Raw genomic sequence first — 83496 nt, 5'->3', positions numbered from 1 at the left:
TTTTCAAGCGTAAGGCTGCCGCCGTCGAAGGCGGTCATTCTTGGACCTGTCATGAAGTCTTCCTCCTCATCGCTCGCGCACCGAGATGCGCTTTGGGTGGCTGACAGTTGCAACTCCAACGCGCGCGGTAAATGAAATTTCATTTCGACAAGTGAAACGCTTGGATTGTGAGGCGCCCTAGGTCATTTTGGGGTTTGCAACTGCGGCGCTCAAAGTGAGCCAAATCACGTGCGAAAGAGCACAGGCGATGGAGGAGTGACGCTTATTTGGGTCGCTGCCTTCGCATCCCAAAGGTCTGAGATTCGTGTCGTCTGAAAAGGAGTGCGGCGTCCTGTTCGACGCCAGCTTCTCCGCAAACGGTAATCTACTGATGATCCAACCGCTGCCTTTGCAGTCCAAGCGCGCATGCTGCAACACATTGGTTGCCGCCGCCAAAACGCGATATGATGGCAATGACCTTGGCATCGGCTGCTTCCGCCTCAATGCCCGCTTCGACAGAACTGCCAAGAGCATGGCTGCTACCCATTTTCACTTGTTGAAATGCTATTTCATTTACTTCCCGGCGAACTGTCCGCATGCTTATGCGAGGGGATCGGTCTGCAACAAACGCGACCAGCGGGCTGACCGGACATGCTTGGAGTACGGCGATGAATTTTTTACTAAGCGATGAGCAATTGGCGCTGCAGGACATGGTACGGCGTTTTGCCCAAACGGAACTGCCGTCGGTTGCCAAACAGGTAGAGGTCGAAGACCGCTCACCTGGCAAAGACGTGATGAAGAAATTCGCCGATCTGGGTCTGCTTGGCGTCAACCTGCCCGCAGAATATGGCGGCGGTGGCATGAGCCATTTCGATGCCGTCCTGGTGCTTGAAGAGGTCGCCAAGATTTCGATTGGGGTCGCGTTCCCGATGTTCGAAAGCTGCTTTGGTCCGGCGCTGGCAATTGCGAATTTTGCGCCCGAAGCAATGCGCAAGCGCGTTTTGCCAAGAGTCTGCGCTGGCGAGATGGTCGTCGCGGTGTCAATGTCGGAACCCTCGGCGGGCACGGCACTGACAGATCTGAAAACGCGCGCGGTGATCAATGGCGACACAGTCATTCTGAATGGCACCAAGCGCTGGTGTTCGGGCGCAGGGCACGCGGATGCCTACGTCGTCTATTGCCGCCTTTCGGACGATCCTGGCGCAAAGGGCATCGGAGCTGTGCTGGTAGAAAAAGGCACAGACGGGTTCTCTTTCGGCGCTCAGGAGCGGCATATGGGGTTCCGCGGTGTGAACAGCGCCGACATGTATTTCGACAATGTCGAAGTATCCGCTGACAATATCATCGTTCCCGCCGGCGGCTTTAAAAGCTCATGGAAGCCTTCAACCTTGAGCGCTGCGGCAACACCACCATGAGCATCGCAGTCGCGCAATCGGCCTTCGACTACGTGCTGGACTATGTGCAAGAGCGCGAACAGTTCGGAAAGCCCTTGGTCGATTTCCAAGCCGTACAACTGTCACTGGCCGAGATGAAGATGAAGTTGGACGCGTCGCGCCTGCTTTTGTACCGGGCCGTCGTGAACGCGCAAAGCAGTCTGCCCTCGGCGCAGGAAAGCCCAATTGCGAAATGCTTTGCCAACGAGATGACGCGCGAAGTGACTGGAAAGGCCATGCAACTGATGGGTGGATACGGGTATTCAACGCAATACCCGATCGAGCAGAAACTCCGAGACAGCTGGGGCTGGGGCATCGCGGGCGGCTCGATTGATGTTCAAAAGACCAACATCGCTTCCGCACTTGTCGGACGTCGCTTCAACCAACGGGCCAAGTAACCCGTGTCGCAGGATTCACCCCTCAGCGGATTGCGCGTCGTTGATCTCACGACAACGATTTATGGTCCCTATGCCACTCACTTTCTTGGTGATTTAGGCGCAGATGTCATCAAGGTTGAAGCTCCGGCTGGCGACCCGGTCCGGTTTGTGGGCCCAGCGAAGAACCCGGTATGGGCGCCCTTTTCTTGGGCGCCAACCGCAACAAGCGAAGCATTGTGCTCGACCTCAAGAATGACGGCGATAAGGACGTATTGTGGACGTTGATAGGAACTGCCGACATCCTGGTGCACAACATGCGACCCCAGAAGATGGCAAAGCTGGGGTTTGGCCCCGCGGCGGTGCTTGAGCGGTTCCCGGAACTTGTCTACGCGGGTCTGCATGGGTACGGCGAAACCGGCCCTTATGCCGAGCGGCCAGCCTATGATGACGTCATTCAAGGAGAGGCCGGGACAGCGGAGACGTTCCGCCTACGCGATGGCGCGCCCGCTCTGATCCCCTCGATTGCGGTGGACAAGGGTACGGCGACCTTCGCGACCACGGGCATCCTGGCGGCGCATATCAAGCGCCAGGCCACAGGCAAGGGTGTTTATGTCGAAATCCCCATGTTTGAATCCATGGTTGGGTTGAACTTCGTCGAGCATCAATATGGAGGCATGTTCAAGCCCGCGGAGTCGGAGTATGGCTATCCGCGGATGTTGTCTGAGTTTCGGCGGCCCCATCAAACCTCGGACGGCTATATATGCATGCTTGCCTACACCGACCGACAATGGGCGGCTTTCTGGGGGCTTACCAGTCGCCCAGAACTGGCCGAAGATGCACGCTTCAAGGAGATGAAGACGCGCAGTCAGCACATCGGGTTGATCTACGAAGAAGCGGGCAAGGAAATGCGCTCCCGAACGACCGAGGACTGGCTGACGTCGCTCGCCGCGAACGATATTCCTGCCGGGCCGGTCAACACGCTTGACGATGTACGGCGCGATCCGCATCTGAACGCAATCGGTTTTTCGAGCATTTCGACCACGAGACCGAAGGTCCGCTGGATGTTCCGGGATCGCCGTTCCGATTTGACAACGAGCGACCCAGAATGAGGCGAGGGCAACCACAGCTGGGTGCCGACACTGCGTCCGTCTTGCGCGAAGCCGGCGTCGACGAGGAAACCGTCCGAGCCGTCATCGCCCGCAACGGGGAGACATCATCGTGAAGGCAATGCAGATCGAAGGGGATTGGGGAACCGCCAACATCCGTCAGGCGACGAAACCTGATCCTGTGCCTGGCCCAGGCGAAATCGTCATCGACATCGAAGCGATCTCGATCAATCCGCGTGACAAGGTCATGTCTGAGGGTGGCTATGGCAAGCGTGGCGGCAGCCTTCCTCTTGTCCCTCTTTGTGATGGGGCTGGGCGTGTCAGCGCTCTTGGCGATGGCGTGAGCGACGTGGCGTTGGGGGATCTGGTGATCCCGTCCTATTCGCGAACATGGATGTCGGGGACGTTTCAGTCGAGCAGTTTCACCGGTGCACATGGCGGCCCATTGGACGGGATGGCGCAGGAAAAGATCCTGATCCCGGCGGCTTGTGTGGTCAAAGCGCCCGCGCATCTGAGCGCGCGTGAAGCAGCGACCTTGCCCTGTGCGGCGGTGACCGCGTGGAATGCGTTGATCGCGCAGGGTCAACTTCAGGCGGGGCAGGTTGTCCTGCTACAAGGAACCGGCGGCGTTTCGCTTTTCGCATTGCAGATTGCCAAAGCAATCGGGGCGCGGGTGATTATAACATCGTCCTCGAATGAAAAACTGGAACGTGCCCGCGCGCTCGGGGCGGATGACACGATCAACTACCGTGAGACACCTGATTGGCACAATGCATCTCGCGAGATCACAAAAGGTGAGGGGATCGACCATATCATCGAGATCGGCGGCGCAAAGACAATGGCCAACTCCCTTCGAGCGATCAAGCCGAGTGGTGTCTTGAGCCTGATTGGCATTCTTGGCGGAGCCAAACCGGAACTAGAGTTGGCGCGCGTCGTGACACGAAATGTCCGCCTTCAGGGCGTGACCGTAGGAAGCCGCGAGATGCTTGCCCATCTTGTCCGCGCGATGGAAGTCAACGCGATCCACCCGGTGATCCATGACACGGAATTCGCCTTTGATGCGGTCGGAACGGCGCTGGATGATCTGTCCAAAGGTGCACATTTTGGCAAAGTCGTTTGCACGCTTTGAGTGTTGCGATGGAATCTATGCCGGCGCATTAAAGTGCCTGGTCTCGCGATAGCTGAGAGGCACGGGCGGGGCCTTTTTGCAGGGGTGGCGCAGCGTAAAGCATGGCCCCGCGGCGTTTCACGCGGCAGTTCGACAAGCGCTCGTTCAACTCCACAAGCTCAGCACCATTGGGCCATTGGGCAAGAAATCCCTTTAGGGCCGTGCGCCCGCCATTTGCGCAGCACGCATCGATGTAATCGCTGAGCCGCTGAAGCATCCAAATGTGGTTGGGGACCAACATACGCTGGCTCCGGACGCCGCCAATTTCGAAGGACACCGTTAGGGGGCCATCACCGCGCTGAGCGTCCTCAAACCCATTGGAAGCCATGAAGGACTTGTGGGGCAGCGGGTCGCCAGGATTGACGTCATGGGAGGCATAAAAAGCGGCTAGCCGATCCATTGAATTGCGCAGCACCGGCCAGAATTCGTCAAAGAAAACAGCCAGCAAGGACGAAAGACTCGGGCACCGTGTCATCGGCCAGCACCTTGCCATCATCTGAGGACGCCGGTCTGGGCTCGAGTTTGCCACCGTCGTTGACGACATAGATCTTCTGCACATAACCGAGCGCATTGAGGTCGTTGGCCCCATAGGTTCGCTCGACCCACTCTGCGACGAGAGGGAAACGGGTGCGCAACTCGACGCCTGGAACGGGATCGCGATAGATATGGGCGTAGAGCGGCGCAAGCAGGCCAAAATCACCGACCGACGGCGCCCCGCCAAGGGTGAAATCGTGATGATCCAGGTGGGCTTCGAAGGCTTCCATCATACGAATGTAGCTATCGTAGAAGGCCTGTTCGGTTTCCGGGTTGATACCCATGTCGCGCAGACCGGCGAGCGGGCCACGGGTGACGTCGTCGGGGCGGTCGATGCCCAGGACACTTTTGAACATTCTCTTTGCCAATGCGCGGCGGCGGCGCGGACGGCACATCGGGCGGAAGATCGCGCTCCACTGCTGAGCATTGAACTCGATATGGTTTTCCGTCGACGCGTCCAATGCATAGTGCCAGCGCGCCCAGAACCCGTAGTTAATGAGCCATTCATCGCCCAGAAATTCTAACAGGAGCGAGGCGACGAGTTGCCTGGGCGACGATATCTCGGGCACTATGCGCGGCTCAGGGTGCACGCGATCAAGGTGATCCATGATTTCGCTGGAATCCAGCAGCCATTGCCCGTCCGGCGTCTGCAGCTGTGGCAAAAGGGTGGAGCCCGTGTTTTTGAGCAGGAAGTTAAAGACAATATCCGTCGTGGCCAGAATGTCCTCGTAGCCTTCGGGCAGGGCGCCTGTTTTCTGTTTGTACTTCAGAGCCGCCCGCACTTTGCCGGAAAAGTAACTGATCTCACGCGAGAATAATCGGTACATGGTGTCCTCGGATTTGATTGCTCAGTTGGACGGAAAGGCGCGGTTCAACTTTGGTTGCGGCGGATGCGCCTGATTGGGGATGGGCTGCGCATGACCCTCGGCGTCCCTGAAATGGGCCAGAAGACCGACTTCATCCAACACCCCGTCCAGCAGATCATTGCGCAGCGCTTGATAGCGTGAAATCAGGACGCCGCGAGATCGGCGGGTGTAATCGGGCAGCGGAACGGGCGCTTCGTTGCCAAAGGCAGGGGCGGCGCCCTGGTCAAGTGCCGCCGTGATCCAAGGGGTGTAGTACATGGCGAGCGGTCGGATGAGAGCGACAAGGTCGTCCCGCATCCCGCCGGCATCCTGCCAGTTTCCGAAGCTGGTTTCTTCGGGCTCGGATAGGAGATGGGTATAATGCACCACTTCAGGCGCTGTGACATCGACCAGCTTGCGGCAGGAGACATCGCTTATGAAATGCGCGGAGTTACCGCCATAGAGCGCGATATCTGCCAGAGCGGGTCGGTCGCCGAACAGAAAGCGGTACTTGCGCACATGGGCGCCAAGTGCCGTCATCCAGGGCACGATTTCGGCGTCGATCCACGTTTGCATCATGGACTGGGGTAGGCCGAATTCGATGCAGGACCCAATCATGCGGTCCATTATGTTTTGCCGGACGGTTTCACAGTCTTGCTCGACAAAGACAGTATAGTCGCGGGCAAGGTCCCAACCGGCCTGCATCGCATTTTCGGCGTCATACCAGCGCCACGCCACGGCCGGCCGGTAGAGCCATTCGTCCGAATAGTCGTTGAGCAGGTGGCTCAGAAAGCTCAGCGTCGGGTCGTCTGGCGTGACACACCTGTCGGGGTAAACGGCATCGAGGTGCAAGATGATGGCGGTGGAATCCCACCAAATCTGGTCGGTTTGAGTTTCTACAACGGGGATACCACCCGGCCAGCCCGCATCACTCAGATGTGGCAAGGTACTGTTTCGGCGAAGACGCCAAGGGAGGCCCTTATACGTCATGTAGCCGATGACTTTTCGCGTGAAATAGGACTTTGTGCGACCGTAGACGCGAAAAAACGGTGTCTCTCCAACTGTCAGAACCCACTCCTCCCTTGAGTTTCTCGGGCCTAGATGGCCGTTCAACAAATCATGCTTTGATCCTGTTCGATTTTGGCACGTGCGTCCTGTGCCGGTGAGCGGTTTGCTTCAGCCGACATCTGAATTCACATACGTCGTTTTGCGTTCCGTGAAGAACTCAATCGCTGCATAGCCTTGTTCCTTACCCCAAAACCACTGGAATGACGGCCGCCGAAAGGCACGTGAAAGTCTAGTCCAGCGGTTGGTGCATTCACCATCACGAGACCAGAGCGCGACTGCTTTCGAAAATACTCTGATTTCGCGAGCGACGTTGTGCAAACGCCGCTCGACAGACCGAACTCCGTATCATTGGCGATCGACACCGCGTGTTCGAAGTCGTCGGCGGTAATGACGGCAGCAACCGGGCCAAAGATCTCTTCCCGGCAGATACGCATATCGTTGGTTGCGTTCACGAAAAGCGTCGGCTCTAGGAAATACCCTTCATTCGGTAGATCACGCTTGCCTTGTGCTGTTGCGATCTCGGCCCCTTCCTGTTTTCCGATCTCGATGTAGTTCTGGACGATCCCGCGTTGCGTCTCAGAGGCTGATGGGCCGATCTCGGTCCCTTCTTCAAGCGCGTCGCCTACTTTCAGCGCATCAGTCTTGGCTGTCAGTTTTGTGACGAATTCGTCGGCCACGGCGGCTTCGACAATCAGGCGGCTGGAAGCCGTGCATCGCTGGCCAGTCTGGTAAAAAGCGCTATCAAGCGCACAGTTGACGGCAACTTCCATGTTCGTGTCGGAGGCGATCACCAGCGGGTTTTTTCCGCCAAGCTCGAGCTGGCATTTTTTCATCTGCTCAGCGCAGCGTCGCAAAATCGCCCGTCCGGTCCTGTTCGAACCAGTAAAGGTGATCGCGTCGCAGCCATCCACGACGCTGTCGCCGATTTCGGACCCAAAGCCAGACACCAGGTTGACCACGCCCGGTGGTAGGCTGGCGTGATCGACGGCTGAGACAAGGGCGTGCGACATTGCCGGCGTAAGCTCGGCTGGTTTGAAAACGACCGTGTTACCATAGGCCAGAGCGGCCGACATCTTCCACGCGGGAATAGCAATCGGGAAATTCCATGGTGTGATAATCCCAACAACCCCAACCGGTTCGCGACTGGCCATGACGCTGAAGCCGGGTCTGAGACCGGGCAACAGTTCGCCGGGTGCCCTGAGAGTTTCTGCCGCGAAGTACGAGAAGCACTGCGCGGCGCGACGCACCTCAGCGATACCATCGGCGCGGATCTTGCCTTCCTCGCGCGCAAGAAGTTCGCCAAATGTCTCCTCGTTCGCTGCAAGGTATCTTGCGACGCCGTCGAGGCAATCGTGGCGCACCATTGGGGTTGCATTGGCCCAGGCCGGTAGGGCTTTGCGGGCCGCTTCGATGGCCTCTTCGACTTGGGAATTATCTGCGACAGCGAAACGGCCAATGACATCGGAAGGACGAGACGGGTTCAGGTTCCGTTCGACAACACCGGAGGCGCGCCATTGCCCGTTGATATAGTTCTTTGTCATTTTTTCTCCCTCACTGAAGATTGAGGTCGGGAAGGTGCCACGAAAAGAGCAGCAGCCTAGCCGGGCGTTGGATGTCAGGACCGAAGGTTCTCTACGATGAGGGCAATTCCCTGTCCGCCGCCGATGCACATGGTTGCGGCGCCGTATTTGCCGCCCGTACGCATAAGCTCATAGAGAAGTTTGGTGGTGATGATCGCGCCACTGGCCCCGATGGGATGCCCGATTGCGACCGCGCCGCCGTTAGGGTTGACTTTTGCCGGGTCCAGGCCGAGTTGCTCGGTCACAGCGCAGGCTTGAGCGGCGAAGGCCTCGTTGGACTCCACAACGTCCAGGTCGTCAACGCTTAACCCCGCGCGGGCCAGCGCTGTCTGCATCGCAGGGACCGGACCCATCCCCATGTACCTGGGGTCCACGCCTGCGTGCCCATAAGACAGGACGCGCGCCAGCAGAGAGATATCCTTGTCACGGGCCGCGTCAGCGCTCATCAAAACGAGCGATGCTGAGCCGTCATTGATCCCGGACGCGTTGCCCGCCGTGACCGCGCCATCCTTTTTGAAGACAGCACGCAGCTTGGCCATGTCTTCGAAGGAGGCGTTGGGGCGGACATGTTCGTCGGTGGCGAAAACTCTCTCCCCCTTACGGGTCTTTAGCACAACGGGAATGATCTGCTCTTCGAAGTACCCTTTTTCGATTGCTGTGCTGGCTCGCCGATGGCTTTCGACGGCAAACTCATCCTGCTTTTGCCGCGTGATCGCGTATTTCTCGGCCACATTCTCGGCCGTAATTCCCATATGCCCATGACCAAACGGGTCGTGGAGGGCCGCAGTCATCATGTCGACCGCCTGTGTGTCACCCATCTTTGACCCCAACGTGCGGCGGGGATGACATAACCCGAGCGGCTCATGCTTTCGGTTCCGCCGACCAAAACACAATCGGATTCTTTCATGCCGATGGCCTGGATACCCGAGACAATTGCCTGCAGCCCCGACCCACACAGCCTGTTCACGGTCAGTGCTGAGGCGGCTTCCGGCGCGCCGGCTCCGATGGCGATTGTGCGCGAGACATACATATCGCGCGGTTCCGTATGAATGACATTTCCGTAAAAGACCTGCTGTATCTCAGCGGCTTCAATGCCCGCGCGTTCAATTGCGGCCTGGGCCGTCAGAACCCCCATGTCCGTCGGCGACAGATCTTTCAAAGAGCCTCCGAAGCCTCCAACTGCGGTGCGCGCGGCTGATGCAATTACGATGTCTTCCATGGTCGTTCCCCAAGCCCGGATCAGACGTGCTAAACAGACTTTTGCCTCGGTCGATCAGTGCCTTCCGGCACAGCAGAAAGGCAGCGGAAACCCGCATCTCCTTGGATGTCGATTTTGTTGCACGTTCTGCAAATTCGATCTTTCCAAGTCTGTCTAGTTTTCGCTAACATGTAAATGAAACAATATTTCACTTATTGAAATGAGGTGGCCATGAGACTAAATGAGGCGCATGTCGGAGCTCTTGCCGGTGTCCGGGTTCTGGACCTTAGTCGAATCCTGGCCGGCCCGTGGTGCACGCAGATCCTTGGCGATCTCGGCGCGGACGTCGTAAAGATTGAGTCCCCGCAGGTGGGGACGATACGCGGAGATGGGGCCACCCTACACGCACAAGGAAGACGGAACGCGGGCAGACGCCGCCTATTTCGCGTGTTGCAATCGAAACAAGCGCTCCATGTGCTTGGACTTTACCGATCCCAAAGATGCTGACCTCGTCCGGCAGTTGGCGGCCAATGCCGACGTGATTGTAGAGAACTTCAAGCTTGGAGGGCTTGCCAAGTACGGTCTCGACTACGGCTCTCTCAAAGAAATCAATCCCAGCATCGTCTATTGCTCGATCACAGGCTTTGGTCAGGATGGACCATACGCGCATCGCCCAGGATATGACTTCCTTATCCAGGGCATGGGCGGACTAATGAGTATCACGGGCGCTCCAGACGCTATGCCCGGTGGCGAACCGACGAAGGTGGGCGTGGCAGTGTGCGACTTGTTCACCGGAATGAATGCGGTCACCGCTATTCTGGCGGCGCTCTATCATCGACAGATCACAGGCGTCGGGCAGCATATCGACTGTTCGCTGCTCGACAGCCAGGTTGCCATGTTGGCGAACCAGGCGTCCAACTGGCTAAACGGCGGCCAGGTGCCCGGTAGGCTTGGTAACAGTCACCCCAATGTGGTACCCTACACTGTGTATCCGGTGAAATCGGGGCATATCATTATCAGCTGTGGCAATGACCGACAGTTCGTTCGGTTGTGCACGGCGCTGAGCCTCGAAGAACTGGCGGACGACCCTCGTTTTGCAAGCAACGAGGCAAGGATCAAGAACCGCGAAGCCATTGATGCTGCGATTGCTAACGCCACCACGCAGCTTGAAAAAGACGAGGTCATCAAGCTCTTGGAGATGGCTGGCGTGCCCTGCGGGCCAATCAACACTGTGCCGGAGGTCTTTGAGGATCCGCAGGTAATGTCTCGTGGTATGCAGATCAGCCAGAGGCGAACAGATGACACAGTCTTTAAGACAGTCGCATTCCCCGCAAAGCTCTCTGCCACGCCAGCAAGCTACCGAAGGCCGCCACCGGAGTTGGGCGGTAACCAACAACAAGTTCTTGACGACTGGCTCGGGAAAACCGAACTAGTGCAGTCTACGCAGACCTCTGTGGCCAATGACTATTGGCGTCCCCGCTGCCTGAACAGGACGAATGAAAAAATGGTATCCTACAAACCAGTGACAGCCGCCTTGCGGGTTCTAGAGGTTCTTTCCTCTGTCAATCGTCTTGATGGGAAGGCAACTGTCGGCAGCATCCACTATCAGACCGGGATAGACAAATCTACAATTGTCCGGATGTTGGAGACGCTCATCAGCGCTGGCTATGTTGTTCGCAATGAGGCCTCAGCCATTTATCGGGTAACCGGTAAATCCATGTCCCTCAGTTCTTCTTACGATAGGAAGCTTGTATTCGTCGACATTCTAACCCCCATCCTGGGGGAGTTTCGCGAAGACATCGGATGGCCTTCGGACGTCGCTCTTTTGGATCATGATGCAATGGTCGTGGTTGAGACTTCGCGGGCATCCGGCCCGCTTTCGTTCAACCGTTCTACGGGTTATCGCGCACCGCTTCTAGGCACTAGTCTGGGCTTGGCTTACATCGCTTATTGTTCGCCCGAAAGGCAGGCAGAAATTTTGGATTGCATTCCGGATGACGGCGCACCTTGGAATGATCTAAAGAAAGATCGAGAAGCCTTCAGCGCCCGGATGCATGAGGTGCGTGAGAAAGGCTTTGCGACGATGGACGCTGCCTATTCTCAACGCGAGTACTCTAACCGCATCTTTAGCATTGGCGTTCCCATTCGAAACGAGGAGCGCGTCTTTGCTTCGATAAACGTCATTTATTTGAAGCAGACCATGAGCCCCGAGCGGGCCCAAGATATGATCCTGCCAAAGCTTGTGCAGGTGTCCGAACAAATGTCGACGGCGTTGGCGTATCGTGCGGAACCTGGCTAGGCCACAAGCTCAGAGTTAAGGCTTCGCCCTTGATGGCGACATGCCCTGAGGGTTCCAAGCGGCTGACGCTAAACTGGTCTGCCGATTCAAGATTCCGCACTTCAGAAGTGATATTTTTGTATCTTTTCAGATTCTAACTTTTGTTTCATCTGTTGAAATTTAATTTCATTTACTTTCGACCCTTTCCTGTAGACCCTGTTGTAGAGGAACCCTGCGAGAGTTCGCGGGAACAGGGGAGGAAGGCATATGCCGACCGGCATTTTGCTGGCCCTCGGGTCGGAATGTTAACGCTTTCAATCAAAAGGGCGACGGTCGCGCTTGAGTGGGTTGCCGTCATCACCCTCATCCTGATGGCCGTTCACGTATTGGCCGACGTTGTGGGCCGTCAGATTTTCGGGCAGCCGGCGCCGGCGACAACTGAAGTCGTCGCGTACTATTACATGGTCGCCGCTGTATTCCTGCCGCTTCCATTCGTCGAGCTTCGAGACCGTTCGATCTCTGTCGACTTGTTCTACAACATGTTCCCCTCAATGATGCGGCGGTTCTCAGACGTTGTCGCCAATGCGGCCGGGATGCTGTTCTGGGGGATGTTGACGGCCAAAGCATTCACCGACGCAATCGAAGCCTTCGAAAAGGGCGAAATGGTGGACGGCACCTACACCGTTCCATTTGGCCGATGCGCTTTGCGCTACCGATCGCTTTCGGCTTGGCGACAATTGTAGTTGCAATGCGAATTTTCCAGAATGGTACTCCGGACAACGAAGTAGATCCGTTTTGCCTAATGAAAGTGGGCCCAAAAATGGAACTTGATCGCTTCGAAATCGGCTTGCTTGGCATTGGCGCTGCACTTCTGCTCATGGCGTTGCGAACGCCCGTGGGTGTCGTGTTGGGTTTGGTTTCGTTTTTCGGAATCTCAGCCCTTACTTCGACAAAGGCGGCCTGGAGCATTTTGACAGGAATCCCTTTGCGTTCATCACCAATTGGAATCTCTCTGCGGTGCCCATGTTCCTCCTGATGGGATACATCGCAAGCCAGACCGGCCTGACTTCGGGACTGTTTGCGGCGGCACGCATATTCTTGGCCCGTCTTCCGGGCGGTCTGGCGTCTTCTAGCGTGATCGCGTCTGCTTTGTTCGCTTCGGCTTCAGGTTCTAGCGTAGCGACTGCAGCTGCATTCTCGCGCATTGCGGTCCCCGAGATGTTGAAAGCCAAGTACGAGCCTGGGCTGGCCTGCGGCGCAGTTGCGGCTTCGGGAACTTTGGGGTCGCTGATCCCACCATCTATCCTTCTTATCCTCTATGGAATTTTTACAGAGACTTCGATCTCACAACTCTTTCTGGCTGGCTTGATCCCGGGCCTCGTCTCGGCCGCTATCTACATCGCCATGATTACAATGCGGGCCAAGTTGAACCCTGCCTTGGCGCCGACCTCTTCGGAACAATACAGCTGGTCACAGAAAGCCGCCGCAATACGCGACATCTGGCCATTGCCAACGCTGATCGCAGGTGTGATGGGCGGCATCTTCTTTGGATGGTTCACACCCACGGAAGCGGGTGCGATCGGGGCCGGGCTCGCCACACTCATAGCCTTGTTGCGCGGAACTTTGACGCTGGCGGTGATCCGCCGCGCTTTGATCGATACCGCAGAGGGCACCTGCACGATTTTCATTGTCGCCGTTGGTGCTGCAATGTTTGCCCGTTTCTTGAATCTTGCGCGGGTGCCCGATGAATTGGCTTCGATGCTTCTGCCGATCGCAAACGATCCGATCACATTGATCATCTTGCTGGGCCTGCTGTTCATCATTCTGGGAATGTTCGTCGAGAGCATCTCTCTCATGCTCTTGGTTATTCCGATTGCGACGCCGCTCCTGACGGCAATGGACATCAACTACATCTGGTTCGGGATCATCATGGTCAAGCTGCTCGAGATCGGCCTGATCACTCCGCCCATTGGGCTGAATGTTTTTGTGATGCGAAGTGCCATGGGTTCGACCATCCCGCTCACGACGATGTTCCGCGGCACATTCTGGTTCCTTGGAATGGACTTCTTGACTCTCGCGCTGCTGATCGCAGTTCCGGGTCTCACGCTGTTCCTGCCGACACTGATGACTAACTGACCGCGCTCAAACCGGCGCACCTGACAACAATGGAGGATTGCAAATGAAAATGAAGCTACTTGGAGCCGTCTCAGCCTTGACGCTTGCCGCATCGGGTTTGGCTGCCGAAACGCTGACGATCACATCGTGGACAGGCGAAAAACACCCGTTCTCTGTTGACTACATCGACTTCGTTGATCGTGTGTCCGAGAAAGCCATCGGTGACATCGAATTTGACCTCTTTGTTGGGGGGGCTTTGCTGCCACCGAATGCCGTGCTTGCCGGGATCCGGGACGGTGTGGCTGACATTGGCAATAACGTTGGGGCCTATACTCCAGCCGATTTGCCGATCAACAATCTGCTGAATGACGTCTCCTTTGCCTGGTCCGACAGCATTGCTGCAGGCATTGCCATGACCGAAATCACGCTGATGAACGAAGCCGCTCGGGAGGAGTGGGAAAGTCAAGGCGTAGTCTTTATCAACGGTTGGAGCACGCCCGTCTACTACCTGGCTTGCGTCAAGGATATCCAGACGGCTGACGATCTGAAGGGAATGCGGATCCGGACCGCTGGTGGTGCTCATGTCGAGTGGGCGAACTATGTCGAGGGTACGCCTGTCTCTGTCCCGTTCCCGGATGTTTACTCGGGTCTGCAGCGTGGCTCGATCGACTGCGTCATGATGAATGCCTCGGACATGGGGCAGGGTTTCCAGATCGCGGAGGTTGCGGACAACTTCACGCTCCTGTCTCTGGGTACCCATACGTCGGGCGTTCAATATATGATGAACCAGTCTACATGGGCGGGCTTGTCTGTTGACGTTCGTGATATGCTCTTGCGTGAATTCGCCCGTCAGTTGGTGCGCTTCCAGCTGAATTATCGCGTTTTGGAAGAAGCGGGCATGCAGGCTGCGCGTGACCACGACGTCGATATTCGCGAACCGGACGCGTCTTTGTGGAGTCCCTCGCGGCTTTCCGCGACGGCTACTATGCAAGCCTTGCCAACACCACGGAGGACAAGCGCGGGATCGATCCTGCACTGTCTCAAACACTTATCGATCAGTATCAGTCGGTCTATGACAAATGGGTTGGGCTTCTTGCAGATGTCGATCCGACCGACGAGGAAGCGATCGTCAGCCTTGTGGAGCAAGAGATCTACAGCAAGCTCGATCCGACGACATTCGGTCTATGATCGACGACGACAAGCGGTTGATATCCTGACCGTCTTTCGGTTGGGCAAACAGCAGAAAAACAATCCTGCCCCCCTATCTGGAGGGCCGGATTTCGCATCTTAGCGGCCTTTGAATCGGAGTTCTCGTTTGTTCCGGAACGCCGAACAGCCCTCCGAAAAATCCTCCGTTGCAGTCATGGCTCTGAACGCCAGGCGGTCTTTCTCTATCCCTGATGCTGGTCTCGGACAATGGGAGGGAACTGACATCGAACACGATGCCGAAATGGCAGGAAGAACGCAAAGTCGGCTGGCACTACATCGCGCCGGGCAGGCCCATGCAGAATGGTCCTGTGGAAAGCTTCAATGGTCGAATGCGCGAGGACTGTCTCAACGAATACCTGGTCCCGCGTCTGCGCAACCCCCGCCGAACGATTGCGGCATGGCGCGACAGCTACAATCAACACCGCCCACATTCGAGCCTCGACGGGCTTACCCCGTGGGAGTATCACCGACGATCACGCGAGGATCACACCCTGGACAGAGTTAACTGAAAAACGCGGTCTCCAAGGGGATCAGGAAAAAAAGTCCACCGTACGCGAAACTCTCCTCGGGATGCCATGAGATATCAGTGAGCCAAAAGGCCCCAACAACGCTTACGTGCAGTCACATTGCCGATTTCTCTTGGCCTTACAGAGCAGTAGGCTGAGGCAGTTGCATTTCTGCATATGGCATTTCGCGGGAACGGCGGGGTCGTACAAGGGCGACTACCGTCTTTCTCAATCCGGTTGGCTGGGGCTCAGCGCACCTAGAAGTTTTCGCCGAGATGTGTGGTCAGCCGTTCAAAGTCCGCTTCGATTTCCGGGTTCTTCATCACGTCGTAGCATGCGAACGTCGGCGGTGCTTCCATTGCGAAAAACCGAAAGTTCATGTGCATTGGGAACCAGAGATCGTCGACGCTTTTGCCTTGGAACAGGTACTGTGAGGGATCGTCGAAGGCTTCCCGCGGCGCGTTGAAGGTCAGCGACAGCATGTACTTCTTCCCAGCCAAGGTGCCACCGGATCCGTATCCCTCCTTCGGGGCCTCCGAGCTGCGTCCGTCATATAGGCAGAGCGTTCCGGCCATACCGGCCGTATAAACATCATCCATATACTTCTTCATCGGCCACGGAACGCCCATCCAGTTAACCGGCGACTGCACGATGATCACATCCGCCCATTGGTGCCGCTTCAGCTCTTCCTCGACATCCCAGGCCTCATCGGTGGAGGTGGTCTTGGCCTCATATCCCTTTGCGGTGAGCTGCTCGGTCATGCGGCGGACGATTTCCCCATTGAGTCCGCCGGGGGCGAACTCATAGTGGTGATGGGCATTGATGATGTGTGCATTCGGCATCTTAGGATCCCCTAGTTCATGTACTTGTCGAACCAGGCGATCATGCGCTCGGGGTTCTCGCCGAAGTAATTGTAGCCATCGAAACGGCGCGTCGTGCCTTCGATCCAGAACAGTTCTTTTTCGTTGGTCCCCAAGAGATCGAACGTCTTTTGGCCGTCTTCCGGTGTCGTCCAGGCGTCGTCTTTGACCTGCACCACAAAGGTCGGGATCTTCACGGCACCTGCGAAATCATGCGGCGTCATTTCCGCATTGGTGAAACCGCCGAGTTTCTTTTGCTCGAAGTCCAATTGTTCCATGTACTCACCAACGCCCTGCAGCTTAGCAAACTCGCCCATGAGCGAGGTCATGGACACAACCAGCGGGCTCAGCATGCAGAGAACATTTTCGAATATCTCGGGTCGGCGCGACATGGCCTCGTATTGTGCGTTGCCGCCGGTACATTGGCTGTAAAGGCCAAGCTTCATCTTCGACAGTTTGGGCTCGGCATCGACATAGGCCTTTGCCCCGACGCAATCGCGCCACTCGTAGCGCCCGATCCCACAGATCCCTCCATTCGCCGCGCCAGAATTGCCGTGGTTGCGGAGGTCATACGCCAGCACATTGTAGCCAGCGCGTGCGAGATGAGCGATGTGCGCCACAAAGTCGATCTCAAGATCGTCGACCCCGTTCCATGGCTCGCCCCAATGGCCGGTGAACCCCGAACGGCTCATGGGCATGGGATGGTTCATGATAATGAGTTTGTCGCTTTCGCCATCCGCCGCGGGCACATACCAGCCCTCCAGCGGCGTACCATCGTCAGAGGGGAACGTGACGTCCTCCCATACTGTGATGCCATGATCGGAAGGGGTCTTGTGCACCGGGGTGCGAAACACCGGCTTGACTGCGAAATTGGCAAGAAACTTTACGATTGCGAGCTTGTCTTCTGGGATTTGCGTGTTGGGCATGGTCGCCTCCTGTCCTGTGATGACCGGGAGGTAAGCGCTGCCGCCGCGGTGCAGAATGTCAGCGGCTCTCAAGAACCTGTCAGATTCTCTCATTTCTTTCGCTCAGCCCTAAAAACGAGCATCCGTTGTGTTAAGTAGCGCGAAAAGCAAAGAGAAAACGACATGCACAATGCTCTCACCGGCGCAGCGGACGCGCTTCTGACACGGTACCGGAATTGCAAGCCGGGCGGCTTCAGCGACACAGACTTGGATCATGTCCGCTTCTTCTTCACGGACCGGGCGGTCCCGCGTGAGCCGTTGCACTATCCCCCTGGTCTCGCGATCATGCTGTCAGGCAAAAAGATCGGGTTCCTGAACGGTCGGCGTTTTGAATATGGCGCGGGATCCTATCTTGCGGTGGGCCTGCCGCTGGTTTTCGAGTGCGAAACGCAGGCGTCGCCCGATCTGCCGCTGTGCGGTCTGTTCATCTCACTTTGCCCCATGACGCTGTCAGAGTTAAGCACCGTCGTCCCTATTCGAGCCCAGAGCCGTGCAGACCTGTCGACGCATCAGGGTGTCGAACCCTTGCAGGTGCAGGTCCCCATGGCGGACGCCATCGCGCGGCTGGTCCACCAACTCTGTACGCCACCGCAAGCGCAGGCTCTAGGCGCCGGCACGATCCGCGAGGTTTTGTTTCATGCTCTGAGCGACAATCATGGTCGGGTGCTGATGGCGCTGACGCAAATGGGCCAGCCGGAGGCGCGCATCGCGGAGCTATTGCGGTGGGCCGAAAACCAGGACGAAGCACGGCTGGACACAAACACGCTTGCTGCCCGTGCTGGAATGAGCCCGGCGACCCTGCATCGCTATTTCAGAAGCGTCACCGGCTATCCACCGTCGCAATACTTCAAACGACAGAAGTTGCTCCGCGCGAAGGGTTTGCTGAGCGCTCAAGGGCTCACGGTGGCTCAAGCGGCTCATACGATAGGCTATGGCGACCCGACAAACTTCAGCCGCGACTACCGTAAGCTCTTCGGGCATCCCCCTAGCCAGGATCGGGAAGGTGCGAACTAGCCGTCGAGAGTACCTCCAAACAGGTCCGTTCCGCAAAACGCAATGTCGCCAGATTGAAGATCTCGCAGATGCGGCGAATGGCGGCTGTGCCGCGCCGCAGTGTAGAGACAAAGCTCATCAGTGAACGGCAACTCTGGGCCGCTTCCTAGTTGTGGCCGCAAAAGTGGAGTTTCCTTAGGTTTTTGTCCTTGTCACGGCGCGCCTTCAGAAAGAGAGCCCAGCCATTCCCACACTTTCATAGCAGCGGTGTTTCTCGTAGCTCTCTGAGTCAAACAGGCAAAGTATCCTCGTTTGGTTCGGACCCTCTTGTTCGCCAGCCGCACCAGTTGTCCTTGATCAATCAAACTTTGAAAGAGCGTTTCCCAGCCGAGAATCACGCCATCACCGTTCATTGCAGCTTGGAGGTACACCATGAATGAGGTGAATCGTTGCTCGGATCGAGGGACCGGTAACGATATGTCGGTTCCTCCGAAATACGTCTCCCAATCATTGGCGTGCACTCCGGTAGAAAGGTGCAGCAAGGGCAGTCGCGCCAGGTCTTCCAGCGCGTCTCCGACGTTTGAAAACGCACCAGGCTTTGCGAAAGGCACCAGCTTTTCAGAGAAGATCGATACGTTAAGCATCTCTGGGAGCTGGGTTGGATCGTTGAAAAGGATCAACACGTCAGACTGGGCTGTTCGGTAGGTTTCGTTTTGATCTCGGGAAACGAGTTCAATAGCAATGTCTGGGTGTTCAGTTCGAAAACTCGCCAAGCGTTGCATCAAATAGCAGCTGGCAAACCCAATCGTCGTGTTCACTACCACAACGTTCCGATCTGGTTGGGCCTTTATGTGGTCGATAGCGTCCGCGACTTGAGAAATGCCGCCGGAGATTGCTTTGAAGAGGAGGTCTCCCTCAGCCGTCAACGTTGCAGCGGGACGCTTACGAACGATAAGTTTAACCCCGAGTTCTGCTTCGAGTTCCGCAACGCGCCTGCTGATCGAGGGCTGCTGCACATTCAATTCACTCGCGGCACGCGTGAAATTCAGATGCCGGGCAACGGCCTCAAAGGCCGTGAGTAACTTCCAGTTCAACGTAGGCAACGTATATTCCCTCATGGAATATTATGTATAACTCTTTTAGGCGTTCTCATCAGGCCCGCAAAAGCCCAAAAATGACGCAGTGAGGTTGAATTTCGGATGTACTGAAGAGTGAACGAACAGATCATAGACCATTCCGTGCCGGAAGGCGGTGCCAAAGAGTGGGCGTGGAATCCTGCTATGCCTATTCCTGTGAGCCCGGTTTTTGCTTGGCCACCCCGACCTGTTCAGGCGGCGCGATGGCTTGCATCGTATTGGTTGGCTCTGTCATCCACAGTGATCGAGCTTGGGCTTGCCATTGCGGTCTGGTGGCTCCTGCAGCCGACTTTCGACGCAATGCAAACGCTTGATTTTTCTTGGATCATGATGATCTGGGTCCGCAATATCGCTTTGCTCGTCCTGGTGGCCGGAAGCCTGCACCTTTGGCTCTGGCGGTGGCGCGGTCAAGGAGAGACCACCAAGTTCGACACCCGCGACCTTGCTGTGAACAATCGCAATTTCACCTTCCGCAATCAGGTATTCGACAATGTCTTTTGGTCCCTTGCTTCGGGGGTGACAATTTGGACGATCTACGAAGTGCTGTACTTCTGGTGCGCTGCCAATGGGTTTGCGCCTGTTGTCAGCTTTGGCAGTGCGCCGATCTGGTCAGTCGTCTGGCTCATACTGATCCCTCTGTGGGCATCTTTCCACTTTTATTGGATACACCGCCTTTTGCACTGGCCACCAATCTACAAGCGGGTGCATTCGCTCCATCATCGCAACGTCAACGTTGGTCCATGGTCAGGTATGTCGATGCACCCGCTCGAACACCTCGGCTACTTCTCGTCTGTTCTGATCCATTTTGCAGTCCCGTCCGACCCGATCCACGTGATCTTTCACCTGTATAATCTGGCGCTGAATCCCGCAGTCTCGCATGCCGGATTTGAGAAGCTGTTTGTCAAATATCGCAAACGCATGGCGCTTGGGGATTTCTTCCACCAGCTGCATCACCGTTACTTTGAGTGCAATTATGGCACAGCCGAAGTGCCATGGGACGTCGTCTTTGGCTCGTTCCACAATGGCACACCTGAAGCCACGCGGCGTGTCCGCGACCGCAAGCGTCGTTTGGGGCGATGATATGAAAGCGCAGGCTGCAGTCATGTACGGTGTCGGTCAACCTCTTCGTGTTGAACAGCTTGATTTGGCAGAGCCAGGGCCCGGTGAAGTGCGCCTTCGCATGGGCGCGGCTGGGGTTTGCCATTCAGATTATCACGTCATGTCAGGCCAAGCAGGTCACGAATTGCCGGTTGTGCTCGGACATGAGGGCGCAGGTACGATCACAGCCTTGGGCGAGGGCGTCGAGGGCCTCTACCTAGGCGATCACGTCGTGCTCAGTTGGATTCCCTATTGCGGGGAGTGCTTCTTCTGCAAGAACGAACAAACCCACCTGTGCCAAGCCTATAAAGAGTCACTTTGGGCTGGAACCATGCCGGATGGCTCCTGCCGGTTTTCGAATGCAAGTGGATCGGTTTATCACTTGTCGATGCTCGCTTGTTGGGCTGACAACGTGGTCGTGCCGCAGGTAAGCTGCGTGAAGATCGACAAGGCTGTTCCCTTTGAAATCGCTGCTCTTCTGGGATGTGCTGTCACCACGGGGGTCGGGGCTGCATTGAACCGTGCCAAGGTTGCGCAAGGTGACAAAGTCGCAGTGATCGGAGCAGGCGGCGTTGGGCTCTCAATCATTATGGGCGCAAAGCTTGCAGGCGCCGCGCAGATCATCGCCATTGAAGCGTCACCCGAGGCCGCGGGCAAGGCACGCCACTTAGGGGCCACGCATTTCGTAGATGCAAAGAAAGACGTAGGTGCGGCTATTCGAGCCCTCACTGAACATGGGGCGGATCATGTCTTTGAAGCTGTCGGAAAGCGGATTTTACAGCGCGCCGCCATAGATTACTGTCGCCCCGGAGGACAGGTGACCTTTGTTGGGATGGACGCCAACGATGCGACGATTGAGTTGCCATCCACCGGCATCATTCGGTCAGAGATCAACGTCACAGGGTCGATCTTTGGCTCTTGCTGCACGACTCGGGACTTCAAGGAATATGGTCAGCACTATTTGGATGGTGACCTGCCCATCAACCAGCTGATCGGTCGCCGCTACCGGCTGGGTCAGATCAACACCGCAATTGATGACATGCTGGCCGCAAAACCCGGGCGCGGTGTCATCTTATTCGACTAGAGCAGTGAGATGATCGAGACCGCACTCACCCGTCTTGCAAGATTTGTGTCTAAGGGCGCATTGACCCCAGATCAGACAACTACGGCCAATCTCAGGGACAGTGTGATCGACACACTTGGTTGCATGATTGTCGGGGCCAAGACAGACGTCGCGCAACGCTGCCGTTTGGCAGTTGCAAATATGGGAGGAGGAGGACCCTCGCGTGTTGTAGGATCGTTTGAGCGGTTTTCACGACCACATGCGGCATTCTTAAACGCCGTGGCTGGGCACGCGTTGGATTTCGACGATTGGGAAATCCCCGGTAATACACACCCGACGGTGGTTTTGCTACCCGCATTGCTGGCAGTAGCGGAACTGCACACGAGAGGAGAGGACTTGGTTCGTGCTTATCTTGCTGGGTTCGAAGTGATTGCCCGACTCGGTGAAGCCTTAAACTTTGAACACTACGACGCTGGATGGCATTCAACGGCAACTTTAGGAGCGATAGGTGCGGCCGCGGGCTGCGCGCGTTTGATGGGGCTGAACCCATCTCAGACGGCGAGAGCCATGTCCTTCGCCTGCAGTTCCGCTACCGGGTACACATGCCAGTTTGGCTCAAGTGCAAAGCCTGTCCAAGCAGGGTTCGCAGCGCGTGCCGGTGTGGAGGCCGCTTGCCTTGCCAAAGCAGGGCTCAGCGCTCAGCCTCACGTGTTTGACCACCCCGCGGCCTCGCCGCACTTATGGGAGGTCTCAACACAGACCGTTTGGAGCAGGTTTTGCAAAAACTGGGGATGTCATACGCTCTGAGCGAACATGGCCTCGTTCTTAAGCCATGGCCAAGCTGTGGCTACACCCATCGGATCATGACCTGCACACTGGCGATGCGCGACCGCGTTCCGGTGGAAGAGATTTCGCAAATCATCCTGCATATGCCCGATTTCCACGCGGCTGTTCTGCCGTTCGGCAGACCAAAAGCGCGCGGAAGCACTTTTCAGCGCACCCTTTGTTGTGTCCATGGGGCTTTTGGTCGGAGATCTGACACTTGCCGATCTTGATAACGAAGCTTGGAAACGTCCCAATATCTCGGAGTTGATATCGCGCTGCGAACTTCGATCGTTTAGTCCTAAAAGACCTGATCTGAACTACAGCCCCGAAGACCCCGACCGTATAGAGGTCATTCTACGGACAGGCGAACGCATCGAAGAGCGCTGTGTGTACCCTTTAGGCGCTCCGGAAGTTCCAATGTCAGGGCGCGACGTCATGGCCAAGTTCAAAGCCAATCTTGGTCGGATGTCCGAAGCGAGTACCAGGCGCACGGTTTGGATGGCCAAACTACAAGACTGGCCAAAGGCCCCCTCCGTACTTGACCTCTTTTTCGAAGAAGGACTTGCCCCATGAGTAGAGTGAGATCAGGGCGCAACGCGCGGCGCGCGGCGCGGCAAGGTGGTGCCGGTTCAGGTCCCACCACCTCGATCTGGCCAGGGATCGAAGGGGGACAATATCGTCCAATTCCCAAAGACGGGATTGAAGCCATCCATCAAACGGCGCTGCGTATCTTGGCTGAGATAGGTATTGCGAGTGCCACGCCCCGCTGTATTGACACTGTCGTTGCCGCAGGTGGTTCGGTCTCCGAGGCAGGCAGACTACTCTTTCCTTCAGACATGGTTGAGCGCGTCTTGGAAACCGCCGTTCGTGGCTTCAAACTGTACGGTCAGACGCCCGAATATGATCTCGACCCGTCCGGAACGCGCATTCATCTCGGTACATCCGGCGCGGCTGTTCACATCGTGGACAGTGAAAGCGGCGAGGTGCGCGACACAACCTTATCTGACTTGCATGATATGGCGCGGTTGGCTCAAGCTCTTCCCAACATTCATATGTTCCAACGCACCGTTGTCGCACGGAATATACTTGATCCTCATGCAATGGAGTTAAACACGGCCTATGCGTGCGCGGCGGGGACCAAGAAGCCCATAGGAACCTCCTTCAGTTCAGTTGAGACAATGCGTGCCGCCGTCGAGATGTTCCACATTATCGCTGGTGGGGAAGAAGCGTGGCGTGCGCGTCCGTTCTGCTGCGTCTCAACGTGTTTCATCGTTCCACCGCTTACCTTTGCGGAAGAAGCTCTCGGCATAATAGAGTGCGCGGCAGAGACGGGCACGCCATTGAAGCTCGTATCAGCGGGACAGGCCGGAGCGACCAGCCCTGCACCCCTTGCTGGTGCTGTCGCTCAGCAGACGGCTGAAGTGCTGGCGGGGCTGGTGTATGTTAATTTATTGAACCCCGGCCATTCCGCGCTCTTTGGAGCATTGCCTTTTGTCAGCGACCTTCGGACCGGCGCGATGTCGGGAGGCAGCGCAGAACAAGGGGTGCTCATGGCGGCCTGCGCGCAGATGGCACAGCATTACGGCATACCTTGCGCGGTCAGTGCGGGCATGACCGACTCCAAGTTACCGGATTTCCAAGCCGGTTACGAAAAGGGGATTACCGAGCTATTGAGCGCATTGGCGGGTGCCAACCTGATTTATGAGGCCGCCGGGATGTATGGCTCACTGCTTGCCGCAAGCAAAGAGAGCTTTGTGCTCGACAACGACCTCATTGGATCAGTTATGCGGGCCACGCGCGGTTTCGAGATCAACGAAGATGCATTGGCGTTTGATGTCATTCGCGAGGTGTGCCTCGAAGGCCCCGGTCATTTTCTTGGTAGCGACCAGACCTTGGGTAGAATGCAAAGCGACTACTACTACCCGGCCTTAGCAGACCGCGCGACGCCTCAAGCCTGGGCAGATGCAGAGACTCCAACACTTCTCCAGACAGCTCGTGAAAAGACACGAGATATTTTGGAGCAACCTGCGGATGCGGTTTTTGGCTCAGAAACGAATTCAGAGATCATGGCTAGGTTTCCTGAGATCCAAGAAGCTTGGTCTGATTTGCAAGGCATCAAATCGTCTGCACAAACTTAGCTTTTTCGCTCGTACAAAGTCTTGGCTGTTCCTCGATTCGAGCACTTGGAATTGGGTGGTGATAGTCAGTTTTAATGGCAGCTTTTGGGACGCTGCGCTGTCGCAAAGGCTGTTTAGGTCAAGGTCCGGTTAGGACCGGTCATCATGTGGAGTTGGACAGGGCGGCCCGCACTATGCTGCACTTTGGTCCTACGACTGCTCCTAGTCCAAAGTAGCTTCTATACAATGGGTCTTGGGTGCTAACCTGGACCAGTGACCGATCTTGTCTTATCCTACGACCCGCACAATTTAGATGCAGAAACATTATGCGGCGCTATACAAGCGGAGTATTGGGGACGTGATCTTTCGAAACACAGATCCTCACATCCTTTGAGCAATCTTATTTTATAATCGGCTTGATTGACGGAAGTTAAACTGGATTAGCGCGAGCTGTGCCGGATCGTTCAGCTTTCATGACTATATCGATCTGACCGTGTAATCCTCTATCATCAACCACCTGAGGCTTCATCTAGCCCCAGAGAGGCAGCACCGACAAAAAGCGTCGATAGGTTGTCGTGTAACGGAAACGCAGCCATCATTTTGGCAACAAATTCACCGGTTGATGGCTTCTCTGCCAAGAAGTGATTTGCTGTATTTAGATACGCGATCGTTTCTTCTATAGCGCGGATGTCGTTTACTGAATCCGGGGTCCGGTGAGAGGCCACGACAATCTGCGGCTCTAGATCCAGCAGATCCGAGAGCGTTTGGATCCAAGCCGTACGTTTGTCATGGTCACTATCAATCAACGTCGGGTGCACATGATTATAGGCTATGTCGCCCACAACAATTGCCGCAAGGCTGGGGATGTGCACGTAGCTTGATCGAGATATGTCCGATTGGCCCACTTCAACAGCGTTGATCTCATGACCTTCGATATCGAGAGTTCCGGTGGTAAGCTCAGGAATCGAAACTGTTTTTGCGATTTCTTCTGAAAAGAGCGACGCCCACATAGCGCGATCGCGCCCAGTTTCCTTTTCTTCTTCGATGAAATCTATCGTTGATTTGGTTCCGACAAGGGATGCTTCCGGAAAATGCTCCAGAAGTATTGACGCACCAATATAATGATCGAAGTGGCCGTGTGTGATGTAGATTGTGCGCAGTCGTTTACCCGAAGCTTTTATCCAATCAACGAGGCGCTTTGCGTCCTTCAAAGTAGGTGCCGTATCGACGAGGACTGCATCTTTCTCCCCGTAGATGAGCGTCGCGGTCGAATGCGGCCATGTCCAACCACCTTCAGGTGCCTTAAGGTCGGAAGGCATGTTCAGTGCACACGGAGGGATGTCAAAGGTTTCGATTGCGAGTTGCTTTTCCATGTTTGGCTCCTTCTGGGCGTAACGTGTTCGTTCGCATTGCATGGACTCTCAATTACCTTGGGCAAAAACATCGTTCAGGATCTGCCAAGACTGAGTTCTTTGAAGCCGCCTTAAGACTGCCGAGGCAAATGCGCATTGGCTGCTGAGGTATCCGGAATGCCTGGGCAGGGTGTCTCAAATCTTGCTGACGCGCCGGTGACAGAACTTGCAGAACGCGGACGCCGGGGCGCGATCCTGAGACCTCAACGTTTGTGTAAGTACAACGATCAGTTTCGGTACAAATAGAAAGCTGATTTGATCAGCTGCCCCGTCACCGCAGACAGGGCATTTGCCTCGATCAAAAACTGGCGACATCTGATGAAACTGATAGTCAATGCCTGTCTTAGGCCCTGGCAAGACACCCTTTGAACACGTCACACGAATATCCGCATGAAGAAACCGGGCGACATCATGCGCCCAAAAACTCCAGAGATTCTTGCACGAACTGATCGTAGTACTGGAAGATCCCACCGTGACCTGCATCCTTATAGAGCGATAAACGTGCGTCTGGGATGCCGAGCATCAGATGCGCAGAGTTTACACTGGGCACCATGATGTCATGTTCACCGTTCGCGACGAATGTTGGCTTTGTAATTTGGCTCAGATCGGGCGATGCGCTGCTTGCATATTCCGCAATGGCCGCTAACTGCGCGCGAAACGATTTCACTGATACCTTTTTGACCCGTCCGGTTTTCTTTTCGCTCAAGCGAGAAAGGAACTTGCGTGCCTCGCGCTTGCCGGTCTCAGTGCGGGTAAAAAACAAATACACCCGAATATCAGTGAACGTCAGAAGGCTTAGCAATTGATAGCGATAGGCTTGGCCCGGAATATGACGAATACCGATCCCTCCCCTTGGACCGATACCAGCCAAGACGATTCTTTGAGCAAGCTCGGGCTCTTTGAGGACGATGTCCTGAACGACGGCACCACCAAGAGAGAACCCAAGCAGGCAGACTTGTTCGAGCCCCAGCGCCTTGATGAAGGCTATGCCATCATCCGCCATACCCGCGACCGTTTTTGGGGTGGCGCCTTCTGAGCCACCAATACCGCGATTATCGAAAGTGAAAACCTGATGCTGCGCCGCCAGCCCGTCAACGACCGCGGGGTCCCAATCGTCAATTGTACCCGCAAGATGATTGAACATCACGATTGGGACACCCGATTTAGGACCGATGGTCCGATAGGCAAACTTGGTACCATCTACAGAAACAAATTGTGTCTCGGCATCGACGTAGCGGGTTGTTTGCGTGCGCATTCTATGTGTTGTCCCTGATGAGCGTTTCGGTGACGGCCGCAATGAACGCAGCCTTGTCATCCTTGATGTCCTGGATGCGGCTGCGCAGCGCGTCCGTGAGATCCAAATGGGCATCCGACCATATGTAAATTTCCGCCATGATCGGGAGCAGACTGATCCCTTTCGGAGTGAGCCTGTAGGCAGAGCCTGATCTGGTTTGGGTTGAGTTAGACTGTTCTATGATGCCCTTTTCGGTCAGCATCTTGAGTCGGTCTGCGAGGATATTCGTCGATATCCCTTCCTCGGATTTCAAAAAATCGCTGTAGGTGCGTTTTCCCACGAACATCATGTCCCTGATTATGAGAAGGGTCCACTTATCCCCCCATATCTCCAGCGACAGGTTGATGGGACACCTCGATCGGTTGCCTTGTTTCATTGACATTCCCCCTGACAGTTCCTGCGGATGCACGTCATGCCGCAATATGAGTAGTGGTCAGGTCGAGCAATGTCCTGCCATCATCAGAGGAGACTGTTGTGCGTACAGTTGAAACGGTTCGACCCTTCTTCACAAACTCTGCCTTTGCATGAAGTGCGCCCTCCCGGCTGTTGGACAACATGTTGGCGTTAAGGGTGATGGCCAAAGGGAACCCTTTCATACCAGGCGTCGGGCGTTCGCCCCGAAGTGCAAGCGTTGTCGCCACGACATCTGCGAACCAGATCATCGCACCCGCGTGCACAGTTCCGAACGGGTTTCGGATTCCATCTTGGATCGGCATGAGGCCCGTCGCTTCACCTTCTGCAACGAACGAAATGTCAAATTCGATCGACCCATTCAGATTGGCAGTCAGGTGAGACATGCTCTCCGGCTCCTTTGTAATGGCGCTTGCGTTTTGCAAGTTCCGCGAACATGCGACATGAACTTGCATTTTGCAAGTCCTTAGACTTAACGGCAGGATCGAGAGGGTGAATGTCCGAACCGAACCGATTGTGTTGAAAACTCCGATTCTGCCGAAATTTGGTGAAGAAATCAGCCATACGGCGCTAGTCGGACAACTAAGCCAAGGGGTTGGGCCAAAACAATAGTTCGGCGATGTGAGAGGCGCTCACGGGATTCTGCGCGCAAATGGAGCCGACTTTTCTGATGAAACGGAACTCGGCAGAAAAATAGGTAGCAAAATATTAGAGTTTTTAAACGCAATCAGCCCAGAAAGACCGATGCAGCGCGAGAGGCAAAGCTCTGTTTGCGCTGGTTCAACAAGCCTCTTTTCTTGCACTCGCAGCTAACGGCAGGTTCGAAAGGCAGCATCTCAATATCGGATGGCAAAGCTCTATGATGGGTTAGGGCAGTCCGTTGGTCTAAATGATTTGCAGGTGTTCGAATGCTGCGTGACCTACTCGGCTGGCTTAACGACGGCAATATTTGATGCGGTCTGAGTGTTGCGTGTCGGCTATTTCGGCACCGCGTCGCGAAGTGCTCTCTCCAGCAGATTTCGCAGTAGGTTTTCTTCCGCTTCTGACATTGGCTGGAGGATTTCACTAATCGTCTCGGAGATGACTCGCTTAAGCGTATCGACGACCTGTTCTCCTTCCTGCGTCAACGACACGAAGGTAACCCGCGCATCGTCAGGCGATCGTTTGCGTTCCACTAACCCCTTCGTCTCGAGCGATCTTATGCTGCGTGTCATCTGAGACTTGTCGCGCGCTACCTGTTTGGTCAGTTCTTGCAGGCTGGGACAGCCCATATCGGACAGAGTTAGAAGTACAATGCCGCCACCTGGGCCAACTTTCTCGGTGTCGAAAGCATGTGCCTTGGATTGTAGGCCGAAGTGGATGCGTCGCATAAAGCGATCTATCAAGAGGGCCAGTTCTGCGTCTTGCATGGAAACACTTTTGTTGACAAAGTCCACAAAATATCAAAAGTGGACAACATCAACTTATCTATCCCCAAATGGGTGCAGACGAAAGGGTAGTCGCATGAATACTCGGACATCGCTTCCACTCAAGATTTCTGCGGTGCTATGGGTCATCTGGGGTCTGGTCCACATGTTCGCAGGCATCATGACAATTTCGCAAGATGCAGGCGGGGCTGTGGCAGGAATTGCAGATGCGGTCGACCCAAACCTACTTGCGGGTGAGTACCATCCAGCGGTCGGCGCGGTCTTGAACCAGCACGGCTTCAACTTGCTTTGGATTGGTGCCTTTACAGTCTTGGGTGGTGTGATGATCTGGCGTCATTCGGTAATGTTCATCTTTATGACAGCCGCTGTTGGTTGGGTCGCTGACGTCGGCTATTTCGTCTTCATGGACTTGGGTGGCTTCGTGCATTTTGTGCCCGGGACTGTCATGACGATCTTTTCTTCAGCCGCCGCCATTCTAAGCTTTTGGGCGTATTTTTCCGGAATGCGTCGCAGACCACTGGTTTGAAGTGCTTGTCGCGCACGATGAGCGACATCGACTGAACTGAATCTTAGTTCCGCTCCCCTATTTCCTATAGGGGTGAACGACGCGTGGGTGCTGCGCCGCGTCCGAGTTTAGAATTAGGACGTTGCATTCCCAAAAAGGTGCCGTTTGAATGTCATCCGCTTCAAACAAGGTATCATTTATTCGTCAAATCGGAACAATCTGATCGTTGGGACTGATAACACCGGATCTGATAATCCTGCAGTTCAATCCAGATCTGTGCCTCAGGCGATCGCAAACAGATTTCCCCAGGAGTTTATCCAAGTAGCGGCAGGGAGTGTTCAGTCGACCACCTTGAAGAATGACGTCACCTACTCGGAACTGCACACCAACCAAATGGTTCAAAGGTACTGAGCGGGTTGTCAGGTTTCTGCGGTGTTCAAAGGGTTCAAGGTCGATGTCATGATCTCTTTTCAACGCAATCAGGGTTTCCACTTCGACCAGAGTGACTTCCCGAATATCCGCAATATGCGAATAGAACCCGGTCCCAAGTGCATAGCGATCTCCGTCCAACCCTTCGCCGGCAACAGCTTCGACAGCATCGCGCTGCTACATGGGTGCGCCACCTTTGTCGGCTGTATGAATGTGCAGTACTTCACCTGCGAATGTCATGTTCGCTTTCCCCGTTCCAGTTCATCATTTTGTTTTGAAGTTCATCGACCAATGGTCGGATTTTAGGGCGTTCGCAAGTCAAGTCGAAGCAACGGCGGACCGCCGGGAACGCGTTCAACACTGCGTCAGGCCGGGCCAACCCATAGGCGGCCCACATGGTCATATGGATATCTGCGAGGCTGAACTGCTGACCCAACGCAAATGGCCCTTCGTTTTTCAAGAAACGGTCGTAAACCTGCCAACGATCCATTGCCTGATCTTCCGCCCTGGCCTTGATACCCGCGCTGTCAGCTGGGTTGTTCGTATAGTCGGCAGGTTTGAAGTACTGGCGTACGGAAGGTTGGATGTCGTTAGTCTGAAAGAAGAGCCGTGACAGAAATAGGCCCCGGTTTTCGTCGCTTGGTTGGGGCACAAGCCAGGTCATTCGGTGATGTTCCGCCAGAAACAGCATAATCGCAGCGGCCTCATGCAGAACATAACCGTCCAGGGTGATCAATGCTGGGATGTATCCCGCAGGGTTGATGGCCAAGAAGTCTGGTTTTCGATGATCACCACGCAGTTCGTCCACCTCGCGCAGCTCATAGTCTAGACTGCCCTCTTTGAGGACCATCTGAGGTCCGATGGCTCGGGTAACCCCGCCACCGTACAGGACACATCGACCCGGTTTCTCTGTGTTCATATCAGCATCAACCCGGCACGTTGATGAGGCGATTGCCGCTGGCAAAGACCTGTTTCCAAACCACAATTCGATAAGCCTTTCGAAGCCCTGTCGGCCAGAACGGGTCTGCACGGATCAAGTGTTCAACATCCCGCGGATTATCTGCTTCCACGATCCAGCAGCCATCCAGCCCTTGACCGGAAGAGGCTTTCAACGGCCCAGCGGCATCAATCTGTTCAGCGTGCGTTTCGAGAAAGCCTAGATGCTGATCCATGAACTCCGTTCGGATGTTCGGGTCAGCATCTGCTGCGTCTTCAAAGAGAACCAAGTATTTCATTGAAGCCTCCATTTGATGCCTAGAACAGTTGCACAGCGTTTTTGCCAGTTGAAACAATATCTGTGCAAAACTAGTCTGCAAAAATGCAGAAAACGGCTTGGGATGATCTCCGCTTTGTGCTGGCGCTTTATCGCGCGGGACGACTGGCCGCTGCCAGTCGAATTCTGGGAGTTGCCGAGACCACCATTTCGCGGCGGATCGCCCGGCTCGAGACTGAGCTTGAAACGAAGCTTTTCATTCAAACTGGTCGTGGGACCTACATTGTAACAGACGCCGCCAAAACCGTTCTGAACCACGCCGAACAGATGGAAAGCCACTATCAGGCACTTTCCGAACAGGTGGATCGGGCGTCTGTCTCAGGTAGCGTTCGCATCAGCTCTGTGCCCGGGATCGTCTCGCAAATTCTTGTTCCAAGCCTGTCGAAATTGATAGATGAACACCCTCACCTCACGATTGAACTGGTGCCCGAGGCCCGCAACGTAGACCTGACCCGTCGCGAAGCTGATCTGGCTGTTCGTTTTGCGCGGCCTTCGACCGGCGGGTTAAATACCAAAGCGCAAAAACTTGGCAGCTTGGAGTTTGGCGTTTTCGGCCCGGCGCATTTGGACCAGTACAGTGAACCAGAGCTGCCGTGGATTGGTTACGATGACGACGGTCAAAGCCGACCCCAGGCCAAATGGACCGAAACGCTGCGGTCTCAATCCGGTGGAGATCTTGCGCCACTTCGAGTGTCATTTCTGGAAGTGGCGCAGGAAGCTGTAGCGAATGGTCTCGGGAAGGCCTTGCTTCCGGTCCGTATTGGGCAAAATGATCGCCGCCTGACGAAGCTGGAACAGTATAGCATAACGGGCCAGTTTGCCCGAGATGTTTGGCTGCTGCATCATAATGATACATATGAACGGTCAGCAATCATCGTTGCAAGGGAGTGGGTAAAGCAACTGTCTTGGAATTGAGTCACTGGCGTGCCGTATATTCCGTTAGGTGCCGAAACCCGGCTGCACGCTTGTCGAACTTGAAGTAGGCCTCCGATGAATTATAAGCCCAGTGGCCTTCGCTACGAAACGTGATCGTCGTTGCGAACCAATTCTCGACTATCAAAAGGCCAACCGATGCATATCGCAAGGTTCAGCTAACGTCTCTCTCGGGTTGATATCGGCAAGGAGCCTTCATCGATCCAGGCAGCCCTTGGGAGATCGGCGCTCGATGTTCAGTTCGTAACGAGAAAGCGTGATGCGCCTCCAGGAAGGACTGCCCATCACTGGACGCGGTGACAACAGCGACCCAGATCTTCGCTATCAATCATGTGTCCTGCAGCGAGATCATCGCCGATGAAACGCCTTTGGGCGGTTAACGGCTTCTGCTCCACTGGAATAGTCGTCGATGAGATGTGACGAGAAGTCGGGCTCAGAATCCAATCTGCAAAATGAGGCACTTTGCGCGGGTGTCCGGTCCTGTGTAGCGTTCAAACTGATGGGTCGTTTGTAGGCAAAGCAGGAGAGTCCGCTTTGAAATTGTCACATGTAAGCCTCACTGCGCGGGATGCTGATCAACTGTCTGCTTTCTACAAAGGAGTGTTCGGCCTCGTAGATAGGCGTCCGCCCAAGAAGCTTTCCGGCGAACTGTTTTCTCGCGGAAATGGTTTGCCAGATACGGGCATTTACTCCATCTGGTTGGAATTCCTCAAAGATCACGAACCCTTCTTGGAGATCATGGAATACACCGAAACACCCCAAAGGGGTGTCCCTGCTGTAAATGAACCCGGTTTTGGCCATCTGGCAATCTCAGTTTCGGATTTAGATAAGGCAGTTGATAATGTGCTGCGATTTGGTGGGTCATTACAGGGCCAAATCACCAACTTTGGCACTGAAGAAAAGCCGCACATGATGGTTTACGTCCGTGATTCTGAAGGCAACATATTGGAACTTGATCAGCCCTACTCATCTTGATTGCGATCAGCGGTAGTTTGGTCCTGCGACCTGTGAGTTTTTTCATGGAGTGAAAGTAGCTCCTGACGGTTGCAACCCGCCTTTTGACAAACTGGGCCGTTGTTAAGGAACGATCCGTATGACGGGTGCGGTGACGTGGGTAAATTGCAACGGGTCATTGTTAAATCGGTGGAGTTCCGCGCGGGGCGCGCGGCTCGCATGATTTAGTAGACAGGGTAGGGGATCGACACGGGCTTGCGCCCGCGCTCACCCCACCCCTGACATTCTCATGATTGGCTGAGCAGACCGCCGGGCGGTCTGCTGCGCTTGTTTCCCCGAGCGGCGAGGGGCCGAAAAGCTCTCGTATCAGATCCGGTCCAGGGGGAGGGCGCAAGGAGAGACCCGCGCTAGGCGCGGCTCGCATTTCTCTTTTTTTGTACGCCTCAAGCAGAAATCGCGAAAATCCCGGTTCCTCCCACGCGCGAGCGCGCGGGTCCCTCCCAAATTTCCCCAATTTCAGCCTGACCCCCAGTCCTCAGATCAGAAACGGATCTTTTCCATCGGCCCCCCTCCTTCGCCGGGAAAAACGCGGGTGGGTGCGGGTGTCGATGTCAATGCCAATGGGCGTTCGGGTGAACCCTCACTCCTTGGCCCATTGGAACAAACCGAACCACTTGCGGACAGGTCGGGCGCAGATCGGCCACCGCATCACCACGAAAGAGAGGTCAACTATGGCTGCAACCGCACATCAGACCGTTGGACCCGGTCAGGTCGATTATGCCCTTATCGGTCAACAGAACGACGCTTTCCGCAAGGGTCTGCCCGAAGGCGGGGAGGGGATTATCGTTCAGACAACCGCTATCGACAATATGGGTCCCGGCTTTGTTGCAGAATGCCTGAACCAAATCGTCACCTATGACGACTTCAACGAAGATAATGATCCCTACGGCACCCATGAGATGGGGTCCATGGACATCATGGGCCGCAAGGTCTGGTTCAAAATCGATCTGTACGACGAGACCTATCAGTACGGGACACCGGCCCCCACCGATTTGAGCAAGACGCGCCGCGTCCTGACCATCCTTTTCCCCAGCGATTATTGAGTTCGGCCCCGGCCATGCGGTCGGGGCTGGATGCGCAACCTGCGCAGGAAAGGAGGTGAGAAAATGAACCCATACACCATTGAGCGTCAACGTCAGTTGGCTTGGAAGAACCTCAAGAAGGGCGGCCTCTCCGGCAAGATTGCCCGCGCCTTCTTGAAACATCACGGAGCCGTCTAAGCGGCCTCGCTCTACCCCGGAAGGGGTAGGGCACCCTTACCACGAAACTTCACCATGAGAAAAGGGTTACCCCTATGACTAAGCAAACCAAGATCACCGCAACCGAGGCCCGCCTTCCGCTGGCATCGCTGGCACTTTCCCCGATCAACCCGCGCCAGATCGTACCGGAGGCCGAGGTAGTTGAATTGGCGGAGTCCATCTGGACTGTTGGCCTGATCCAGAGCATCGCCGGTCTGGCCGACGACAAAGGCGGCGCTGAAATCGTCGCTGGTGGACGCCGCCTGCGCGCGCTTCAATATCTGGCTGAACAGCACGATGACCTGGCCAGCATCCGCCCAGAACTGGCGAACCCGCTGGTGATGATCGCGCCGGATGTTGAAACCGCCCAAACATGGGCGACTGCGGAGAATATCACCCGCAAGAACCTGTCACCTGCCGAAGAAATCCGCGCCTATGGCAAGATGGACAAGGCCGGTGCGCCCGCCGCTGGCATCGCGCGCGCCTTTGCCGTGACCGAGGCCCATGTTTACAAACGCTTGAAATTGGCGGGCCTGCCGGAGCAGGTGATCGACGCACTTGCTGCCACGGAAATCAACGTCGGCGAAGCTGCTGCGTTTACGATCTGCGATGATACCGACCTGATTTTGCGAGTGCTGGAACAGGCCCGGAAAGGTCACCTGTCGGAATACCAGATCAAGAACATGCTGAAACCGGATGCGGTCAGCGCGTCGGATCGACGGGCAAAATATGTTGGTCTGGATGCCTACAAGGAGGCCGGTGGCCGTGTGTCTGGCGACCTCTTTGCCGAAAAGACCTTGCTGGATGATGAGGCAATCCTTGACCAATGCTTCGCCGATAAGCTGGCGGTGGCCGCGCGCACGATCCGGCAGGAACAGGGTTGGAAATGGGCAGAGGTTGTCGATGCGACATACTTTGGCGGCTACGATATCGACCAGATGAAATGCGCTCGCATCTATGCTGAGCAAGGCAAACTGACCGAGGAACAGGCCGAGCGCTATGACGAACTGGCCGAGCTTGCAGAGGCCGAAATGCTGGATGAGGCAGGCGAGGCTGAGTTGGAGGCGTTGCAAACCATTTTGGACGGTGCCTATTCAGACGTTCAAAAGGACTGCGCCGGGATCATCCTGTATGTCAGCAATTCGGGCGAGTTGAGTGTTGTCGAAGGGCTAGTTAAGCCTGAGGACAAAGAGGCGGCGGTTGCTGCCTGTGTACTGGCCGCATCGAAGCACAAGACGTCCAATACCGCCGAGGCGTCCAATAAGCCGCGTATGTCTCAGGCGCTGGTTGATGATCTGGCCCGCGTGGTCACAGGCGCGCGCCAACATGCCGCCGTCAACAATCCTGATCTGATCCTTGCCTTGCTGGCTTTTCAGGTTTCAGGCGGCACGAAATACGACAATCCCATCGGTCTGAACGCATCTGATGTGCCGAACTGGCCGACCACCGAGGCCAGCGGCTACGCGCTGGATGAGCGCCTGACGACGCCCACCGAATGGGTCGGTGATGCCTTTGACCGCGATCTGGCGAAGGCGTTCCGCAAGTTCCGCAAGAAGGGTGACGACCACGTTCAGGCAGAGTTGATCCGGCATCTGGCGGCACTGCTGAGTGGCGGTGACAAGAAGCTGAAAGCCCTGATCGACAAAGAGGTCAAGACCGACATTCGCGCCGTATGGACGCCGACATTCGACAACTTCTTTAGCCGCATCGCTGGGCCATACCTCAACGACATCTGGAAAACCGTGCTAGGTCTCAAAGAGGGCAATTATCAACTCAACACCTTTGAAAGCCTCAAGGTGGGCGAAAAGCGCAAGAAGCTGGATGCGCTGTTCAACGACCCTGAGACCCGCGAGGCGATGAAGCTGAGCAAGGCGGTCGAGAAGCGGATCGCCACATGGGTGCCCGAGGGCATGGTCTGAGAACCGCAGGCGGGGCGCAGAAGCGCCCTGCCACATCGATGACGTTTCTGCAGGCGATAACGGGTTGAAAGCGAACGCGGAAAACAGCCGATAGAGGCTGGTTTTCACTCACCCATAGCTTGAATGGAGCGGCAGGAGGGTATATATTAATGATAGATACCAAATGGAGGTGGCAATGCCAAATACAGCGGTTGCAAAAGTATTCATGACCGGTCGGTCTCAGGCGGTTCGGTTGCCGAAAGAATTCCGGTTCAAGACCGATGAAGTGCGGATCAGGGCCGAAGGCTCGAGGGTTATTCTTGAACCCATCGAAAACGATTGGGAGTGGTTGGACGAGCTGCACAAGCTGGGTCCGCTTGATGAGGATGCTGCGCGGTCTGCCGAGGAAGACGTGGCGCCGCAAGACCGCCCGGAACTGGATGTGTTCAAGTGAAATACCTGCTCGACACCAACGCCGTCATTGGGATCATCGCAGCCAATAGCAGCCTGATTTCCCGCTTGTCTGAGCATGTGCCAAGCGACTTCGCGGTGCCGTCTGTCGTCATGTATGAACTCTATTGGGGCGCATACAAAAGCGCGAAGGTTGCTGAGAATGTGGCGCGTATGGATGCGCTCCGGTTCGAGGTGCTGGACCTGTCAGCCGCTGATGCGAAAGCCGCTGGCCTGATCCGCGCTGATCTGTACGGGAAAGGCACGCCGATAGGGGCCTATGATTTGTTGATCGCAGGGCAGGCGGTTTCGCGGTCCCTGACGCTCATCACCAATAACGTCAAAGAGTTTCGCCGGGTTGAAAATCTGATCCATGAGGACTGGCAAACATGACCAAAGTCACCACGCCAACCGCCGCAGAGAGCGCAATCCGCCGCGTGTGGAAATCCGCCCAGATGTATATCGCGTTTCACAAAGACCAGAAAAAGCGCAAACGCGAGGAGCCGAAACTTTGGCCGCCGAAGAATGGCAGCGCGTCGCTGCATGATGATATCGCCGAGCAGGAGGCCATTGTTGTTGTCAAAGCCGCTGATGCCGAAGACACCCAGGATGTGCAAATCAAACTGCATCCCAGCCGGATCGTTGTGCGCCGTGATGCCGATAGATGGTGGCAGGGTGTTGCGATGGACGATCATTCGGTGACCGTCCGTATGGCCGACAACACGATCATTGAAATCCGGCATGACGGGTCAATTAAGCGCCGGTCTGCCGAGGATGAAACACACGTTGAAGCGGATGGCAGCATTTTCAAATGGACACCGCACGCAGAGGCCACGATGACCGGCGACGGGATCGAAATGTCCCGACGCACCGATGACCGCATTGCGGCCATCACACATGACGGCGTTGTCGATCGGGCGCGCAAGCGCTAATCTGGCTTCAATACCTCCAGACTTTCCTTCGGTTAAACTGACGGCCTGCATCGTCGGGCCATTCTTTTGTCATTGTGCCAGCGTCGATGTTCCTCTGGTGTCGCTTGGCACCTGGGACCGTTGCCCCATGTGCCGGCCCGACGGGTCGCTTCGCTATGACGGCCGCCACCGCGGCCGGTGCATCCCCGAAACTTGGCGCCAGGGCACAAACGGCCTTCCGCCTCCGCCGACAGAAAAGGGCGACTTGCGCAACTACGCACTGTCGCAATCTTCTGCAGGTCATCCCGTTTCAGGAAGGCCACCAGCTCGCGGAACAACGCAAGGCGCGTGTGATGGATCGACTTGTTTTCGCCGCCATCAGATGTGGATCGATGTTCCAGCCTTTCGCTCGCATCGGTCCCGGTAATTCGTGCCACTGATCTGGTCTGACAGACCTCACACCGTTGCCAATGAAGATCCCCGCTCACCGTGTTTCTTCAAGATGAACATATGCGAGCAGTCGGGAATGGCGCTGCCGATCTGGCGACAGATAAGCAGCTTCAACGGCTTTTTTCCGCCGCCGGGCAAGCCCGGCTTTGCATCGCGAAACAAAATAGCCGCTGACATCCCCTTCGTGCCCGCAAACGCCATGTTCATCGAAACACTCAAAAGCGAGGATCTGACAATGGCAACTCAAACTCTGAAACTGAACGTCAAAGCCGGTGAAAAAGATGGCACGAACTACTGGGACCGCTGCGGGGTTCTCTTCGTAAACACCGACGACGTTACCGGCGAAATCAAGTCGATCACCGTCAAACACAGCATGTTTCCCGGTGTTGAAATGGTGGCCTTCCCGAAGCGGAATGACGACGATGGAGTAACCGAGTAATAATAGGGCAGGGCGGCGCAAGTCGCCCTTTCATGTGTTCCGGCTTCTGGCCGGCACCAAGATCACCTGAAGGTGATCCTGGTGCGACCGCCGAAGCGCGGTGCTGGGCATGATGAGCGACGTATCAATAGCAACGCCTGATAGCCTGATCGCTGCGGGCAATCTTGAGCAGGTTGTCCCAAGTAACCGAGTGGCCGAGAGTCAGCATAGTGATCAGGGCAAATCCCGCGCCTTCAGCGCGTGACCGCGTGCTTGGCTCCAGCCGGCCTTACCGGCTTTCACCCCGAACCAGACATGCCCATTCTCCCTGCGGCCCGAGTGCTTTGGAACCTGTCTCATCCGAGCCAGCTTTCACCGCGGCCGCAAGTCGTCTGATCACGTCCGTTTCGGCCCTTCGGGTAACGCCCGTTCGCTTCGCCTTTTGCGAAGACCACGCTCGATAGACATCGAGCAAAGCGCAGACCGACAAGCGGTCTGCGGTGCTTGTTTTCCCGAACGTCAGGGGGCCGAAAAGCTCTCGTATCTGATCCGGTCCAGGGGGAAGGCGCAAAGAGAGATCCGCTCCATGGGCGCGGCTCACATTTCTCTTTCCCATGCGCCTCAAGCAGAAAAACGGCTTTCACGCGCACAGCGCGCAAACCTTCCGTTTTTCCACCTGACCCCCCGTCCTCCGATCAGATCCGAATCTTTTCCATCGGCCCCCTCCTTCGCCGGGAAAAACGCGGAGGGGCGAGGGTGGCTGAAGTTCAGGCCATCGGGTCGTTTCCGTGACCCGATGGAACAAACCAAACCGCAAGCGGAGTTGGGAGGATCAGGAAAGGCTCCAGTGAAGCGTTTCCCCGACCAACGGGCCACATCGGCCACCGCATCACCACAGAGGAACATTCCTAATGACTTACAATCTTTATATGCGGGGCATGTCATGCGGCGGCCTGGTGACAGGGGAGGCGCTGACCAACGACCAGCTGCACCAAGCTGTCCCATCAATTTTCGCAACCGAAGGTCACGAAAGCCGCTCTGACCGCTTTGTGCCGGTTCCGACCGTGAACGTTCTGGACGGGCTTCGGAAAGAAGGGTTTGACCCGTTCTTTGCCCAGCAGGCGAACACCCGTGTTCCGGGCAAGGCCGCGTTTACTAAGCACATGTTACGGCTTCGTCACCGCTCGATTACGAATAGCGACGGCGAGTCCTTTGAAATCGTTCTGGTCAACGCCAATGACGGGACCAGCAGCTATCAGATGATCCCCGGTTATTTCCGGTTTGTATGCGCCAATGGCCTGATGGTGGGCGATACCTTTAACGAGGTGAAGGTGCGGCACTCGGGAAACGCGGTGTCCGAAGTCATCGAAGGCGCGTTTACCGTTCTGGACGATGCCGAAGAAATCACGGAGCAGGTGCAAGACTTCAAGGCCATCACCGTGAACGGCGCGGAACGGAAGATTTTGGCCGAAGCCGCACACCAGCTGCGTTTTCCTGAAGCGGCCAAAGAGGACGGAAAACCCGCGCCGATTGAGGCGACACGGTTGCTCAGCACGCGCCGCAACGCCGACCGCTCGGCTGATCTGTGGACCGCGTTCAACGTGGTTCAGGAAAATGTCATCCGAGGCGGTATTTCCGGGCGCGTCCGGACAGCCGATGGTCGGACTCGCCGTCAGCGGACCCGCGCCGTTGCGGGGATCGACCAGAACAAAGCGCTGAACCGCGCGCTTTGGACGCTGACCGAGAAAATGGCCGAATTGAAAGGGGGTGGCGCATGAGCGCCCCCATTACCATCCATTGCTCGAACTGCGACGGGCGGAACGTCAAGCGGGACGCCCATGCAGAATGGAACGCAGAGATACAGCAATGGGAGCTTTCTGCCGTCTATGACGTATGGGACCGCGGTGTTTGCGGTCACGCGGTTTCAGTCTATGAGCAGACCGTTCATGACCCGTCTGACATCAAGGCTTCAGCATGATTGCGGCGGTCAGAGATTTTGTCCGGATCATCAACGAGCTTGACCGATCCAAGCACCGGGACGAGGTTTTCCGCGATTTCTGCGAACTCGCCTATTGTGCGCTGGCAAAGCGCGCCTGCCCCGATGAAGCCCGAAGAGACGCCCTTGAGGCGCAGTATATGGAGGTGGTTGGGCGTTATCGCAACAAAGACGACATCCGCCGAATGCCGGAACTGCTGGCCATCATGGTCGGAACGATCGGCAATGGCGGGTGTGATTTTCTCAGCATGGTCGCGGGTGAGCTTGGCGTACTGGATGCCAGGTTGGGTCAATTTTTCACGCCTTATGAAGTGTCGCGCATGATGGCAGAAATGACCTTGACCGATGCCAAAGCCACCATCGAGGCGGAAGGGTTCATAACGATTGATGAACCCGCCGCCGGGGTAGGGGGCATGTTGCTGGCCGTGGCCGACACCATCGAGGGTATGGGCTTTGAATTGGAAACAAGCGTTTGGTTTCGGGCAACCGAGTTGTCGCGCGCGACCTATTACATGGCCTATCTGCAACTCACCGCGCGTGGGCTAGCCGGTGAGGTCATTCACGGCAATAGCATCAGCTTGGAAACCTTCACAAGCGCATACACCGCCGCCGCCCCTGTGTTCTTTGCTGCCAATGGCGATCCGTTTGCCAAGCAGCGCGCCGAGCAAGCAGCACGGGCCAAAGCCGATGCGGAAAAGGCGGCACAAGACGAAGCTGCCCGCAAGGAGCGCATCAAAACGCTGGCTGACGGTCCGGCGATTAAAGGCGACCAGCTCAGCCTCTTTTGAGGCTAGGCTATTTCTCTTGGAATTTCGCCTCTGCCTGCGCAGTCGAGGGTTATCCAGTCCGGTCAATTTTAACCTTGGGCGAAATTGATCTGACCGGAGCAGGCTGTAAGCAGAGACGCTAAAAATCTCAGCGTCAGCCTGCGCTACCCCTGCCGCCAGCGTGACGATAGGGCTTTGCGCCAACAGACCGAAACAGGATTAACGCAGTGTTTGATCCTTTATCGTCGTGCGGATCATTTTGGCGATTTCTTTGTCGTTCTCCAACATCACTTGCCGGAACAACCTTCCGACGTTGACACTTGCTCGCAATGCAGGTGGAACATCTTCCAGCAGGTCGAGTATTTCCTTTTCGACCTCACCGCCTTCAAGGGTCGAAATCCGGAATCGGATCGGAGTTCGCACGGCGTTCCTGACTTCACTTGTAGCTTTTTTGTGCTTGCTCATTGTGCATCCCCATTCAGGCTGTTTCGGATCATCGCGGCGACTTCCGCGTCGTTGTCCTGCAGGACCTCTTTGAAAAAGGCCCCGAGATTAAAGTTTTTCTGAAACGCGGCAGGTATGTTGCTGCGAACCTCTTCCAGCGCAGTGGCAATCTCACTGCCGTCTGAGGTCGATATCTGGACCCTGATCGGTTGTCCTGCCACGCATGACCCTTCGGACCTGGAAGATGCCTCTTGCTTTGGCTTGCCCGTGGCCGCCTTGGCTCTTCTGGGTTTTGGGGTTGGTGCCTGATCTGCCACCGGCTCTGTCTTCACCTCTTTGGCAGGCTCAGATTCCGGCTTTGGTTCAGTTACAGGTTCGGTTTGTGCCTGCTTGCTCAGGTCCGTCACGGTCGGTGCGATTTCAGATTGGGGGCCGTTCAGCAGGCTATCGATGCTCTTAGGCCGGGACATGCTGCACCTCACTTTCTTCCAGCGCGTTCAGCACATAGTCGGCATTGCTCAGCGCCTTTTTGCAGCGATCCACCATGCGCCGGGCATTCGACCTGGCCGTTTGGGTCTCCGCCTGTTCCGTGGCTTCCTCAGCAAAGCGCATCAAGCGCCCGATTGTGGTTCCCGTCCGCAGCGCGTCGTCCATTGCGGCAGAGTCAGCAATGCCACCAATGCAGGTAAACTGCTTTTCAAGCGCCTGTTTGCCTTTCTTGATACCGGCTGACTGCGCGACGGATTGGCGGGTGAACATAATCCGAAACTTTTCTTTCGGGTTGGCTTTATCACCGATTTGCTGCAACGCCGCTTCACACGATCTGTATGTGACCAGGATAGGCTTGTATTCTGCCGATGATCCATCGGACGGGCACAGCACCATGTCGGACACGGCCATCGCCATCGCGGCGGTCATGCTGGGTTCGCCTTTGGTGTCGATCAGCAGGTAGTCAAAGCCCCCCGCCTTTTCTGCCTCAAGAATGTGGGCATAAGCCAATTTGGCATTCTCCGCATCTTCTTTGGCAAATTGCCCGGCCTCGATCAGAAGTTCATCGGCTAGGATTGGGTCCAACCCGTTTTTCGGATTCAACCATTCCGAGAGTGTTCCTTGTGAATCCAGATCAAGGATACGGACACGTTTGCCCTGATGGTGCAAAGCAGAAGCGAAGGCGACGAGCATGGAAGATTTCCCAGCTCCGCCCTTGGAGTTTACGGCTGCATAGATTTTCAATTTGGTCTCCGGGTCTGCGCCCGAAAGCCACGCCGCGCAGCGGCGTGTCACAACCGGGCTCGCGATTACAAGTTATCGCGCGACCCGTCACCCGCGCTGAAAACTACGCTATTGCTTTTCTAAGCAATACTCAACCGTCTACAATCAGGAAGGCCAAAAGGGTATTGCCAGCAGACGTTTGCCATATGCCAGATGGTTGGCGATTATCAGGCATTTGGAACTTGCCAAGGGTCCGGTGCCATGTGCAATCTGGCAAAGCCCGCCGGCCAAAAGGCGACAGCGTAATGGCATTTGCCACGGGCCGGACGCCAAACGGATTTTGGTCAGTGGTAGGTGTCAAGCAGTCGTGCCTCGCACTACGGGCCGTCTACATCCTACGCTTACTTTGCGGGATAATACAGATTGTGCTATCGACAATCTGTTAGACTTGCAGTCGGCTACCAATTCAACTTACACTTGAGACACCATACGCGCGGTCTGACGGGGCCACGCACGATTTCTGATCGTGGAGCAAGCCCCGATGTCACAAGGCGTACCTAAATCAGTCACGACAACCATGCGTTTTGATGAGGACGAATTGGCGTTCCTCAAGCAACGCAGCAAGGCCATGCAGCTACGCAGCGTGACCGGGCTGGTGCGTGTCTGCATCCGCATAGCCTTTGGTATTCCGTCGAAAGAAGAGTTCCGAACACAGCACTTCAAAGAACACCTGGCTCAGCTGGTTGGTATGGCGAATAACCTCAACCAGATGACCCGTGCCGCCAATGCTGGGAAGTTTCGGCTAAACAAGCGGACGGAAGAACAGTTGGCCGCGATGAAAGTTGAGGTTCGGGAATTGCGCCGGCAGATCGAAGATTACTCCGACGCCGCCCATGAGCGGTCTTTTACCCGTGCATTAGAGATCGAGCGGCTGGCTGAGAAACAGCGTGCGTCACGTGTGTCACCCAGGGCGAAGGCTAAGGTATGACCAGCCTGGCCTCCGCATATGATCCGGCCTGGGACGCGCTGTTTGGAGAGTTTCAGCTTATCCCGAACCTGAAGCCGCGCCCTGGTCAAAACCCCGCGCAGTCGCGGCGTCGATCACCTCAGCGGCAGAACCCTTCAGGTGGTGCTACAGGCATGATTGCCAATGCACTTCTGACCAATCAGGCGGTGGTCAAGGTTGTCCGCGGTGGCGGCGTCACCGCATCCGGCCGCCTGGGCGGGCAGCTGTCCTACATCACGCGCAAGGGCACCGTTGAAATGGAGCGTGGCGACACCGGTGAGGTGTCGCATGGGATGGAAGGCCTGCGCGACGTCCAGGATGAGTGGGCGAAGGACTGGGCCCGGATGGACGCGCGGGTCACGAACTACAGCTATCACGTCATTCTGTCTTACCCCAAGGACACAGACCGGGAGGCAGCGAAACAGGCCGCGCGCAGCTTCACCGCGCGTCTGACGAATGGCGAATACGGCGACCGCTACAAATATGTGATGGCCCATCACGACGACACCGGCCATCCGCATACACACCTGGTGATCAGCCGGGCAGGGGCGTCTGGCAAGACCCTTCAGATCAGCCGGTACGGAATCACAACGCAGGATCTGCGTGAGTTACAGGTGGAGACGGCGCGGGATGTTGGCATTGTCTTGACCGCCACCAGCAGGTTCAGCCGCAACCTGCGCCCGGAGCGGGAAAGCAGCGCGCGGGTTCATGCACGGCGCGACGGCCGGGATTTGCGTGAGCGGCCAGCCCCCGAGCAGCGCAGTGGTTTCCCTTTCTATGGCATCGGCCGACAGCGAACCGCAGCGCCGGACCAGCTGCAGGTCATCAGCGATCAACGCAATGCAGACTACGCCGCCCTTGGCGAAACCCTCCGGTCGCATCGCGCCGGGGTCGAGCGGGGCATTTTTGCAACCCAATACCCAGGGCGTGCCGAGACCCTGGGGGCCTTTAGCAAAGCTGTACTCGGCGCAGCATCGATCCTGGTGACGGACGGGGTTCTGAGATCAGAGGAAATCGACATGAATCAACAAGTCGCCAACCAGATGGACCCGACACATGCCCCGGTCATCGACGGTGAGATGAAGGCCATTGGAACCGATGTCCGTGAGTTTATCACGAGGATGGACGCCAAGGCCGAAGCCATGGAGGACGAGGACAAGCGCAGTCAAACAGAGGCCGCGATTTCTCGTGTCGTAAGGGACTATGAACCGCTGATGGATGAAGAGACCAGGGCGTTCTTTGGCAAACGTCTGGAACGGGACGATGAGGTTGAGATAGGCCGTGATGACGTGGACCCGATACGCCAGCGCCGGGCAGCTGAACGGGACGCAGCAGATCCAACCCGCACCCAGCCCATCGGACAGGCGCGGGCAGGCTCAGAGGGTCGGGGGCAGGCCGATGCAAACGATCCGCGCGCTGCTGCCACCAAGGCTGTATTGAAGGATGCCGACATGCAAGTGGCTGAGCGGTTCGAAGCGATGGGCATCAATGGCGATCTGGTGTTGTCGCGCATTCGCAATGGCGCCGATGTAGACCGGCAGACGCGTGAAATCTGGTTTGAACGCGATGTTAAGACCTTGGCGAATGCACATTCGCTCAGCGAGAGGCAGGCGCGGATCGACATGAAGGCCGCGTATAAAGATGCTTCTGAGATTTACCGCGATGCCCGTAGCGAGATCCGTGACATCAACCGCGCCTTTACAGAAGGCAGGGGTGACGACTTACTGCAAGAGAAAATCAAGACCGGCGTTCAGGATGAAATCCAGACCATGAAGGGGCAGGGTTTTGATCGGGCCGCGATCGGTGGTCGTTTGCTTGAGATTGAAGATCGGGTGCACGAGCGTGTCACAGGCCGCGTGCCGGATCGTAATGACGGCGCAGCGCGTCCGGGCCAGGAACGGCAAAGCCAAGCCACAGACGCCCGCGCCGCCGGTACAGCACCGCGACGTCCCGACCTGGACGCAGGTGTGCGGGGGCAAATTATTGGAACCGGTGACGCGCTTTACAAAGAAGACGAGAAAGACAGCATGTCGCCTTATGTCGATCTGAAGGTGGAGGGTCGGGACAAACCGTTCCGCGTCTGGGGCGTTGATCTGCCCGATCTGATGCAGCGCGAAAATCTCAACATAGGTGATACGGCCACGCTTGCCCATGACTGGCACAAGAGAGTGACGGTCAGCAAGATCGATCCCGAGACCGGCCAACCGAAGAACATCGAGGCCAATCGGCGTGCCTGGAAAGCAACTGACATCGACCGCGCACCGCGCGTCAACAACCGGTCGCAGGAACAGCCCATGTTGCCCGATGCTACTAATGCAAAGGCAGGCGAGAAGGCCCAGCAGAACCGCGCTGTTCGGCAGGAGGTCTCCGTTGAAACCGGCGTCACGGGTGTCATCGTGGATGCCAAAGAGGCTCTGGTGCGCGCCGATGATCCAAACAGCAAATCGTTCTATGTGGATATGAAGGTCGAAGGCAAAGACGAGCCAGAACGGATCTGGGGCACCGCTTTGCAAGACCAGATGGCTCGGAACAACATCTCAATCGGTGACATCGCCACGTTCGTCAAAGCGGGCAAAGAGGAAGTCTCCCGCTCACGCCGGAACCCCGAGACCGACGAGCCGGAGCGCGTCAATGTCACCCGCACAGCCTGGGATGTGAAGAACCTCGATCGACAGATTGACCGTGATCCGGCGGTGCAAGAGCAACGGCGCAGGGAACGGGAAGAACGCGCCAAGGGCGACCGGGGTATCAGCCGGTGAGCCGCCATCTGGAAAGTACATTGAATCGGGTGTTCGGAGGGCAATTGCTCTCCGATCCTCTCTTGTCTGAGATCGTCCTGAATCCGGACGGTCGGGTCTGGATTGAGCGCAGTGGTGAACCTGCCATGCGTCTGCTGGACCAGCCGATGGGTGAGGATGATGCCGAGGCGCTTGCACATGACCTGGCGGGTGGTAATCCCATTTCAGAAAAAACACCGCTGGCCGGGTCGCAGTTTGAAATCGACGGGTCATTGTGGCGGGCGCAGGTCGCGGTCAAACCTGCAGTTGAGGTGGGCATTGCGTTTGCCCTGCGCCGGGCCGTAGCAAAGCAACTGTCGCTCGATGATCTGATGCAGGGATTGCCGGATCTGGACGCCAACATGGCCGATCTGAAGTCCGGCGTTAATCTCGCCGATGAGGCTGTTTTCGACGCCTACGAGAACAAAGGTTTTGGCGATTTCCTCCGCGCCGCTGTCAAGGCCAAGTGGAACATCCTTTTGTCGGGCGGCACATCCTCAGGCAAAACGACCTGGTTGCGCGCCTGTCTTGGTGAAGTCGATCCCTCAGAACGGATCATGACCATTGAGGATGTGTTGGAAATCCGGCCCAGCCAGTCCAATGCGGTGTCTCTGGTTGTCAACAAGAACGCATCGAGCAGCGATCTACTGAAAGCTTGCCTGCGGTTCCGGCCGGAACGGATCATCATGGGGGAGCTGCGCGGGACCGAAGCTTATGATTTCCTGTCCGCTATCAACTCGGGCCATCCGGGCGGGATTTCGACCCTTCATGCGGCCTCGCCGGAATCCGCGCTTTCTCGTTTGGCGTTGATGGTTATGCAGGCAGATACCGGGCTGACCTATTCCGAGATTCTCGAATACTGCCGCTCGATGATCGACGTGATTGTGCAGTTTCGGAAAAGCGGGGATCAGAGGCGACCAGTGGCCGTCAGAGTGCTCAGGGAGAAAGCGGGATAGGTTTTTGAACGTTCGATGGGGATGTGGCCGAAGGAGGTTGTTACGGCCTTGCAGATCGCTCGTAAGGCTTAGCCGACGTTCAAGCTACCTGCGGAGAATGGTCGCAAGGAGCCCAACCTGTACCCTGGATTTTATTGCTGCATGCGCTTGCAGCAGTAACGACACTGCAACTGCCGAATACCTTGTGCGGCCAAGCAGCGGAAAAAACTGTCATTCATGCAAATAGCAGCGATGCTCGCGGCGGCGGCTCACAGTTCGCTCAACAAAACCGTCCTTCACTTCATCCGCAACAGCTATCGCCTAGCTGAATTGGTGGACACGGGACCGTGGCATATGAACAGTAAACACAACAGTCGCCTTCCAACGGATTCAAAACTGTTTTGCACGACTTGCATTCATAGAACCACTGGCAAGCATCCGTTGGCATTTGCTCGGTTTCACTGTGGCCGCACTTCGGGCAAATCAGGGTGCTTTCTAGGACTACAGTTTGTTTTGTCATAGTCTCACATCTGCATGATCAGGTAATCGTTAATCCATGCCTCGTTAAACACAACGACCCAACCCACGCCGGTGATTGGAGTCGTTCCTGCAAGCCACCATTTCAACGTCGGCAAGGAACCGCGCCGATAAGATACCATCCATGATATCACGACGAACGCCGTTGACATCGTCAGCACATAGTAACTCGCTGCGGCAACCTTCCCAAAGATTGCCAACCAACTGCCACCCAGCCCCAGTAACATCATCGTCATGGGCAAAACGCAGCAAGTCGCGACGCCAAGCGCTGATAGCGATCCCAAATAGCTGAGGCTAAGGTACTTCTGCATTCTGTTTCCCTGATGGACTACGTCGCGCGGAGTTGTAGAGACAACAACCTCTCGTTTAACTTCTGTAGCCACTACAGGATCAAGACAGGATCAAGACAGGAAATCTCACATGTTTGCGATTGGGGAGGCATCCCGGCAAAGCGGTGTCGGAATTGATACTATCCGCTACTACGAACGCGAAGGGATCGTGCCGAAACCAGAAAGGGCATCGAATAATCGACGCATGTACTCCGCGCACGATGTTGGACGGCTTCGTTTTCTAAGGAAGTGCCGAGACATGGGTTTTTCGCTTGCCGATGCAAAGGTGCTTCTCAACCTATCCGAAGGTGATAGCGAGGATTGCCAATCCGTTAAGGAACTGGCCGAGCTTCATATCTCCAATGTGCGTATGAAGATAATCGAACTTAAGCGATTGGAGGCCGCCCTGAATGAACTTACGGCCAACTGTAACATCGGGAACGTTTCTTGCCCGATGCTTGCGCAGATACGGACCTACTAATGGCACTTTGAGGCTCGCAGTCGCCCTATGCCAACGCAGCATGACCCAAGATTCGGGCCGCGCAGAATCTACCGTTCGTTAGAGAGGTCAACTCGTTGATTTAGCAATGTTTCAATCACTCAATGAACATTTGTGCCTTGCCGCGGTGTTCTTGAAGCACGCGGCGATTTCGGACAGTGAGCCCTACCTGCCGTGCCTGAGCAATCAATTTGCTGCATACGCATTCGGCAGGTTTTATCGGAAGCCGACCTCTGATTTCCGAACCACAGAGCAATGGTTCTGCTTATCTTTGTCTCAAATTGGGCTGGGCAGACTTAGATCTTCTGTTGCTTTCCGTTGTATCAAGGCTTGTATCGTGTGTACTCGAAGTCCATATACACAGGGCTTACGTTTTTCTTTTTCGACCTGCTGTCTCCCAAACTCGGCGTTCAGTCTTTCGATTCAGACCGACCACGCCGAGTCGCCGCAATAATGCGGGCGGCAAGTATTAGGAGACTTCCACCATGGCAAATGGCACAGTAAAATGGTTCAACTCGACCAAAGGTTTTGGCTTTATCGAACCTGAAGATGGCAAGCGCGATGTGTTCGTGCATATCTCAGCACTTGAGCGTTCCGGCATCAGCGAATTGAAGGACGGCCAGAAGGTCACTTTTGACGTCGAAGCTGGCCGTGACGGGCGCGACAGCGCCGCCAATCTGGCACTGGCCTGACCTTTTACGGGCACCCTTATGGGGTGCCCGTTTGCACAATGGGCTGCTAAAAGCCCTTGGAGAACAAGTCAGTTGCAACAGCAGGAATTGACCCGGGCGCTCGCGCAATACCGTGTGCCCGATACGAAGCGTAGCGTTATTGAACTGACAATCACTGTCATCCCCTTTTTCGCGCTATGGGGCGCAGCGTGGTTTGCGCTATCCCTTAGTATCTGGGTCACTGTTCTATTGGCCATCCTGAACGCCGCATTTCTGGTCCGTATCTTTATCATTATGCATGATTGTGGTCATGGATCCTTCTTTAGAAACCGCACCGTTTGCAATTGGACCGGCCGGGTTCTGGGTGTTCTCGCCCTGACACCCTATGACGTCTGGCGGCAAAGCCATGCGATTCACCATGCCTCAACTGGTAACCTTGATCGGCGTGGTATGGGTGACATTCCTACATTGACCATTGAGGAATACCTGAAACGGAATTGGTTCGGGCGTGCCGCTTACAGGTTAATCCGGAACCCCTTCTTCCTGTTCTGTATCGTACCGGTCTACACGTTCTTTTTTCAAAATCGCTTGCCCTTTGGTTTCATGCGGTCAGGCTGGCTGTATTGGGCAAGTGCAATGGGAACAAACGCCGCGATTGCGGTGGTCCTGGCTCTGATTTTTTGGACCGGAGGCCTGGATGTACTGGTTTTTGTATTCCTTCCAACCATGATCGTCGCCGCATCGATTGGTATTTGGCTATTCTATATTCAACACCAGTTTGAACACACGACTTGGGAGCGGGAAGAAGTGTGGAATCTTCAGAACGCCGCATTCTATGGAAGTTCTCACTACGCCCTGCCAGGCATCCTGCGGTGGTTCTCTGCCAATATCGGTGTGCACCATGTTCACCACCTTGCCAGCCGCATACCGTTTTATCGGCTAAACGAGGTATTGCGTGACCATTCCGAGTTGGAAAATTGCCAGCGTATTACTCTATATGAGAGCCTTCATTGCGCACGATTGCATCTTTGGGATGAAAAAAGTCAACGTCTGCTGACTTTTTCCGAGGCTTTGTCGAACGCCAATTCCAATAGGCATCTAGTGTAGCCTGGCGCGCACCAAAAAGGCTTCGACAGTATCACCGCCGAGGGCGCGAATGGCCTCTAGTCGGTGAAGGCCTTCAATCAGCACGAACCTCTTGTTGTCCGCGCGTATCTGGATCGGGGTCTTCTGGCCGTTCTTCAGAATATCTTCGGCCAGCGTCAGGACTTTTTGCTGATCAAGTGTTTTTGCACGCTTCACAGGTACATAGATCAGGTCGAGCGGGTATGGTTTCTTCTCCAGCATAAGCTACGTGTGCAACCTTTCGTGCATTTGTTCCGGTTCAGAGTTCTCTACAAAAGCGGGGGCTGGAACGTACGTCATAGAACCGAACGAACAGCGTCGCGCAGTTCCTGATGCATAATCCAAGTTGCTGGCTCATCGTCACTTTCGATGTGAGAAAATGCCAGGACCTGAGCGGCGCCATCATTCTGTACCGATCCGGCTTCGGGTAGGTCCAGTTCCAGATATTCTGCGATCAATAGTCCGATTTTCTTGAAAACCTTGATGGAGGCCTCGCGTGATTTGTAACCGGCTGCCTGAGACAAGTGACCAATAGTCAGACCGTCCTTGCCCGCGATAGTAAGTGCTTTGAGCATTGTGACCTGCGCAGGGGTGAGCCTGATCTGGCGCAATGCCTCTGCATATTCTCTTGCACTGGGAACGAGCGTGCCGGAGTTTCCTTCCAAACGTCGTTGACCGCTACGTTTCCTGTCTCGTTCTTCGAGAATTCCTTTTAAGGCTTCAATGGCCAACTCTGGTGTTTCACCAACTGCATCGGCAATCATTGCCTGCGTTTTAGCTGGTGGCTTGGGGAATGCGCGCGCAACGCTGTTACCGCTCAGAATGCCGGCCTTAATCAAGTACTTGCCAAACTGTTCCTCAATCACACCGGCTACGTCAGCGTTCCGCGACTTACGAACACTGCGTTCCTGAAATGCTCTTTGTTCTAGGTCGCGAATTGCCGATTTTGGGTGTCGGAGGCTAACCTGAGGGGTGCTTTTACGCATCAGAGAAACACCACCACAATTATGGCCGCAACAATCACCGCCGATGCGACAAACATCTTTATGCTGTAGGACCAGCGTTGCGCCTTTTCGGCTTTGAGTATTTTACCCAGGTTTTCGTCAATCGAGTTATGGTTCACGGATTCGTCCTTCCGGATATGTCAGGCGGTATTGGTTCCCACCAACCTATTGTCGCGGCACATTTTCGGTGCACTTATCGTTCTGTCGTGTAAACGGCCGATTACATTCCCAACCATCACCTCTTCGATTCAAGTGAGCGTTTGAAGGGACAAGGATCGCAACGCACCTGTCCCGGTTTGCGCGAAAACCACGTTCGCATTTCCATCCGGAATACGTTTCAGGTGCAAGATATGCATGCTGTGGAACAGCCACAGGCTCACAACCGCTCTCCGCTGCCCTGTAACCTCTGAGGCACACCCAACCATCCGCGTTGTTTTTGTCAGTCAGGCGGCCGTTGCTCGGGACATTAATCGCAACACAATCCTGATCCTCCTTACGAAATCCCCAGTTGCAGTGTATTTCCTGCACGCCAAACCGGGTTTCGACGTACCCATTTTGAGGTGCCATCACTTCTTCACAGAGTTCCCCGACACGCTGGAACAGCCGATTGCACTCCCACTGATCTCCGGTTGATGCAAGATAGGCATTTTCAGGAACTCTTATTTCCTCACAGAGTTCTCCGACATTCTGGAAACCGTGATTGCATTCCCAGCCGCTACCATAGGAGCTACCCGTCAAATATGCGTTTTCTGGTACGTCTGTTCTTTGGCAGGATCCGTTCTTGTTTTCGAAACCTTCGTCACAAACAGACCCATCGGCATTGCCCGCGACCTGGGCGGGAAGCTGCGTTCCGGAGAGCAACACCAAGAGTGTCGGGATCAAACAAAGAATGCAGCGCGTAAACACGATGAATGACTGATTGAAAAGGAGCCTGAGACCTGATCTATCGGGCATCAAACACGCAATTTATAAGCCATGTGCAGTTCATACGGCGCCTTCTTTCATGGTTCACGCGATGACTGGGGCTTGTCAGGTGACAGTTGCGAATGCTTGCGAGGAACGAGCTCATAGCGAAGACCCCAGCGAAACCCGTTCCTATGCTGGGGCACATGCTACAGTTAGTCTGAAGGCCATTGGATCATCGAAGCCGGCAGCATCGCGGCGACGAGTAACTTTCACCAATGCACTTTTGTGGTCCTTAGCCAGAATAGAGTCAAGGAAGTTTCCCTTGTCGCAATGCAAGTACCGCCAGGGCAGATAGTTTTTGAAACTGCCGGTGACCAAGATCCTTGGTGAACTACCGAAAGAAATTGTCTGGCCTGAGTGCGGCGAAAGAGGAGTATGTGATCAAGGCTTCCCCGTGACTATGAATGACTGGCCTGATAACATTGGCTGCAACGCAGCGATTTTCGCGCCGCTTCTGCACAAGTACTCGCGGCGTGATCAAATGGCCGCTCGGTCCCGCACCCTGTAAATTGCGCCTGAGCCGAGAAAACTGTGCTGCGAGCGTACGCAACAAGATTTTGACACTTCCGCTCAGGGCACGCTACGTCCCACTCCTGCGTAAAAGAACTAGAACCACTATGGATTGGCGACCGACAGCGCCGCTCGCCAAACTGTCTCAGATGTCTATGCGCTCTGCAATGCTTAGCGCGTCTTCCAATTCAACGCCCAGGTATCGCACGGTGCTATCGACCTTTGTGTGCCCAAGCAGAAGTTGGACCGCGCGGAGATTTCCTGTCTTGCGGTAGATCTCAGCTACTTTGGTTCGGCGAAGCGAATGCGTGCCATATCCGCTCGGTTCCAATCCGATTGCGGTCACCCAGTCTCGAACCAGCCTGCCATACTGGCGCGCCGAGATGTGTGGTCGATCATGGAATCGGCTTGGAAACATGAACCGGCTAGCAAACATTTCCGGTGATTTTACCCATACCAATACAGTTTCTCGCGTGTTTTCCGTCAGTTCGAATTGAACAGATCGCTTGGTTTTGCTCTGGATCACCGAAACACGCTCACGGACGCGATCGTCTTTGACAAGATCGGTCACAGCGAGTTTGACCAGATCGCAGCCGCGTAGCTTGCTATCAATCGCGACGTTGAACATTGTGAGATCACGCAGATTTCCAGAAAGTTCGAGCCGGGCACGGATCGCCCAGACCTGTTTTGGGAGTAGCGGTCGTTTCTGACCGATGATCCGCCCCTTGTTCCAAGCTCTGGGTTTTGGGGTGACTGCAGGTAGTTGGACTCTTGGCATATTTTGCACTCCGATCCACCCTCCGCACCCAAGCAACAGCACCGCGCTGACCACCGAATAGTACAAGCGGCGTGAATGCCTGCTGTCCGATTATGAATACTGGCATGGTTTAAGTGTGTGCATTAGGCGGCTTGAGCCCATATCACTACGCATAAGAACGGTTCGAGTCCAAACCGCGCGTACGCTTCGTCTTCAGCACCGATTACCGATCGGGTTCCACGTTAAAAGGCCCGGGTCAGCACCAATAAGATAAAATGAGATATGATCAGAAAAGCTGGTAAGACCGGCGTCAGGTTATCAGCGACGCCGAGCTAACCCAGGGCTTACTGATACGCCATTTCGCCACGCGCTCAACCCCTTGCAGCGTCGACAAATCCGCTCTCCGAACCCTTCGCTCCAGAATGGCGTTCTGCAACGAAGACACGGGCGTTCTTGCGGCACGTCATTGTGGGCGCGAGCCATGATCGTATCTGCGTCGTTGTCGAAGTCTTCCATCAGTTCTTAGCCTCGATTTCTGTTTTGGTTTATACAGCGACTGGAAAAGAAAGTTCCGAGCCCTAAGCCTTGAGATTGAAGGAGCTGCCTGGTTCAGACTGTCCGATGGGACGGCCTGTAATCCGAGGGGTTTTAATAGGACGAACTGGCATTCCTTCGTTCTCAGCAGCTTGGACAGCGAAAGCATACCGAGAACCGCTTGCGCATCCTCGTGGTATGGCTCGTTGATCTGATGATCCGTCGTCTGCCTCAGAAATGAGCGACTCCGAGTAGAGGTGCCGAAGTTGAGTCTCAGACACACCATCCGCTTCCATAATCAATTGCACCATGGGATCGGCCAAAAGTTGGTTGAGCAAGAACTGCGACAACTGCTTTGAAGACAATTTATCCTTTGCGCGGGCTCTCTCCAAATCAGTAAGAGAAACGGTCAAGGTTCGCGCCAGACCGGGGTGAGATTTCCGTGGAAGCAGAAAGATTAGCACTGATGCTTTCCAGGCTTCTGGATCCAAATAATCTGGTGGTGCGGAAAGCTCAGTTTCTATGTCGTATTCGCCCGCCGGGAGTAATTCGTCAAAGCCAGGGAAAGTAAACGGCCTGGAAAAGACTGCGATTGTCTTGCTGATTAGTTGGTTCATTTGGGTAGTTCTCCTTTGCTGATACCGCTCGCTCGGAGATGTAAACAAGAACAAGCCACCCGCTCCCGGCAGGGTATTATCAGTTTTGAGGTTTAGGCTTTGATTTTTCGGGGACGGCGTCCTGCCCTTTCGACGTCACTTCTTTTTTGACGCGTCCGCATCGTTTTCCTTCAGTGCGGCAGCCGCTCTGGTCGTCAGGTCTTTGAAAGACATCATTTTGATCCTTTGATTGTCCGCAACACCCACGAGCCCAGATAGGGTGTGAAAAGTGAATGCGGCTACATCCAATATAGGGATTGGGTGCCTCATTTACTACGTAAAGCCGTAGAATAAGACGGGTGGCTGAAGCAGAACCGAGGCGGCGGCAACCCTGGCGCGCTACTTTCGCTTCGAATATGGGCGATCAGTGTTCGCTGGGGTGCAGTCAACCAATGCGCCATCACCATGGAAGGCTTTTGCTACATCAGGTGCAGCCATGCCGCGCGAGAGCGCGCTATAGTTCAATTTCAGCTTTACCTCGCCACCAGGGCGAAGCAGACAATTGGTGTTTTCAACAACGATATGATCACTGGTGGCTCCGACGAACGTGACGCCAGCAGGGAATATTAGACCCGCTGCATCGGTGTCCTGGAGTCCAATGCCAAGGATCGACCGAGTTTTCGAAGGACTGTCTAAAGTCACACACTGCATAGAAGGTATAGGATAATTCAATTGCAAGGAATTTGGATTTGATTTGGTCTTCGTTTCGATCACTTCCGCCCAAAGCGTGAAAACATCTGTGTAAAGCCCGTCGATCGCGTACCCCGAAACGGGATCGGTACCCAGCAGGATGGCCTCACCCAGACGCAGGTTGTTGATTTTCCGGTCGCCCCCTTGCCAAGCGCCCATGGCAAACTGGCAGAACCGCCGCCTGACACTGTTTCCAGAGCGGGTCCACTTGCAAGTTCGGTGTCGGCGGCAAGCGACGAAAGCAATTCCATTGCTCCTGCAGAGGGTGCCACATGACCCAGACAGGCAAAATTTGCGCCAATCCCCTTCAGAGAAATCCCTTCCATTCTAAGAATTTGAGACACAGTGCCCTCAAGGTGTTCAGGCAAGATGCCATCCCGCATATCCCCCATTTCCACCATCAGGATAATACTGTGAGTAATGTTCTTTCCCAGCGCACTCACGGCCAGGCTTGCGATAATGTCCATTTCTGTGTTGAAGCTGACATTGCAGTTATCAACAACTTGCGCGACCTGGCTCAGCATGGGCGTTCGGATCAAGGATATGGAGCACGAGATCCCAGCATCGCGCATACGTATGATATTGCTGATCCGCGCGTCCGCCAGCCCTGTCGCGCCACCTTCAAGCATAGCATTCGCAATCTCAGGATGACCGCAAACGGCTTTTGTCACACCTGTCACCGTAATTCCGCGGGGTCTAAGGTGGTCGACCAGGAACCGTGTGTTGTACCGAATTTTGTCCAGATCAACGTCAATACGCAGCTTGCTCATTCAATCGTCGTAGCACGTACGGGTTGCAAGCGCGGAAAGGCAGATAGAACCATATTCACCAAGTTTTTTGGAGGACGGTTCAATGCGTCAGTGACCGGGAGATACAATTTGCGGTTATAGTCTGTGATGGCCTTTGAAATCTCAATATCATTCATTCCTTCATGGTTGATCGTCATGCCAATTACCTCTGTGTTCGCAAAAGCCTCGATCAGGGTGATTTCATCGCAAGGGTCGGGCATTGTCATGTTGGGGAAATCACATCGACGTTTTCGTTTGGGCGCGTGTTGAAGAATAACTGCATGTGGCTGACTGCCTCGCAGAATGAAGGCTGATGTGCAAAAGGCCGGATGGCTTAGCGCGCCCTGGCCCTCGATCACTATGACATCCGGGTGTTCATCTTCAGATGCTGCAACAACAGCGCGCTCAAGCTCGCCACAACAAAATTGCGGCGGCACCGAATCCATCGCAACGCCATACTTGGCGCCCTGCATCAAACCAGTTTGGCCGGTGCCGACCAAAACTGTTTTGATCCCATGCGCGTTAAGTGCGCCTGTCAGGATTGTCGCGGTTGTACGCTTTCCAATTGCACAATCGGTGCCGAACACCGCGATGCGGATCGCCTGGACGTCTCCAATACTGCCATCTAACAGGCGCAGGTCGGGATTTGGCTGCGGCTTGCGAATGTCGCGTATCGTGACATCGTGAATTTTGGCAAATCCGGCGAGCTCCTTGTCATCGCTAAGAAATTCATGCAGCCCACTGACGATGTTCATTCCGAGCGTTATCGCATCCACAACAACTTCGCGATCCTCAAGGGACATTCTGCCGCTGGCCGGCGCCATTCCGTAAATAAAAGTGTCGGGGATCGTAGCTTCATTAGCGACGGCGGCATCAAGATCATCGAAGATGGGAACCTGATTTGCGATATTATCAAGCACTTTGCCACTGTCACAACCGCCATACGTGCTGTCGATCACCGAAAGAACGCGATAGGCCTGTGAATGTCGAACGAGACCATTAGCCGTCTTGCCATCGATCTTTGCGAAGTTTCCTTCGCAATACACAATTGCAGTCGGTGTATCTGTCACAAGTGTCTTGCGGTGAAGCTCTGGAAAAACTGCTTGTTCAGGCGGCAGCTTTTGCGCATTGCTGGCAATGAACTTCCTGTCATCCGACGCAATGGGTAGGGGTTTCATATCTGTTCCTTTTGGGAGTGTGAAACGCGCCGTCCTTGGTAAGAACGGGCACAAATTGTGAAGTTTGGAAAAATGGGCTCTCTGCCTGAAACCTCAATTGTTCAGAACACACTGACCTTCTGACTGATGATAATTTCTGTGGCATTCCCACCTATTACCGGATCGGTCGATATGGGCATTTTCTGGTAACTCGATTGCATTGCAGCGATCACCGGACGCCTCGTAACCACGTTCGCATTTCCATCCAACTCCATGGATCGCGTCATCGTAGAAAGCATTTTCAGGCACAAACACGGCATCGCACTGTCCGTCGCGCTCAAAATACCCACGCTCGCACGTCCAGGGACGCCCGCTGGTTGATGCGTTCAGAAAAGCGTTTTCCGGCACCGCTACTGCCACGCATGCTTCTCCGTTTTTTTCGTAGCCACGGTTGCAACGCCATGCAGATCCATAAGTGCTATTCGTCAGGTAAGCATTATCCGGCACCACGATTTTCTGGCAGCTATCGTCTACTCTTGTGTATCCACGCAGGCACCGCCACCTCTCACCTGATGGATCGAGATATCCACCTTCAGGCACAATCACTTCAGTGCATGAGGTGCCGCCAACTTCAACAAAGCCGTGCATACATGCCCACCCTGAGCCGTAGGTTCTGTTTGTGGGGTAGGCATTTCCCGGCACGACAATGGCAACGCATTCTTCGCCATCCAACCGATAGGACAAATCGCATTCCCAACCGTCGCCATATTTTTTGGGATGCGCATTATCCGGGATCGAATTTGTTTCGGCCGATGCGGGATTTGATGAGATAAAGGAGCCCGCCAAGCAGCTGAAAACGCCGACAAACAGCGCCGTCATAAAGTGAGAGTAAAACCAGTGCTGATTTTTTCGATTTGTCCTGGTGCAAACGGCGTTGTCCGAATGTTGAGTGATTGAGTTACGATCCATCCAGGTTCAGCCCCTCAATGCAGGCCTGTGCCAGATCTTTGTTGGGGGTTTGGGATCCCGGTACCGTTGCCCAGCCGGCTGCCATAACGGCATCCTTTCGCTTGAAAGAAGAAGCTTCTTTGATCGTTGTTATTTTTTCGGCGCGTTGGGTGTCAGTTCTCGCCATGTCGACGCAGATCGGAACCAACGCAGCGATTACATTGTCGCGGGACATGGCGTTGGCCATCTTGTCCGCGTTACTGCCGGTCATCCATCCACCCCAAGAAAATCCAACTACGCCTACGAAAACTCCTCCGATCAGGGCGCCGTAGATTCCGGGTTTAAGCCATTCGGGCGTGTTCATAATCTATTCCTCCTGCGGGGAAAGCGCCGCATCGCTGTCATTGTTAGATGTGGCCAAGGTTTGGTCTTGCTTGAGCGCCAGTTCAAAATCTTCTGGGTCAATTGGGCGCATTTCCGTGCGACCTGGCTTGCTGCCTTTGCCCTGAACTGTCAGGTAGGTTCCGGTTCTGCGATATGCTTCGAAACTCAGGCCCTGTAGTAGTTCTTCTTCAACAACTACTTCATACTCGCCTGCAGGAAGTTCATCCGGGTAGCCGGACAAAGAGAACGGATTTGAAAACGTCACCAAAGAACTGGACGATCTCGTGCTCACCTTGGTCCTCCATATAGTTTGTTGGATCTTCCCCGCGCAGTCTGCCGCGGTACACGCTCGTAAGCGCCGCGGTAGTACTGGCGTTGTGATTTAGAATAATGTGCAAATGGCAGACGCGCGCTGATCGATGTTAGTCTGCGGCCAATGACCTGAGATTTTATTGGAATCTCAAATGCATTTGGTGCCCGAGAATCCGGTACTGCCAAAAATTGACTAACCTGCGTCAGTGCAACGATGTTTGGATTCCGGCAACGTGATGTGTGTTGGCGGGATATTTGCTGGCGTGTTCTTAACGAGTATTTGAGAAGCGCAGGAAATCCAGTACCGCAATCGGACTGTATTTATCTTGCGCTTCTTTTTCGGTGAAATCCAAAATCTGCCGAAGCGAATGGCGTCTCTAACCAGGCAACTATCATCAAAATCCCGGCATCGCTGAAGGGGTGAACCTATTGCTTCAACAGTGGCCCGGCCTGATCCAGATAAGTGGGGTCAAAACCGGCCAACGTCACCAGTCCGTCATAATCATCAAATGCCACTTGCCCGGATTGAAAAGTAACCAACCCCTTCTCCCGCAGTTGCCGTAGGACACGATTAACATGCACGGCACTCAGTCCCAGCGCATCGGCAAGGTGGTATTGTGTCAGGGGGCAAGTGTATCCCGTCTTGTTTGCCATCCCGACCTGAGTCAGCCTCACACCAAGTTCCAAAAGAAAATGCGCCATGCGCTCACCCGCATCTCGCCGTCCTATGTTGACCAGGTGCTCAACCACCATCGCTTCATCTCGAGATACCGCCCAAAGAATTGCTGTCGCCAGCCGGGGCGTCTGCGCAAATGCTTCCAGGAGATCATCCACTACTACTTCAATGGCTTGGATTTCCATGATTGGTTCTATGCTGTGATCCGAGGTGTGCAACAGAACGCTTCGCAAGCCCAGAAAGTCACCCGGTATTTGGAAATCGACGATCTGACGCGACCCGTCAGTCTGGGTTTTGTAGGAACAAACCCAGCCCGAGGCCAGAATGTAGGCCGCCTGCTCTGATTGCCCTTGATGCACAAGGTCACGTCCGGCTTCAAAGGTTCTGCGACGCTTGTGCAGGCGTGCCAATACCGCAAGTTCAACCTCAGTCAGAGCGACGAAGTTTGAAAGCTTTCGGGTGAGTGGACTATTTTTGATAGTGCGCAAGTGTTCTTCCTTCATCGATGAGCAGCCCGCGAAACTATCCGACGCCAAGACTGCTTTCGATCAGTTAAGTATACAGCAATCTATGCCAGTATGGTGCAATTCATCGTGGCGCTTCCATGCTTGGACGCCTGTTAGAAAAGGACGTCTACCATGGCTGACCGGCAAGACCATTCAGGAATGGCCGCACTCTCAATTTGTGAAGCGCTTTTGCTTGCAACTAAAGATCGTGAGCTTCTGCCCGAACATGAAATTGTGGGAGTTCTGCATGACGCAGCTGCTGCCCACGAAACAGCAGTCGGCAATAACGATGAAAAGGACATGCACCAGGCCGCCGCAGTTCTGATAAACAAGATCATTGCTTCCGGCTATCGCGTTCGGCAGTAACGTTAATTTCCTGTCAGAAAAACAAGATTACGCTTGTCAAAAAGCATAACAACAAATAGAAGCACTATTGGTGCCTCGTTCCTGATCAATTCAAACACGAAGCAGGAACCAAAGTTCCAATCTCTGCAATATCTCGACTTTATGAAAAATTCCACGACCGCGACATACTCCCTCTTCCTCGCCACCTGCATGAGCCATAACGAGAATTTGCTTACTGGCTGAAGGCCCGCATGGCCTGTCCTGCTGCACTGCCAGCGACAACGCAAACGTTGGCTTTGTTCGGCGTCTAAGCTGCTGATCCTATGTGCCGCGAAACTAGAGTTTGATAGTATCGCATCATCATAGCTTTGAATGACCGGTCTGGCGACAACAGCTGCAACGCAGCGATGAATGTGCTGCGACAGAAAATCAATGCTGCGTCAGCAATTGCCGCAATCGCACAAGTCCGGTTTGTCCCGCTTCTTTCCAGTTCATGCCCCACGCAGCGAATGGCCACTGATCTTCCTGTTTTCGCCGCTGAACAGTGGCATTAGTTTTTTGACCAGCTCGTCAGGCGAAAGCCGATGCGCCAGCTCTGCCAAATCGGGCTCACTGTCCGGGCTGATCGGCGCCAGGTTCAGCAGGTCGCCCAGATTGGCCGCAAAGCTGGGTGCTTTCACCGTTTCGATTGCCTGAGTCAGCTGCCGGTCTTCGGCTGTTTCCTCGTCATCGGTCGCTTTACGGGGATCTTCGAAGTACCCGTAACCGGACACGCCCTGGTCGAGATACCCGTCATACTCGGGTGGATCGTATGAGCGCGGTCCAGTGACAGCCGCACGCTGCGACAAGGGCGGTTTGATGACAGACTCTGGCTCCGGTTCTTCAGCCTCAGCCGATTTTGCCGACCCGGCACTTTTCAGAAACTCATCATACCGCGTCACAATCCCATCTTTGACCACAGGCACATTCGGCCAGGGCTTGCCCTTTTGACTGTCATTCAGCGCTTTGAACCGATGGTCTTTGTAATAAGACACCCGGTTCGTTCGGATCGGGAACATGCCCTTGCCGGTGATAATGACCTCTTCCTTGCCGAGACGGCCGATTTCTTCCGGGGCGAGCAGCGCCCGGCTTTTTTCGGACCAGCTTTCAGATCGGCCCGGTTCTTTCGCCCAGTTGCGCCCCGATACGGATTTCTGCGTCACTGTCTTGTTGCCAAGTGCCTTGGACAGCTTTTGCTTTGTCTCCTCAGAATTTGGCGTGAGCCACACATGCAGATGCGAACTCTCGGTCAGAATTTCCTCACCGGCTGATCCATAATGTTCCCGAAGTGATGCCGGCGATTGCACAATGAGGCACAAGCGGCCGCCATAGCTGTCACTGTACCCTAATTAATCAGAATTTGCGGATTCACGGCGTTCCGGGACGTTTTTGTACCCTTAATTGCAATATATCCACAGGTTCCGTGGCTTATGGCTTGACCCCACTTTAGCGCTTCCAAAGTGCATCGGCGCGCATCAGAAGCGTCTGACGATTTGCGTCTGCTCCGAGCTCTGAGATGGCCTGACGAGCGGCCTGCAAAGCGCTCTCCGACACTCTTGGGCGGCACAATCCATGTGTTTCATGCCCGGTTGGATGCCCTGTTTCAGCCAGACCAGGAAGCGGTCGACTGAGGTCCTGCGACAATCCACGGATCCGCTCGATCATCTGACGATGTTCAGGAAAGACGCGGCTCAATTCCCGGGCCGCCCGGTCGTTTCCTCGCAGTATGATGGCGGCACCCAACAAGGGACGGGTCGTGCCAATACCGACCGCAGCAAGCGCCAGTAGCCTATCGCGCTTGTTCCCGGAGGTGAGCGACCAAAGACGCCCAATCTTCAGCACCGACATGACTTGCAGGGTCAGACTGATCCGGCGCAACCGCGCGAGATCGGTCGTGGTAGCAGCCGCCTTCAGAACTTCCGCGCCGCGCAAAGCGCGGGCATGAAGTCTGCTTGATGCATCTTTGGCTGGATACTTGGCTGCCAGGACCTGGCCGCAGATTTCACAGTTCATCGACCATGCCAAGCGCCAATGGCGAAGCACCAGATCGGGTGATTTAGCAACACACCCCGGGCAATATTGGAAGTCATGCCGGGACACGTATTGCACGTCATGATGCATTGAATCCGGAAGAGCCATGCTGACGATTTCATCCGGGGACCGCTGAACCGCCCCGCATAGCATGGCCCAGTTCGCCATCCGCAGATCGCTTGCACATTCCGGCACCCTGCCCTGCCCCAAACCCAGATAGCCACAAAGCTCTTCAACCGAACAATGATTGGCCTTCGCCAAGCGACCCATCCAGCTCGACAGAAGCTCATCACGCATAGGTGGCGGTCGAAACGGTAGCGGTCTGACGGTCACCCGAATGCAGCGGCGGGCTGTCGAGGAATGTTCCAGGCATGCTTCGTCCAAACCGGTTGCCAGGCATGAACCGCTTCGTCCGTGATCCGCTCTTCTCCGGTCTCGATTGCATCGATCGCCAGGGATTTGATCATGATGAACACGCGCGAGGTGACACCGCCGGTCACTTTCAGGATCGTCCGAAGCGACGCCACCGTAAGGCCTGAGCGTTGCTCAAGCGCCATCGCCGCGATCAACGTCTGGATCAGTCGAGAGAACTCCACATCGTCTTCCCAGAGCGGCAGGTAGTGTTCGTCCAAACGTCGGGCCAATTGATCGTCTCCTCGAACCGCCTCCAGGGCTTCGTTCACACCGAAGACGACGAGCGAGGCGCAGAGATCGTTGGCGAGGAACCGGAGCATGTTCAGGAAACGGCGTTGCTCACGGTAGCTGCCAGCAAGCAGGTTATGCACTTCGTCAATCATAAGCATCCTAAGGTCCATGTCTCGAAGATGACTGAGCGCGCGCACCTCTAGCTCGGACACGGTATGCCGACCCCACATAGGCGCCCCGATCGTCGCCAGGATGTGTTGATAGAACCGTCGTTCGTCCGGGGCCGGCGGGGCCTGAACCAGCAGGATGGGTGTTTTCGTGATGCCCAGTTCAGCGTTGTACTGCGTTGGATATTTGCTCGCCATCCGCTTGGCGATCATCGTCTTTCCGATGCCGGAACTTCCATAAACCATCAGCCCTGGCATCCGGCTTTGCTGTGGCATTTCCATCAGGGATGTCAATCGGTTGAGAACGATGGTGGCACGGTCAAACGCGATCCAATGGTCGCCGCGGATACCGTCAATTCTTTCTTCTGGGGTCATTAAACTCATCAATCTCATAGGTTGGCAGATCAGGGTTGCCTGTATCAATCGCGAACATTTCGCGCGAGGAATCACGGCGCGGTTGGGGCCGGGGTAGCCGCGCGCCTCTTGCGTTTTCCAACCGGGCAGTCCGCGTTTTTTGGCGCGCCGCCTCAGCCAGCTGCCGTTGCGCGTCAATCAATTGGAATAGGACCCGCTCGTTGATCCGGCCACCATGCCTTTCCTGCCAATCTTTCCGCGCTCGCCGACTTTCCCAAAGCGATATCCGCGGGTGGCTGAGATCCCTGTAGCGCGCCGGAATCTCGCGGCCATCACCGGTAATGACCCAGACCTGCGATAAGTCTCGCGGATCGTATTTCACCTGTACCTTGCCCTGCCCTCGTCCGACCAACGATGCAAAAACATCACTCCAGTAATGGACCCCGAAGAGCGTGATCCCGGTGCGCCCGAGCTGGCGCCACTCGAACGGCAAGAAACTTGTCCTAAAGGCATCGACATCGACAACCTGCCGTCCCGCAGTATCCCCGCCCATGTCCGCCCATGCCGCGAGCGGGGTTCGTCCGAGAGCTTCGTGAACCGTATTGTGGTATCGACATATTTCCAGATGAAGCCAGTCTTCAAACTCGGTCAGTGTAAGGGCCGCGTGCTTCTCGCTGTCATAGTCGCCCTTCTCAACGATAGAGGATTGCGTCGTCCCGGGCAGAACATGAACGGCCCCCATGGTCGTTCCGATCAGCCGTTCGACATGGCCGCCGTAGTGTTTGCCGCCAAGCGGACGATACTCGACAGTAATGCCCCAATCTTCGCAGGCCATTCTGAAGGCGTCGCTGTGGAACTCCTGCGCATTGTCGACGTGAATTACCTTCGGGATTCCGGCCGTCGGCCAAACCACCTCTTCCATAGTTCCAGGGACGTGCACCGATTTCCGGCGTACGCAGTGATCGAGACATAGGGCGATCGACAAGATAGATGGCTCGTCGAAAGTGACATGGACCCCGAGAACGATCCGGGTCGCGACATCAATCGCAACCGTCAGATAGGGGCGCGCAAGTGGCCGTCGATTGACGTGATCGACCAACGTGATGTCTGAAGTCGTATGATCAATCTGAACGACTTCCAGCGGGGCTGAAACTTCAAGGCGGCCAGGACGCGCAGCAAAGACCTTGTTAGCCTCTTCTGCCCCGCGCCGTTTCCGGAACACTTCTCGCTGATCCATCGCGTCGAGGCGAGCTTTGACCGTTTTCCGGGTCGGGGGCTGAAATCCCTTCGCCTCGCACTCAGCACGGATCTCACGCCAGATGCGGAGAAAGCTCGAGCGCTCGCGGACCAGATAGTATTTTCGCAGGCTCTCATTGATGATGATTTCGACGCCTTCGGCAATCCGTTTCGACCCTGGTTTCGGCCCGCGGCGGTCCAACTCCAACGCGGTCGCTCGGGCATCGTTCGCTCTCAGACGCCGATAAAGCGACCATGTGTGGCTTTTCGCCAAGCCCAGTTCCCAAGCGGCATCTCCGATCGCCGCGCTGATCGGCTCACCTCTCTTCTCAAGCTCCAGGATCGGCCGAAGAACCGCTGCACGGTGTTTGGCAAGACGCTCATTTCCCACGCAAATCCCCCACCCCAATAGGCCGACACTTATCCACAGTACCGACTGTACGGCAATTAAGGGTACAGTATGGTAATTGGCGGTACAATATGAAAATTAAGAGTACAAACCACCATTGATTTTGCAGGACAATTTCAGACAAGATTCTGATTTATTAGGGTACAGTGACAGCAGGGCCGCGCCCACCACGTCTCCGGTCGACGGGCCGGTATAGACTGTCTGAGGATTGTATTGTGGGACGTACACTGTTTCGGGTTCTGTCGGGGTGATGATTACCGTGTCGTCATTGGACACCTCGACGGTCTGCTCAGGCCCTGAAACAAGGGCACCGCTGTCAATCGCCTGATCGCGCATGACCTGAACCGCATCCATCACATCATCGGATTGGGCCAGCATGGCTGTGCCCATTGTCTCGGTCCAATCGATATGGGTTGCCATCTGACCAACGATTTCGGGGAATGCCGTCGCCAACACACTGACGGAAGGATCCCAGCCCATCGCTTCGATTTCCGGCTCAAGTTCAACGGGATCGCGCTCAGCGTTGTCCAGCAGATACCGCTCGGCCTTCACAATCTCCAACGGCTGTGTGGCGGCGACAAAAATCTGTATCAGCAATGTGTCGGGGTACAGAGCCACCGGAGCGACCAATGTCTGTAGCTCAGCGTCAGTTAAAAGGTCGGCGGAAGTCGCTGATGCATCATCAGTCACAGCGGTGTCATTGGATGCCTCTTGTGCGAACAGGGCAGTAGATGCACCAATACCGAGCGCAAAAATTAGATATCTTAACATATTGCGATCCTTCAATTTCTAAAAAGATCACTCAAAAATCCGATTCTGGCAATCAAATGGGCAAAAGGATCGCCGTAGCGGGACAAATGCGCGGATCTTTTTTCAAAAAAACTGGGGGGGAAGACAATGAGTCAGGTGCTGACTTACCGCGATCGTCAAGGCAGATCCTTGCCTTCATGCATTTTCCAACCAAGCTAGGAAGGCAAGCATTGAAGCGACAAAGGCCAACTATCGCCTCAGTTCCTGTTAGAAAGCACTCCGGGATGATTGGGAATTTCACCCCCGGAAGAACTTGTTCCTCTGATCATCTCTGGCTCAAGAACAGGAAGCTCAGCGGTGAGCTTCGCAGCTTCCATTTTGATCGCTTCGGCCAAGTCTGCCACGAGGGAATTCTCAACCTCTCCGCGCGTAATAAGGGCAGCGATGACAGATACAGTCTGCACTTTCTGTCCGGGAAAACCATACGGGTCCAAGTCTATCATCGCGTTCTGATATACCGGGTTGTTTTCCAGGAACGAAGAAACACCTGGACCGACAACCTGAACCAGCGTTAAGCCACACTTCGCCAGCACACGCCCGATCTGTTCATTTGGGTGCCCCAATACGAAGATGCTCGCATCAATCCGGGCCTCGCAAAGTTCGTCCAAGGCGTTCTTCGGTTCAAGCTCATAGGTTGAACCGAAGAAGTCCAGCTCAAGATCAAACTCTTGCAGAAATTTTCGGATCGTCGCATTCCGACCCGACGCGGATCGACCGATATCCACTGACTTGCCGCGCAGGTCTTGGATCGTTTCAATACCCGAACCTGGCGCTGCGAGGATCGTTACGGCTTCGCTGAACAGGGGCAATACGACACGGAGATCACTCATCGGGCCTTGTTGTGCGAAAACTGCGGTACCGTCGAAGGCCGCCTTTTGCCAGTCGGACTGCGCTATCGCAAAATCCAACTCCCCGGTCCTCATCATTGTCAGATTGTAGACGCTTCCCGGAGTCGGTTCAGGGCTACATCTGCGCCGAGAATCGTCACGTGCGTTAAACACATTGCAAATTGCTCGGGCAACGGGGAAATAGTTCCCAGATACGCTCCCGGACCCGATACTAAAAACTCTGACCTCTTCAGCGGCTGCAGAGCACGGCAATAAAGGGAAAAGTGCCAAGAAAAGAGTGAATAAGCGTTTTACCATTGTTCGGACCAATCGTATTATCACTGCAATTGTAACAAGTCGCTTCGATATGCCTGATTTTGTTTACGACATCCCTACAGACAGGCTGGCTATATGGTTTGTTCTCGTGGCTCTGGCTGCGGTGGCAATTGGGTTGTTTGTCGTCAAACCCGTTCTTCGAATTCTGCTGGGAACCGGCCCCGAATTCAACTCATCAATCAATTATGTCACGTCTGGTTTCAGTCTTTTTTACGGCTTGTTGCTGGGTCTTCTTACCGTCGCCGCCTACCAGAACTCGGAGCGGGCCAAAGAGAGCATTCTGCTGGAAGCGACGTCGCTGGGTTCATTATATGCGCAATTGAACGTCTATCCCGAACCTTACCAGAGCGAGGTGAAGCTTATCCTGAGGGACTATGTGCTTTATACAATCCACAGTGATTGGCCGGCACACCGGCAAGGTGGGATACTGAATGGTGGATACAATCGCGCGGAATCCATCAGACAGAAACTGGCAGAGTTCTCACCGATAACCCGATCAGAGCAAATTGTTCACACCGAAGTTATTTCGTCGTTTCAGGATTTCTCCGATGCCCGGCAATTGCGATTGGCTGGTGTGGGCACCGCTATCCCGAACGTCCTTTGGCAGGCCGTTCTGGTTGGAGCTGGTATCAGTGTTCTGTTGATGACAATGTTTCGGATCAGAGTACGCCAACATATTGTTCTGGGCAGCATCACCGCTGTTTTTCTTGGTGTCATACTCTTCGTCATTGTCACTCTTGATCGTCCGTTGCGAGGGCAAGCCGCACTACAGCCTGAGCCCTTTGAGCTTCTGTGGAGCCGCCTCATGGTCTGGGATGAACCACCCGGAGAGAGGTTCTGACATGGCTCGGTTCGATGTCAGGAATGTCGAAGGGATGCGGCAATTATGTATTGGGCTTGAAGACGAAACCGTCCAAGCCGCACGTGGGGCCCTGTCGAACTTTCACGGCGATGTTTCTTTTACTCCGAAACTGCCCGGCCCAGGTGATATTTTTCGGAGCATGTTCACACGGGAGTCCCGTATACGACCCTACTATTCGGGCACGGGAAAAGTATATCTGCAGCCGTCCCTCGCAGGCTTTCATGTGTTCGACGTCCAACCCAACGAGACGTGGATCCTGGAGCCCGGCGAATACTGGGCCAGTGAAGCGTCGGTCAATCTTGGTCTGCATCGCGACCCGCTTCTTGCAAGCTGGTGGGCAGGTGATGGTCTGCTTGCCTGGAAAACCAGGTTGCGCGGGGCAGGCAAAGTGGCAATTAACGCGCCCGGCCCGGTCGAGGAGGTATCCATAACGGACGGAGAGCTGAAGGTTCAGGGACGACTGGTTCTTGGCCGAACGTCCGGGTTGCGCTTTCGGTCCGTACGATCTGCAAGGTTCCCCAGAAACCTGATTTCTGGCCAGACCCGGCTCAGGCTGTTTGAAGGCTCGGGAAAGGTCCTTGTTTCCTGGACGCCGTATTGGAACGAATACCTGCACAACCAGATGAGCGGAGGCGATCATATTCGTGGATCATTGTTTGAGTAGCAAAGCCCGCTTGATCTTGTAGCAGCCGACAGAAACGACCTTCAGTTGTCCGATTACCGCAATGGATAGGCCTCTGGCGAAATCGAGCTGTGATCCTCAACAACCCAAGCGAGTTTCATAAGATTGTCGCCTGCGATACGGGAGACCTCGCCTGAGGCATACAAAGAAACGGGTACATCACCATTGCTTTCGACTTTGGACGCAAAGTTATCAAGTACAGCCGTCCAACTCAGGTGGTCCACCGGCGCCATGATCACTGTTCCTGTGTCAATTGTGATGCCAACAATGGTACCTTGCTCACGCAGTTCTGCAAATGACGTCCTGGTGAGATGATACGTCCTGAGCATATCCAGCGTCTGCACCAGAAATCGGGCCTGACCCTCCGATCCGACGCTCAAAACCAAAGGAATTATTTCGGCTCGGCCCTGCACGCCATCCAGTGATTTCAAGGATTCTGCGACCACAACCTGCATGCTGAGCGTATAGTAGCTGTGGCGGAGGAAACGATCGACCTGTTCGCGGGGAACATCGATGGACAACAGACTATCTTCGACACCGACGCGAAGATCGCCGGGCGCCGTATCCCAGACCCAGTCACTGAGCCGCGAGGAAGACGTCAGGACAAGCCCACCAGGAACAAGACTGGTCAGAACGTTGACGCCAAGACCACCAGCAAAAGCAGCCCAGGTAACCTGATCCAGCTTGTCCGCCAGTGCCTGATTGGTGGTATAAGGATCAACACCCAGTTCTTTGGCCAAACGGCGCCTTTGTTTGTCAAACCCAAGAATATTGACGGCAACATCTCCGCCGGTGCGCGCCACGCTTTCGGCAAGACTGTCGTTTGGTATCGCCTGTTGCCCGGATGAGCCGCCGGGAAGTGCAGATGCACTGCCGGGATCAACTCCAGGTAGGTGGCCATTCCGGGAATCGCCCAGTTTTTGCAGCCCCGTTTTGGCGGACCTTCCTGTGCGCTTGAAAAAGCGACCAACACCGTCCGGGACTCCTTTCAGAGTTTCCTTTGGCTTCTTGACCAGCTGGCGCAGGTTTCCAAACGTGTCTTCGGCTGTATCCTGGGCTGCTTCAACAAATCGCTCGTCGGTTTCCATATGCTCCAGCGCGGCAAGCGCTCTGATCTCGTTCAGCCGAACCGCGAGCATACCGGGCCCCGAAGCTGAAAACTGACCGAACTCGGTTTCAATGACGTATGTCGCCATGAAACCATCAGTCTGAACTTGGTCTTCCACGCGATAAATCTTGGTCTCAAGGGGAATATTGTTGGCCCCGTCTTGCGCCGATAAAACAGGGGGATCTTCATATTCTGCGCTCCAGGTGACATTTGGCAGGAACAATAGCAAAAAAGGCACCAGCCTTATGGCTCTACCGCGCTTCAAATTCATGTTCACCCCCCTGCCCCTTGTTCTTCAACCCCGGTCAAAACACCGACCAATTTAATCTATGCGCCAATTGTTCGATCGCCTTGGTGGCCAATATCGAGTTTCCCTTGTCATCCAGCCCCGGACTCCAGGCCGTGATTGAAGCGACCCCAGGGACAATGGCGACAATACCTCCGCCGACACCGCTTTTACACGGCAGACCTATTCGAAAAGCCACCTCACCTGAGGCGTCATAGCAACCGCAGGTCATCATGAGGGCGTTGATGCGACGGGCACGTTCCGGCGTGACACCCGCAGATTTTGCGACTGGTCCGACGCCGCCTGTTGCAAGGAACCGCGTGGCGGTCGCAAGTTGAAGGCAGCTCATATTGATGCTGCATTGCCGGAAATAGCGTTCGGTGACTTCGACCACATCGGATTGGATGTTGCCTTCTGCCTGCATGAAATAGGCCAGCGCCCGGTTTCGGTCGCCTGTTGCGACCTCGGATGCAAAGACCTCTTCGTCGACAGATATGTCAGGCGCGTCTGCCAGCCGCCGGCACAGATCCAGAACCGGGTGCGGTGCTGTCACGTCAGATTGATGGGCCAGGATCACATCAGACACCACGATTGCGCCGGGATTGATAAACGGATTGCGCGGTTTGCCGCGTTCGAATTCAAGCTGAACAATCGAGTTGAACGGATCACCCGAGGGTTCACGCCCTACGCGCCGCCACAACGTGGCACCAACATGTTCAAGCGCAACAACCAGCGCGAACACCTTCGAGATGCTCTGGATTGAAAACGGCAGCTCCGCATCACCGGCCGTGATTGGGGGGCCATCCAGTGGCGCAACAGCGATCCCGAAACGGTTGAGCGGTACGCGCGCGAGTTCGGGGATATAACTTGCCACCTCACCACGATTGGCATCTCCGGCCATTTGCACCTGAATATCGTCAAGAATGTGCTGGATCTCGGAAGGGTCAGGATGATTGGGCATCTTCGCTCCAGATTTTTTCGGATACGCCATCGGTTGAACCATTGAAGTCCTCATAAACAAAGACCGGTTCCTGTCCCGCTTTCCTCTGACCGAAATAGTCTTTGGTCAGTCGGTATACTGTCCCGGACAACAGCAGGATTGCCGTCAGGTTGACAACAGCCATCACACCCATAGCGGCATCGGCAAAGTTAAAGACCGTCGCGACCGTCTGCAGCGCACCCCAGACAACCATTCCCAGACAGGCCGCGCGAAGTGCGGTGATACCTGCTTTGCCCTCGAGGCCGAGAAAGACCATCGCATTCTCAGCATAGGAATAGTTGCCAAGTATGGACGTGAATGCAAAGAAGATGATCGCAATCGCAATAAAATACGTGCCGACAGGTCCGAGATGAACATCCAGCGCGTTTTGGGTCAATTGCATCCCCGTAGCTTCACTGCCACTCATCACACCTGACAGCAGGATCAACAGCGCGGTTGCAGTGCAGACAAGGATCGTGTCCACAAAGCACCCGAATGCCTGCACAAGCCCCTGACTTGACGGATGGTGCGGCGACGGGGTTGCAACGGCGGCAATATTCGGAGCCGACCCCATGCCAGCCTCGTTCGAGAACAGACCCCGTTTGATGCCATTGAGCATCGCAGCCATTAGGCCGCCCGCAATCCCGCCCGTCGCCTCTTGCAGACCCAACGCGCTTGAAACGATCAACCACAGCAGGGCTGGCACTTCGGTGATGTTCAGGATCATCACGATGATCGCAATCAGTAGATACCCGCACGCCATGAACGGAACGAGAATTTCAGCAACGCGCGCAATTGCCTTGATCCCACCAAAAATGACAACAGCGGCAGCAGCGGCGACCGAAACACCAACCCAGAGTTTTTCAATGCCAAAAGCTCCGTTTAAGGCCTCCGCGATCGAGTTGGATTGCACGGCGACAAATATCAGCCCAAAACTGATAATCAGGCAGACAGAAAACAAAGCGCCTGCCCAGGGGGCATTCAGACCTTTAGAGATATAGAACGCGGGCCCGCCGCGATATTCGCCGGATTTTGTCGTCACTTTGTAAAGCTGCGCCAGCGTGCTTTCGGAATAGGCGGTGGCCATTCCAACCAGTGCGACCATCCACATCCAGAAGATGGCACCCGGCCCGCCCAGTGTCAGTGCCACGGCGACACCGGCAAGATTTCCCGTACCGACACGTGACGCAAGGCTGACCGTCAACGCCTGAAACGGTGTTATGCCACGTTGGTCGGTGCTGGGCGCCGAAGTTATGACCCGCAGCATTTCGCCAAAGTGCCTAAACTGCGGTGCCCCAAGCCGGATCGTAAAATATACGCCTGCACCCAACAGCCCGTATATCAGGACGTAGTTCCAGAGAACGCCATTCAGGCCGTCTACAAAAAATTCCATCTTCAATCCTCATCTAAACAAAAGCTTCAATCTCCTGTTGGTCGTCGCCAGGCGTGTCTTATGGTTCGGTTGGATTTACAGCTGCGACCCGATTGGCAGGATCGCCAGAATTCCAGCCTTCAGATGGTCGAAAAAGCTGCCAGTTGGTTCGCTTCGGTACAACGAAATCGCTCCATCTTCGCGAAGGGATTTCCAAGTAACCCGGTCATTCTCGTCTAGCTGGACGAAATAGGTATTCTCCCGCAATGCTTCATCAAGCACGTGAACCGCACGTGCCGTCAATTCCGGAGAGTCTACCAAGACGCCCATTTCCGTGTTGATATTGACGGATCGCGGATCCCAGTTGAACGAGCCAACAAACAGATAACGGTCGTCGATCGTGAAGGCTTTGGTGTGAAGGCCCGCGCGCGACTGACCCCAGTTCACACCCCTCTGATGGACCTGGTCGGAATCGGGGCGCAGTTCAAACAGTTCGATGCCCCCGTCCAACAACGCGCGTCGTTCCTTTGCATAATGGGCATAGACCGGCGCCACATCGTTTGACGCCAGCGAATTGGTGACAACGCGCACTTCGACCCCACGACCCTCAAGCTCGCTCAGCCATTGGACCCCTTTCTTTCGGGGGACGAAATAGGCCGACACGATATTGACCGAACTTTCGGCGTTCCGGAAATAGGGCACCATTTGCGATGCCAGAATGGGCTGATCAGCATCGGCCCCGGCTGCCTTGGATGGCGGGTCGGAATACAGTTTTGCCGGAACCCAATTCAGCCTGAGTGTCCTAAGGGTAAAGTTCTCTTGCGCCGCTTTTTTGACCGCCGCTGCATACGGGGTTTTCAGCGCTTCATCGACACGCGCATTCAGGCGCACGCGGGCATCTGCCAACCCCAGAGTCTCGGGTTCGCCAATCACCGCATGAGCGGGAACGGCAAATTCACTATTCCAGTATTCGTCGAAATTATCGGACACCTCGTTAACCACTGGCCCGGCCACGAGGATATCCAAATCGGCATAGTTCATCTCTTCCTTGGCCAGAAAATACTCATCCCCCACATTGCGGCCTCCCACGATGGAAACGGTGTTGTCTGCCGTTATGGATTTGTTGTGCATGCGCCGGTTAATGCGTTTGAAATCAGTCAGACCTGCAACCAGCAGGCTCTGATCGCGCCAGAATGGGTTGAATAGCCGGATCTCGATGTTTTCATGAGAATCCAGCGCCGCCGTCATCGCGTCATAGCCGGATGTGTCCATGTCATCGAGCAGCAGCCGCACGCGCACACCGCGATCCGCCGCATCTAACAGGCTTTGGGCAAACAATTGCCCGGTCAGGTCGTTGTGCAGCAGGTAGTATTGAGCATCGATCGACACATCCGCTTGCGCCGCCAACACCAGTCGCGCGGCTAAAGCCTCTTCGCCGTTGCTGATCAGCTTGACCCCCGATCGCCCGTCGCGCGGATCTCCCAGTTTGCGCACCGCAGTCGTCAACCTGCTGTTAGACGGGATCTCGACCGCACGCGACGGGGTTTGAACAAATTCACGAGGTCCCGTCGAGCAGGCGGCCAGCACGATCAGTCCCAGCGATACCCATAGTAGTTTTCTCGGCATCATTTTTCTTCCTTTAACCTTATTCACCAGCCCTAATCGGCGAGGTCGGTCGATCTCACTTCCCGATATACCTTCGTACTTCGGCATCCCATGCTGGGCTCTTGCGGACAGACAGCAGGGCGCGGTTGAGAACCTCGACATATTGGCTTTCATCCCGCAGCGCGAAGGCATAGTTCTGTTCTTCGAACTCGTAGGGCAGCACTTCGAGGTTTTCGAAGCGGCCCTGTTCGCGGCCGCGCAGGATTTCGTATTTCAGGGCGGGTGCATCCATGACAACCGCATCGATGCGGTCAGTGTCCAGGCTGGTGACTACCTCGGTCAGGGTGTCATAAGTCCGCGCTGCAATGCCAGATCGTTGTAGGTATTCTGCCGACGTTGAATCCGCCAAAGTTGCAACCCGCACCTTAGCAAGATCGTCGGGCGAGCGAATTTCGGATCGGATCTGTTCCAGTGTGAATGCGCTGGCCAGAATGGCCGTGATGCTGGCAACCATGATTGTGCTGCCAACCGCCAACAAAGCGGAAAGTATCCGCGCCGTCGGCGTTTTGAACTCGTAATAGCGAATGGGACCGCGCGTCACGAACAGGAGGCCGATCACCAAAGCCTCCATCACCTTGCCGCCGCGCGATTTCATCGCGTAGAGCTTTGCGTTGATCTTGTGCTCAAGCAGGTAGAACACTCCGCCCACCAGTGCTGCTGCACCCAGCACGATGATGATTGCGGTCAGAATGCGCGGGCTCAGCAGGAACTGCCAAATAGAGCTGAGGTAGCTGGCTTTCTTGATCCCGATGGCCTTGTGCGTCTCGAAAAACGAATGAGAAAAGTCCACCCGTTCTTCACGCTCGGATGTAATCGAAAGACAAGACACGCCGACCGCTGATTGCCCTGCGGCGACACTATCGATCATGTCACCGAAGCTCATCAGCGTAACTTCATAGTCAAGCCTGAGTTCCCGAGCCACGCGATCCCACAAGAAAATGGCCAGACCATCCAGCTTATCCGCCTCTCCAATCACAAATGGAGGACAGACCGAGGCAGCTACGGGCACCGGTCCAGTACGCCCTTGTGCCCGCGACGTTTCGGGCGCAAGAAATCCGAGGATCGTCAGGATCGCGATTATGATGAGGATGGGGCTACGCTTCATATCCTTTGCATTTCAGAGATCAGAAACTTACCGATAGGAACACGGATGCGTCGGCGGCATCCAGATTGTCTTCAAACAGGCTGAGATAGCCAAAGGACGCTTCGGCAAACACTGCCTCGCCCATTCGCGCGCGCACTCCCAGGCGGGTCGTCCAGATCAGATCATCCTGATCCTGGCCCACTGAAGGTGCCACCAACCCCAGTTGGTCGTTGTCGATCCAATAGGTTGCCCCGAACGTGGCAAAGGGTGCGACCACACCATTCGACGTCAAGAATGGGCGGCTGACTTCGACCTCTGGTGTCAGAGTGCTGTATTGCGCGCTGTCCAGTTCGACAATGATGTCGCGCTGTATTCCAAGCAGTGTTCCGGACAGGTCAAAATCTTTGCCCTCATAGCGATAATAGTCAAAAGCAAGAGAGGGTCGGATCAGAAAATTTCCGGCTTCATATTCGCCAGTCGCCTGTAGATTGGCCCGCCAACGTGTCCGATCAAAATCACCGGTCAGCCCCAGAAGTGAGACATCCGAAGACAATTGCCCAACGGTTGCCAGTCCGTTCAGGGTCCAGTTCTCGGCCATCCGCCAGGCGAAATAGGGTCCAACAGCCCAGCCATTTGTATCCTGTTCGAACAAGCCGCCATAAGCGTTGGCATCCGTGTTGTCGAACTCCGCCTGTATGCCCAGAACAAGTGTCGGTGTCACAAGACGGTCGATACCCACCGCGAAATAATGATCGTTCACGTCCAAATCCCGAACGCCGCGCGTGTCGTCGACTTGCGTAAAGGTAAAGTCTGTCCAGACATTCCACGGTGTCGGCGGGGCAAAATCGCGCCCTTCGGTCAGCGGTGGGGTTACAAGTGGGTCACACAGAGCCGAGTCCAGTTTGCCATTGGGATCTGTCGTGCACGGTTTTTGTTCCGTGACTTCAGCAGAGCGGTCAAAGCGTGTGCTGCCTGCCGTTGGCAAGACACCGACAAATCCACCTCCTGGTACACTGCCGCCGGGATTACCGCCCCCTCCTCCGGGGTTGCCGCCTCCACCGCCGGGTCCACCTGGACCTCCGCCACCTCCCGGTCCGCCGGGATTTCCTCCGCCTCCACCGCCGCCCGGTGGCCGGCCCGGAAGCGACCAGTTTCTTCTTTGGTTTTGTGTATCGACAAGACAGTCCCGACCATTGGGCGCAGCACCACTTTCAAACAGCCGGTGTACGCCGCCAGATCCGTTGGAAACAAACGGCGAAAAGGACAGATGAGGGCCGCTGCGGTTTTGGCTCCAGGTGTCGACGGTTGTGTTTCCCTGCGCCGCTTCCAGCCGAAAATCGCCCCGTGCGGTTGTAGACAGCCAAACCGAGGATGTCTCACCACGCGTCCGTCCGATATAGATCAGATCGCCGGACGAGCCGCATTGTTGGGCAGCAACCTCGGATCCCAGCGCGCCGAAAATGAAAAGAGCGGCGGTTGATCCCAGAACAGGTGCCATAGTCGTGCTGGCAGCCGCTATTAGCTTGGATTTCATTCGTTTTCCTTGAAAGTCATAGTTGGTCTACTGCGAAGGTTTCGCAGCTGTTGGGGTCACCTGTCTGGTATCCGCGATGGAACCAGTTTTGCCGTTGAGCACTGGTGCCATGAGTAAAACTGTCAGGGACAACAACGCCACGCTGGGCGCGTTGCAGTGCGTCGTCACCGATTGCGGCGGCCGTGTTTAGGGCTTCTTCTATGTCGCCGGGTTCCAATACGCCAAAGCGCTTGTCAACGGCGCGGGCCCAGACGCCTGAGTAGCAGTCAGCCTGAAGCTCGACCCGAACCGACAAGGCATTTGCCTCGGCTTGGCTGGACCTGCTTTTTGCGCGGTTCACCTGTTCCAGAACGCCCAGGCTGTTCTGGACATGATGCGCGACCTCATGCGCGATGACATAGGCCTTGGCAAAATCACCACGCGCGCCCAGCCGTTGCTCCATCACCTGAAAGAACGACGTATCCAGATAGACACGCTGATCGACAGGGCAATAGAACGGGCCGGTTGCCGAAGCGGCGCTGCCGCAGGCCGATTGAGTTCTGCCTGCAAACAGGACCAGAACCGGCGGCGTGTATTGAATGCCCGAATTCGCGAAAATCTCGGACCAGATCGCTTCCGTGTCGGCAAGTATGACAGCCACAAACTCTTCGGTTTCGTCGTCAATTTGAACCGGGGCATTTGCTTGCGGAGGAGCAACCTGACCACCGCCGCCCAAAAACGGCGTGACATCGACACCAAAAAGCAGGCCGATTACGACGACCACAATCAACCCCGCGCCGCCCATTCCGGCACGAGACACGCCACTGGACCCATGGCGTCGGTCGTCGATGTTTTTGCTTGTACGTCGTCCTTTCCAGCGCATGTGGCCTCCGGCCCATTCGAGCGTTTCAAGACTTAATTCTGACGGTTCCCCGTTTCACGAGGTTCAAACGGGGAACCGATCCGAGCATCCAAAACCTGGCGCAGTGACTACGGTTTCTGCAGGACAATACCGGGCGTCACTTCTTCACCACTCACGATTCATCCAGCGCTTTGGACAGCCCGAATTCCTTATCCGTCGATACCTGCGGTATCGCGTGCAGTCTCAGCCGCCGTGCACCGGTTGGTGCTGACGCCAATCGTTGCCTGCTGGACCTGACGCTTCGCGGCCTTTTCCGGCGTGCAGTCCGGATCGACGACATCGCAGCCACTGATCGCGAGTATTGCGACAACCATCGCACCCCCCAGTATCTTACTCACTTTCCATTCTCCTTTTCATGGTTCATTCAAAATCCGGCCAGCCGTTCGGCCAGCCAAAACGCGGCAATGCATCCGATGGGATATCCAAGGATCTGGCGCGACGGGCCTTGCGCCAGAGACCAACCCCAAACCGCCCGCGCCACTTTCCTGACCGTCACGAACACGCCCAGCACTGCAAAGATGAAGGCGAGCTGCCCAGCCTCGACCCCCAGATTGAAGGCCAGCAAGGCCGCCGGGATGTCCTGTTCTGGCAGGCCAATCTCGGCCAGCGCCCCGGCAAAGCCCAGACCGTGCAGCAGGCCGAACCCAAAGGAAATCACCCAGGGGAACCGGCTGGCCAACGTCTTGGGTTTGTCGTCAGACCGCAGAACCTCGGTCGCCAGAAAGACGATCGACAGGGCAATCACTGCCTCGACCGGAGGGCCCGGGACGTTCAGCACGCCGAAAGTGGCCAGTCCCAGCGTGATCGAATGCGCGACGGTGAAGGCGGTCACCGCCCAGATCAGCTGACGCAGGTTGCGGATCAGTACCAGCAAGGCAAAGACAAACAGCAGGTGATCCCAACCTTCGAGGATATGTTCAAACCCCAACACGCCATATTGCCATAGCGTCTGGATTAGCCCCTGTTGCGCGGGCAGTGTTACAGAAGGTGCGTCGGGGGTCAGGCGGAAGGTCGCCATGTTCACCGTGTCCAGATATCCCACCCGCAGCAAAACGTCTGTTCTTTGCGCCTCAAGCCCCTCGATCCGTATCGTGTTACCGCGCAGGTCTTCGGTGCAGGACATGCGCCAGACTTGTGTCCAGGCGCGCCCGTCAAAGACTGGTGCATCAAAGGTGGGCGCGGTGCAGAACTCCGGAAGCGCAACGTCGATATCCATCGGCGCGCCCCGAACATCCGGCTTGCGCCAAAAGACGTGCCAGTCACTGTCGGTCTCCTGCGAGATCTCAAGATACCCCGGCTCCAGCGCATGCGCATGAGCAAAGGCGGGCGCCAAAAGACCCGCCAGCAGCACTAAGAAAGCGAGCAGGCGCCTCATGATTCACCCGCAGAGAGGTCAGCTTCTCCAAGGTCTTCGATCACATAGGTGGATCGCAGATTTTCTATGAACACTTCTGTTGCGCGCTCGGCCTGCTTCTCGCGCCAATCGGCCAAAACGCGATCCCGAATCGCGCCAAAAGGCGGTAAGACGGCATCCCACTTGTTGTCGAGCCGAACCATGTGAAGCCCGAAGGACGATTGGACAGGTCCGCTCCATTCCCCCAGCGGCAAGGGCTGCAACTGATCAAAGAAACCCGTCCCAAAGTTGCCATCGACAGAAGTGCGGGCGCTCAGATCAAACCCTGTTGGAATCAGTGACGCCTGACCTAACTGGCGGTGATCTTCCCCTGCTGACAAACGCGTTCGCGTCTGGTCGACAAACGTATCGCTGGGGTTCTGCCCCAGGTAAACAAGGCTGACCGCAAGGCGCGCGGGGTCGTGAACGCCTCGGCATTGTCTGTCAGGTAGGTCTGCAGCACCTCATCCTCGGGGCGGGCCGCACCCGCCTCGGAGGCCAGAAGAAAGTTCATCTTCTGCACCAGCCGGTTGCGGATGATCTCATCATTGCCATCCAAACCCAACGCCAGCGCCTCGCGCACCAACACTTCGCGGTTCAGCCAGTCCTCTTTCAACTTAGCCAACTCCTCCGCCGTCGGAACTCGCCGCCATGTATCTTCGAACTGACGGGCCAGAATTTCGATCTGACCCTGATCGATGATGATAACCCGCGCGTCTGGATCAAAGGACCATTCGTCTGGCTGCGCCAGCTTGAACCATCCAAAGATCGCAACGCTGAGGATCGCAAAATGAATAAATGGTTCCGTGATAATTCGCCCAAGTAGGCTTTGTCTGTTTTTTGATGGCACCGTTGTGCGTGGTGGATTCGTTGATTGCCAGCTCACATTCATCAGATCATTATCCATGCTTTCAGACGCCCTTTGGCACCAACAGTTTCAACGTAAAGCTCACAGTATCGGCGGCCGAGATTGCGTCATCGTCAAAGTTGTGTTCGTAGGACAAGGACCACTGCCAGGGCAGACCTCCGCCTTTGACGAGCTTGGACACCTTGACCCCCAGCGGCAGGCTGCTGAAATCGCCGGCCTCCCAGTCGTAGACAAACACCATCTCGGATGTTCCGGCGGACCAGCCATTGCCAAGATTGTAATTGAACACAGGCTGAATTGTGGACAGGTTGACATCTGGCCGGCCGTCATCCCCGGCGACGGTGAAAAGGTTCTGGTTGAAAAACCCCCAGAGTCCCCATTTTTCCTGTTTCGCAAACCCCGCCGCTGGCCCCAGAGCCCATTTTTCCGCGCTCAATCCATCCTTACCCGTGGGCAACAGAGCCACAGCACCCACTCCGAAACGACCCCATGAGCGATTAAAGGTTATGAGGTCAAACAGGGTGGTGTCGCTCAGCCCGGACTGCCCGGTGGCGCTGTCGGTCACATACGGCAGTGTTAGCCGCGCAATGTGGTTGGTTGACCCCAACGTAAACGGGATCGCGGCGCGGAATTGCATAAGGCTGCTGTTTTCAGGCGAGTTATGCAGATTGAACGAATGAAACCCTTGCAGCTGAAACGACATGATCGACGCAGTCGGGTCGTTGGCTGCCGATTGCAACGACTCCGAATTTTCCTGTGCCTGGACAACACAAGGGACCAGAACTCCTGCAATCACCCATGACAGTGTCGGCTTCATGTTGAAAATCCCGCAGGTCAGAACGCCAATGAAATCACGGCCGTCAGGACATTGCTTTCGAACCGCCGCTTTGCCGCAAACTCATGTGTGTATTTAAGCTTGAGGGAAGCATCGGCGCCCAGCAGGGTACCACCTGAATAGGTGACAAGCGGCCCGATACCGCTGACCTGAGCCCGCAGGCTGCTGGCCCCCAGGGCGATCCGGGTAAGTTCGGCACCTGCGCCACTGTCATCCTCAAGCTGATGGTAGGTATAGCCAGCGAGGCCAACGCCCCAGCCCGAGCGGAAGCGCTGCACCACCGCGCCTTCTAATTGAAACGCAGGGGCCGTCTGGTAGTCGGTCGCATCGTTTTCTTCGCTGAACAAAAGGCTGGCCGCTCCTGAAACCTCAAAACCACGTTCCGGAACGAACCACGTCGCGGCAAAGAAGGGCTGGAACGACCAGACATTCTTGCCTGCATTCAATACTTGAACTGTGCGCTCCTGCAGATTGATGGATGCCGTATTATACTCTCCAGTCGGGGCATAAACGGTCAGCCCCGTACTATAGTGCAGATTGCCCCGATGCCAACCCACCAGTCCGGTCAGGCTGATGTCACCAAAACTGGACAACGTATCGTCAATGCTGGCTCCTTGCAACGGAGGCCGTATTGCCGTGAACGTGAGTTCAGCAACAGGAAAAGGAACAGTGAGGTTTATGGCGGGTGTTCCGCCAAAGAGCTGCGCGTCGAACACCTGAGTAACACCCAGTCGCCAGAGATTAAGTTCGAGGTCTGCGTCAGCCGCAATCGGAAGACCCGCAAGCGAAACGCCGTCCACGCTGCCATCAAGATGGTCGAATGTAAGGCTTGTGTAAGTTCCCGGCTCGGGCACGAAACCGGCAAACGTATCTCTGGTTCCCAGAAAATAGGCGCCCAACCCTCCTTCAACCGCAATCGCTGGTTTTACCGGCAGAACTGTAAGGGTAGCAATGATGGCCGCGCCCATCATCGGACGCTTGTCACGCAAAAACATCTTCATTTGTCACCTCGTTTAAATCACTTCACGCGTTTGCCGCGCTTTTTTCGGGTTTTAGGATCAGGGCGTGTACCAAATGGGTGAGGTATAGGCCCGGTCCTGAATGGCCTCAGGCGCGCCTTCCGGCAGTTCGACACCAAAGAACTTGTGGTCATAGGTCGTCCAGCGCGGGGTTGGGATTTCCAGAACACGCGTGTAGTAAAAAGCACTTTGATCTGGGTCGAATTCCGGGTCTTCCCAATAGGCTCCAAGGATCGGTTGGCCTATATCGTTGGTGTAAGTGGCTTCATCGGAATCAACAGAATTCCCGACCGGAGCAGCGCATTGACCGTCGATGACCTTTCGATCACCGCATGCAATGTCAAAGACCTTTTCACTGGTCGTTCCATCCGCATTCAGCCAGCCCTTGATGATCTGAATCCGATCCAGATTGGCCCCGTCCGGATCACGCAACGCCCGCACCAAAAAGCGCGGCGCACGACCTTCACTCGTTCCCAGATCACCCCCCATAGGTACGCCATTGGCGTAACCGTGAGCCGCGAAATCTGACCGAGGGAGGTCAGAGGCATCAAAGTCGTACCCTGCGAAGACACGGACGCGCAGGCGCGTACCTGTTGTTGCATAGACCTCCTTGCGCATCATCGCGTCAAAAAGGGCTTCGCGCGTGTTTTCGCGCGCCCAGATGGCAGCCAAACCGGAGGCGCTGGTCTGCCACGCATATTGCGCAACACTTTCGTCACCTCCTATGCCCCCCACCACTTCTTCAAACCGGATCGGGTCTACTGTCGGTTCGAGGGCGACAACCTTACCGAACATGTTGTTTTCTTTAGAAGTTGAGAGTGAAGTATGTGTGTCGGTCGAGCCGATCATCCCAAACCGGAACGGGTTCACACCAAATTCAGTCTGGTAGGCCAAACCTCGCTTGAGCGCTTCGCGCGCATATTCGTTTGGGATCATCTCGGGCGTCTTGGGATTGGGACCAAGCTGGCCCTTGTCCCATGTCTCAAAATCCGCAAACGGGTCATCAG

The 83496-nt window shown here is 55.5% G+C and carries 88 protein-coding genes and 4 pseudogenes (1 of these 92 only partly in view); 37 read left to right on the top strand and 55 right to left on the bottom strand.

Annotation, left to right across the window (positions count from 1 at the left end; genetic code table 11):
* Window positions 1–364: 364 nt before the first annotated feature.
* Window positions 365–577 carry a hypothetical protein gene (locus ACR3EN_RS21010; RefSeq protein WP_480918502.1) on the bottom strand — a complete coding sequence of 71 codons (213 nt, stop codon included), beginning with the start codon at window positions 575–577 and terminating at the stop codon, window positions 365–367.
* 70 nt (window positions 578–647) lie between these two features.
* On the opposite strand from ACR3EN_RS21010, the gene ACR3EN_RS21005 reads away from it, so the two are divergent.
* From ACR3EN_RS21005 to ACR3EN_RS20990, 4 genes and pseudogenes are all read left to right on the top strand, one after another.
* The gene (locus ACR3EN_RS21005; RefSeq protein ID WP_480918531.1) at window positions 648–1394 is read left to right on the top strand and encodes an acyl-CoA dehydrogenase family protein; all 747 of its coding nucleotides are present in this window, start codon (window positions 648–650) and stop codon (window positions 1392–1394) included.
* The gene (locus tag ACR3EN_RS21000; RefSeq protein ID WP_480918530.1) at window positions 1391–1810 is read left to right on the top strand and encodes an acyl-CoA dehydrogenase family protein; all 420 of its coding nucleotides are present in this window, start codon (window positions 1391–1393) and stop codon (window positions 1808–1810) included. Before ACR3EN_RS21005 ends, ACR3EN_RS21000 begins: the two co-directional genes overlap by 4 nt.
* Before the next feature lie 3 nt (window positions 1811–1813).
* Window positions 1814–2898, top strand: a pseudogene (locus ACR3EN_RS20995) (CaiB/BaiF CoA transferase family protein).
* Between the two features lie 118 nt (window positions 2899–3016).
* A complete protein-coding gene (locus ACR3EN_RS20990) occupies window positions 3017–4024 on the top strand; it encodes a zinc-dependent alcohol dehydrogenase family protein (protein ID WP_480871162.1) in 1008 nt (335 codons plus the stop codon).
* A gap of 28 nt (window positions 4025–4052) precedes the next feature.
* On the opposite strand, the gene ACR3EN_RS20985 is transcribed toward ACR3EN_RS20990, so the two are convergent.
* The 5 genes and pseudogenes from ACR3EN_RS20985 to bktB all read right to left on the bottom strand — a co-directional run bounded on the left by ACR3EN_RS20985 (window position 4053) and on the right by bktB (window position 9309).
* Window positions 4053–4538, bottom strand: coding sequence for a hypothetical protein (locus ACR3EN_RS20985; RefSeq protein ID WP_480918529.1), 486 nt, complete (start codon window positions 4536–4538; stop codon window positions 4053–4055).
* Window positions 4492–5424 (bottom strand): glutathione S-transferase C-terminal domain-containing protein, encoded by a 933-nt coding sequence (locus ACR3EN_RS20980; protein ID WP_480918528.1) that lies wholly within the window; start codon window positions 5422–5424, stop codon window positions 4492–4494. Before ACR3EN_RS20980 ends, ACR3EN_RS20985 begins: the two co-directional genes overlap by 47 nt.
* 21 nt (window positions 5425–5445) lie before the next feature.
* Window positions 5446–6555, bottom strand: coding sequence for a glutathione S-transferase N-terminal domain-containing protein (locus ACR3EN_RS20975; RefSeq protein ID WP_480871121.1), 1110 nt, complete (start codon window positions 6553–6555; stop codon window positions 5446–5448).
* Between the two features lie 80 nt (window positions 6556–6635).
* Window positions 6636–8051 (bottom strand): aldehyde dehydrogenase family protein, encoded by a 1416-nt coding sequence (locus ACR3EN_RS20970; protein WP_480918536.1) that lies wholly within the window; start codon window positions 8049–8051, stop codon window positions 6636–6638.
* Window positions 8052–8125: 74 nt separating this feature from the next.
* Window positions 8126–9309: pseudogene (gene bktB / locus ACR3EN_RS20965) on the bottom strand (beta-ketothiolase BktB).
* A 210-nt stretch (window positions 9310–9519) separates the two neighbouring features.
* On the opposite strand from bktB, the gene ACR3EN_RS20960 reads away from it, so the two are divergent.
* The 6 genes and pseudogenes from ACR3EN_RS20960 to ACR3EN_RS20935 form a co-directional block, all read left to right on the top strand.
* Window positions 9520–9795 (top strand): CoA transferase, encoded by a 276-nt coding sequence (locus tag ACR3EN_RS20960; protein ID WP_480918527.1) that lies wholly within the window; start codon window positions 9520–9522, stop codon window positions 9793–9795.
* Entirely contained in the window at window positions 9677–11587 is a 1911-nt protein-coding gene (locus ACR3EN_RS20955; protein ID WP_480918526.1) for a CoA transferase, read from the top strand. The genes ACR3EN_RS20960 and ACR3EN_RS20955 overlap by 119 nt, the downstream gene beginning before the upstream one ends.
* Before the next feature lie 281 nt (window positions 11588–11868).
* Window positions 11869–12309, top strand: a complete 441-nt coding sequence (locus ACR3EN_RS20950) for a TRAP transporter small permease (RefSeq protein ID WP_480918525.1) — start codon at window positions 11869–11871, stop codon at window positions 12307–12309.
* Between the two features lie 280 nt (window positions 12310–12589).
* A complete protein-coding gene (locus ACR3EN_RS20945; RefSeq protein ID WP_480918524.1) occupies window positions 12590–13702 on the top strand; it encodes a TRAP transporter large permease in 1113 nt (370 codons plus the stop codon).
* Window positions 13703–13745: 43 nt separating this feature from the next.
* A complete protein-coding gene (locus ACR3EN_RS20940; protein ID WP_480918535.1) occupies window positions 13746–14972 on the top strand; it encodes a C4-dicarboxylate TRAP transporter substrate-binding protein in 1227 nt (408 codons plus the stop codon).
* Window positions 14973–15081: 109 nt separating this feature from the next.
* Window positions 15082–15399: pseudogene (locus tag ACR3EN_RS20935) on the top strand (integrase core domain-containing protein); the annotation flags it as partial.
* A 254-nt stretch (window positions 15400–15653) separates the two neighbouring features.
* On the opposite strand, the gene ACR3EN_RS20930 reads toward ACR3EN_RS20935, so the two are convergent.
* Window positions 15654–16238 carry an NAD(P)H-dependent oxidoreductase gene (locus tag ACR3EN_RS20930; protein WP_480871105.1) on the bottom strand — a complete coding sequence of 195 codons (585 nt, stop codon included), beginning with the start codon at window positions 16236–16238 and terminating at the stop codon, window positions 15654–15656.
* Between the two features lie 11 nt (window positions 16239–16249).
* Window positions 16250–17182 carry an alpha/beta hydrolase family protein gene (locus ACR3EN_RS20925; protein ID WP_480871103.1) on the bottom strand — a complete coding sequence of 311 codons (933 nt, stop codon included), beginning with the start codon at window positions 17180–17182 and terminating at the stop codon, window positions 16250–16252.
* A 162-nt stretch (window positions 17183–17344) separates the two neighbouring features.
* Here ACR3EN_RS20925 and ACR3EN_RS20920 point away from each other — a divergent pair, with 162 nt between their 5' ends.
* Complete coding sequence (locus ACR3EN_RS20920; RefSeq protein WP_480871101.1) at window positions 17345–18235, top strand: AraC family transcriptional regulator; 891 nt, start codon at window positions 17345–17347, stop codon at window positions 18233–18235.
* Window positions 18236–18426: 191 nt separating this feature from the next.
* Here ACR3EN_RS20920 and ACR3EN_RS20915 read toward each other — a convergent pair whose 3' ends face one another.
* A complete protein-coding gene (locus ACR3EN_RS20915; RefSeq protein WP_480918523.1) occupies window positions 18427–19332 on the bottom strand; it encodes a LysR substrate-binding domain-containing protein in 906 nt (301 codons plus the stop codon).
* Between the two features lie 240 nt (window positions 19333–19572).
* Between ACR3EN_RS20915 and ACR3EN_RS20910 the strand changes: the two genes are divergently transcribed.
* Genes ACR3EN_RS20910 through ACR3EN_RS20900 form a run of 3 tightly spaced genes read left to right on the top strand, consistent with a single transcriptional unit; the run spans window position 19573 to window position 22318 of the window.
* On the top strand, window positions 19573–20430 hold the full coding sequence (locus ACR3EN_RS20910) for a sterol desaturase family protein (RefSeq protein WP_480918522.1): 858 nt from the start codon (window positions 19573–19575) through the stop codon (window positions 20428–20430).
* The gene (locus ACR3EN_RS20905; RefSeq protein WP_480871160.1) at window positions 20324–21532 is read left to right on the top strand and encodes a zinc-binding dehydrogenase; all 1209 of its coding nucleotides are present in this window, start codon (window positions 20324–20326) and stop codon (window positions 21530–21532) included. Before ACR3EN_RS20910 ends, ACR3EN_RS20905 begins: the two co-directional genes overlap by 107 nt.
* Window positions 21533–21541: 9 nt before the next feature.
* Entirely contained in the window at window positions 21542–22318 is a 777-nt protein-coding gene (locus ACR3EN_RS20900; protein ID WP_480918521.1) for an MmgE/PrpD family protein, read from the top strand.
* Here the strand turns inward: ACR3EN_RS20900 and ACR3EN_RS20895 are convergent.
* Window positions 22306–22527 (bottom strand): hypothetical protein, encoded by a 222-nt coding sequence (locus ACR3EN_RS20895; RefSeq protein WP_480918520.1) that lies wholly within the window; start codon window positions 22525–22527, stop codon window positions 22306–22308. The genes ACR3EN_RS20900 and ACR3EN_RS20895 overlap by 13 nt on opposite strands.
* Between ACR3EN_RS20895 and ACR3EN_RS20890 the strand changes: the two genes are divergently transcribed.
* Together ACR3EN_RS20890 and ACR3EN_RS20885 are read left to right on the top strand one after the other, a co-directional pair.
* Window positions 22526–22909, top strand: a complete 384-nt coding sequence (locus ACR3EN_RS20890) for a hypothetical protein (protein ID WP_480918519.1) — start codon at window positions 22526–22528, stop codon at window positions 22907–22909. The two genes, ACR3EN_RS20895 and ACR3EN_RS20890, sit on opposite strands and share 2 nt — an antisense overlap.
* Complete coding sequence (locus tag ACR3EN_RS20885) at window positions 22906–24474, top strand: trimethylamine methyltransferase family protein (RefSeq protein ID WP_480871093.1); 1569 nt, start codon at window positions 22906–22908, stop codon at window positions 24472–24474. The genes ACR3EN_RS20890 and ACR3EN_RS20885 overlap by 4 nt, the downstream gene beginning before the upstream one ends.
* 488 nt (window positions 24475–24962) lie before the next feature.
* Here the strand turns inward: ACR3EN_RS20885 and ACR3EN_RS20880 are convergent, their stop codons facing one another.
* The 5 genes from ACR3EN_RS20880 to ACR3EN_RS20860 form a co-directional block, all read right to left on the bottom strand.
* Window positions 24963–25826, bottom strand: a complete 864-nt coding sequence (locus tag ACR3EN_RS20880) for an MBL fold metallo-hydrolase (RefSeq protein WP_480861154.1) — start codon at window positions 25824–25826, stop codon at window positions 24963–24965.
* A 448-nt stretch (window positions 25827–26274) separates the two neighbouring features.
* Window positions 26275–27120: an alpha/beta fold hydrolase gene (locus ACR3EN_RS20875; RefSeq protein ID WP_480871092.1), complete on the bottom strand. Its 846-nt coding sequence runs from the start codon at window positions 27118–27120 to the stop codon at window positions 26275–26277.
* A gap of 1 nt (window position 27121) precedes the next feature.
* The gene (locus ACR3EN_RS20870; protein ID WP_480861156.1) at window positions 27122–27535 is read right to left on the bottom strand and encodes a winged helix-turn-helix transcriptional regulator; all 414 of its coding nucleotides are present in this window, start codon (window positions 27533–27535) and stop codon (window positions 27122–27124) included.
* A gap of 34 nt (window positions 27536–27569) precedes the next feature.
* Window positions 27570–27956: a PaaI family thioesterase gene (locus tag ACR3EN_RS20865; protein ID WP_480861157.1), complete on the bottom strand. Its 387-nt coding sequence runs from the start codon at window positions 27954–27956 to the stop codon at window positions 27570–27572.
* A gap of 591 nt (window positions 27957–28547) precedes the next feature.
* Entirely contained in the window at window positions 28548–28979 is a 432-nt protein-coding gene (locus ACR3EN_RS20860) for a MarR family winged helix-turn-helix transcriptional regulator (RefSeq protein WP_480861158.1), read from the bottom strand.
* A 163-nt stretch (window positions 28980–29142) separates the two neighbouring features.
* Between ACR3EN_RS20860 and ACR3EN_RS20855 the strand changes: the two genes are divergently transcribed.
* Complete coding sequence (locus ACR3EN_RS20855) at window positions 29143–29523, top strand: hypothetical protein (protein ID WP_480861159.1); 381 nt, start codon at window positions 29143–29145, stop codon at window positions 29521–29523.
* A gap of 183 nt (window positions 29524–29706) precedes the next feature.
* On the opposite strand, the gene ACR3EN_RS20850 is transcribed toward ACR3EN_RS20855, so the two are convergent.
* The 3 genes from ACR3EN_RS20850 to ACR3EN_RS20840 all read right to left on the bottom strand — a co-directional run bounded on the left by ACR3EN_RS20850 (window position 29707) and on the right by ACR3EN_RS20840 (window position 31166).
* Window positions 29707–30072, bottom strand: coding sequence for an MOSC domain-containing protein (locus ACR3EN_RS20850; protein WP_480871090.1), 366 nt, complete (start codon window positions 30070–30072; stop codon window positions 29707–29709).
* Window positions 30073–30154: 82 nt separating this feature from the next.
* Window positions 30155–30850 (bottom strand): glutathione S-transferase family protein, encoded by a 696-nt coding sequence (locus ACR3EN_RS20845; protein WP_480871158.1) that lies wholly within the window; start codon window positions 30848–30850, stop codon window positions 30155–30157.
* A 7-nt stretch (window positions 30851–30857) separates the two neighbouring features.
* Entirely contained in the window at window positions 30858–31166 is a 309-nt protein-coding gene (locus tag ACR3EN_RS20840; protein WP_480871088.1) for a YciI family protein, read from the bottom strand.
* An 83-nt stretch (window positions 31167–31249) separates the two neighbouring features.
* Between ACR3EN_RS20840 and ACR3EN_RS20835 the strand changes: the two genes are divergently transcribed.
* The 11 genes from ACR3EN_RS20835 to ACR3EN_RS20785 all read left to right on the top strand — a co-directional run bounded on the left by ACR3EN_RS20835 (window position 31250) and on the right by ACR3EN_RS20785 (window position 41300).
* The gene (locus tag ACR3EN_RS20835; protein WP_480825965.1) at window positions 31250–32119 is read left to right on the top strand and encodes a LysR family transcriptional regulator; all 870 of its coding nucleotides are present in this window, start codon (window positions 31250–31252) and stop codon (window positions 32117–32119) included.
* A 552-nt stretch (window positions 32120–32671) separates the two neighbouring features.
* Window positions 32672–33112, top strand: a complete 441-nt coding sequence (locus ACR3EN_RS20830; RefSeq protein WP_480825963.1) for a VOC family protein — start codon at window positions 32672–32674, stop codon at window positions 33110–33112.
* Window positions 33113–33822: 710 nt separating this feature from the next.
* On the top strand, window positions 33823–34194 hold the full coding sequence (locus ACR3EN_RS20825) for a DUF3768 domain-containing protein (RefSeq protein WP_480871086.1): 372 nt from the start codon (window positions 33823–33825) through the stop codon (window positions 34192–34194).
* A 251-nt stretch (window positions 34195–34445) separates the two neighbouring features.
* On the top strand, window positions 34446–36308 hold the full coding sequence (locus ACR3EN_RS20820; protein WP_480871084.1) for a ParB/RepB/Spo0J family partition protein: 1863 nt from the start codon (window positions 34446–34448) through the stop codon (window positions 36306–36308).
* Between the two features lie 175 nt (window positions 36309–36483).
* Window positions 36484–36741: an antitoxin gene (locus tag ACR3EN_RS20815; protein ID WP_480871082.1), complete on the top strand. Its 258-nt coding sequence runs from the start codon at window positions 36484–36486 to the stop codon at window positions 36739–36741.
* Window positions 36738–37130: a PIN domain-containing protein gene (locus ACR3EN_RS20810; protein WP_480871080.1), complete on the top strand. Its 393-nt coding sequence runs from the start codon at window positions 36738–36740 to the stop codon at window positions 37128–37130. The genes ACR3EN_RS20815 and ACR3EN_RS20810 overlap by 4 nt, the downstream gene beginning before the upstream one ends.
* Window positions 37127–37669 carry a hypothetical protein gene (locus ACR3EN_RS20805; protein ID WP_480871078.1) on the top strand — a complete coding sequence of 181 codons (543 nt, stop codon included), beginning with the start codon at window positions 37127–37129 and terminating at the stop codon, window positions 37667–37669. Before ACR3EN_RS20810 ends, ACR3EN_RS20805 begins: the two co-directional genes overlap by 4 nt.
* 505 nt (window positions 37670–38174) lie before the next feature.
* The gene (locus ACR3EN_RS20800; RefSeq protein WP_480871076.1) at window positions 38175–38537 is read left to right on the top strand and encodes a hypothetical protein; all 363 of its coding nucleotides are present in this window, start codon (window positions 38175–38177) and stop codon (window positions 38535–38537) included.
* An 890-nt stretch (window positions 38538–39427) separates the two neighbouring features.
* The gene (locus ACR3EN_RS20795; RefSeq protein WP_480871074.1) at window positions 39428–40294 is read left to right on the top strand and encodes a DUF932 domain-containing protein; all 867 of its coding nucleotides are present in this window, start codon (window positions 39428–39430) and stop codon (window positions 40292–40294) included.
* The gene (locus ACR3EN_RS20790; protein ID WP_480871072.1) at window positions 40291–40494 is read left to right on the top strand and encodes a hypothetical protein; all 204 of its coding nucleotides are present in this window, start codon (window positions 40291–40293) and stop codon (window positions 40492–40494) included. Before ACR3EN_RS20795 ends, ACR3EN_RS20790 begins: the two co-directional genes overlap by 4 nt.
* On the top strand, window positions 40491–41300 hold the full coding sequence (locus tag ACR3EN_RS20785) for an N-6 DNA methylase (protein ID WP_480871070.1): 810 nt from the start codon (window positions 40491–40493) through the stop codon (window positions 41298–41300). Before ACR3EN_RS20790 ends, ACR3EN_RS20785 begins: the two co-directional genes overlap by 4 nt.
* A gap of 198 nt (window positions 41301–41498) precedes the next feature.
* Here the strand turns inward: ACR3EN_RS20785 and ACR3EN_RS20780 are convergent, their stop codons facing one another.
* The 3 genes from ACR3EN_RS20780 to ACR3EN_RS20770 are packed head-to-tail and all read right to left on the bottom strand — an operon-like array spanning window position 41499 to window position 43007.
* Window positions 41499–41744, bottom strand: coding sequence for a hypothetical protein (locus ACR3EN_RS20780; RefSeq protein WP_480871068.1), 246 nt, complete (start codon window positions 41742–41744; stop codon window positions 41499–41501).
* Window positions 41741–42193, bottom strand: coding sequence for a hypothetical protein (locus ACR3EN_RS20775; protein WP_480871066.1), 453 nt, complete (start codon window positions 42191–42193; stop codon window positions 41741–41743). Before ACR3EN_RS20775 ends, ACR3EN_RS20780 begins: the two co-directional genes overlap by 4 nt.
* A complete protein-coding gene (locus ACR3EN_RS20770; RefSeq protein ID WP_480871064.1) occupies window positions 42180–43007 on the bottom strand; it encodes a ParA family protein in 828 nt (275 codons plus the stop codon). Before ACR3EN_RS20770 ends, ACR3EN_RS20775 begins: the two co-directional genes overlap by 14 nt.
* Before the next feature lie 505 nt (window positions 43008–43512).
* Here ACR3EN_RS20770 and ACR3EN_RS20765 point away from each other — a divergent pair.
* The 3 genes from ACR3EN_RS20765 (at window position 43513) to ACR3EN_RS20755 (ending at window position 47674) form a co-directional block, all read left to right on the top strand.
* Window positions 43513–43923, top strand: a complete 411-nt coding sequence (locus ACR3EN_RS20765) for a MobC family plasmid mobilization relaxosome protein (RefSeq protein WP_480918518.1) — start codon at window positions 43513–43515, stop codon at window positions 43921–43923.
* On the top strand, window positions 43920–46700 hold the full coding sequence (locus tag ACR3EN_RS20760; protein WP_480871060.1) for a relaxase/mobilization nuclease domain-containing protein: 2781 nt from the start codon (window positions 43920–43922) through the stop codon (window positions 46698–46700). The genes ACR3EN_RS20765 and ACR3EN_RS20760 overlap by 4 nt, the downstream gene beginning before the upstream one ends.
* Before the next feature lie 62 nt (window positions 46701–46762).
* Complete coding sequence (locus tag ACR3EN_RS20755; protein ID WP_480871058.1) at window positions 46763–47674, top strand: ATPase, T2SS/T4P/T4SS family; 912 nt, start codon at window positions 46763–46765, stop codon at window positions 47672–47674.
* Between the two features lie 280 nt (window positions 47675–47954).
* Here the strand turns inward: ACR3EN_RS20755 and ACR3EN_RS20750 are convergent, their stop codons facing one another.
* Window positions 47955–48173, bottom strand: a complete 219-nt coding sequence (locus ACR3EN_RS20750) for a GDCCVxC domain-containing (seleno)protein (RefSeq protein ID WP_254446079.1) — start codon at window positions 48171–48173, stop codon at window positions 47955–47957.
* Between the two features lie 4 nt (window positions 48174–48177).
* Window positions 48178–48501, bottom strand: a complete 324-nt coding sequence (locus tag ACR3EN_RS20745; RefSeq protein ID WP_170452349.1) for a hypothetical protein — start codon at window positions 48499–48501, stop codon at window positions 48178–48180.
* Between the two features lie 109 nt (window positions 48502–48610).
* Between ACR3EN_RS20745 and ACR3EN_RS20740 the strand changes: the two genes are divergently transcribed.
* The 3 genes from ACR3EN_RS20740 (at window position 48611) to ACR3EN_RS20730 (ending at window position 50796) form a co-directional block, all read left to right on the top strand.
* Window positions 48611–49000, top strand: coding sequence for a MerR family transcriptional regulator (locus tag ACR3EN_RS20740; RefSeq protein ID WP_170637988.1), 390 nt, complete (start codon window positions 48611–48613; stop codon window positions 48998–49000).
* A 503-nt stretch (window positions 49001–49503) separates the two neighbouring features.
* Window positions 49504–49710: a cold-shock protein gene (locus ACR3EN_RS20735; protein WP_170430361.1), complete on the top strand. Its 207-nt coding sequence runs from the start codon at window positions 49504–49506 to the stop codon at window positions 49708–49710.
* Between the two features lie 72 nt (window positions 49711–49782).
* Window positions 49783–50796: a fatty acid desaturase gene (locus tag ACR3EN_RS20730; RefSeq protein WP_480669782.1), complete on the top strand. Its 1014-nt coding sequence runs from the start codon at window positions 49783–49785 to the stop codon at window positions 50794–50796.
* On the opposite strand, the gene ACR3EN_RS20725 is transcribed toward ACR3EN_RS20730, so the two are convergent.
* The 12 genes from ACR3EN_RS20725 to ACR3EN_RS20670 all read right to left on the bottom strand — a co-directional run bounded on the left by ACR3EN_RS20725 (window position 50788) and on the right by ACR3EN_RS20670 (window position 60699).
* Complete coding sequence (locus ACR3EN_RS20725; protein WP_170452343.1) at window positions 50788–51036, bottom strand: ParB N-terminal domain-containing protein; 249 nt, start codon at window positions 51034–51036, stop codon at window positions 50788–50790. The two genes, ACR3EN_RS20730 and ACR3EN_RS20725, sit on opposite strands and share 9 nt — an antisense overlap.
* A gap of 74 nt (window positions 51037–51110) precedes the next feature.
* The gene (locus ACR3EN_RS20720; protein ID WP_170447557.1) at window positions 51111–51800 is read right to left on the bottom strand and encodes a hypothetical protein; all 690 of its coding nucleotides are present in this window, start codon (window positions 51798–51800) and stop codon (window positions 51111–51113) included.
* Entirely contained in the window at window positions 51800–51937 is a 138-nt protein-coding gene (locus ACR3EN_RS20715) for a hypothetical protein (RefSeq protein ID WP_170613979.1), read from the bottom strand. The genes ACR3EN_RS20720 and ACR3EN_RS20715 overlap by 1 nt, the downstream gene beginning before the upstream one ends.
* 46 nt (window positions 51938–51983) lie before the next feature.
* The gene (locus tag ACR3EN_RS20710; RefSeq protein ID WP_480918517.1) at window positions 51984–52772 is read right to left on the bottom strand and encodes a hypothetical protein; all 789 of its coding nucleotides are present in this window, start codon (window positions 52770–52772) and stop codon (window positions 51984–51986) included.
* A 667-nt stretch (window positions 52773–53439) separates the two neighbouring features.
* Complete coding sequence (locus tag ACR3EN_RS20705) at window positions 53440–54072, bottom strand: tyrosine-type recombinase/integrase (RefSeq protein ID WP_170743320.1); 633 nt, start codon at window positions 54070–54072, stop codon at window positions 53440–53442.
* 557 nt (window positions 54073–54629) lie between these two features.
* Window positions 54630–55202, bottom strand: coding sequence for a hypothetical protein (locus ACR3EN_RS20700; protein WP_480871055.1), 573 nt, complete (start codon window positions 55200–55202; stop codon window positions 54630–54632).
* Between the two features lie 749 nt (window positions 55203–55951).
* The gene (locus ACR3EN_RS20695) at window positions 55952–56701 is read right to left on the bottom strand and encodes an alanine racemase (RefSeq protein WP_480918516.1); all 750 of its coding nucleotides are present in this window, start codon (window positions 56699–56701) and stop codon (window positions 55952–55954) included.
* The gene (locus ACR3EN_RS20690; protein ID WP_480871051.1) at window positions 56698–57897 is read right to left on the bottom strand and encodes an N-acetyltransferase DgcN family protein; all 1200 of its coding nucleotides are present in this window, start codon (window positions 57895–57897) and stop codon (window positions 56698–56700) included. Before ACR3EN_RS20690 ends, ACR3EN_RS20695 begins: the two co-directional genes overlap by 4 nt.
* Window positions 57898–57990: 93 nt before the next feature.
* Window positions 57991–58845 (bottom strand): hypothetical protein, encoded by an 855-nt coding sequence (locus tag ACR3EN_RS20685; RefSeq protein WP_480861147.1) that lies wholly within the window; start codon window positions 58843–58845, stop codon window positions 57991–57993.
* A complete protein-coding gene (locus ACR3EN_RS20680; RefSeq protein WP_170452329.1) occupies window positions 58835–59188 on the bottom strand; it encodes a hypothetical protein in 354 nt (117 codons plus the stop codon). The genes ACR3EN_RS20685 and ACR3EN_RS20680 overlap by 11 nt, the downstream gene beginning before the upstream one ends.
* Before the next feature lie 3 nt (window positions 59189–59191).
* A complete protein-coding gene (locus tag ACR3EN_RS20675) occupies window positions 59192–59500 on the bottom strand; it encodes a hypothetical protein (protein WP_170452327.1) in 309 nt (102 codons plus the stop codon).
* A 446-nt stretch (window positions 59501–59946) separates the two neighbouring features.
* The gene (locus ACR3EN_RS20670; RefSeq protein WP_170499212.1) at window positions 59947–60699 is read right to left on the bottom strand and encodes a Crp/Fnr family transcriptional regulator; all 753 of its coding nucleotides are present in this window, start codon (window positions 60697–60699) and stop codon (window positions 59947–59949) included.
* Window positions 60700–60834: 135 nt separating this feature from the next.
* On the opposite strand from ACR3EN_RS20670, the gene ACR3EN_RS20665 reads away from it, so the two are divergent.
* Window positions 60835–61068, top strand: a complete 234-nt coding sequence (locus tag ACR3EN_RS20665; protein ID WP_480861148.1) for a hypothetical protein — start codon at window positions 60835–60837, stop codon at window positions 61066–61068.
* Between the two features lie 470 nt (window positions 61069–61538).
* Here ACR3EN_RS20665 and ACR3EN_RS20660 read toward each other — a convergent pair.
* From ACR3EN_RS20660 to ACR3EN_RS20635, 6 genes and pseudogenes are all read right to left on the bottom strand, one after another.
* Window positions 61539–62417, bottom strand: a pseudogene (locus ACR3EN_RS20660) (type IV secretory system conjugative DNA transfer family protein); the annotation flags it as partial.
* A 115-nt stretch (window positions 62418–62532) separates the two neighbouring features.
* Window positions 62533–63450: a TniQ family protein gene (locus ACR3EN_RS20655; protein ID WP_480871049.1), complete on the bottom strand. Its 918-nt coding sequence runs from the start codon at window positions 63448–63450 to the stop codon at window positions 62533–62535.
* Window positions 63447–64304, bottom strand: a complete 858-nt coding sequence (locus ACR3EN_RS20650; protein WP_480825299.1) for a TniB family NTP-binding protein — start codon at window positions 64302–64304, stop codon at window positions 63447–63449. The genes ACR3EN_RS20655 and ACR3EN_RS20650 overlap by 4 nt, the downstream gene beginning before the upstream one ends.
* The gene (locus ACR3EN_RS20645; RefSeq protein WP_480918515.1) at window positions 64282–65910 is read right to left on the bottom strand and encodes a Mu transposase C-terminal domain-containing protein; all 1629 of its coding nucleotides are present in this window, start codon (window positions 65908–65910) and stop codon (window positions 64282–64284) included. Before ACR3EN_RS20645 ends, ACR3EN_RS20650 begins: the two co-directional genes overlap by 23 nt.
* Before the next feature lie 96 nt (window positions 65911–66006).
* On the bottom strand, window positions 66007–66714 hold the full coding sequence (locus ACR3EN_RS20640; RefSeq protein ID WP_480918514.1) for a DUF3300 domain-containing protein: 708 nt from the start codon (window positions 66712–66714) through the stop codon (window positions 66007–66009).
* A 221-nt stretch (window positions 66715–66935) separates the two neighbouring features.
* Window positions 66936–67883 carry a TAXI family TRAP transporter solute-binding subunit gene (locus ACR3EN_RS20635; RefSeq protein ID WP_480871043.1) on the bottom strand — a complete coding sequence of 316 codons (948 nt, stop codon included), beginning with the start codon at window positions 67881–67883 and terminating at the stop codon, window positions 66936–66938.
* Between the two features lie 49 nt (window positions 67884–67932).
* On the opposite strand from ACR3EN_RS20635, the gene ACR3EN_RS20630 reads away from it, so the two are divergent.
* Window positions 67933–68742, top strand: coding sequence for a bestrophin-like domain (locus ACR3EN_RS20630; RefSeq protein ID WP_480918513.1), 810 nt, complete (start codon window positions 67933–67935; stop codon window positions 68740–68742).
* A gap of 1 nt (window position 68743) precedes the next feature.
* Window positions 68744–69427, top strand: coding sequence for an AIM24 family protein (locus tag ACR3EN_RS20625; RefSeq protein WP_480581770.1), 684 nt, complete (start codon window positions 68744–68746; stop codon window positions 69425–69427).
* A 53-nt stretch (window positions 69428–69480) separates the two neighbouring features.
* Here the strand turns inward: ACR3EN_RS20625 and ACR3EN_RS20620 are convergent, their stop codons facing one another.
* The 14 genes from ACR3EN_RS20620 to ACR3EN_RS20555 all read right to left on the bottom strand — a co-directional run.
* On the bottom strand, window positions 69481–70824 hold the full coding sequence (locus tag ACR3EN_RS20620; protein ID WP_480581773.1) for a hypothetical protein: 1344 nt from the start codon (window positions 70822–70824) through the stop codon (window positions 69481–69483).
* A gap of 34 nt (window positions 70825–70858) precedes the next feature.
* Entirely contained in the window at window positions 70859–71800 is a 942-nt protein-coding gene (locus ACR3EN_RS20615) for a glutaminase (RefSeq protein WP_480581775.1), read from the bottom strand.
* Complete coding sequence (locus ACR3EN_RS20610) at window positions 71784–73211, bottom strand: alanine/glycine:cation symporter family protein (protein WP_480871041.1); 1428 nt, start codon at window positions 73209–73211, stop codon at window positions 71784–71786. The genes ACR3EN_RS20615 and ACR3EN_RS20610 overlap by 17 nt, the downstream gene beginning before the upstream one ends.
* A 75-nt stretch (window positions 73212–73286) precedes the next feature.
* Window positions 73287–74816, bottom strand: coding sequence for a phospholipase D family protein (locus ACR3EN_RS20605; RefSeq protein ID WP_480918512.1), 1530 nt, complete (start codon window positions 74814–74816; stop codon window positions 73287–73289).
* A gap of 55 nt (window positions 74817–74871) precedes the next feature.
* Complete coding sequence (locus ACR3EN_RS20600; RefSeq protein ID WP_480871037.1) at window positions 74872–75960, bottom strand: transporter substrate-binding domain-containing protein; 1089 nt, start codon at window positions 75958–75960, stop codon at window positions 74872–74874.
* Window positions 75961–75979: 19 nt separating this feature from the next.
* Window positions 75980–77473: an autotransporter outer membrane beta-barrel domain-containing protein gene (locus tag ACR3EN_RS20595; protein WP_480581785.1), complete on the bottom strand. Its 1494-nt coding sequence runs from the start codon at window positions 77471–77473 to the stop codon at window positions 75980–75982.
* A gap of 16 nt (window positions 77474–77489) precedes the next feature.
* Window positions 77490–78335 (bottom strand): KPN_02809 family neutral zinc metallopeptidase, encoded by an 846-nt coding sequence (ypfJ, locus tag ACR3EN_RS20590; protein WP_480871035.1) that lies wholly within the window; start codon window positions 78333–78335, stop codon window positions 77490–77492.
* 188 nt (window positions 78336–78523) lie between these two features.
* Window positions 78524–78712, bottom strand: a complete 189-nt coding sequence (locus ACR3EN_RS20585) for a hypothetical protein (protein WP_480700534.1) — start codon at window positions 78710–78712, stop codon at window positions 78524–78526.
* Window positions 78713–78738: 26 nt separating this feature from the next.
* The gene (locus ACR3EN_RS20580) at window positions 78739–79749 is read right to left on the bottom strand and encodes a HupE/UreJ family protein (RefSeq protein ID WP_480871033.1); all 1011 of its coding nucleotides are present in this window, start codon (window positions 79747–79749) and stop codon (window positions 78739–78741) included.
* Window positions 79746–79931 carry a hypothetical protein gene (locus tag ACR3EN_RS20575; RefSeq protein WP_480918511.1) on the bottom strand — a complete coding sequence of 62 codons (186 nt, stop codon included), beginning with the start codon at window positions 79929–79931 and terminating at the stop codon, window positions 79746–79748. The genes ACR3EN_RS20580 and ACR3EN_RS20575 overlap by 4 nt, the downstream gene beginning before the upstream one ends.
* Window positions 79932–80077: 146 nt before the next feature.
* Window positions 80078–80674: a hypothetical protein gene (locus ACR3EN_RS20570; RefSeq protein ID WP_480918510.1), complete on the bottom strand. Its 597-nt coding sequence runs from the start codon at window positions 80672–80674 to the stop codon at window positions 80078–80080.
* A gap of 4 nt (window positions 80675–80678) precedes the next feature.
* Window positions 80679–81452: a hypothetical protein gene (locus ACR3EN_RS20565; RefSeq protein ID WP_480825872.1), complete on the bottom strand. Its 774-nt coding sequence runs from the start codon at window positions 81450–81452 to the stop codon at window positions 80679–80681.
* Between the two features lie 17 nt (window positions 81453–81469).
* Window positions 81470–82471 (bottom strand): SphA family protein, encoded by a 1002-nt coding sequence (locus ACR3EN_RS20560; RefSeq protein ID WP_480871029.1) that lies wholly within the window; start codon window positions 82469–82471, stop codon window positions 81470–81472.
* A gap of 57 nt (window positions 82472–82528) precedes the next feature.
* Window positions 82529–83496: the 3' portion of a DUF3604 domain-containing protein gene (locus ACR3EN_RS20555; protein ID WP_480918509.1), read on the bottom strand. Its footprint extends 469 nt past the window's final position; the window shows 968 of its 1437 coding nt (coding positions 470–1437); its start codon lies beyond the right edge, outside the window — the gene reads right to left on this strand; the stop codon is at window positions 82529–82531.

It is taken from the genome of Ruegeria sp. G7 (genome assembly GCF_056535465.1).
The sequence above is the reverse complement of the archived record's forward strand: the minus strand, read 5'-3'. Positions and strand labels throughout refer to the sequence as shown.

What these genes read in the sequence shown, in the direction of transcription:
- ACR3EN_RS21010 (WP_480918502.1), bottom strand. Translation starts at nt 577, where the DNA reads ATGCGGACAGTTCGCCGGGAAGTAAATGAAATAGCATTTCAACAAGTG.
- ACR3EN_RS21005 (WP_480918531.1), top strand. Translation starts at nt 648, where the DNA reads ATGAATTTTTTACTAAGCGATGAGCAATTGGCGCTGCAGGACATGGTA.
- ACR3EN_RS21000 (WP_480918530.1), top strand. Translation starts at nt 1,391, where the DNA reads ATGAGCATCGCAGTCGCGCAATCGGCCTTCGACTACGTGCTGGACTAT.
- ACR3EN_RS20990 (WP_480871162.1), top strand. Translation starts at nt 3,017, where the DNA reads ATGCAGATCGAAGGGGATTGGGGAACCGCCAACATCCGTCAGGCGACG.
- ACR3EN_RS20985 (WP_480918529.1), bottom strand. Translation starts at nt 4,538, where the DNA reads ATGACACGGTGCCCGAGTCTTTCGTCCTTGCTGGCTGTTTTCTTTGAC.
- ACR3EN_RS20980 (WP_480918528.1), bottom strand. Translation starts at nt 5,424, where the DNA reads ATGTACCGATTATTCTCGCGTGAGATCAGTTACTTTTCCGGCAAAGTG.
- ACR3EN_RS20970 (WP_480918536.1), bottom strand. Translation starts at nt 8,051, where the DNA reads ATGACAAAGAACTATATCAACGGGCAATGGCGCGCCTCCGGTGTTGTC.
- ACR3EN_RS20960 (WP_480918527.1), top strand. Translation starts at nt 9,520, where the DNA reads ATGAGACTAAATGAGGCGCATGTCGGAGCTCTTGCCGGTGTCCGGGTT.
- ACR3EN_RS20955 (WP_480918526.1), top strand. Translation starts at nt 9,677, where the DNA reads ATGGGGCCACCCTACACGCACAAGGAAGACGGAACGCGGGCAGACGCC.
- ACR3EN_RS20950 (WP_480918525.1), top strand. Translation starts at nt 11,869, where the DNA reads ATGTTAACGCTTTCAATCAAAAGGGCGACGGTCGCGCTTGAGTGGGTT.
- ACR3EN_RS20945 (WP_480918524.1), top strand. Translation starts at nt 12,590, where the DNA reads ATGTTCCTCCTGATGGGATACATCGCAAGCCAGACCGGCCTGACTTCG.
- ACR3EN_RS20940 (WP_480918535.1), top strand. Translation starts at nt 13,746, where the DNA reads ATGAAAATGAAGCTACTTGGAGCCGTCTCAGCCTTGACGCTTGCCGCA.
- ACR3EN_RS20930 (WP_480871105.1), bottom strand. Translation starts at nt 16,238, where the DNA reads ATGCCGAATGCACACATCATCAATGCCCATCACCACTATGAGTTCGCC.
- ACR3EN_RS20925 (WP_480871103.1), bottom strand. Translation starts at nt 17,182, where the DNA reads ATGCCCAACACGCAAATCCCAGAAGACAAGCTCGCAATCGTAAAGTTT.
- ACR3EN_RS20920 (WP_480871101.1), top strand. Translation starts at nt 17,345, where the DNA reads ATGCACAATGCTCTCACCGGCGCAGCGGACGCGCTTCTGACACGGTAC.
- ACR3EN_RS20915 (WP_480918523.1), bottom strand. Translation starts at nt 19,332, where the DNA reads ATGAGGGAATATACGTTGCCTACGTTGAACTGGAAGTTACTCACGGCC.
- ACR3EN_RS20905 (WP_480871160.1), top strand. Translation starts at nt 20,324, where the DNA reads ATGGCACAGCCGAAGTGCCATGGGACGTCGTCTTTGGCTCGTTCCACA.
- ACR3EN_RS20900 (WP_480918521.1), top strand. Translation starts at nt 21,542, where the DNA reads ATGATCGAGACCGCACTCACCCGTCTTGCAAGATTTGTGTCTAAGGGC.
- ACR3EN_RS20890 (WP_480918519.1), top strand. Translation starts at nt 22,526, where the DNA reads ATGGGGCTTTTGGTCGGAGATCTGACACTTGCCGATCTTGATAACGAA.
- ACR3EN_RS20895 (WP_480918520.1), bottom strand. Translation starts at nt 22,527, where the DNA reads ATGGACACAACAAAGGGTGCGCTGAAAAGTGCTTCCGCGCGCTTTTGG.
- ACR3EN_RS20885 (WP_480871093.1), top strand. Translation starts at nt 22,906, where the DNA reads ATGAGTAGAGTGAGATCAGGGCGCAACGCGCGGCGCGCGGCGCGGCAA.
- ACR3EN_RS20880 (WP_480861154.1), bottom strand. Translation starts at nt 25,826, where the DNA reads ATGGAAAAGCAACTCGCAATCGAAACCTTTGACATCCCTCCGTGTGCA.
- ACR3EN_RS20875 (WP_480871092.1), bottom strand. Translation starts at nt 27,120, where the DNA reads ATGCGCACGCAAACAACCCGCTACGTCGATGCCGAGACACAATTTGTT.
- ACR3EN_RS20870 (WP_480861156.1), bottom strand. Translation starts at nt 27,535, where the DNA reads ATGAAACAAGGCAACCGATCGAGGTGTCCCATCAACCTGTCGCTGGAG.
- ACR3EN_RS20865 (WP_480861157.1), bottom strand. Translation starts at nt 27,956, where the DNA reads ATGTCTCACCTGACTGCCAATCTGAATGGGTCGATCGAATTTGACATT.
- ACR3EN_RS20860 (WP_480861158.1), bottom strand. Translation starts at nt 28,979, where the DNA reads ATGCAAGACGCAGAACTGGCCCTCTTGATAGATCGCTTTATGCGACGC.
- ACR3EN_RS20855 (WP_480861159.1), top strand. Translation starts at nt 29,143, where the DNA reads ATGTTCGCAGGCATCATGACAATTTCGCAAGATGCAGGCGGGGCTGTG.
- ACR3EN_RS20845 (WP_480871158.1), bottom strand. Translation starts at nt 30,850, where the DNA reads ATGAACACAGAGAAACCGGGTCGATGTGTCCTGTACGGTGGCGGGGTT.
- ACR3EN_RS20840 (WP_480871088.1), bottom strand. Translation starts at nt 31,166, where the DNA reads ATGAAATACTTGGTTCTCTTTGAAGACGCAGCAGATGCTGACCCGAAC.
- ACR3EN_RS20835 (WP_480825965.1), top strand. Translation starts at nt 31,250, where the DNA reads ATGCAGAAAACGGCTTGGGATGATCTCCGCTTTGTGCTGGCGCTTTAT.
- ACR3EN_RS20825 (WP_480871086.1), top strand. Translation starts at nt 33,823, where the DNA reads ATGGCTGCAACCGCACATCAGACCGTTGGACCCGGTCAGGTCGATTAT.
- ACR3EN_RS20820 (WP_480871084.1), top strand. Translation starts at nt 34,446, where the DNA reads ATGACTAAGCAAACCAAGATCACCGCAACCGAGGCCCGCCTTCCGCTG.
- ACR3EN_RS20815 (WP_480871082.1), top strand. Translation starts at nt 36,484, where the DNA reads ATGCCAAATACAGCGGTTGCAAAAGTATTCATGACCGGTCGGTCTCAG.
- ACR3EN_RS20805 (WP_480871078.1), top strand. Translation starts at nt 37,127, where the DNA reads ATGACCAAAGTCACCACGCCAACCGCCGCAGAGAGCGCAATCCGCCGC.
- ACR3EN_RS20800 (WP_480871076.1), top strand. Translation starts at nt 38,175, where the DNA reads ATGGCGCTGCCGATCTGGCGACAGATAAGCAGCTTCAACGGCTTTTTT.
- ACR3EN_RS20795 (WP_480871074.1), top strand. Translation starts at nt 39,428, where the DNA reads ATGACTTACAATCTTTATATGCGGGGCATGTCATGCGGCGGCCTGGTG.
- ACR3EN_RS20790 (WP_480871072.1), top strand. Translation starts at nt 40,291, where the DNA reads ATGAGCGCCCCCATTACCATCCATTGCTCGAACTGCGACGGGCGGAAC.
- ACR3EN_RS20785 (WP_480871070.1), top strand. Translation starts at nt 40,491, where the DNA reads ATGATTGCGGCGGTCAGAGATTTTGTCCGGATCATCAACGAGCTTGAC.
- ACR3EN_RS20780 (WP_480871068.1), bottom strand. Translation starts at nt 41,744, where the DNA reads ATGAGCAAGCACAAAAAAGCTACAAGTGAAGTCAGGAACGCCGTGCGA.
- ACR3EN_RS20775 (WP_480871066.1), bottom strand. Translation starts at nt 42,193, where the DNA reads ATGTCCCGGCCTAAGAGCATCGATAGCCTGCTGAACGGCCCCCAATCT.
- ACR3EN_RS20765 (WP_480918518.1), top strand. Translation starts at nt 43,513, where the DNA reads ATGCGTTTTGATGAGGACGAATTGGCGTTCCTCAAGCAACGCAGCAAG.
- ACR3EN_RS20760 (WP_480871060.1), top strand. Translation starts at nt 43,920, where the DNA reads ATGACCAGCCTGGCCTCCGCATATGATCCGGCCTGGGACGCGCTGTTT.
- ACR3EN_RS20750 (WP_254446079.1), bottom strand. Translation starts at nt 48,173, where the DNA reads ATGACAAAACAAACTGTAGTCCTAGAAAGCACCCTGATTTGCCCGAAG.
- ACR3EN_RS20745 (WP_170452349.1), bottom strand. Translation starts at nt 48,501, where the DNA reads ATGCAGAAGTACCTTAGCCTCAGCTATTTGGGATCGCTATCAGCGCTT.
- ACR3EN_RS20740 (WP_170637988.1), top strand. Translation starts at nt 48,611, where the DNA reads ATGTTTGCGATTGGGGAGGCATCCCGGCAAAGCGGTGTCGGAATTGAT.
- ACR3EN_RS20735 (WP_170430361.1), top strand. Translation starts at nt 49,504, where the DNA reads ATGGCAAATGGCACAGTAAAATGGTTCAACTCGACCAAAGGTTTTGGC.
- ACR3EN_RS20725 (WP_170452343.1), bottom strand. Translation starts at nt 51,036, where the DNA reads ATGCTGGAGAAGAAACCATACCCGCTCGACCTGATCTATGTACCTGTG.
- ACR3EN_RS20720 (WP_170447557.1), bottom strand. Translation starts at nt 51,800, where the DNA reads ATGCGTAAAAGCACCCCTCAGGTTAGCCTCCGACACCCAAAATCGGCA.
- ACR3EN_RS20710 (WP_480918517.1), bottom strand. Translation starts at nt 52,772, where the DNA reads ATGCCCGATAGATCAGGTCTCAGGCTCCTTTTCAATCAGTCATTCATC.
- ACR3EN_RS20705 (WP_170743320.1), bottom strand. Translation starts at nt 54,072, where the DNA reads ATGCCAAGAGTCCAACTACCTGCAGTCACCCCAAAACCCAGAGCTTGG.
- ACR3EN_RS20700 (WP_480871055.1), bottom strand. Translation starts at nt 55,202, where the DNA reads ATGAACCAACTAATCAGCAAGACAATCGCAGTCTTTTCCAGGCCGTTT.
- ACR3EN_RS20695 (WP_480918516.1), bottom strand. Translation starts at nt 56,701, where the DNA reads ATGAGCAAGCTGCGTATTGACGTTGATCTGGACAAAATTCGGTACAAC.
- ACR3EN_RS20690 (WP_480871051.1), bottom strand. Translation starts at nt 57,897, where the DNA reads ATGAAACCCCTACCCATTGCGTCGGATGACAGGAAGTTCATTGCCAGC.
- ACR3EN_RS20685 (WP_480861147.1), bottom strand. Translation starts at nt 58,845, where the DNA reads ATGGATCGTAACTCAATCACTCAACATTCGGACAACGCCGTTTGCACC.
- ACR3EN_RS20680 (WP_170452329.1), bottom strand. Translation starts at nt 59,188, where the DNA reads ATGAACACGCCCGAATGGCTTAAACCCGGAATCTACGGCGCCCTGATC.
- ACR3EN_RS20670 (WP_170499212.1), bottom strand. Translation starts at nt 60,699, where the DNA reads ATGAAGGAAGAACACTTGCGCACTATCAAAAATAGTCCACTCACCCGA.
- ACR3EN_RS20665 (WP_480861148.1), top strand. Translation starts at nt 60,835, where the DNA reads ATGGCTGACCGGCAAGACCATTCAGGAATGGCCGCACTCTCAATTTGT.
- ACR3EN_RS20650 (WP_480825299.1), bottom strand. Translation starts at nt 64,304, where the DNA reads ATGACCCCAGAAGAAAGAATTGACGGTATCCGCGGCGACCATTGGATC.
- ACR3EN_RS20635 (WP_480871043.1), bottom strand. Translation starts at nt 67,883, where the DNA reads ATGGTAAAACGCTTATTCACTCTTTTCTTGGCACTTTTCCCTTTATTG.
- ACR3EN_RS20630 (WP_480918513.1), top strand. Translation starts at nt 67,933, where the DNA reads ATGCCTGATTTTGTTTACGACATCCCTACAGACAGGCTGGCTATATGG.
- ACR3EN_RS20625 (WP_480581770.1), top strand. Translation starts at nt 68,744, where the DNA reads ATGGCTCGGTTCGATGTCAGGAATGTCGAAGGGATGCGGCAATTATGT.
- ACR3EN_RS20620 (WP_480581773.1), bottom strand. Translation starts at nt 70,824, where the DNA reads ATGAATTTGAAGCGCGGTAGAGCCATAAGGCTGGTGCCTTTTTTGCTA.
- ACR3EN_RS20615 (WP_480581775.1), bottom strand. Translation starts at nt 71,800, where the DNA reads ATGCCCAATCATCCTGACCCTTCCGAGATCCAGCACATTCTTGACGAT.
- ACR3EN_RS20610 (WP_480871041.1), bottom strand. Translation starts at nt 73,211, where the DNA reads ATGGAATTTTTTGTAGACGGCCTGAATGGCGTTCTCTGGAACTACGTC.
- ACR3EN_RS20605 (WP_480918512.1), bottom strand. Translation starts at nt 74,816, where the DNA reads ATGCCGAGAAAACTACTATGGGTATCGCTGGGACTGATCGTGCTGGCC.
- ACR3EN_RS20600 (WP_480871037.1), bottom strand. Translation starts at nt 75,960, where the DNA reads ATGAAGCGTAGCCCCATCCTCATCATAATCGCGATCCTGACGATCCTC.
- ACR3EN_RS20595 (WP_480581785.1), bottom strand. Translation starts at nt 77,473, where the DNA reads ATGAAATCCAAGCTAATAGCGGCTGCCAGCACGACTATGGCACCTGTT.
- ypfJ (WP_480871035.1), bottom strand. Translation starts at nt 78,335, where the DNA reads ATGCGCTGGAAAGGACGACGTACAAGCAAAAACATCGACGACCGACGC.
- ACR3EN_RS20580 (WP_480871033.1), bottom strand. Translation starts at nt 79,749, where the DNA reads ATGAGGCGCCTGCTCGCTTTCTTAGTGCTGCTGGCGGGTCTTTTGGCG.
- ACR3EN_RS20575 (WP_480918511.1), bottom strand. Translation starts at nt 79,931, where the DNA reads ATGGTTCGGCTCGACAACAAGTGGGATGCCGTCTTACCGCCTTTTGGC.
- ACR3EN_RS20570 (WP_480918510.1), bottom strand. Translation starts at nt 80,674, where the DNA reads ATGGATAATGATCTGATGAATGTGAGCTGGCAATCAACGAATCCACCA.
- ACR3EN_RS20565 (WP_480825872.1), bottom strand. Translation starts at nt 81,452, where the DNA reads ATGAAGCCGACACTGTCATGGGTGATTGCAGGAGTTCTGGTCCCTTGT.
- ACR3EN_RS20560 (WP_480871029.1), bottom strand. Translation starts at nt 82,471, where the DNA reads ATGAAGATGTTTTTGCGTGACAAGCGTCCGATGATGGGCGCGGCCATC.